Consider the following 115077-nt stretch of genomic DNA (forward strand, 5'->3'; position numbering starts at 1 on the left):
GTAGTTCGTTCGCCGGAAATCGAGGTCGGGATAGATCAAGAGCTGGAAGACCAGGGCGGGCCCGCCGAGATCCCGCGCCATCAGCGCGACAACGGCCGCCAGGTTGCCGCCCGCGCTGTCACCGCCGACCGCGATCCGGGTGGGATCCCCGCCCAGGTCCGCCGCGTTCTCGGCGACCCATCGCGTCGCGGCGTAGCAGGCGTCGGGCGCCGCCGGGAATTTGTGCTCCGGCGCCCGCGGGTAGTCGACGGAGACCACGAGGGACTCGGCCCCGTTCGCGAGACTCCGGCACAGGCCGTCGTGGGTGTCCAGATCGCCGAGCACGAACCCGCCACCGTGGAAGAACACCAGCACCGGGAAGGGGCCAGCACCGGCCGGGGTGTAGACCCGGACCCGAATGTCCCCCTCCGCCAAGGAAACCGAGCGGTCCTGCACGACGGCAACAGCTTCGGGCTCCCCTAGCAGAGCGACTCCCCTGCGGACCCCTTCGCGCGCCAGCTCGAGGGGAAACGTATGCAGCTCACCGAAATTGAATTGGGCGAGCCGATCCAAATACGCCTGGACCTGCGGGTGCAACGAGATCCGGCCTTCTGTTTGTTCGGTCATGCGCCTATGGTGCAACTTGAAGCGCAGTTCAAGTCAAGGAGTAACCGGGCATGACATCGTTGGATATCGCCGAGGTCGCCGAGCGGGCCGGATTGGCTCCGTCCGCATTGCGGTTCTACGAGAAGCGCGGCCTGATCGAGCCGGACGGCCGCAACGGTCTACGCCGCACCTACCACCCGGACGTGCTCGCCCGACTGGCCCTGGTGAACTGCGCCCGCTCGGCGGGCTTCACCCTCGCGCAGATCGCCAGGTTCCTGACGGCCACACCGGAGGACGCCGACCTCCGATCCCACTTGGCCGAGAGAGCCGATCGACTCGACGAGGACATCGCGCGCCTCACCCGAATGCGCGACGGCCTCCGCCACACCGCGACCTGCACCCATCGACCGTTGGTCGACTGCCCGGAATTCCAGAGCATTTTCGCCAGTACGGAAGCCGACAACACCTCGGCGTAACCGAATCCGCCGACGGCCCGCCCGCCGCTCCCCCATCTCCACCCACGGTCGGACCGCTGGATCCACCCGCGGACGGTGTTCGGTGCCCCGCCCGGCGAACTATCGTGAGGGTATGCCCGTTACCGCCGGTACCGCCACCGCCGAACCGCCAGTCATCCCCGGCGTGCGCCGGTCGTTCAGCACCGCCCGCGGCGTTCGGTTCCACGTCACCGAAGCCGGGCCGGTCGACGGTCGTCCGGTCGTGCTGCTGCACGGCTGGCCGCAGCACCACTACGCCTACCGGGATCTGCTCGCCGACCCGCCCGAGGGACTCCGGATCATCGCGCCCGATCTGCCGGGCTACGGCTGGTCGGGCCCACCGCCGCATCGTTGGGCGAAGGACGACGTCGCCTCCGATGTGCTCGCGCTGCTCGATGCGCTGGGCTTGGACCGCGTTCTGCTCGTCGGACACGACTGGGGCGGTTACGTCGGATACCTGATGGTGCTGCGCGAGCCCGCACGTTTCGACGGCTATCTCGCACTGAACATGGCGCATCCCTGGGTACCGGCGACCACGGTGTTGCGGCATGTCTGGCGCTTCCTCCTCTATCAACCGATGCTCGCCATCGCGGGCGTGCCGCTGCAACAGCGCACCCGCCTCCTCGAACGGCTCATCCCCGCCGCGATCACCGATCGCAGCGCGGTCGACCCCGAGGCGGTGCGAATCTTCGCCGACCGCTTCCGCGATCCGGTCTGCGCCCGCGCCGCCACCGACACCTACCGAACCTTCTGGCTGCGCGAAATCCCCAGCGCCGCACGTCATCCCGAACGCCGCCGGGCCAGCGTCCCCATCCGCGCACTGTTCGGCGTCGACGATGCCGCTCTGCATCCTTCGCTTGCCGCCCCCGAAACCGCCCGCGCCGACGACTACACCTTCGAACCCGTCAGCGGCTGTGGACATTTCATCGCCGACGAACGCCCCGACCTGGTCCGCGCCCGCCTGATCGAGCTGGCGGCGGCCACGACGTAGCGAACCGGATGGTGGAACCGGTCGGTGACGTCGGTCGGCGATCGACGCGCTGTCGGCGAGTTGGGCCGACTCGGCCTGCGCGGCGTCGCGGAGGGTGTGGATCTCGTTGGATCCGGCGCGGCTACTCGGCCTCGACGGCACGCAGGTAGGCCGCGCCCCGCGGTGCGATCTCGTACCCGGTCTCCAGGCTGCGGGTAAGACCGAGGTTCTTCAGCTTGCGGATATCGAGTTTCAGGGAGTCCTTGTCCCGGTCCAGCGAAGCGGCCAGATCGGCCGCGCGACGACCAGGATGGGCCGCCACGGCTCGCAAGACCTCACCCGTCCACGGTCCGCGGCGACTGGCCCGATCCAACCCGGCCAGCGCCGCACCGATCTCCTCGATGTCGTGCCGAGACAGCTCGGCACGGCCGCTCAGCTCGACGCGATCATCGGGTCCCACATAGCGGACCGCGATTCTGAACACCGGGTCGTGCGCCGATCCTCGAAACGCCGCGCGCACGGCCGCGGCGTCGCGCTCGCCCGCCGACCGCGCGTCCTCATCCGAAATGTCTTGCGGCGCGATGGGTTCCACGCTCACGATCGCGACGATCCCGGCACTGGTGTACATGGTGGTGCCGGGTCGTACCCGCGCTGTGGCCCAGCGGCGGAAAACCTGCACGACCTCACCGGAGGCAATTCCGCGCGCGACCCGGTCGGTGAGAATCACGGGCGCGACTGTTCGGTGCGGACCTGCGAACCGATCTTGCCGGTCGCACCGGTCACCAGAACTGTCATGTCTCTACTCCCAGCGTTGTCGCGAGCTGATCGAGCAGAACAGCCCGGAATCCCGCACGTCCGGGTACGGCTGTCGCAGTACGAAGTTACACGAATGAGGTAGATCGCCGAGCGGATGCGGGCTGGGCCTACACTCACGCGATGCCGTCGGTGTTCTCGGTCAGCGCGAGCTCCGCTGCGCTCATTTCGCTTCGCTTTCCCACCCGAAGTGCGCCGCGGTGACCGCGACGACGCCGCGCTGGCTGGGCGGGGTCCTGTTCACTCCCGGCCTGATGGCGTTCACCGGCGATATCGGTGACACCGCTGCCCATTCCCACGCCGCCGTGCAGGTCTTGCTCGTCACCGCGGGCGAGGTGACCGTGCTCGACGCCGCAGGGCGCAGCGCGGCCGCCGAGGTGGCGATCATCCCGCCCGGTGTGCGGCACGAAGTGCGTGCCACGCAGGGAGCCAGAGGTTTCATCGCCTACCTCGACTCCGCGGGTCTCGTCGGCCACGCCGCACTCGCTCGGCTGCGTGACCTTCCTGCCGATCAGGTCACCAGCTGGATCACCGCGGCGACCCCGCGCACCACAGCCGCGGCACCGCAACGGAATTCGGCGTCGCGGCCGACGCGTCGAGCCACGCACCCGGTGGTGGGCGAGGCGCTGCGCGTGGCGGCGGCTTCCGCGAGCGGCCCGCCCTCGCTGGGCGATCTCGCGGCAGCCGTCGCGATGTCGCCGAGCCGCCTGTCGCATCTGTTCACCGAGCACGTCGGCCTGCCGTATGCGGCGTGGCGGCGGTGGACTCGGCTTCAGCTGGCCATCGGCACCGTGCGCGCGGGCGGTTCGCTGACCGAAGCCGCGCACGCCGCGGGCTTCACCGACAGCGCTCACCTCACCAAAACCTGCCGCGACCTGTTCGGCATCACACCGACCGAAGCTCTCGTCGCCACCGGCTGGCGACCGCCACCGGCCGCGCGGCTCAGCTGATTTCTACAAGCCTCCATGGGGATGCGGCGGCGACGCTGAATCCATGTCCACAATCGTTCACCCTCTGGTCCGCTACGGCTACGCACCGCTCATGCTGCTCGGCGTCAACGGCGCCGGGATCGCTTTGGCCGCAAGCGGAGTCGACAAGGCCTGGCTGCTGGCTCTGCTGGTCGCCGCTATCGCGTTGTCGTTCGCCGCCGAGCGCCTGCTGCCGTATCGGAGTGTCTGGAACAGCTCGCACGGCGACGTCGGGCGCGACACCGCGCATACCTTCGTCAACGAGACGCTCATCCTCACCAGTGTCGCCGTCGTCCCGGCCTTGGCCGCGCTCGTCGCCGGCGACGGGATCTGGCCTACCGATTGGCCGTTCGTCGTTCAGGTACTGATCGCGATTCTGGTCGCCGACTTCGGCATCACCCTGACGCACTACGCCAGTCACAAGATCGGGCTGCTGTGGCGGTTTCACGCTGTGCACCACAGCGTTACCCGCTTCTACGGTCTCAACGGCTTGATGAAACACCCCCTGCACCAAACGCTGGAGATGGCCGCGGGCGTCACCCCGCTGCTGTTGGCGGGGATCCCGGTGCCGGTCGCGGCGGCGTTGTCGTTGGCGGTCGCGGTGCAGCTACTGCTGCAACACTCCAACGCCGATTACCGTGTCGGCCCGTTGAAGTACATCTTGGCGCTCAACGAGGGCCACCGCTTCCACCACCTGAAGTGGGCGGGCATCGGCGATGTCAACTTCGGTTTGTTCACCCTCGTCTGGGATCACCTGCTGCGCACCTACAGCTACGACCCCGCCCGCCGCTTCACCTCCGACGACCTCGGTATGGCGGCCAAACCCGACTACCCGGTGGGTTACCTGGCCCAGCTCGCCGAACCCTTCACCCGCCACGGCGCCTGCACCACGACCTCGGGCGAGCACGCCGAAAACCGTTCGGACGCAGCATCGATCGGTCAGGCACCGCCGAGTCGAGTGTGAACGAACAGCTGAGAGCCAGCCAATGTAGGGGCGGCTCGCTGCGGCATCAACCGCCGAAGAACCACCGCTTGCGCGGTCCCGCCTGCTCGGTGCACGAACACCGCTGCGTCTTCGGCACATCGCCGAGCACTTGCTCGACATGCTCACCGCACCCGCTGTAGCCGGGCTTGCCGCACTGTCGGCAAGTGATTCGTTGGCACATCGTGCTGTTTCCTTTCCTCGAAGGCCGGGCCAGGCCACGCGGACGGCTCCGTCTCTCGCGATCACCGTATGGGACCGATACCGAGAGTAGGTCGTGGTGTGGCCCGGCCTCGAGACCGGCAGCTCGTGGCTATTCGCCGCCCGGGTCTGCCGGTCCCGTGTGCACGGGCACCGGGTGGTTCTCGGGCGGGGTCGCGCCTGCGGACCAGTCCGGGCCGAGCCCCAGCGCGGCGGCCAAGGCGCCGCCTGCCACTGCCGCGGTGATGATCCTGGTTGACGTAGCGCGATTCGGCATCGTGGTCTCCAGTTCCGTCGAGGGCGGGAGGAAACAGCTACAACGCGAATGCACATTTTGGGACCGGCTAAACCCCGGTTACGGAAAATCGACCTCTCCCGGTCCGGTCGCGGCACCTCGGTCGAAGGCGATCCGGCCCTACAAACCGGACGGTTGGCCAGGAACCGCGCCTTCTGTGCTTTTTCGACGGTCAGCCGCCGGATGTGGCGAATCCGCTACTTCTTGGCGAGGCTGAATTGCATGACGTCGATATAACCATCGCGGAAGAAACGACCGCAGCCGCTCAGGTACTTCGAATAGGTGTCGTAGGTTTCCGCCGAAGTCACCGCTATCGCCTCGTCGCGATGCTCTTCCAGCGCGTGCGCCCAATGTTCCAGTGTGGTCACGTAATTCGGGCCGAGCGGATGTACCCGCTCGACATCGAAGCCCGCCGCGCGCGCATAGTCGAGAACCCATTCCGGCATCGGCAACTGGCCACCCGGGAAGATCTCGCGGGCGATGAATCTGGCGAACGCGAGTACCTCGCGGTCGAGCGGCAGCCCTTTCGCGCGAAGCTCGTGCCGGTTGTACTGCACGATCGTGTGCAGCAGCATCCGTCCGTCGGCGGGCAGAATGCGGTGACACTTGTCGAAGAACCATTCGTAGCGCTCGCGCCGGAAATGCTCGAACGCGCCGATGCTGACGATGCGATCCACCGGCTCGTCGAACTCCTCCCACCCCCGCAACAGCACCCGTCCGCGCCGGGGCCCACGATGCGCCGCAAGCAGGCCTTCGACGTGCTCGTACTGGTTGCGGCTGAGGGTCAGACCGACCACGTCGACGTCGTAGTGCCGCATGGCGCGCAGCATCGTCGCACCCCAACCGCACCCGACGTCGAGCAATGTCATGCCGGGGCGCAGATCACATTTGCCAAGGGCCAGATCGATCTTGGCCAGCTGCGCTTCCTCGAGGCTCATCCCGTCGCGTTCGAAGTACGCGCAACTGTAGGTGCGAGACGGATCCAGGAACAGTGCGAAGAATTCGTCGGACACGTCGTAGTGGGACTGGACGTCCGCGTAGAAAGGAGCCAGCCCCTCCGCGCCTGTTCCTTTCTCCGGCACCATGGTCGTCCTCGCTGGGTGAAAGGTGCGTTTCACAGAAACGCCAGAGCGATGCCCGCGGGAAACTTGGGCAATATCGGATATGTGGGTTTTCCCCGGAGGTCGGCCCCGTGTTCTGTTGTAAAGGCCCGGGGCCGACCGTCGTGCGGGCAACCGTTTTCCCTCGGTGATGAGGGCGTACCACAAATTACTCCGCGGCGAGCTGTCGCGGGTGCGATCGCGCGGAATGTAGGTCAGACCGACATGGGTACATCGACGTAGGCCGGACCGTGCTGGTTGGACAGCGCGACCGTGGTACCTGCGACGGTTTCGTCCCCGTACAGGTGGTCCTTGGTGTCGATGATCATCGTCAGCTTGTGCCCCGCCGGGATGCGGTAGTCGGCGGCCTGCATTCGGACGTGCACCGCGGTCGGGCGGCCCGGCTCGGCATTCCGAACGGTGACGGGGGTATGGGTGATGATCCGCAGGTGACCGGTGAACGGGTTGTGGTCGAACAGGTAGGCGACGACGGTCACCGTCTTGTCGGAGGGGGTGACGGTGAGCTGCACTTCGGGGACACCGGCGATGCGCTGGGGCTCGGGGAACGGTTCGGTGGTCCAGACCGCCGCGGCGCCGCGGTCGACGTCATCGAGCAGCTGGCGCTTGGGCATGAGCAGTCGTTCCAGGAATCCATCGAACACCAGTGCACTGGCCGCCCTGACCTCTTCGGTGCCCGCCTGAATGTTCTGGTCACAGGTCCGCGCGGGAACCGTCGTCAACGCACCGTCGGTGGATGCGCCGCTCGGCGAGTTCAGGTAGTAGCGCAGCATCGAGTTCGACCAGGATTTCAGGTCCGCGCTGGCTTCCATGGCGAAGTTGTACATGGTCTCGGTGTGCACGATGCCGTCGCGATCGATGCCGTTGTCCACATCGCGCAGGTGGTGGTCCAGCCAGTCGTAGGCGGCTTCCGTGGTCCGGGTGTACACGCCCAGGGTGAGCCCGGGAATCTCCACCGCGCCGTGGTCGCCGATGGCGAGGTCGAGGCGCTTGGGGCCGGGGTAGCGATCGAACCAGTCGAGCAGCTGGTTCTGCGGAAAGATGGTCTCGTGCCAGTAGCTGGTGAAAAAGGTTGGCACGGGACGTATTTCGGCCAGATGCGCGGGCGAGCGAGGTTCCGCCCACTCGAGCACCTCCTCGATGTTGGTGTTGTTCCGGAAGTCTTCGAGGACCTTCACCAGTCCGGGGCTTGGCCGGTCGCTGATCGCGGCGAGGGCTTCCGCGGCCGCGATGTGCCGGGTCCGGTTGTCGTAGAGCGCTTGGCCGAGGTCCGCCCACGTGCTCAGCGCGACCACCGCCCCGACCCGTTCGTCCGCGTTGGCGACCAGCTGGCTGATGCCGGAACCGTAGGAGATGCCGAGCATGCCGATGCGGTCCGGGTCCGCGCGGAGTTCGGTCTTGGCGAGCGCCCAATCGATGACCTTGCGTCCGTCCGCGACGTCCTCGGGACCGGCCACCGTCAGTTCCCCTCCGGAACCCGGTAGTCCGCGTTCGGTGTACGCGACGACGGCGTAGCGGCGCATCAACAACCTGATGATGGCGCCGCCGTACATCTTCCAGCCGGCGGGGTCCAGTCCGGCGGGCAGGATGATGAGCGGGTGTGGGCCGCCGGTGAGCGGCCATGCGGCGAAGGCGTCGAGCGGCACGCCGTCCGCACCGGGGATCTGCTCGGCGCCGAGGCGGCACTGGGTGCGGACCGCGGCGATGTCGTCGACGAGATCGGCGGGGACCCGGCTCGCGTCTCCGGTGAGCAGATCGTGCACGACCGCGTCGACGTCGTGCTCCTGATCGGGGGAAAGAAGTCGCAGTCGGTCCTGGCGAGGCTGTGTCATGTCGTTCCTTTCCGTTTCCGTGCGAAGGGTTTTCCTGATGTCGCGCCGCCGGTTTCACGAGGGCGCGCGGATATCGGAATCACGAATAATGCGAATTCCGCGGTCGGAGAGTCCGATTCGCAGACAGCCGAAATCACCCAGCGCTACCCATAAGGCAAGCCGGGCTTAGAAATGGCGATGAACTGCCAATACAGCGATGACTATTCGAGGAATCGAACTGTACGCACTACGTCCACTATCGCCGGAGACCTACCGATGACCATACCGCGCCCCCTGCTCGTAGGGTCCACACAACCGAGGTACGAAGATCCCGTGAATCGACCCGATCAAGTACCGTTGCGCGCCTTCACGTCTCGAACCGTACCGATCTCTGCCGCTCACGATTTTACAGCGCCCCAGACCTCCGTGGTGAAAATCCCGACCACGATCCCCCATCGTGCACCCACGCATTTGTTGCGTTGTCATGAATAACACCCACCCGATCCACCGACGGCGGCCGCCAGGACCGGCTCGCGCTCACTCCGGCTGCTGATACGGAACGGTCGCGGGCTGGGCGAAGCGCTCGAGCGCATCGGATACATCGGCATCGAGTCGGCCGAAGACGACGTCGAAGTAGACGCGCAAGTAGGTGCGCTGGAGTTCGATCGACCGGTCGGCGTCGATGGAGCCGACCGCCTTGGTTTTCGTGTCCGTGGACAGCAGGCCGGCGGTGGCGAGTTGCGACAGAATCGCCTGCTGATCGCAAAAGGACATGTGCTGGGTGCCCGGCAGGCGGAGGGGAAGTTTCAGCCCGGTGTTTCTCCGCCAGTAGGGTTCCCAGCCGGGCTTGCCGAACCACGGAGATGATTCACTCGCGAGCATCAGCAGCGGACGATCGGTCCCGTCGTCAGCGACCGAACCGAGTACGGGCCCGTCCAAATTGACACCGGCGCGGATCCTGGGGTCGTCGTGCAGAGCCTGGGTCGTGGTCGAGCCACCGAGCGAATGGCCGAACATCCCGACGCGTGACAAGTCCATGCTTTCGACCAGATGCTCTGGCAACGGATGGCCTGCGGCGTTCGCGGTCAGTTCATCGAGCACGAACTCGGTATCCGCCACCCGCGTCGGCAGCAGAAGATCCCGCAGCACCTCCTGGGGCGAATCCAGCGGAACCACCGTGCGTTGGACCCGGCCATCCGGGAAGTGGACAGCGAACGCTTCATGCATATGGTTCATCGCGACCACGATGTAGCCGTGGCTGGCGAGGTCCTCGGCTTGGGCGGTGCTCCAGCCGGTGGTGTCGCCCATCCCGGGTGAATTCAACAGGACCGGAAACCGGCCGACACCAGCGGGCTCATCCCGATGGCTGTGACTGGGCCCAAGGGACCAACTTCCCTCAGGGACACCGAGTTCGGTGAGATAGGAACGTTGTGCCTCCTGGCCGCCGAGCGGCATCCACGGCGCGGCCGGCGCGGCGCGGCTCCCGTCGGCCGGATACCAGATCTGAACCAGCAGTTCGCGGCGTCGACCGGCCTCCCACGGGTCGGCGCGGTCCGGGTCGGTCAACTGGAGTTCGGTGACACCGACCGCATAGGGGCCGGTCGGAGCGGGAACCGAGAATCACCGCGTCGCCCGGCGGGGCCTCGGGTGATGCTTCCGCGACGCCGACAGCGCTCACGGCGACCATCAGTGCCGCCGCGGCGGCGACCACGTATCGCCGTAAAGCGTTGCGCGCCAAGACACTCCCCTCAGCGATCGCAAATTCCAAGCCTACAAGATCGGACACACACGCCGAGGGCCGATCGAAGCCGGTGTCGGCGGATCGACCGCTGTCCGGGTCGAGTGAGCGGTTCGGTGTCAGTCGGTCCACAAGTGGGTGTTGTGGTGGGCGGTCAGGGTGCGGATGTGTGCGATGGCGGTGGTGGTGGGTTGGGTGGGTAGACGGCGGCCGTCTCGCAATCGGACGGACACTTCGTCGTTGGAGGTCTCGGCGGGGCCGAGGATGAATTGGTATGGGGTAAGGCGGGTTTCGCGGACGCGTGCGGACAGGCTGCCGGATTCGGGGCCGATCACGCGGGCGCGCAAGCCTGCGTCGATACACCGGTCGCGGAGGTCGTCGGCGGCGGCTCGTTCGGCGGCGGAGATCGGCAGCACCGCGATCTGCGAGGGGGCCAGCCAGGCGGGGAAGGCGCCGCCGTGGTGTTCGATCAGGTGGGCGACGGCGCGTTCGACGCTGCCGATGATGCTGCGGTGCACCATGACCGGTCGGTGTTTGCCGCCGTCGGGGCCGATGTAGTGCAGGTCGAATCGCTCGGGCTGGTAGAAGTCGACCTGCACGGTGGACAGGGTGGATTCCCGTCCGGCGTGATCGGCGACCTGGACGTCGATCTTCGGGCCGTAGAACGCCGCCTCACCCTCGACCGCCTGATAGGACAATCCGGCCCCGTCCAGCACCTCGCGCAACAACTTGCTCGCCCGCGACCACATATCCGGTGCCGCAACGTATTTCCCGGTCGCACCGGGCAGCGACAACCGGTAGCGTGCGGCGGTGATCCCCATGGCGCGATACGCGGAACCGATCAGCGCCAAGGCGTCGGCGACCTCGTCGGCAACCTGGTCCAGGGTGCAGAAGATGTGCGCGTCGTTGAGCTGAATGGCGCGCACACGGGTCAAACCGCCCAGCACCCCGGACAATTCGGAGCGGTACATCGCGCCGAGTTCGGCGATCCGTAGCGGCAGCTCGCGGTAACTGTGCGAACGTGATCGGTAGATCACCGCATGGCCGGGGCACAGGCTGGGTCGCAACACCACCTGCTCGCCGCCGACGTCCATCGGCGGGTACATGTCGTCGTTGTAATGCGCCCAGTGTCCGGAGATCTCGTACAGCTCGCGCTTCCCGAGCACCGGCGAGTACACATGCTGGTAGCCCGCCCGTCGTTCCGCGGCGCGGATGTACTCCTCGAGGGTATGGCGCACGGTCGCGCCGTCGGGCAGCCAGTACGGCAATCCCGCTCCGATCAGCGGGTCGGTGTCGAACAGGTCGAGTTCGCGGCCGAGTTTTCGATGGTCGTGCACAGGGGTCTCCTCCCGGTCGAGGGCGAATGACCACGTGCGAAAGCCCCGGGCATCCGCCCGGGGCTTCGATCAGAACAGGGTTCAGCGCGCCGGGACGTCGTCCGGCGTCGTCGTGGACTGAGCGCGCTGCATGCCCCGGACGCTACACCCGATGCCCCCACCGAACAACGGAAATACCGCCGCCCCGATCACAGTGCCGCGGCTCGCACGAAGTCGGCGACCTCCTCTGGCTTGGACACCAGCGACGCGTGCGAGGCGTCGATCTCCCGCGTCCGGGCGTTCATCCGATCGGGCCATGAAGCGCTGCGCGGCCGGTGGAATGGCACGGTCCTGCGCGGAGACCAGGTACCAACTGGGTGTCGCCGCCCACACGGGAGCGCCGGAGGGTTCCAGATTGGCCGATACCGCGAGCGAGCGCTGGTGTGTCAGCATCTCGGCCCCCGTGGCATCGCTCACGTCTTGGGCGAAGGCCTCGTGGAAACCGTCGGGCGCGAGGTAGGCGTCGACACCCTTCCCGGCCGTCCCGGTCGCGTCGTCGACCACCTTCACCTGAAGCACCGGCGGAATCAGGCGGCTGCCGGGGAACCGGATCGGATCGAGGGCCAGCTGATTGATCTCACCCTGCGCGGGCACGAAGGCGGCGACGAACACCAACGCCCGCACCTTCGGGTCGTGCACCTGGGTGATGACCGACCCGCCATAGGAGTGGCCGACCAGGACCACAGGACCGGAAACGCTGTCCAACGTCCGCTGCACGGCGGCGGCGTCGGTTCCCGGTCCGCGCAGCGGATTGTCCGGCACCGCAACGCGATAGCCGTCCGCGCGCAGTAGTTCCGCGACCCAGTGCCAGCTGGTTGTGTCGGCGAAGGCGCCGTGCACCAGCACGATCGTGGGACGGCCGCGATCGTCTTCGACGAGGACCCACCGCATTTCGGCAATATCGTGCTGCCGGATCTTGTCGAAGCAGCCGTCCGCACCAACGACGCGGGCACCGCAGAGCAGGCTCTGAAACGATTGGCCGAACGCGCGGGCGCGAGCGAAACTCCCTGGGCCATGGGCGTACTGGCCCGCAGCCGCGCCCTGTTGGCCGACGACTTCGCCGCCGAGGAGCTGTATCTCGAAGCCCTGTCACTGCTCGAGCGCACACCGCTGACCACCGAAGTGGCGCGCACCCGCCTGCTCTACGGTGAATGGCTACGCCGCCGGCGTCGCCGCCGCGACGCGCGCCACCAATTGCACACCGCCCATGAACTCTTCCTCGACATGGGCGCCACCGCCTTCGCGGAACGAGCACGCACCGAACTGGCAGGCGCGGGCGAACGCGCGCGGGAACGCACCCCGAGCAGTTCCTACGACCTGACACCCAGGGAACTTCAGGTCGCCCACCTCGCCGCCACGGGCATCACCAACCAGCAGATCGCCGCCGAACTGTTTCTCAGCACCGCCACCGTGGAGTACCACCTGCGCAAGATCTTCCGCAAACTCGGCATCACCTCCCGCCGCCAGCTGCCGGACCGAATGTGAGACTTGTTCACCGAGCGGGAACGGTCGTACCTCGCCGGAAGAGCTCGGCGTCGCCGAGGCGCTGCCCGCCGTCGATCACGAAGGTCTCTCCCGTCACCCAGCTCGCGGCATCGGAGACGAGGAAGGCGATGGCGGAACCGACGTCTTCGGGTTCACCGATCCGCGACAACGCGGTTGCCGAATTCCGTTCGTTCTCCCGGCTTTTCCACAGCGGCTCGGCCAGTTGGGTTCGCACCACACCGGGCGCGACGGCGTTGACCCGCACCCGCGGCGACAGTTCGAGCGCCAACTGCTTGGTGAGGTGGAGCAACGCGGCCTTCGACGCGTTGTACAGCCCGAAGTTCGGTTCGAAGCCCAACCCACCGATCGAGGCGGTGTTGACCACGACGCCACCGCGCTCCCCCATCCACGCGCGCGTGGCAAGGGAGGTCCACAGGATCGGCGCCCAGAGATTCACCCCGAAGGTCTTCGTGAAGCGCGCGTAGTCCTGGTCGATGACCGGGCCGTAGGAGCGGTTCGTGCCGACGTTGTTGACGAGAATGTCTATGCTGCCGAACTTTTCGAGCGTCGTATCGACACACCGTTGAGCGGCCTTCTCGTCGAATGCGTGCGCGGCGATGCCGAGCGCGTTGCCGCGCACTTCGGCAGCGGCGGCTTCCGCGGATTCGCTTCGGCGCGACGTCAGGACGACGTTGCCACCCGCCGCCGCGATCGCGTGCGCCGTCGCGAGCCCGATGCCGCGGGAGGCGCCGGTGACGATCGCGGTCCGGCCGGTCAGATCGAGTCGGCTCATGCGTTGATCCTCTGTGTTCGAAACCGGGTGGCCGGAGCCACCAGCGAGTATATACGAATTCGAATCGTATTCGATTTTTGCGACCATGCAGTGTGACGCTGTCGACAGAAGGGGCGGCGTCAGCCTTTCGACGCGTAGGTCTCCAGGTACGCGGTGACGAGCCGACGCGCTTCATCGATCGTGGCGGCATCACCGGACGGAGAGCGGCGGAACGCCGCGTCGAAGAGCCGGTCACCGGCTTCGTAGGCCAGCTCCAGAACGAATCGGGGGGTGTCGGCGCGGATCAGATCGCGCTCGAGCAGGTAACGCCAGAGCTGCTCCGCTTGCGACACATCGAATTCGCGCGCCATCTCGCTGAGCGTCGAGTTGCGGCCCCGGTACCAGAGCTCGACGAAACTCGGGTGCTCGCGGTAGTAGGCGAGCAGCATGTCGACGACCGAGTCGCAGGCCTCGCGCAGGGTGCGCGCCTCGGCGCGGCCGAGCGCCGCGGTGAGACGTTCGTCGAGCGCGCCCACGTGGCGCCGCACGAGCTCAGCGTCGACTTGATGCCGGTCGGCGAAGTAGTGGTAGACCGACGCGATGGGAATGCCCGCCCGCTCGCCGATCGCCTTGAGCGTGGCGGCCTCGTAGCCCTGCTCGCCGAGCAGTGTCTCGGCCGCGTCGAGGATCGCGTGCACGCGCTCGATTCCCCGGCGCTGCACCGGGGCCGGACGCGCCGACGTCCGAGTCGTCGCCTGCTTGTCGAACACGATTCGAAATCGTAACAGCCCGCGGTGGCCGTCAGCCGCTGGCCAACACTCGGGGACCGATCTGATGGGCGAGTTCCAGCGCGAGCTCGATTGCCAACCTGCGCTCCCCCGGCGGGTGTCCGAGCAGCTCGGTCGCGCGAGCGACCCGTTGCAGCACCGTGTTTCGGTGCGTGTGCAGCCGAGCGGCGGTGCGCGGCCCGTTCTCGGCCTCGTCGAGATAGACCCGCAGGGTCTCGCGCAACCGCGCCGCGCTCGGTGTGTCCTCGGCGAGCGGGCCGAGCGTCGAAGCGACGAATTCCGCTGCGCGAACGGGACTTTGCGCCGCCAGCGCGGTCACCTCGAGGTCTCGGTAGAGCGCGAGCCGCTCGCCGCCCGGGTGCCCGGCGAGCAGATTGTGCACCGCTTGCGCCGCCTCGTGCGAGCGACGGAAACCCGCGATGCCGCGAATCGTGGGACCGACGGCGACGCGGATGTTGGGTTGCGCCCGCTCGAGCGCGCCGCGCAGTGCCTCGACGGCGGGCTCGGAGTCGGTGCCCAACCAGGCCCAGAGCGTGGAACTCCCGGCGGAGAGCGTGAGCGGCAGCCGCGCACCGGCGGCCCGCGCCAGCATGCCTGCGGCGGCTTCCAAAGCGCCCTGGATTTCCCCTGGCGGCGGCGCCCACAGGATGAGGGCGGTGTGGCGGCGGGCGAGCTCGTAGCCCAGCCGTTCACCGGCCCTGCGGCTGTCGATCGGTGCGCCGTCGAGGATCAGCCGGACCGTTTCGGTGCGCCGCGCGAGCGCACCGCCGAGCACCTCCTCACGCTCGCGCTGCGCGGCGGCGATAACCCGTCCGATGACGTGGTCGACGTACTCGAACATGCGCTGCGAGGAGATCTCCAGCAACCGCACGAGCTGCGGGCCGGGCGGGACGACACGGGTCGCGTGCGCCATATAGCTCTGCCAGGCGATGTTCTGCCCGCGGCGGTAGGACTGAAAGATCACGTCGAGGTCGATACCGCGCCGGGCGACCGTGCGCGCCACGTCGAGCGCCTCGGGCGGCACGTCGATCGGCGACGGTCTGGCGTCGCGCCGGGCGAACACGGTCATCAGCCGCACGACATTGGCGCGATTGCTCGCCGACATCTCCGCGACGAGCGCGGCGTCGGCGCCCACCGTCGGCGTCAGTTCGATCGCCGCGGCGTCCATGGCAGCGACGAGTTCGTCGATATCGGCCAGCATCGACTCGGCTACGCCGCCCATCAGCTCGACGATCTCCGGCGGCAGCGTCGGAGCGGTCATGGATCCCAGTGTGCCACCGCCCACATTTCCGCGTAAAGCCTGGGCAAACGGACATACCCCGCCCGCAATTACGGCCCTAGCGTGAACCACATCACACCGCAACTCCGCTTCCGCCGCCAGGAGAGATCAGTGACGATCGCGACCATCAGCAAACCCCAGGGCACCGATGTCGATGTCTTGATCATCGGCGCTGGAATTTCCGGTATCGGCGCCGCCTATCACCTCAAAACTCGCCGACCGGGCACGTCGTTCGCGGTCCTGGAGAGCCGCGAGTCGATCGGCGGCACATGGAGTCTGTTCCAGTACCCCGGCATCCGCTCGGACTCGGACATGCCCACCTACGGTTTCGGCTTCAAGCCGTGGACACACCGTACGTCGATCGCCGACGGGGACGTCATCTTGACCTACCTCCGGGAGACCGTCGCCGAGAACGGGCTGGGCGAACACATTCGGTTCGGCTACCGGGTGGTCGGCGCGGAGTTCTCCTCCTCGGAAGGGCGGTGGACCGTCACCGCCCAGCGGACCGGCAGTGACGAGCGGGTCCGATTCACCGCGCGATTCCTGTTTCTCGGCACCGGGTACTACGACCACGATGCGGGCTTCACCCCCGAGTTCAGCGGCGTCGAGGACTTCGAGGGCCGGGTCGTTCACCCGCAGCACTGGCCGCGGGATCTGGACTACACCGGCAAGCGCGTCGTCGTGATCGGCAGTGGCGCAACGGCTGTCACGCTGATCCCGGCGATGGCAGGCAGGGCGAGCCACGTCACGATGTTGCAGCGCTCGCCGAGCTACGTGTTCTCGCTTCCGGCCGAGGACGCGATCGCCAACGTGCTCAACAAGGCGCTCGGCCACGACCGCGCCTACCGGATCATCCGGCGCAAGAACATCATGCTCGTCCGCGGTATCTACAAGGCGTGCATGCGCGCGCCGAAGGTGATGCGCAAGATGCTGATCGCCTCGGTGCGGCGGCAGTTGCCCGCGCACTTCGACGTCGACACGCACTTCACCCCGCGCTACAACCCCTGGGAACAGCGAGTGTGCATGGTGCCCAACGGAGATCTGTTCAAGACGATCTCGGCCGGGCATGCCTCGGTCGTCACCGACCGGATCGCCCGATTCACCGAGCGCGGCATTCTGCTGGAGTCCGGTCAGGAACTGGCCGCCGACATCGTCGTGACCGCAACGGGTTTGACCTTGTCGCCCTTCGGCAAGATCCAGTTCGACGTCGACGGACAACGGGTGAATCTGCCGGATACGACGACCTACAAGGCGATGATGCTCTCGGGCATGCCCAACTTCGTGTACGCCATCGGCTACACGAACCTCTCCTGGACGCTCAAGGTCGACCTGGTCTGCGAACACTTCTGCCGCCTGCTCGACTACATGGACGCGCACGGCCACGACACCGTCGAGCCGGTGCTTGACAACCCGTCGATGGAGCGGCTTCCGCTCATGACCTTGAGTTCGGGCTATGTGCAGCGCGACATCGGGAAGTTTCCGAGGGCGGGGACCAGCGGCCCGTGGACCGCCCAGATGGCTTACGAGAAGGACGTCGAGCGGCTGCGCGAAGGTCCGATCGAAGACGGCGCGCTGCGCTTCACCGCCACCAAGCCTTCGCTGCCGGCATTCGCCTCGGAGAGCGCATGAGGAACGAGATCACCTTCACCAGCCACGGGAACCGTTGCGCCGCATGGCATCTTCCTGCGGACGCCGACGCACCGGCCGGTCGACCCTGCGTGGTCATGGCGCACGGCTTCGGCGGTACCCGTGACACCGGGCTGCTCGGCTACGCCGAGGCTTTCGCCGCCGCCGGGCTCGACGTGTTCCTCTTCGACTACCGCGGCTTCGGCGGCTCGGAAGGCACGCCACGCCAGCATGTTTCGTTTCGACGTCAGCGGCAGGACTACCACGCGGCCATCGCGGCCGCCCGCCACCTACCCGGCGTCGACCCGGACCGGATCGTGCTGTGGGGGACGTCGTATTCCGCCGGTCACGTCGTCGCCGTCGCGGCGCGGGACCGACGCATCGCGGCGATCATCTCGCTCACGCCCGCGCCGGACGGGCTCGCCACCCTGGCCCATATCGCGCGCCACGCCGGACTCAGTCGCCTGGCGCGCCTCACCGGACACGGTTTGCGCGATCTCGCCCGCGCCCTCACCAAGCGCACGCCGCATCACGTTCCGATCGTCGGGACGCCCGGGTCGGCGGCCATGATGACCACACCCGGCGCTGTGGAAGCCTGCCTCTCGATAGCCGGACCGACCTGGCGCAACGAGGTGTGCGCGCGGGCCGCGTTGGAGGTCGGAGCGAACCGGCCGACCACCTTCGCGGGCGACCTGCCCTGCCCGATCCTGGTGCAGGTCGGCACGAACGACAGCGTCGCACCGCCCGCCGCGGCACGCCGGACCGCCGCGAAGGCCGGGCGGTGGGCGACGCTGCGCGAATACCCCGTCGACCACTTCGACGTCTACGAGGGTCCGTGGCAGCGGGCGATGTTGGCCGACCAACTCGAATTCCTCACGCGCGTGCTCGCGGGTTCACTCGACGGCCGTCGATCCGATCCGGTTCCCAGGACGTAAGGCCGGTCGGCGCGAACGGTTTTCGGGTGCGCTGCGCAGAAGCCGGGGCCGACAGTCGGACTCGGCGCGCTGGGTCAGGCCACCGGGACGGGCAGATCCGCGATACCGAGCGGGGCGAGGATGCGCTGGAATTTGCCGGTGGTCTCGGCCAATTCGGCCGCTGGATCGGATTCCGCCACGATGCCGCCGCCCGCGTGCGCGAGCAAGCTCCGGCCGTCGGCGGCCAGTTCGGCGCAGCGGATGCTCACCATCCACTCACCGTTGCCCTCGGCATCGCACCAGCCGACCGCACCCGCGTAGAAACCGCGATCACCCTCGAGTTCGGCGATCAGGCGCGCGGCCGCCGCGGTCGGCGTCCCGCAGACCGCGGGCGTCGGATGTAGCGCCGCCGCCAACTCCAGCGCCGAGGGTCCGTCCGCGCGCACCGCGGCGGTGATCGGCGTGCCGAGGTGCCACATCTCCGGTGTGCTGGTGAGTTCCGGTGCGGGCGTGCGGACTTCGGCGCAGCGATCGCGCAGCACGCCGCTGACCTGATCGACCACGTACCGGTGCTCGTGCTGATCCTTGGCGGATCCGAGCAGCGTCCGCGCCACCTCGCGGTCGGCCGCCTCGTCGTCGAGCACGCGGCGCGCCGACCCCGCGAGAGGATGGCTGAGCACCTCGGTGCCGTCCCGCCGGACGAGTACCTCGGGACTGGAACCGATCAGATGCCTACCGGTGTAGGGCGCGCCCGCGGCGGACAGATCGACCAGGAATCCATTGCCCATCGGATCGGTGGACACCAGGCGAGCCAGAATGTCGTGCGGCCGCGCCGGTTCAGCGCTTCGGGCCCGGATCGCCCTGGCCAGCACCACCTTTCGAATCGGATGCTCGGGATCGGCGAGCATCCGTACCGCCTCGGCCACGCGCCGCACGTGGGTTTCCGGGTGGGGAACAGCGGCATCGAAATCGAAGCGCGGTGTGCGGGTCGCCGTCTGCCGATATCCGGTGTCGCTGGTGGACAACGATTCCGGGGCCCACAGCGCCGCGGGTGCGTCGGGCAGGAACGGCAGCGCCCCGACGATATGGCCGACCTCGCCGCGCCGCAGCGCGGTCACCGCGTCTCGCGCGGATCGGAAGGTGCGACCGCGGCCGTGCGCGACCACGGTGCGGTAGGGGCGGGACAGCACAAAGGCGGGGTCCGAGGTATCGGCAGGCGTGTCGGAAATGGGAATCATCCTCTCGGGTCACCTCTCGTGAACCTGAGGTTAGCCTAACCTGACACAAATGTGGGTCCGACGTCAGCGTGGGCTGGTGCCGGGCTCCCGCGGACTCCTTGGACAGAGGCCACGGGTTCCGCGAAACTGGTTCAGGCGCGGCCGAGTCGGCGCAGCGGGGTTGCGCCGCGGACGACGTCGTCTCTATGCTCGACGCCGCGACTCGTCGCCGTAAGCGTTCACGTCAATCAACGCACCGATCCCGCCGACCGGTGGGATCGCTGCCATTGACGACCTTACGGAGCGTCCCATGTCCGAAACGACGACCACCTCTCGCCCAGTCCGCAAGCTGCCCGCGCGTTACGCGGCGGTGCTGCTGCCCATGCTGCTGTCGATTCTCATGACCTGCGTGGTCTCGCTGATCAGTACGGTGATCAGCGACGGCCTCGCGGTCGGCCAGTGGCTGCGCGCGTGGGCTGTGTCCTGGCCTATCGCCTTTCCCACCCTCCTGCTGATGCTTCCACTGGTCCGCAGGCTCACCGCGGCACTGGTTCGCACACCGTCATAGCCGGCCGCTCAGGAGAGGCGATCCGCGCTTGTTTGATTCCTCCGCGCCGTGGTACCCGCCGGGCGTATCGGGCCGACAGCGCGGTCGGGCCGGAGATCAACCGCGAAGGGGCACTTCCATGTTCGGCGAGAAGCACACGTCGCGAGCGCCCCTGCGCATGGCTGTTGTATCGCGGAGGAACGACATCGTGATGGACAATCCCACTGTGCGAAGCGGCGACGACCAGGACTTCGATCCGGTCGTCTGGCCCGACCCCAGCCCCCTCAGCTCCTGGTGGGCCGACGTCATGTCCGGATCCACGGTGCGGACGCGCACCTCAGCCGCCACGGCGGGCTCGAGCTGACCGCTCCCCGCGATCTTCGAGCGGAGTTCGCGATCTCGGTCACGCTATGGCACATTCCGAGCTACCGTGACAAGGCATGGAAACCGTGGAGCTGGATCCGCCGGTTGTGGCCGCACCGAATCGCACCGGACTCGTTCTCGACGTAGCTACCGTCGGGCTGGTCAACCCGCTGGCAATCGGCGAGGAACCGACACGCCCCTATATACAGTGCACCGACGAGCGGGTCTTTCTGCTCCCGACGGCGCTTCGTGACTGGGCGATCGATGTGATCGCCCAGCATCACGCCTGCCTCTCGGCCGGTGACACGCCGATGTTCCCGCGCCAGATCGAATTCGGCGTCTTGGACGGGGGTATGTACGCGGAACTGTTGTAGCCCCTTCCGGCGGCGCGCACCGGGCGGACGAACGACGCGCGTTCTGTTCGACATGCGAAGGCCTGGCGGCGTGAACGAATGGTTCTGGCGGTTCGAGGCGCTACGCGGCCGCCGCGCGCTTCCGCGACGACCTCGACACCTGGCTCACCGCCCACGGATTCTGAGTGGAACGGCCACGCGTCGAGGAACCACGCGAGACGTCGCGTTGGTTTCAGGTCAACGGTCGGCGGCGCTGATGTCGAGACCGGCGGCACGCAGCTTGTGCCGCAGTTCCCGGGCGTTCAACTCGGCCAGGTATCGGTTGTAGGCGGCCAACTCGATGTCGTCGGCGCTCCGCGAACTCGACAGTGGTTGCGGCCTGCGCACCGTTTCCGCTGCGGCCCAGCAATTCTCGGGATGCGCGACCATCGTTTCCCGCTCCAAGCGCCGGGCCCGAACGGCCGCGAAGATCAGGAACCCCCCGAACAGCGGCCACAGCAGGACGTAGCCGATGTTCTGATCGACGCCGAGCACCGATTCCGTCCGAGACCACTGCCAGCCGCCAAGTACCACGCACACCACCGCGGTGAGGACGAGCAGCAGGACCGTGCGCTTGGAAAGGAACCTGGTAGCCACCCGCACATGTCTACTACACGCTCCGTAGACACTGTGCGGCAGGGCTATTCGCCCGGGACCGCGGCGGCCAAGGCCTCGGTGTAGACCGAGACGATTCCGCTGGTGTGTCTCGATTGGCGCGGTTCGTCGGCGTGCGCCTCGAGCACCCGGCGCATGTCGTGCAGCCGGATTCGGTCGCGGGTGAGGGATTTCAGCACCGCGGCGAGCGATTCCACCGACGCGTCGGGAGCGCGAACGCCGCCCTCGTCCGGCACGGTTTCGGAAAGCTCGGGGTCGCAGTAGAGGACCGGCAGACCCATCGCCATCGCCTCCAGCAGCACCATGCCCTGGGTGTCGCAGTCGGAGGTGAGCAGCAGCAGGTCGTGGGTGCGCATGGCGCGCAGGCAGTCGGCCTGGTCGACCTCGCCGCGCAGGTGCACGCGGTGGCCGAGATCCGCCTCGGCGACCGCGGAGCGGGCCTGGTCGGCGAGTGGGCCGCTGCCGTAGACCGTCAGGGTGCAGTCCTCGACGAGGCGCGCCACCTCGATCGCCTCGAGCGGACGTTTCTCCACCGACAGGCGGCCGCACCACAGCGCACGCAGCGGCGCGTCCGGATTCGTCGCCGCGCTCGCCGCGCCGCGGACGCTGTCGAGCAGTTCGTCGTCGATTCCGTTGGACACCACGTGAATCGGGCGATCCACGCCGTGCCGGGCAAGGCGGCGGGCGAAGTGGTGGGTGGGCACGATCACCCGGTCGGCCGCCTGCGCTTGCGCGACAAGCGGCCGCCAAGCCAGCCGTGCGATTCGGTTGTCGCCGTCGTGCGCCGGTCGCCCGCGCAACGGTACGAACCAGCCGTGCGCCAACCGCATGGTCAACGCGGACAGATACGGCGCCGGTGAATACTTTTCGATGACGGTGTCGTCGCGGCTCTGCATGGTCTGGACGACCGGGATGCCGTGCCTGCGTGCGGTGCGCGCGCCGGAGATTCCGCAGCCGTAGGTCGTCAGCGCGTGCACGAGATCGATCGGGCCGCGCTCGGCGAACGCGGCGTCGATCAGGCGCTGGTTGGCCCGAGTCGGCAGGACGACGGGCAGCCCGTTCGACATCGAGATCGGCAGCGCGCGCAGCAGCACGGTATCGGCATCGGCGGTCTCGTATCCCGGTGCGGGAGCGCAGAATACGGTCACGCGATGGCCGAGCAGGCGAAGGCCGTCACACAGCGACCGCATCGCCGTCTGGACGCCGCCCAGCGTACGCGGGTGGAAGTCGGTGAAGATCGCGACGTGCACGGAATCGACCACGTCTCAGGCCGACGCCGAGACGACGAGACGCTCGACCGCGTCCGCCGTCGCGCGGACACCGTTCTCCGCGGAGACGGCGCGGCCGAGTTCCGCGGCCCGCCTGCTCGCTTCGGGGGTCAGCGTCCGAACCAGCGCGTCGTGCAGCCGGTCCTCGGTCAGCGACGGGTACGGGAAGTCGGCCCCGATGCCGAGCTCCGATATCCGCCAGCCGTAGAAGAACTGGTCGCTGTGCACGCCGATGATCACAGCGGGCAGACCGGCGCGCAGCACGTCGTGGGTGTTGCCGCTGCCGCCGTGATGGACGACCGCGCGACACCGCGGCAGGACCCGGTCGTAGTCGAACGAGTCCAGGACGAACAGCTTTCGGTCGTACCCGACACCACGGGGGAACCCGTCGCCGCGCACGGTCACCAGGGCGCGGGCTCCCAGCCTGCGGCAGACGGCGGCGATGAGCTCGCAGCAACCGGCGGGATCGAGGATCGGCATTCCGGTCATGCAGAAGTAGATCGGCGGCTCGCCCTCGTCGAGCCATGCGGTCAGCGCAGGATCGACCACCGCCTCACCCCACGCCTCGCGCAGCCGCGCGGGCATGATCGGCGCGCCGACGACGGTCGAGCGCTCGGGCCAGTCGGCCGGTTTCGGCAGCAGCACCGGACTCACCATGTGCACCAGCGGAATACCGTCCTCACGGATGCGCCGGAACGGATTTCGCGGCTTGCCCGGCAACTCCATCAGCTCGCGCACCCGCCGGTCCACCCGGTGATAGGCCAGGCCGTAGGCCATTTCGAACGCGGAGTAACTGGCCAGCCGTAGTCGCCGCGACGAGATCATGCGCTTGACCATGAACGACGACGGGAACTCGCCGGTGCGCTCCAGCGGATACGGCAGACAGCCCACCACGGTCTGACCGGTCTTCTCGGCACGCTCCATCGCCCAGGGCAACGTGGAGGCGCACGAGACGATCACATCGGCCGATTCGCAAGCGTCGCTGAGCACTTCGTGCATCCGATCGCCGCGCTCGCCTGCCATGATCTTGACGGTATCGAGCATGATCCGGACGAATGGCAGCGTCTTTCCTGAGGAGAGCGCGCGCTTGGCTTCGGGCGATTCCAGAAGTTCGGCGGAGTTGAACGGGATGACGTGCGGCTGGAGACCCGCGCGTCGCACCACGTCGGCGTAGTTCTCGGTCGCGGTCATCGCGACATGATGTCCGCGCGAACCGAATTCGTCGGCCAGTGCCAGATATGGCTGGTGATCGCCCCGGGTTCCCGCCGTCAGCAACGCGATTCGCATACTCTCGACTTCCGTTCGTTGTTCGTCCACGGGCGAGATACGCCCGCGCTGGGTGTTCGTCCGGCTCTCGGAGCGGCCCGGCCGCGGCGCGGTGCCGATGTTAGTGTCTGCTGATGACCGACGACACGCGGCTCCGGATCGGCATTCTCGGGGCTGCCCGCATCGCGCCCGCGGCGGTGATCCAACCGGCAGGCCGCAACCCGGAGGTCGTCGTCGCGGCGGTGGCGGCACGGGATCGGTCGCGGGCGGAGAGTTTCGCCCGCAAGCACGGCATACCGCGCAGCTACGACAGCTACCAGGCGCTGATCGACGCCCCGGATCTCGACGCGGTCTACATACCGTTGCCCAACGGCTTGCACGGCCGCTGGACGCGCGCCGCGGTGCAGGCCGGAAAGCATGTGCTGTGCGAGAAGCCGTTCACCGCCAACGCCGACGAAGCACGCGAGATCGCCGATCTGGCAAGCGCTTCCGATCGTGTGGTCATGGAGGCGTTCCACTACCGCTACCATCCGATGATCTCGGCAGCCGAGAAGATCATCGCTTCCGGCGAGTTGGGGACGCTGCTGCGTGTGGAGGCCGCACTCTCCTTCCCGCTGCCGAAGTTCTCCGACATCCGCTACGACTACACCCTCGCGGGCGGCGCCCTGATGGACGCGGGCTGCTACGCCGTGCACATTGCCCGCGTGCTCGGTGGCGAGGATCCGGACGTCGTAGCCGCGCAGGCGAAGTTGCGCGACGCCGACATCGACCGAGCGATGACCGCCGAACTGCGCTTCCCGTCCGGACACACCGGCCGCATCCGGTGCTCGATGTGGTCGGCCGACGTGCTGCGCATCGGCGCCACCGTCATCGGCGAACGCGGCCGGATGCGGCTGATCAATCCCGTGCTTCCGCACCTGGGACATCTGCTCACCGTCCGTTCGGAAAGCGGCAGGCGGGTGCGGCGCTTCGGCAAGCGGACCTCCTACGACTACCAACTCGACGCCTTCGCGTCCGCCGTGCTGCGCGGCGAGCCGGTGCCGACCACGCCGGGCGACGCCGTGGCGACCATGACCGTCATCGATGCCATCTACCAGTCCGCAGGTCTTCGGCTACGCCAACCGAGCTGAGGTCTCGTCGAGGAAGTCGACGATGTACCCGAACACGTCCAGCGCGGCGCCCCGGCCGATGAACGTGTCCAGGTGCCCGTAGGACGGAATCTCGGTGTAGCGGACGTCGATCCCCGGATTGCGCGCCGAAAGCACGTCGTAGCACAGCTTGTTGGCACCGAGCCACGCCTCGTTGCGGCTGCCGGACAGCAGCAGCACCGGACAGTCGATGCGGTCGGCGTGGTCGAGTGCGTTCTCCGGCAGCGCGCCGTAGCGGTCGTCGTCGACGTTCCATCGGACAACGGCGTGCGCCAACTCCATCTGCCGCAGATGCGGCAGCACCGAAAGCGGTATCGCGCCGAACAATTCGGCCAGCCTGTCGTGGGTGCGCGGGTCCAAGTGGTCGTGCTCGAACAGCTTGGCGCCCATCCCCCACCCGTGGTGCACCATGCGGCAGGTGGGGTCGGGGCAGTCGCCCTTGCGCGACAGCGCCGCGTACAGCAGTGTGCGCCGGGACCACAGCCCTACCTTGCGGAAGTCGGATTCGATGTGGGTGACGCGCGAACCGAGCAATTCACTGCCGAGCAACACCCGCACCCGCGCCGACGTGCTGACCTTCGGTGTCAGGAAGACACCCTGCGCGACGACGCCCGCCAGTCCCGGTAGCAGTCCGGCCGTCATACTCAGCGAGAGGGCAAGCGCGCCGATGCAGTGCGCGACGACGAACAGCGGACGGTCGCCGATCCGGTCCTTGATCCGGGCGACCGCCTCCGGCAGGTCGTAGAGCGCGACGTCGTCGAAGGTGTAGGGCGAACCGGATTCGTTGTAGGGCAGGCGGCAACTGCCACGCCAGTCGAGCAGCCACGACTGGTAGCCCGCATCGGCAAGCACATCGGTGATATTGCGAATCTCGGGCAGCGCGAACATCTCCGACGACACGCCGTGCCCGTGCACCAGCAGCACCGCGGGCGCGTCGGACGGACCCACGCGACGCAATGTCAGGTCGACGCCGTCGGCGGTACGAAAGGAAAACGTCTCCGCGGCAACAAGTTCCGGTGTCGAGCGTAGGTCGGTCATCGGCGGTGCTCCTTCATGGCTCGGCGCAGATCGAGCAGATCGGTCCCGACCCGCAGGAAGGGTTCGACCAGGCTCTTGCCGAGCTGACCGCCGAACCAGCTGAGCCACAACATTTTCGCCAGACGCCGTTGTCGTTCGGGCAGTCGGGGATCGATCTGGATACCGTCGATCTGGTCGGGCAGGTAGGTGTGCATCGGCACGGCGACCTCGCCGGTGTAGGACGCGGCCTCTCCGGCGCGGCCCAGCTCGATCACCTGCGTGCCGAGCTGCCGCACGAGACGTCGCCGCGCCGCGGCGAACTTGTATCCCGCCAGCCACCATTCGCCTCCGGACGCATCGCGCAGCGTCAGGCGGTAGTGCATGATCGGGTGCCGCACTTCGTGGCGCAGCGGTAGTCCGTCGTGCGGCCGCACCGTCGCGGTGCCCTCGACGGCGAGCGGCTCGGGGTGCAAACCGGCGCAGGTGAGTTCGCCGGTGACGTCGAGTGTTCGCGCGGTGAACACCTGCGCGCTGCTCGCGACGGACAGTGTCAGGCGCAGCTCGCAGGGGATGTCGGCGGGTTCGCCGATCGGGCCGACCATACCGGCGAGTGTCTCGTTGAACCGCAGGTAGGGCTGTTCATCCGCCCGCGGCCCGAGGCCCGTCATGGCGGCGAGCATCCGGCCGCGCGCCGCCGGCCCCGGCGTGGCGGGCGCGGGCAATCCGTTGGCGGACACGAAGGCCTCGGTGCGCGCGGCCGATGCGGGCGGCGCGGTCACCATCGCCGCCAGCTGCCGACGGGCTACCGGACTCTGCAACACCTGTGCCAGCGACTCCAGTTCCGGTACCGGTTCCTCCCTGATCCGGCGGACAACGTCGTCGCACCACTGCTCCCAGTGCTGCACACGAATACCGATGCCGCCCAACGTCGTTTCGGCGACGATCCGATCGAGCGTGGTGGGCGCACCGGTGAGGTGATAGGTGTGACCCCAGGCGCTCGGCGTGCCGACGATCTCGGCGGCCACCCGGCTGACCCAATCCACCGGCGCGGAGTTGAGGTATCGGAATCCCGGCGCAGTGCGAAAACGCATCAGCGCCGCGGTGATTCCGGCATTGAGGTCGCGCGAGTTGTGCGCGCCGGTCTCCGGGTGGCTGCCGATACCACCCGGCCGGAGAACGGTCACCACGAGCCCGTGTTCGCCCGTCCGGCGCAGCACGGCCTCGGCGGCCCATTTCGATCGGTCGTATCCGATGGGCAGTGCGGCGACGTTGGCGGTCGGATCGTCCTCGCCCAACGCGCTGGCGTCGGTTCCGTTGAACACCGCCAGCGAGGAGATGTGATGCACCGGTTTGGGTTTGCCGGTGCAGGCCAGTTCGGCGAGGGTCAGCGGGCCGAGTACGTTGGTCCGGCGCAGGGACGGGTAGCCGCGCAGGAAGTCCACCGCGGCACCGGCGTTGACGATCGAATCCACCTCCGCGGCGAGGGTTGCCCAGCGTTCGTCGGACAGACCCAGTCGCGGTTCGCGCAGATCCCCGGCCAGTGGTGTTACGCGCCGCAGCACCTCCCGCGACCACGGCAGCATGAAGCGCCGCACGGCGTGCTCCAACCTTTCGGTGGCGGCCTGATCGTCGGCGGCGCGGACCAGGCACACCACGTGAGCCTCGCTGTGCCGCAACAGATCCAGTAGCAAGTGACTGCCGAGGAAGCCGGTCGCACCGGTCAGCAGGATGCGGCGCGGCGCGACCCGCTCCGGCGGTGCCACCACCGGCAGTAGGTCGGCACCCGCGAGATCGGCGAAGAGCTGAGCCAGATCGTCGGTATCGGCCTCGTCTTCCCTATCCGGCTGCGGCGCGCCGGTTTCCGGATGGTCGGCCAGCCAGCGGTGCGCCAGCCTGCGCGGGCGCGCGTCGAAGAACACCGTGTCGAGATCCAGGTGGATATCCAGCTCACGCGCCAGCGCGGCGACGAATTCCACCGCCGCGATGGAGGTGCCGCCCGCGTCGAAGAAGTCGGTGTCGGCGTCGATGGTCGTTTCGGTGAACCGGTTCGCCAGGGCGGTCACCGCCGCGACCACCGCTTCGGCGTCAGTAGTCGGCGCGGCAGCGTTCGTGGGTAGCGTGGCAACGTCCGTTGCGGGGCTGAGTATTTCGATCGCCGAAGGGCCGCCGGTACGCGCGAGCAAGGCGGCGACGTCCAACCCGCCGACGCCCCGTTCGAGTGCTTCGCCGCGCCCACGACGATCGACGGCCGGATTGCGCACCGTCGTCCGCTCGTCGGAATCGGTCACCGGGCCACATCCTCTCCTTGCGCCGTGGCATCCCAGGACCGGAACTCCCGCAGGCGCTGAGGAGTCACCGACACATCCAGCCGTCGGTCGGCGGATCCACCGATCAGCCGTGCGGCCAACCGCCGAGCGGGTTCGTTACGGGCGGTGCGCTCGACGGACACGCGCACCGACGAATGGCCGAGTGCGTCGGCCCGATCCGCGATCCAAGCCAGCAGCCGCTCCTCGACGCCGCGGCCGAGAGCGCGGCAGCTGAGCTGCCAGCCGCGAATACGCAGCGCGTCGGTATCCGGCCGGAGGGCGAGCACCGAGATCAAGCCGTAGTCACCGAAGCGGTCGCGCGCCGTCGCCGTCCACACCTCGCCTTCGGCGCGCCACCGGTCGAGATCGTCGGTGGTCACCTCGGCGAGGGTGAACTGATTGGTCCGCCGGACGAGTTGTCGGGCACGCGCCAGGGTGGTGTCGTTCAGCGGTTCGATATCGACCTCGAGGTTCAGCCCCGCGAGGAATTCCGCGAATTCCGTGGTGGCGCGGGCACTGTCGCGTTCGCTCTCTTGGCGATAGAAGTCGGAACGCGCGCGGTCCTCGGCCGTCGCCGCGATCGGAACCATCGGCCACAGTCGCGCAAGGAACGATTCCAGGTCGTCGGCGGGCGGACACGTCACCGACAGCACCTCGGGCAGCGACGCGCGCATCCGCGCCACCTCGACCGGGTTGTCGTCGAGGTAGCAGAAGCTGTCGAGCCCCAGCCGCAGTGTGCGGGCGATCTCTTCGAGCCGCTCGGGTTTGCCGTCCCAGCCCGCGGACACGGCGGCGAAATGCTCGCGGCGCAGCGGGCTGTCGGGCCGGTCCAGGATCGCGCGGACGACGTCCTCGTCGTTGTTGGACACCAGCGCCAGCAGTGTGCCCGCCGCACGCCAGTGCAGCAGCCGCCGGGCCAGCGCTCGGCGCGGCTCGTCGAAGACGACAGCGGCGGAGCCGATCTCGCCTGCCGTACCACTCCACAGAGTGTCGTCGCCGTCCACGACGACGACCTTCGGCGCGGGTTCCGTCACGGCGGTCGCGGTCGCGACCAGGGTGAGCGCCACCGCCGCTTGGAATTCGGGGGTGAAGGGCAGGTGCGCCAGGATCTCGGTCCTGTCGTCGAAGGGGTTGTCCACCGGGTGGTTTCGCGTCCACTCGCGCGCTTCCAGCACCGCGACGCCGGGACGATCGCGCAGACGTTCGGCGACCGACCGCTCCCACTCGAGCAGCCGTTCCGCCGACTCGGCCGACGGCAGGATGCCGACGATGATCGGCCGACGGGTGCGTTCGACTACCTCCAGCACGGCCGCCGGATACTCGGCGGCGAGCTCGGCGAGCAGGTCGTCGGAGATCTCGCCGAAACGTTCCAGGTCCGCCGCGCGTAGCAGCACGATGCCTACGTCCGTCGACGGCTGCGCGAAGACGCCCGACGGGTCGCGCAGGCTGGACAGCACATGGTGATACGGCGCCTCCGCGACGGTGATCGCCGTTTCGGAGGCGGCCTGAACCAGCTCGGGCAGCCTGCCGAGCGCGAAGGTCGCGCCCAGCGCCGCGCGAACGCCGGAGACAGACTGCTGCCCAGCCGTTTCCGGCCGAGCCGCCGCACCGGGGTCGGCGACCACCGCCGCGACCGTCTCCAGATACTTCCTGCCGAATTCGGCGCAGGTCCGCGCGTCGATGATGTCGTTGTTGTAGGTGAACCACACCTGGCCGGTGTCGGGCAGCACCGCGACCATGAGGTCGAGATCGGAGTATCCCGTACTCACCGGAACGATCGCGGCGGGCGCGACGGCCGAATTGGCGCGCAGGTAGTTGAAGTACACCTCGATCATCGGCGCGTTGTCACGGTGCAGCCCCTCGCCGGCCAGCGCGGCGAGCACTTCGGCGAAGCCCGCGCCGGGTGCGAGCAGATTCCGCAGCCGCTCACCGGTGCGCCGCAGCACGTCGGTGACGAGGTCACCCGCCGCCGCGGCGGCCGGGAAAGGCACTGGCACACCGAAATACCCGACGGCGTCCGTCGCGTCGGCGTGCATGCGCGTGTCCACCGGAACCGCCAAGGCGAACCGGTCCACCTGCTGCCGACGAGCCAGCAGAATGGTCAGCGCGCCGAGGAACACCGCGGCCGGGGTGATCCCGAGGTCTCTGGCCCGGTCCGCGACCCGGTCGTGTAGTCCGGCGGGCATGTCGAGCGCGAGCGATTCCGCGCGGTAGCTGCGCCGGTCCGGACGCGGGTGCGCGAAAGTCAGTTCCAGCCTGCGAGATCCGGAGAACGCGTCGCGCCACCGAGCGATCGCAGGATCCGCGTCGGCGCGGCCGCTCGACTGGGCGGCGAGCAGTTGGTGCATGTCGCGGTTCGTCACGGTGTCGCCGAGCTCGACGCCGGACAACTCCGCGGCGAGTTCGCCTGCGACGAGCAGCATCGACTGCACATCGCTCATGCTGTGATGCGCCCCGAAAACCACTGCTTGGCCACCTGTTTCGGCGTTCAGAAGTTCGAAGCGCCACAGCGGGCCCGTCTCCAGGTCGAACGGCCGCGCCATCAGCTCTCGGAAACACCGCTCTATCACGGCGTCGTCGAGTCGATCGAGATCCCGCCAGGCCGCCAGCTCGCCAGGCTCGCGATGGACCTCGAGCTGGCGTCCGTGCTCGGCGCTGGGCCGAATGGTGGTGCGCAGCGCGGCATGTCGACGAGCGAGCCGCGCCAGCGCTTGCTCCAGCCGCGGCCGGGTGACCGGCGCGGCCAGCCGCACGGCGGCACCGCCGGTCTGCGCGGCGCTCGGGATGCCGAGCTGCTCGGTCCGCAGCAGCCGCATCATGTCCCTGGTCACCGGCAGCACTTCGAGCTCCGGCACCTCGGCGACGACGTTCGTTCCCGCGGAATCCGCCTGGCGCAGCACCTCTTCGACGAGGAAGTCGGCGAGGTCGGCGAGACTCCGCTCGGCCAGAATGGTGCCGAGCGGCACGGCGATCCCGGTGTGCTCGCGCACCTTGTTGCGCAATTCGACCGCCATCAAGGAGTCGAGCCCCAAGCTCTGGAAGCTCTGCGCGGCCGCGACCGTTCCGGCGTCGGTGTGGCCGAGCACCTCCCCGGTCCACTCGGTGACCGCGGCCAGCGCCAGGGTGGTCGCCTCCACGCGCGGCACCGCCCGAAGCCGTTCGGCGAAACGCGATCCCGCCGCCGCGTCGACGGGCGCGCGGTCGGCCGCGGCCCGCCGGGGCGCACGACGCACGAGTCCGCGCAGCAGCGGCGGGACGACCGACGCGCGGCGCAGCACGTCGGTATCGAGCAGCAGGGGAACCAGCATCGGATCGCCGAGCCGCAGCGCGGCATCGAAACAGGCCATGCCCTCGGGCACCGAGAACGCGCGGATACCCGCCCGCGCGATACGCCGGATGTCGGCCTGCGCCATGTGGTCGTGCATGTCGACCTCCCACGCGCCCCAGGCCAGCGACTGCGCGGGCAGACCGAGCGACCGGCGATGCAGCGCCAGCGCGTCGAGGTAGGCGTTGGCCGCCACGTAATTGGCTTGGCCCGGTGTGCCGAACAGACCACCCGCCGCGGAGAAGAGCACGAACATCGACAGGTTCCGGTCCGCGGTCAGCTCGTGCAGGTGATGGGCCGCATCGACTTTCGGGCGCAGCACGGCGGCCAGTCGATCGGGCGTCAACGCGCCCAGTGTGCTGTCTTCGAGTACGGTCGCCGCGTGGACCACACCCGCTAGTGGCATACCGTCGAGCAGCTGCGCCAGAGCGGACCGGTCGGTGATATCGCAGCGCGCGAAACGCACACGGACGCCGCGGCTTTCAAGATCGTTCCGCAATTCCGCGCCGCCGGGGCCGTCGATGCCGCGACGACTGACCAGCACCAGGTCTCGGGCAGCGTAGGCGTCGGCCAGATGGCGGGCCAGCGCCGAACCGAGCCGACCCGGGGCACCGGTGATCAGCACCGCGCCCTCGCCAAGCGTCACCCGACCTTCGGGCACTCGCGCCTCCGGCAACCGAGCCAGCCGCGGCACGAACGCCACACCGTCGCGCACGGCGAGCTGGTGTTCGCCCGCGGCGAGGAGCGCGGCGACATCCACCGCGGCGTCGGCCGTATCGAGCAGCACGATCCGGCCCGGATTCTCCGACTGCGCCGAGCGGACCAGTCCCCACACGACCGCGCCCGCCGGATCCGGGCTGCCCTCGCCGGGCAGCGCCACCGCCCCGCGGGTACGCACGATCACTGTCGTCTGTTCGAAGCTGTTGTCCGCCAACAGCTTTTGGAGCGCGGAAAGTGTCCGCTGTGCCGCGCCGTGTACCTCGCTGGGCGAATCACCCTCGGGCACCGGCAGAACGATCGCGTCGGCGACCTCCGGATCGCCGAGATTCCACTCGCGCACCGTGATCGTCCGGTTGGGCTCGGGCAGCGATACCCGCGACCACTCCATCCGGAACAGCCGACGGTACGCGGGCGCGAGCGAGGCGGCGTCCCACTGCGCGGCGGCCACCGGACGCGACAGGACCGAACCCACGGAAACCACAGGCTGCCCGGCGCGATCGGTCGCGGACATGGTGACGGCGTCGGAGCCCGACCTGGTGAGCCGGACGCGCAGGGCGGTCGCGCCGGAGGCCCACAGCGCGACATCCGTCCACACGAAGGGCAGCAGGGCGTTCGCGCCGTCGGCGGCGAACAGCGCGGTGGCGTGCAGCGCGGCATCCAGCAGCGCCGGATGGATGCCGAACTTCGCGGCGTCACCGTGCGCGGATTCGGGGAGCTCGACCTCGACGAAGATCTCGTCGTCGCGTCGCCATGCCGCACGCATCGCCCGGAACAGCGGACCGTAGTGGTGCCCGCGCGCGAACAGCTTCGCGTACAGATCGTCGACATCGACGCGCATCGCTCCGGCGGGCGGCCACACCGACGAATCCACCTGCGGGGGAGGAGGTTCTGCCTCCTCACCCAGTGCACCCTCGGCGTGCAGAGTCCACTGGGCATCCGGTTCGTGTTCGTCGCGCGCGTAGACCCGCACGGTCCGGCGGTTGTCGGCGTCGGGGCCGCCGACCACCGTCTGGATCCGCCACGATCCGCGCTCGGGGACGGGCACGGGCGCGCGCAGCACGAGCTCGCGCAGGACCGGAGCGTCCACCTCGTCACCGGCCCGAATCGCGAGGTCGACCAACGCCGCACCGGGCAACAGCACCGCGTTCGGTCCCGCGTGATCGATCACCCACGGCTGCTGCCTGCGCGACATCCGCCCGGTCAGTGTCACGCCGCCCGAATCCGGCTGCGGCACAGCGCTGCCCAGGATGGGATGCCCGACATCCGCGAGCCCGAGCGAGGCGGTGTCGCGGCTCGCGGAGTCGGTCCAGAACCGCCGCTCGTCGAAGGCATAGGTCGGCAGATCCACCCGGCCGTGTTCGGGAACCAGCCGGGTCCAGTCGAGTTCGTGACCGGCGACATACAGTTCGGCCTGCGCCCTGGCCAAACAGGTTGGTCCGTCCTGGTCCCTGACCAGCGATCCGACGGCGACGACCTCGCGCGCGAGTTCCTCCGACACCGTCTTGACGGCCGCGGTCAGCGACGGGTGCACGCCGAGTTCGACGAAATACCGGAACCCGTCGGCGATCATGCGCTCGATCGTGGCGGCGAATCGCACGGTCTCGCGCGCGTTCCGATACCAATAGTCCGGTCCGATCGGTTCGTCGGTCATCGGCGCGCCCGAAACAGTCGAATACCACTGTGTCACGGGCGAATCCGACGCCATGCCCGCGAGCTCGGCGAGCAGCGGATCGCGGATGGACTCGATCAACCGGCAGTGCCCGGCGAAACCGGGACCGGAGGCGCCCAGCCGCGTGTAGATTCCCGCCCGCTCCATCTCGGCGAGCAGTTCCGCCACCGCGGCCTGCTCGCCCGCCACGATCGTCGAGCGACGCACGTTGACCGCGGCGACGGACACCCGGCCGTCGAACTTCGCCAATCGTTGACTCACCTCGTCCTCGGGCAGGCCGATCATCGCCATCGCGCCGGGTTCGACGATGGCCTGCATCAGGCGGCTGCGCGTGAGGACGATCCGTGCGGCATCGCCCAAGTCGATGACACCGGCCCAGTAGGCGGCGGCGATCTCGCCTTGGCTGTGGCCGATCACCGCGTCCGGGCTGACGCCCGCCGCTCGCCAGGTGGCCGCGAGCGCGGCCATGGTCGCGAACAGCAGCGGCTGCACGACCGGGAAATCGACGAGATCCGCATCGGTCATCGTGGCCAGCCTGTCCACCAGCGACCATCCGATATGCGCGCCGAAAGCCTTGTCGCACTGCTCGAATTCGGCGCGGAACTCCGCGGAGGAGGCGAGCATGTCGCGTGCCATGCCGACCCACTGCATCCCCTGTCCGGGGAAGACGAACGCGGTCTTGCCGTTGGTGAGCACCGGACCGGCTCCGGCGACGGCATTCGCCGAGGACCGTCCGTCGGCCAGATCGCCCAGCGCGCCGATCATCTCGTCTCGGTCGCTCGCCACCACGACAGCGCGGCGCTCGAACTGGGTGCGCTGCAACGCCAATGCGCGCGAGACCGGACCTGGCCGCAGCCCTGGATCGGCGACCACCAGGTCGAGCAGCCGTCGCGCCTGACCGTACAGCGATTCCCGGCTGCGGGCCGAGATCGGCAACAACACGACGCTTGGGTCCTCGGCGGTCGGTTCCGCCGCCGTCGGCTCGGGCTGGCCCTCCTCGAGGATCAGGTGCGCGTTCGTGCCGCTGAGACCGAAGGCGCTCACACCGGCGCGACGCGGCCGATCGCCCTTCGGCCACGGCATCGGCTCGGAGCACACCGCCAAACCGCTGCTCTCCCAGTCGATCTGCGGCGACGGCTCGCTCGCGCCGAGGGTTGCGGGGATGCGCTCGTGTTGCAACGCGAGCACCAGTTTGACGATGCTGCCCACACCCGCCGCGGCCTGGGTATGGCCCACATTGGATTTCAGCGATCCAATGCCGAGCGGTCGCCCGGGATCACGACCCGGCCCGAACACCCGGGCCAGCGCACGCGCCTCGATCGGATCGCCGAGCGCCGTGCCGGTGCCGTGCGCCTCGACGTAGTCGATATCGTGCGGCGCCAGATCCGAGACGCGCAGCGCCGACCGCAGCACCTGCTCTTGGGCGGCGCCGTTCGGCGCGCTCAGGCCCTGGCTGCGGCCGTCCTGGTTGACGGCGGAACCGCGAATGACCGCGAGGACCTTGTCCCCGTCGCGGCGGGCGTCGCCGAGCCGCTTCAGCAGCAGCAGACCGGCGCCTTCGGCCCACACCGTCCCGTCCGCGTCGGCCGAGAACGGCGCGCACCGGCCCGTCGGTGACAGCACACCCAACCGGCACAGCTCGATATGGGCGGTCGGCGACATCAGCAGCGTCGCGCCGCCCGCCAAGGCGAGGTCGCACTCCCCGGCGCGCAGCGCCTGCGTCGCCATGTGCACCGCGACGATGGACGAGGAACATGCCGTGTCCAAAGTGACTGCGGGACCGTGCAATCCGAGCGTGTAGGCGATCCGGCCGGAGGCGACGCTCGGCGACAACCCGGTGCCGACCTGGCCGTTCAACTGCTCCGGCGCGGGGTCGTTCAGATAGCCGGTGCTGTAGACGCCGAGATAGACACCGGTCGCACTGCCGTGCAGGGTGCGCGGATCGCGACCCGAACGCTCGATCGCCTCCCAGCTGAGCTGCAACATCATGCGCTGCTGCGGGTCCATCACAGCGGCCTCGCGCGGGCCGATGCCGAAGAACGCGGCGTCGAAACGGTCGATGCCGTCGACGTATCCGCCGCGGAAGGTGTACGCCTTACCGGTCGCGGTGGTGTCCGGGTCGTACAGGCCGTCGATATCCCAGCGGCCCGCCGGGACCTCGGTCAGCGCGTCGCGGTTGCTGTCCAGCAGGCGCCACAGCGCCTCGGGTGAATCCGCCGCGCCGGGGAATCGGCAGGACATCGACAGGATGGCAATCGCGTCGTCGTCGGCCTCGTCGTCCGCGGCCGAGTCCAGCTCCTCCGCACCGGAATCCGCTGGCTCGTCGGGCGTGGTCGGGGCCAGCGCGGTGGCCACTCCGTCGATCGTGGGATGGTCGAACAGCAGATTGGTGTCGAGGAAACGCCCGACGAAGTCCGACAGGTCGACAACCATCTCGACCAGATCCGCCGAACCCAAGCCGAATTCGACCATCGGCCGGTGCACGTCGATGCGTTCCGGATCCAGCGCCGCCTGCCGTGCGATCGCCGTCACCAGCCAGGATCGGATCGCGGCCGCGGACGGCTCCGAGCCGGACGCTTCCGCGGATTCCTCGCTCTCCGAATCATTTTCGTAGTCGTCCAGCTCGTCTTCTGGCGAGCGCACCGGTCCCGCCAACAGCGCGAGCAGCTCGCCGGACAGATACGCCGCCCGGCATGCCGCACGCTGGATCTTCCCGCTGCTGGTCTTGAAGATGGCGCCGGGCCGGATCAGCAGCACCGCCGCGAGGGTGAGGCCGTGGTCGGTCGCCACCGCGGCACGTACCGCGCCCTCGATCTCGGCCAGCTCGCCGGGTTCCTCGCCGCGCACCTCGGCCACCACGACCGGCTGTTCGTCGTCCGCCCCGACGTCCACGGAGAAGGCCGCGACACATCCGGCCCGGACCTCGTCGTGCGCGGCTTCGACGGTCTGCTCGATGTCCTGCGGATAATGATTGCGTCCGTCGACGATCAACAGATCCTTGCGCCTGCCGGTGACGAAAAGCTCCCCGCCGGAGACGAATCCGAGGTCACCGGTGCGGAGGAAGCGGCGATCGTCGCCGGGCAGGGTCGCACCGAAGACCTCGGCCGTTGCCTGCTGGTCACGGAAATACCCTGCGGCCACGCTGTTTCCGGCGACCCATATCTCGCCTTCGTCCCCGTCGCCGCGTTCGACACCGGTCTCGGGATCGACGACCGCGATCGACATCCCCTGGGCCGCACCGCCGACACCGACCAACTCCGCACCGCGAGCACGGTTTCCGACGACGTCTCGCCCCGGAACCTCCAGGAATGTCGGTAGCGCGGTGGTGGACGGTGCGGTCACGATCAGCGTCGCTTCGGCCAAACCGTAGACCGGCTGGTGGGATTCGGCACGGAACCCGGCCCGGCCGAAGGTCTCGGTGAACCGCCGCACCGTCGCAGCCCGCACCGGTTCCGAGCCGTTGAACGCCACCCGCCAGTGGCTCAGATCGAGGCGATCGATCTGTTCCGGCGCGATCCGGCGGGTACACAACTCGTAAGCGAAATTGGGGCCGCCGCTGGTGTGGGCGCGGTAGGTCGAGATCGCTTGCAGCCAGCGCTCGGGCCGCTGGAGGAAATGCAGCGGCGACATCAGCACCGAATTCGCGCCGAGGTGGACCGTGTGCAGCAGTGGCGCGATGAGTCCCATGTCGTGGTACATCGGCAGCCAGCTGGCGAACAGCGCGCCGTCCCACGACTCGACCATGGCGCGGTCGTGGCCGAGGCCCGCGGCGATGGCGTCCTGGTTGTGCAGCAGGTTCCGGTGCGTGAGCAGCACGCCGCGCGGCGCGCTCGTCGAGCCGGAGGTGTACTGGATGAACGCGACCGAATCCGGTCCGAGATCCGGCTCCCGCCACGACGATGCCAGATCATCGGGGACCTCGTCGGTCGCCAGCCAGCGCACACCCGCAAGCTCCGGGATCTCGGCGCACAACGCGGCGGACTCCGCGACGACCCGGCTCGGAGCGAGCACCACACCGACTTCCGCGTGCGCCACCATCCGCCGCAGCCTGCGCAGCGAACGGTTCTCCCATTCGGGCAGCGGCGCGGGAACGGCGACCACGCCCGCGGCGAGACAACCGAAGAACGCCTCGGCGAACTCGGGGCCCGCCGGATACAGCAACAGCGCGCGCTCCGGTGCCGAATCACCCAGCGCCCCCGAATCACCCAGCGCCGCGGCGATCGCCCTGGCGCGAAGACCCAGGTCCGCGTACGACATCTCGCGGACGACGCCGTCGACGTCACCACTGTCCAAGAACCGATACACCAACTCGGCGGGCCGGTTCTCGACCTGAGCGAACAGTGTGTCGACGAAAGTGTTGAGCACGAACTACTTCCTCTTGCCGGTAACCGAGATTCAGCCGGTCTGATTCCCCGAGGAACGAGGAGAGGCAGGCCGTGCGTTGTGACTGACAGCGCTCCACAATATAGCCACCGTCGCGCCTCTCGCCGGGTGCGAGCGACCGGCCCACGCCCCGAAAAATAGGGGCAGTGACCTGCCGAAGTACGCTGCTGCCGCAGCCATTTCGGGTTTGCCAGTCGTCGAGCCAGCGGTGAGGATAGCCACGTGTCACAAGCCCCGGTAGCACTCCGCGAACTCCCCCGGCTCCGCAACCGCCACCTCGGGCAGATCGGTGGACTGATGCGGCCAGGTACGCATCGTTCTCCCCTGCTGGAACTCGGGGAACGATTCGTCGTATCGCCGCCGGGCTTCCCGACCATGCTCGTTACCCACGAGATGGGCGATGTGCGAGCGCTTTTCGCGAACAACGACGACTTCTCGATCGGCCAGGTGCTGAGCCGGTTCTCCAGCCACGACGTGATGTTCGGCAAGCAGACGTTGATCTTCCTCGACGGCGAGGAGCACCGCCGCGAACGCAAGCTGTTCGCCCCGCCCTTCCAGAGCAAGGCTCTGCGCTCCTACGAGGAGCTCATGGTGGAGGTCGTCCGGCGCGAACTGCCCACCTGGCCGGTCGGCGAACCGTTCGAATTCCTGAAGGCCGGTTACGATCTGGCCATCGGCGTGCTGCTCGGCGTCGTCTTCGGTGACGTGGCGGAGCCCCGGCGTGGGCGGCTGAAGCAGGCGGTCAGCGCGTGGTTCGGTGAGATCGAGAGTCGCGGGTTCCTCGCCGTCACGCTGCTCACCCCGCTGGTCGGCGGACTCACGCTGCCCTATCCGCCGCTCACTCGCCGCCAGGCCGAGGTCGACGCCGTCATCATCGAGGAAATCGCCGCGCGCCGCGCAGCGCCTGGTGACGGCGGGCCGCGGAAAGACGTGCTGTCCCGGTATGTCGGCACCGAACTCGATCAGCACGACGACGCGGCGCTGGCCCGCAATATGCGCGGAGTCCTGTTGGGCGCGTACGAAACCACCGCGATCACGCTCGGCTGGATCGCCGCCATGCTGGCGGCGCACCCGGAGGCGATGGCCGAACTCGATGCCGCCGTCGACGCGGGCGACAGCGCGCGGCTCGACGCCTACCTCGACGCCGTGGTCGCCGAGACGATGCGGCTGCGCCCGGTGTCCCCGTTCACCGGACGGCGGGCGATCCGCGACACCGTGGTCAACGGCATCCGTATTCCGAAGGGCGCCATCGTCATCGTCCCGATCCTGCTCATCCACGAATCACCGAGGCACTACCCGGATCCGATGGTCTTCCGCCCCGAACGCTTCCTCGACGAGCGACCGAACAGCCACACCTGGCTGACCTTCGGCGCCGGAGCACACCGCTGCCTCGGCGCGCAGTTCGCCCTTGTCGAGGCCCGCATCCTGTTCCGCACCGTGCTCGAGCAGCGCCGCATCGAAGTCGTTCCCGGACCCGTCGAACCACCGCGCCGGTACCACACCGGGCTCAGCCCGGCGGACAACGCCCGAATCACCCTCCGGCACCGCTGACCCACATCGCCCGCACCGCCGGTTCCGCTGGTTAGACTCACCGTATTAGAACCTGTTCTAGGAGGCGGTGTGGCGGAGGAGCTGATCTTCGCGCTCTGGGGTATCGGCGATTTGCACGACGCGCAGCTGACACAGCGGCTGGTCGCGGCGGGCGCCGAGTCCGTGCGGCTGAACGTCTCCGACGCCGACGTGGCCGACGCGATGCTCCGGTTGACGACCTTCGACGCACCGATCGAAGCCGTGCTCGCCCTGTCGTCCCCGACCGCCTGCGACCTGAACGCGGTGCTGGACGCACTCGGCCACGTTTCCGAGCGCCACGAGGGTTGGCGGGTCGAGGTCAGGACGCCGCTCCCGCCGCCGTCGGTGGCGATCGGCGAGCGCACCCCCGGCTTGGCCAACGTCGCGTTCCTGCGCAGGCCGCCGGAACTGCCGTACGACGAATGGCTCGCCCGGTGGCGCAATCACCACACCGAGGTCGCCATCACCACCCAGGCCACCTTCGGTTACGTCCAGAACCGCGTCCTCGAACCGGTCACCGACGCGGCGCCGGACGTCGCCGCGGTCGTCGAGGAACTGTTCCCCTCGGCCGCGCTGCACGACCCGCACGCCTTCTACGGCACCGGCGGCGACCCCGCCGAACTGAACCGGCGCATCCAACGCATGATGGCCAGCGTGGCGACTTTCGGCGCCGACCGCGACATCGACGTCGTCCCCACCAGCCGGTACGTATTGCACTGAGCCGCACCGATATCACACGCGCTCGGTCAGATCACCCGGTCCAGCGCGCGGAGGTCGGCATCCAGTTTTCGGTACAACCAATAGGCGGCGACGAACGCGAGGCCGCCGCCCGCGCACAAGCCGAGGACCGAATCGCGCACGAGGTAGAGCTCGTCGGATTCGAGGGCGCTGAATCCGGCCAGCACGCCGATCACCGGGACCGAGGCCGATATCGCGAGATATACCGTGGTTCTTCGGCGCAGCGAGTGCAGACCGGCGGAGTCGCGCGCGGTGCTCCGGCCGTGGCGCAGGTAGCTGGGATAGACGCAGCGGACGATGTAGAACGTGGAGAGGAAGAACGTGTAGGCGACGGAGATGGTGCCTGCCACCAGCACGGTCATCGCGGCGTGGATCTGCAACCGCAGCGGCAGGTCGGTCATCCAGCGCAGCATCAGCACGCCCGTCACGGTGGCGATCAGCGCGCCGAGCAGGGTGTTCAGCGCGCACAGGTCGCCCCAGACCAGTGTTCGCTTGCGCACCCGCGCGAGCGTGGCCTCGTCGTAGCGCCTGCCCTCACGCAAGCCGCGCAAGACCGCGAGCACCTCGCGGGATATGTACACGTAGATGACGATCGCCAACGGCAAGACACCCAGGATGCATGCGATCACGCCCCTGTTCATCTGCGCGTTGACCACGTCGGGGACCCGCTCCCTGATCAGTTTCTGCGCGTGTACAGCCAGGTAGGCCGTAGCCAGGCCGATGCCGAACAGCGAAGACAACCAGAGGATCGGAGTCGGCCACCGCGAAAGACGCGCCCGCCAACTGTTCGGCGGCGGGTAGACGAGGTCGCGGGCCCGTGCCTCGAGGCACAGATCGAGCTGCTGCGCCAATTCCGAACCGCATGAGTACCGGTCCGCGGGGTCGGGCGAGAGGCACTTCAGCAGCACCCGGCACAGAGCAGGCGGGCAGTCCGGCGGAAGATCGGAGAGGAATCGCGAGTCGATGGGCCGGCGGCGCAGTTCGAGCATGCGGGCGAGCGACGTCTCCGACTCGCCCGCGTACGCCTCGTCCGCGAAGGGACGCCGTCCGGTCAGCAGTTCCCACAGCATGACGGCCAGCGCGAAGATGTCGCTTCGCGTGTCGAGGTCGGCGGCGGTCGCGGGCAGCTCGGGATGGCAGGCCTCGAGCTGTTCGGGCGACATGTACGACAGCGACCCGCCGAAGTACGCCAGCGGGCTTGTGCCCTTGACGCGTTTGCTGAAGCTGACGTTGAAATCGGCCAGCTTCGGGATGCCCTCGGCGCTGAGCAGCACGTTCGCCGGTTTGATGTCGCGGTGCAGCACTCCTCGTTCGGACGCGTGCTGTAGCGCGTCCGCGAGTCGGCGGCCCAGCCAGGCGACCGTCTCCGGCCAGGTCAACTCGGCGGTTCGTTCCCGGATAGCCGATTCGGCGGGCCGCACCTCGCCCTTCTCCGCGAGCACGGCGTCGACCGCGTCGAGCAGGAGTTGCCCGCTGTGCTGCGCCTCGGGTGTCGAGCGCCGCAAGCGCAGCACGTCGAGCAGCGTTCCGCCGGGGAGGTACTGCATGTAGAGCAGCTTCAGCTCGCCGTCGGCGATGAGCCGCTGGTCGAAGATCCGCACGATGTACTCGTGGTCCAGCTGAGCGAGGGTCTGCGGTTCGCTGCCGTGGTTGTGCGAGATCTTGACCGCGACCAGGCGCTGCATCGATTGCTGCCGAGCCAGATAGACCTGGGCGAACGCGCCCGCGCCGATGCGCATCAGCAGGTCGAAGTCGTCCACGTGGTCGCCGACGTCGAAGGCATCGAGCAGCGCTTGCGCGTTCGGGCGGGCGATCATCGTGCTGTGGTAGTCGCTCGCCTGGGCGGTCTCGGGGATGGCCGGTGCGTCAGCGGCGACCGTGCGGGGCGTACCGGCGAGCGCGCTGCGGCGCAGGGCGTGGAATTCCTCGTAGACGAGTTCGTCGGGCATCGGACCCTCGCGCAGCTCCGGGAACTCCGCGCGGTACTCGGTCAGCCGTTTGGGGATGCGATGACGCAGGAACCGGTAGTCGAGATCGATCTTGATCAGTTCGATCAGCACCAAGCGCCGCGCGGCCGGTTCGCTCGGTAGGTACGCCGCCAGATCGGGTGGTGAACCGGACGCCCATGCCTCGGTGAACAGCGCGACGGCGTTGGTCAGTGCCGTGCGGGTTCGTTCGGCGGAATCGACCAGGTCGAGCGGCTCGTGCATCGGTGGTCCGGAATCAGCCTCGGGCGATCGCGCGGATCATGCGCGCGATCCGGCCCTGCGGTAGTTGCTCCACGGTGACTCCTTTCCGCGAAACCTCCCCGATCCAGCGTATCGCCGGAGACCAGCGCACGGGCGGCAACAGCGGATCGACGGCGAAAGGTCAGCAATCATTCGGCGACGTGGGTGGGCGTTGCGCTGGGCGCGAACCGTGGCTGCGCCGCGCACAGGGTCGACGGGTTTCTGCCGCAGCGCTGCACGGCGCCGTCCGGTCGGACAAGCGCGGTCACTCGACCGCGGCGCAGCCAGCGGTGCAGGTCCGTCCCCGGCGCGGCGGCGAGCACGACACCGCCGCGTTCTTCGACCCGCGCCCGATCCTCGGGCGACAGGTCGACCGCGGTGACGATCGCGAACCGTCCGGCGATGATCTCGTCGACCGCTCGCCCATCGGGGAGCCGATCGTTCGGCGTCAGCCGACCGACCGGGCCGCGTCGCAGCGGCGAAGCGTCGACAAGGCCGGAGCGGCGCAGGGGCGGGGATTCGCCGCTGGTGAGCATGCGGGTGAAGCCGGGTAGGCGGTGCAGTCGCGGCGCGATCAGGCCGCGCAGGCGATTGCCGAGTTCGCCGCCCTGGGTCATGATCGCGCCGGTGAGCTTGGCCAGTCGAATCATGGCCCGCGCGTGTGGCTTTCGCTCGGTCTCGTAGGTGTCGAGCACACGCTCGGGCAGCTCACCGCGTAGGACGCCGGCCAGTTTCCAGGAGAGGTTGGCGGCGTCGCGTAACCCCGCGCCCATGCCCTGACCGATGAACGGCGGTGTGAGGTGGGCGGCGTCTCCTAGCAGGAAAATGCGACCGTCGCGCCAGCGGTCGGCGAGCTGGGCGCGAAAGGTGTACGCGGCCACCCGCACCAGTTCGAGGTCCGCGTCCGAGACGCCCGCCGTCCACGGTGCGAGCAGCGGACACAGTCGGGCGATATCCGCGTAGTCGTCGGCGGTCTCGCTGGGGCGAAGCCGAAATTCCCAGCGGTAGCGCGTCTTTCCGATGCGCATGTAGGTCGCGGCGCGGTCCGGATCGCAGATCTGGTGTACCCCGTCCCAGTGTCCGAGGTCGGCGGTCGTGGCGATGTCCACGACCAGCCAGCGCTGCTCGAACCGTAGATCGCGCATGCGCGCGCCCACCGCTGTGCGGACGAGGCTGTTGGCGCCGTCGCAACCGAGGACGTATCGCGCACGCACGGATTCGGCGCGACCTGTCGTCCGGTCGGTGAAATCGACGCGGACGCAAGCACCCTCCTCCGTCACAGCCGTGACTTCGGCGTTGCCGCGCAGTGTCGCGACGGGGTATCGAGCAAGGTTCGCGCGCAGGATCGCTTCCAGCTCCGGCTGGTCGAACAGGTTCGCCTCCGGATGCCCGCTGCGCTCCCCCTCCGGATCGCGATCGAATTGCGCGAGCACCCGCAGGCTCGGATCGAACAGGCGCAGACCGAGAACCGGGCGGGAGATGGCGTCGAACTCGTCGCCGACGCCGAGATGCCCGAGGAGGCGGCGGATTTCGCCGTCCAGGTGCACGGCCCGCGGCTGCGGATAAACGCCGTCCCACCGCTCCAGCACGAGGCATTCGATCCCGTATCGGGCCAGCAGGGTCGCCGCGGTGAGTCCGGTCGGGCCCGCTCCGACGAGCACGACGGGGATTATGGGCGTGGTCACGGCTGGACTCCGGCCAGCGTGAGCACGTACGCGACGGCGGCGAGGCCGGTCACGGCCGCCGGTGCGATGTCGGCCGCACCGTCGCCGTTGCGGACGTGCGCCGCGATGGCACCGGCCATCAGCAGCGTCGGACCCGTTCCCGCCGCCAGCACGCCAGCGAGGACAGTCGGGACGATTGTCATTGCGCTACCAGGACTTTCCAGGTGATCGCGTAGCGGCCGAGGATCGCCGCGACTTCCCGCTCGTACGTGGCGGCATCGAGTTCAACCGTCGCGACGACAGCACCGTCTTCGACCGCAGCCGTGACGGCGCGCACTCCGGCGCTGTCCGCAAGTGCCTCGAGCAGCTCGCGGCGGGTCGCGTCGGCGCGCAGTCCCAGCTTGTACGGCTTGCCGACGTCGGTGACCGGCAGCGCGTCGAGCACGGTGACCGTTTTCGGTGCGGCGGCGCGTTCCTGCACCCGCTCGGCGGCCCAGGCGACCAGCTCGTCTTCGGAGACGTCCGCGCCCGCCGTCACGGCGACATAGGCGACGGGCACCTCGCCGGAGTGCGCGTCCGGGCGTCCGACCGCACCCGCGGCGGTGACCCGCGGGTGTCGCAGGAGCGCGTCCTCGATGGTGGCCGGGTCGATGTTGTGGCCGCCACGGATGATCAGGTCCTTGGCGCGGCCGTGCAGGTGGATGAAGCCGTCGTCGTCGATGTGGGCCAGATCGCCGGTGTTCAGCCGGCCGTCGACCAGTGTGCCGAGACCGTCGACGAGGTGACCGCGCTCGTCACGTCCGGTCACGTAGCCCGCGAAAACCGTTGGGCCGCTGATGATCAGAACACCCGTCTCGCCCACGGGCAGCGTCTCCCACGTACCGTCCTCGGCGACGCGGACGACCGCGACGTGCTGATAGGGCATGCGTTGCCCGACCGCGCCCGGTCGAGGCCGGTCCGGGAAGCTGCGCGCCGACGCGCAGGTCGCCTCGGTGAGGCCGTAGCCCTCCACCAGGGTCACGCCGGTGTGTGTCTGGAAGTTCTCGCGCACCGCGGGCGGGAGCGGTGACGCGCCGACCATCGCGTAGCGCAGGCTGGAGATGTCGGCATCGATCGGGCACTGCGCGAGCACGGCGTACACGGTCGGCACCGCGCTCATCGCGGCGATCCTGTAGTGCGCCACGATGTTCCAGAACTCGGCGTAGAGGGTGAAGTCGCGGTAGCCGAGTGGTCCCGCCCAGACCACCGATTGGCCGCGGAACAGCGGTGCGAGCAGGGTGACGACGAGCGCGTTGACGTGGAACAGCGGTAGCGCGGCGAAGACGACCGCGTCCTCGTCGAGCAGTGAGTTGGCGGCGATCATCCACGCGTTGGCGACCTCACCGGAATGCCGGTGCGCGGCCAGCTTCGGCACGCCGGTGGTGCCGCCGGTGTGGAACAGGGCCGCCAGATCCGAGGCAGTGGGCGGCACTCCGACGAAGCGCGACGAATCTTGCTCGGCCGCGAAGGCATCGAGATAGCCGACGCGCACACCGGCGATGGCGGGCAGCTCTGGAGCGTGGTCCGCAGCGGCGGTGGGTCGCAGCACCAGCAGCGCGTCCACCAGTCCTCGCGCGGCCAGCTCACGCGCGCATGCCCAACTCTCGGCGGCGAGTTCGGGCCCGGCGACGATCAGGATTCGAGCACCTGATCGGCCGAGCAACTCGGCGATGTGATCACGCGAGAGACCGCCGTTGATCGGTGCGGCGATGCCCGCCAGCTGCGCGGCGAGGGTTGCGGGGATCAGCTCGGCGCAATTCGGTGCGATCAGCGCCACCGCGTCGCCCCGGCGAACCCCGAGCTCGTGCAGGAGGTTCGCATACCGGTGCACGTCGGCGAGTAGTTCGCCGTAGCTGCGGCGCAACGGTTCTCGCCAGCGCGCGGCCTCGGGCAGCACGGTGATCGCGTCGTGGCGCGGCCACCGTGCCGCGGCACGGACGAGCAGGGCGTAGGTGGATTCGGGCAGACCGCGCGCCGCCAAGGGCACCGATTCGATCGCGGCCAAATCCTCCGGATCGGCGTAGCGAGGCCAGAGGAGGTCTTCGGCGGAGGTCTCGAGCGTCGTCTCGGTCACCGGGCGTACCTCACGACCGTGCGCTGGCGACCCAGATCGAGGACACCGTCGTCGGTACCGATCGCGGCCTCGACGACATCGCCGTCTTTCAAGTACTTCGGATTCTTGGCCTGGCCCTTGAAGAACATCTTCCACTTGACCTTCGGCGGCAACAGCGAACCGATGATCTCGATGGGCTTGGCAGGAGCGCTGATCGCCGTGCCGACCGGTGTTCCGGTCAGCAGCAGATCACCGGCGTCCATTCGCTGGAACCGGGTCAATTCGCGCAGCGCGTCGACCGGCCGGTAGATCATGTCGGCGACCGTCATGTCCTGGCGCACCTCGCCGTTGACCCACAGCCGCAACCGCAGATCGGTGAACCGCTTCAACTCGTCGGCCTCCAGCAAGACCAGCGCCGGACCGACCGGGGTGAACGTCGGATACGACTTCGCCTCGTAGAACTGTGTTTTCGGCAACTGCACGTCACGAGCGGAGATGTCATTGGTGACGACCAGGCCCGCGATGTAGTCGGGCAGATTCTCCGCGTCGATCTCCGAGCCGACCGGCATCTCCCGACCGAAGACCAGGCCGATCTCCACCTCGTAATCGAGCAGGTTCACGTGGGCGGGCCGGATCACGTCGTCGTGCGGGCCGCTGATCGAGCCGGAAGCCTTGCGGAAGAACGTCAACGGCACCGTCTCCGGATCCATGCCCGAGTCCTTCACGTGCGAGGCGAAGTTCGTCATCTGCGCCACCACACGGCACGGCGCCGTGACCGGCGAGATCAACGAAAGGCTGTCCACCGCAACAACATCAGCGCTGGTAGCCGCCGCGGCGATCGCCGCGCGGTCGGCGAGCAGCTCCCGCGTGGTCGTCGCGGCGGTGTCGATGCGGGCCGCACCGGCGGGCGTGCGCACCCACCAAGCGTCGGCGGTACGGAGAACGGAAACACTCATGACTTGGCTACTTTCAACAGGCCGCCCAAGCGGCGGAGATCGAATTCGTTGTCCTCGCGCAGCGCGTCGATGACCGCGCGCACCTCCCGCAGCGACTCGGCGCCCGGCGAGAGGCCGAGGAAATCCTTGGTGGCGGGCGGACCCCACTGCGCGAGACCCGACGCACTCATCGGCGCCCAACCCGGCTCCACAGTGCAGTCGAACATGTCGCCGTCGCTGAAGTGCTCGACCATCAAGCCATCCGGGTCCCGCCAGTAGTCGAAGATCTGACTGCCCTGGATATGGCGGCCGATCCCCCACGACCGGCGGTAACCACGCTCGCGCAGGTACTCGCCACCCGCGGCCAGCGCGTCCAGATCGGCGACCTGATACGCCGAGTGCACGTACCGGTTGGACGGCCCCAAAGTCAGCGCGAGCGTGTGGTGGTCGGCCGGAGTCGAACCTCGATCGCAGCGGATGAAGCTCATCACCGGCCCGCGCTCCCGCTGCCCCGGGTAGTACAGGAAATCGCTGACGATCATGCCGAGCTGGCGTAGGTACCAGTCCAGTGTCTCCCGATACCTTGTCGACTGGACCACCACGTGCCCGAGCCGCTGCACCCGCGCGGGCACACGCGGCGGCCGCTGCGTGGCGTTCACCCGCATCACCTCGTGCCCGAGATTCAGCACATGCGGCTGCTGCACGGGCAGCGCGGGCAGCCGATGCGTCTCGGCGACGACCCGGACTCGCAGTCCGCTCGGATCGACCAGATCGACGGCCGATCCGCCGATCGACTCCGGCAGCGGCGCCATCTTCGAGTTCGTCGCGGACGCCAGGCGCAGCAGATCGGCGGCGTCGGCGGCCTGGAACGCCGGACCGACGAACCGCGACCGCGCGCCGCGGCGGATCAGCACGCAGGGCGAGCCCGCGTCGGTGCCGCGCAACCGCACCTCGTCGGCCGTTCGGTGCGCCGTCGTGAAGCCGAAGGCGTGCCCGAAGGTCTCGGCACCCGCCAGATCGGGCTTCTCGAACTCCAGCCACGCGAGATCGAGCACCTTCACCACCGGATTGCGCGCTCGGCCCGGATGCTCACCCGCCAACGCGCCGCGCTCGCTGTGCAGACCGCTGTGCACATCGTGCTGGCCGCTCATCGACCACTCCCTTCCAAGTACTGACGATATCGTCACTCACGACCAAACACTCAGTCAAGAGCTTCTGACAAATTCGTCACTACTGACCCGGGCGCTACTATGACGTGCGAGGACGTCAGGAGAGGTGGATTGCGATGACCGGTTCGGAACCCAACCGCTTGGAGCGCCGGAAGGCGCGCACCCGCGCCGCGCTGGTCGGCGCGGCCCAGTCGCTGCTGGCCGAGGGCAGGCTCAACGTCCCGATCCTGGAGATCACCCAGGCCGCGGACGTCGGCATGGGCTCGTTCTACAACCACTTCCAGAGCCGAGAGGAACTGTTCCACGCCGCGGTCGAGGAGGCGCTCGACCGGCACGGCGCGCTGCTCGACCTGCTGTGCGAGGACCTGGACGACCCCGCCCAGGTGTTCGCCCAGAGCTTCCGCCTCACCGGCCGTCTGCACCGACGCAACCCCACGCTGAGCAAGGTGCTGCTCGCCGACGGGCTCGGTCTCGTGAGCTCCGAGCGGGGGCTCGCACCCCGCGCCCGTCGCGATATCGAAGCGGCGGCCAGCGCAGGACGGTTCCAGGTCCGCGATTCGGAGCTGGCCATGACCATCGTCGCGGGCGCCGCGCTGTGCCTCGGCAGGCTCCTGCACGACAACCCCGAGCGCGACGACGCCGAGGCCGCCGATCAGGTGACCGAGGACCTGCTGCGCATGTTCGGTCTGCCCGCCGACGAGGCCGCCGAGATCTGTCGCCGACCGCTGCCCTCGCTCGACGCCGCGCCCCAGGACGGCACCGCGGCCTGACGCCTCAGCAACGTCTCAGCCCGTGGTGGCAGACTGGCTGGACACGGCAGATCCGGATTGGCGGGATAGCGATACTGATGGATTCACCGAACACCGTGCGCGACGACGACCTGGCACACTTTCGCACCGAATTCGCCCGATTCATGATGTCGTACCAGTTCGTCACCTCGGAGTTGATGACCAAGATCAACATCCTCAAGGACGAGTTCACCTATATCCACAAGTACAGCCCGATCGAGCACGTCCGATCGCGGCTGAAGTCGCCGGAGAGCATCCTGCACAAGCTGCGGCGCAAGAACATCCCGATCACCCTGCCCGACATCAGGAAGAACATCGTCGACATCGCGGGCGTGCGCATCACCTGCAGCTTCATCCAGGACACCTACCGGATCGCGGACATGCTGACCAGCCAGTCCGACGTCACCGTCAACGAGGTGCGCGACTACATCGCCAACCCCAAGCCCAACGGCTACAAGAGCCTGCACATCCTGCTCGAACTGCCGGTCTTCATGAGCGACCGCGTCGAGCACGTGCCCGCCGAGTTGCAGATCCGCACCATCGCCATGGACTTCTGGGCGAGCCTGGAGCACAAGATCTACTACAAGTACGGCGGCGAGATCCCGGACGAGCTGCTCACCGAGCTGACCGACGCCGCCGACGCCGCGAACCGGCTCGACATGCGGATGGAACATCTGCACGAGCGGGTCGCGCAATCCCGGCTCACCGCGCCCGGCGAAGAGGGCGCGATCCCGCTGCCCGCTCCGGTCGAACTCCTGGAGTCCCTCGCGCGCGAGCACCGCATGAACCGCTAGCGAGCGGCAAACCTCAGAACTACCGCGCCGCGATCGCATTTCGGCCCGGCCCGAACACGCGGCCTCGAATGCCGTGCGGCAGCTACCGATTCCGCTGATCTCTGCGGGGTTGTTTCCAGCCCTGCGCGTTACGCGGGCTGATCGAAGTCTTCGCTCCGAGTTGTCCACGAGCTCGGGTCCATTGGTCTCTGGCGGCAGTCGATGTTGGTTGGAGGGCGCATGCGCAGTTCATGTTCGGGAGTCAGCACCGCGACTGGTCGGTGCGGTAGGCAGGATGGTCGGTCGCCGCGTCGATGTGGTGTCCGCCGATGACCTGGATCGTTGTCGAGCTTTTCGTCCGGCTGGCCATCGGGGGCCTGCTCGTCCTGGCCGGGATCGCCAAGTTCTCCACCACGGCGGCGTGGCGAGTGGACTGGCTGGACTCCTACAAACTGCTCCCGCGTCCCTCCCTGCTCCCGATGGCGTGGCTGATGCCGCTGACCGAGGTGGTGGTAGGCGTGATGCTCGCGCTCGGCGCTTTCGGACGCGCCGGCGCGATCGCCGCGATCGCGACGTTGGGCATGGTGACCGCCGCGGTGGTGATCGCGCTGATCCGCGGGCAAGAAGTCTCGTGCGGATGCCTCGGCAAGGTAGGAACCCTGATCTCCTGGCCGGTCGTGGTCCGCAACATGGTGCTCATCGCCGCGCTGGTCGTGGTCGCCCTGCGCGGAGTGAGCGGTCCGAGCATCACCGAATTCGGCCCTGCGGTCCAGGTTGTCGCAATCGCCGCCATCACCGCCGCGCTGAGCCTGACCGCCCACCGACGCCTGCCACCCGAATCAGCGGCCGATCCCCTCGCGGCGCCGCAAACCGAACCGGCCGATCTGCCCTTTCCTCATCCACCCGCATCCCAGGAGGCCCACTCGTGATCGCGCGCCGCGATGTGCTCCGCCGCCTCGGGCTCACCGCCGTGTTCACCGCCACCAGAGCTCGCAGATCGAGCTATCGGTCGGAGGACCCCTCTACGATGCCGTTGACACCCGAATTCGTTGGGGCCGCAGAGACCTGGAGATCGATATGCAGCTTTCGGATAACGCACATGGACTGGGCGGGCTGCGGGAGGACAGCCAGTTCTACCGGGTTCGCGGCTGATGCTCGAGGCGACCATCTCTCGGATTCTGACCGTGCTGTCCGAGATTGCCGAGCGCGAGGGGGACGAGCCGGGGCCAGGGCCGCGCCCGCCCGCATCGACGCCCGCCGTCGCCGAGGCCCGGCGGGCACGGAGCGGCGGTTTCTCGCCGGAGTACCTGGACTTCTTGCTCCTGCACGACGGCTGGCCGGAATTCCCCTGGGGCAGCACGTTATTCGGCACGAAGGAGCTGACCGACGACGAGACCTACCCGTACTACGAGGAGACGCTGGAGGACTGCGAGGCGCCCGAGGAGTTGATGGACGCCCTGATCGTCGGCGCCTCGCACAACGATCCTTCCGTGGTGCTGTTGCTCGGCAGCGGCGAGGTGGTCGATTTCCTGTACGAGGAGCGTGCCAGGTATCCCGGCTTCGGAGCTTTCCTGACCGACCGGCTGACCGCGGTGGAGTCCTATCTGGCGCGGCTGGTGCAGCGTGAGCAGGACGCGCGCGCCGACTGGACCCCGGCGCATCGCGAAGCGAAGGAGGCTCGGCTTCTCGAGGAACTGCGCTCCGCGTCGACCACCCGGCCTCGCGCGGCCGTCCCGGTTGCTCCGGCACCGCAGGCGCACGACCCGATGCCTGCTGTCGTCGAGCCCGGCGATCTGAGGGTGGGCAAGAAGGAACCCAAGGCGTCGGTGATGCTCAACTCGGTGCTCTACCTCGGCTCCTATCCGTCGCCGGACGAGGTGATCGGCTGCTTCCGGGCCTTCCGCCGTCATTTCCCCGTCGATGGCGATATGGTCTGGGCCGTGCCGAACGCGTTCGGCGGCTTTCCCGAGGACGCCGAACATCCCGACGACGAGTCGTGGGCGGCGCAGATGCGCGTCGATGTCGGCGGTCATTTCGGCATCCGAGTCTCGGTGCGGGCTGGGGCCACGGCTGAGCGCTCCTACACCCTCAATGTCCGCGGCATCCCGCCCACCGACGACGACCGCACGCGGGCCTCGTTCTGCGAAGTCATCGTTCCCGTCGACGAGGATCCGGAGCGGCTCGCACGGCTGACGGCCGAGTTGACCGAGCTGCTGCCGGTACGGTCCGGCCACGGCGGATACAGCGCCTACGTCTGGGACCACGACGCCACCAACGACCCGTACCAGCGCGTATTCTCTTGGTGCCGCCGCTTTTTCGCCCTCGACGTCGGGCAGGTCGACGGCTGGCTCGAAGCGGCGACCGAGCGGGTGGTGGGCGCCGGCTGGCTGACCGTCCTCGGCCCGGCGTTCCTTACACATCTCTCGGGCGCAGCGCTGCCGGTCTTCACCACCCCCGGCATCACCGTGACCCGCGGACAGGGTGGCGGGGTCGTCATCCGGGCGGGCGAGCGCCCCTCCCTCGGCGACGTGCACCGCGGCGAGTTCCCCCTCGCCCTGGCCGAGATCGACTGGTATCTGCTGCCGCTGAAAGCTGTTGGCTGGCACCACACATCGACCTGGTGGCCCGCGCCAGGACAGGTCTGGCAGGTGACCTACGACGAACTACCCGGCGGCTTCGCCGACCACCGCGCCACATCGGCCTGGCTGACCCGCCTCATCGACCCGCAACGCTTCCTCGGCCCCACCGCCCACGAGCAAGGCGAGAACCTTGTCGATCAGCCTCCCCCGACGCGCCCGCCCAGGCATACACCCGGCTGATCGACAACTGCTGCACGACCACCTCGCCTTCCGGCACTCCCGCTCGACGCGGTTTGTCGGTGAACGGTCAATCCCATTGGGCGACAGCGGCCGTGCCGATCCTGTGGTCGGTGATCGAGGAGGCCGCACCGGATACGCCCAACGCGCCGAGCACTGTGCCGCCGACCCGGATGATCACACCCCCGCCATTGGGCACCAATGAGTGTGTCCCCGATTGCCGCGGTCCACCAACCAAAGGCTGCCCCTCCGGTGTTGCGGTGGTCATGTGCACCGTGTCGAACCCCAGCGCAATCGCCGCTTCCGCCTTACGTTTCGCGATCTCGGTCGTGTACCGCGCCGCACCATCCATGCACGCGAAGGCCACCATCTTCCCGCCGACCTCCACAACCGCAACCGCCACAGCCTCCCCCAACTCCCCCGCCACCTTCCGAGCGGCCGAGATCACCGAGTCGGCCTGGTCAAGCGAAATAGTCACGTTCCCATCCTCCCCCACCCACAGCCGGTTAGCCGCGGCCTCCGCCATCGGCGCCGACACCGACCGCGTTCAACCACGTAGACCGGTACGCCGGCGCCGCGTCACCTCCTGCGGTGAGCCGGGGCAGCCGCGCTGTCGGCGGAGGTGCCGTGTCGTCGGTGGCGGCGCAACACCACCGGATATCGCCGAGTTCGCGGTGGCCGCTGCACACGCTGGAATCACCTACTGCCCCAGCGCCTTCAGCCGTCAGTCGCAGACGGCACCGCCGGAGGCCGAGCCGACCAACTTCGTGTACTTCGCGAGAACACCTCGGGTGTAGCGGGGCGGCAACGGCTTCCAACCCTCGCCGCGCTGAACGAGTTCGCTTTCGTCGACCAGCACATCGAGTTTGCCCGCGGCGACGTCGAGGCGAATGCGGTCGCCATCGCGCACGAACGCGATCGGGCCGCCGTCGACCGCTTCCGGGGCGACGTGCCCGACGCACAGACCGGTGGTGCCGCCGGAGAACCGCCCGTCGGTGAGCAGCAGCACGTCCTTGCCGAGGCCCGCGCCCTTGATGGCCGCGGTGATGGCCAGCATCTCACGCATCCCCGGCCCGCCCTTGGGCCCCTCGTACCGGATGACGACCACGTCGCCCGCGGTGATCGTGCCGTCCTCCAGCGCGTCCATCGCGGCGCGCTCGCGGTCGAAAACCCTTGCCGTGCCGACGAATACATCCGAGTCGAAGCCCGCCGACTTGACCACGGCACCCTCGGGCGCGAGGGTCCCGGTGAGGATGGTGATGCCGCCGGTGGGATGGATCGGCGAGGCCATCGCCCGGATCACCTTGCCGTCGGGGTCCGGCGGGGTGATCTCGGCCAGGTTCTCCGCCACCGTCCGGCCCGTCACGGTCAGGCAGTCGCCGTGCAGCAAACCGGCGTCGAGCAGCGCCTTCATCATCACCGGCACGCCGCCGATGCGGTCCACGTCGGTCATCACATGCTTGCCGAAGGGTTTGACGTCGGCCAGGTGCGGCACTCGGCGACCGATCCGCGCGAAATCGTCCAGCGACAGGTCGACGTTCGCCTCGTGCGCGATGGCGAGCAGGTGCAGCACCGCATTGGTGGAACCGCCGAAAGCCATGACGACCGCGATCGCGTTCTCGAACGCGGGTTTGGTCAGGATGTCGGAGGCGGTGATGCCCTGCCGGATCAACTCCACCACCGCCTCGCCGCTGCGCCGGGCGTAGCCGTCGCGGCGGCGGTCGGTCGCGGGCGGCGCCGCGCTGCCCGGCAGCGACATGCCGAGCGCCTCGGCCGCGCTGGCCATGGTGTTGGCGGTGTACATACCGCCGCAGGCACCCTCGCCGGGGCAGATGGCCCGCTCGATGGCGTCGACGTCGTCGCGGCTCATCAGCCCGCGCGCGCAGGCGCCGACCGCTTCGAACGCGTCGATGATCGTCACCTCACGCTCGCTGCCGTCGGAGAGTTTCGCGATGCCGGGCAGGATCGAACCCGCGTAAAGGAACACGCTGGACAGGTTCAACCTGGCCGCCGCCATCAGCATCCCCGGCAGCGACTTGTCGCAGCCGGCGAGCAGCACCGAGCCGTCGAGCCGCTCGGCCTGCATCACCGTCTCGACACTGTCGGCGATCACCTCCCTGGAGACCAAGGAGAAATGCATCCCCTCGTGTCCCATGGAAATGCCGTCGGACACCGAGATGGTGCCGAACTGCATCGGGTAGCCGCCGCCTGAGAAGACACCGTCTTTGCACCCCTGGGCGAGCCGGTCCAGCGACAGATTGCACGGCGTGATCTCGTTCCACGACGAGGCCACCCCGATCTGCGGCTTCTCCCAGTCCGCATCCCCCATACCGACCGCACGCAACATCCCGCGCGCGGCGGCCCTCTCCAGTCCGTCGGTGACGTCGCGGCTACGCGGTTTGAGATCGACCTTCTGATTCTCGGACACGATTCCCCATCATCCTCGCTCCACCCCGATTACGCCGCCGACCACGCCGAACCTTCCGACTACCTCGGCCAGAAGACGTGATCGTCTCTGACGAGGGCCTGAGGGCCACCCTCGCCCGGAATCCGGCGCACGGCGTCACCAGCACTGAACTCCGCCACATTTGCCTCCGCCCGCTTGTCCGACAACTCAGGGCGGCGGAGGGGCCAGCAGCTCGAGTTTGGTTGCCGCGAGGGTGCCGGTGTCGGCGGTGTAGAGGACGAGTACTTGGTCGTGCTCGCCGGGAAGTTCGACAGATTCGTAGGTGAGTTCGAATTCTCCGACGAGAGGATGATCGAACTGCTTGATTCCGTGTCCCTTGCGCCGGACGGTGTGCTGGTCCCACTTTTCGCGGAATTCCTCACTGCGCGAGGAGAGTTCGTCGACAAGTGCGCCGAGCGCGAGATCGCCGGGGTGACGGCCGAGGTCGCGCCGTAGGTAGCCAACAGCGTTGGATACGGCCAGGTCGCGATTGGGGTATAGGCGCTGGACCTTTTCGTCGAGCAGTACCAGCCGCGCCAGGTTGCGTTGCCGGGCGGGAAGGGTGTCGAAGTCGGTGATCAGTCGGCACGCGAAGGCGTTCCATGCCAGCACTTCCATGCGGCGTCCAAGGATGAACGCCGGCCGGGCGTCGAGGGCCGATAGCACGCGCAGCAGCCCGGAATGCGGCCGCTGCGGAGTCGGCGGCGTAACAGGTCTGGCCATGGGTCGGGCCAAGTGGGTCAGGTGGTCGCGTTCGTCGGTATCGAGGTGCAGTACATCGGCGATGACGTCGAGCACGCTGTCCGAGACCCGGCCTGCGCGGCCCTGCTCGAACCGGATGTAGTAGTCGACACTGATCGACGCCAGCTGCGCGAGTTCTTCGCGGCGTAGCCCCGCGACCCGGCGGGGACCGCGTCCGTCGGCGAGTCCGGCCTCGGCGGGGGTGATCCGGGCCCGCCGGGATTTCAGGAATGCTCCAAGATCCGGATGGGCAGCCATGTCGTCACTCCTCGGTCAGGTTGTGGAAACGTTCAGGGTGGTATCGCCGGTCCCCCGGTAGATTCATCCGAGGAAGTGGCGCGGCCTGGGTGTCGGCACTGCCCGCTGGGACTGTCGAAAGACACATCGGCACAACGGCAGGAGTCCGCCCATGACAGATTCTCAGTTGTCGCGGCGAAATGTATTGCGCAGCTCGGCTGTAATGGCCGGAGCTTTCGGTGCCGGGACACACCAGCTTTCCGGTCCGACGGTTCCGGGCTCGCCGGGGGGCGCAGCTCACAATGTCGAGGCCGTCGGATACAGCGATCTCGAGCACCGGCCCGGATTCAAGATGGCGATTCGGCAGAAAGGTGGGCGCTGGTATCTGTACATGGGGCATGTGTGGCATTCGGGGTGGAGTGTGGTGGACGTGACCGATCCGACTCGACCGGAAGTCGCGGCCTTCGTGCCCGGTCCGGTCGACACGTGGACGTTGCAGGTCGATCTGTCCGGCGATCTGATGGTGACAGCCCTGGAAAAGGTGTTCCCGAACTTCGGTGGCGACCCGATCGCGGCGTTCGAGGAAGGAATTTACCTGTGGGACATCGCCGATCCGGTCCGGCCGAAGCAGCTCGGGCATTTCCGCACCGGCGGTAGCGGCACCCATCGCAACCACTACCCGGGTGGAAGGTATGCGCATCTGGCCGCGGGTATGCCTGGCTACCGCGGCAATATCTATGTCGCAGTGGATATCTCGAATCCGGCCGCGCCCACCGAGGCCGGGAGGTGGTGGGTTCCCGGCCAGCACGCCGCAGGCGGCGAACCCGCCAGCGCACCACGCGACCGGCAAGACGGCCATCTCGACTTCCCAACGGCATGCTGCTCGAGCGGGCACGACGTGTCCCTGCATGGTCCCGCCTACATCGACGGCCGTCTCGCCTACCTCCCCTACGGGGGCGCGGGAATGATCGTGCTCGATATCTCCGATATCGCGCGCCCCCGGCAAGTCGGCCACTTGTCGTTCAGTCCGCCGTTTCACTCCCGCTTCGGCGTCCACAGCGTATTGCCGTTGCCGCAACACGGGATCGCGTTCGTCAACTCCGAGCACACCACCTACGCCGACGGCGCAACGCACCACGCTTCGGTGGTCGACATCCGTGACCCCACCAGTCCGTACTTGCTGTCGCTGTTCCCTGAGCCTGTGCCGCCGCCCGGTGCGCCCTACGCCGACTTCGCCACCCGGGGTGGGTGGCGTGGTCCGCACAACATCAACCACAACCAGCACCACCCCGATGTGCAACCGCAAGGCGATTTGTTCTATATCGCTCACTTCAACGCCGGCCTGCGGATCTACGACGTGTCCAATCCCCGCCTGGTTCGCGAGACCGGGTACTTCCTGCCGCCGCAACCTACCCGCCGATACGGACCCATGCCCGAAGACGCCCTGGTTACACAAACTGAGGACGTCGTCGTGGACCGCCGCGGCTTCATCTATATCACCGACAAGAACCAAGGCCTGTGGATTCTGCGCTACACGGGACCACAACCGCGGCGGTAGCCGCGCCGACCGAACCCCGTGTCGATAACAGCTCCGCAGTCGGCTGTGGGCGGCTGGGTTCGAGTCATCTTTGCGCGGACCGCTGAGCGCCCGCCACCACGAGACATACTCCTCACACAAGCGATGAGAATGCCGCTGGCTCCTACCGCGGTGGCCGACGCCGCTCGGATGGTCGTGTCGGCGCCCTCCCGTTGTCAGAGCGGTCGGCGTCGGCTCCATGCGAGCGAGGATCGCACGCGCACGTAACCAGTGCCAGGTTTCGCCGATCCTGGTTTTCGCTGTCCCAGGATCATGGTGACCAGTTACGGCGCCGGCCCGGCCACACTGATCTGCGTCACACTCCGGCGCGTCTAGCACAATCGGATTGGTTCTACCAGGTCTGCCGCGGTCCTGGATATCGCCGGAGCGCGGGCATACCGTTGCGGGACATGAGGATTCGAACTCGCTCGGTGGCACCTGCACGACGGTTGCGCAGGGGCCGGGTCGCGACAGTGATGGCGGTTTTCGCCATCGTGCTGGGATCCTGTGGCACCGAGGCGGAGCCGGTGCGACCTGAGCAGTATGTGGTGCCCGGCGATTCCGCATTCCCCGGCGGGCTGGCCTATGACCATGCGAGCGGGTCGTTCTTCACCGGCAGCACCCGCGACGGCACCGTATTCCGTGGCTACCCGGACGATCCGCAAGCGCATGAATGGCTTCCTGGCGGCGCCGAGGGCCGGACAACGACAAGCGGGCTGGTCTCCGATGACCGTGGCAGGCTTTTCATCGGCGGTGGCCCGACCAACCAGCTGTGGATCCACGACATCGGATCCGGAGTCCTGCTCGCCACTCTCACCGGCATCGACGGCGGATTCGTCAACGACATCACCATCACACCCGATGGCACCGCCTTCCTTACCGACTCCCTGGCACATGTGATCTACCGAGTGACCGAATCCAGCGGGCGATGGCAGCTGCACACCTGGCTCGACCTGACTGGCACCACGGTGCCGCGGGTGGATGGGCACAACCTCAACGGCATCGCCGCGGTCGACGAAACAACGCTGCTGGCGGTGCATTCGATGACCGGCGGCCTGTACCGCATCGACGCCCGCACGAGAGAAGTGACCGAAGTCGATCTCGGCCCCACTCGGTTGTTCGGCGGAGACGGGCTTGTCGTCTCCGGCAGCGACCTGTATGTCGTCCAGGGCGGATTGTCACCACAGAACCCGCGACCACAGGTGTCGCTGCTACACCTGTCATCGGACCACACCAGCGCCCAACTGCGTTGCGCGACCACGCATTCCGACTTCCGCCACCCCAGCACCGCCCGCATGGCCGAAGGCCGCCTGCTGATCGTCAACAGCCAATACAACACCGGGCAACGCGGCCAACATCCCGAACTTCCATTCACCATCACCGCATTACAACCACCCCGCGCCGACACCTGCCCCACCTGACAACACCACACCCCGGGGCCGGGTCGACAACACCAGGAGGACTCCATGAGAAGGCCATCGACAACGATCGCCGCGGTCATCGGCTGCACCGCATTGCTCTCCGTCGCACCCGGAGCCGCCGGTGGCGAAAGCCCCGGACCACCGACTCCAGGCGGTCCCGCCGCACCGGCAGACGCTGCCGTCGACGGTCCCGTGAATTTCGACACGTTGACCGCGACCGTCACCCCTGATCACGGGTATTTCACCGGCATCACCGTCGAATTCGACCGCACCAGCCGCACCGAATCAGGCGAAAAGCCTTCTGCCGCAACCCAATTTGTCTTCCTGTTCGACAGATCGATTCGCATCAACGCCGACCGGTTCCCTGTCTGCAGCCGTACCGAACTAGCCACGCACGGCATCGCCGGCTGCCCCACCGGTTCCCAAGTCGGCTCAGGGACCGCCCAGATCCATCCCGCCACCACCGCCGACGTTTTCGTCTTCAACACCCGATACTCCGATGGCGACCACGGAGTCCTGATCACCATCCCCGCCACCGGCGCGATCCTCGAAAACACCCTCGAACCGGTCACCGGCCACCCTGGCAGCCCCTACGGAGTCGGCCTCGACGAACTACTCCCGTCACCGCTACCGCCGCAACAACGCAGCGCCACCACCCGCTTCCGAGTCACCTTCGGCACCACCCGCACAGACCACACCGGCACCCACAGCTACCTCGAATCCTTTGCCCTTCCCGGCCAACCACTCGAACTCGGCATCTGGAGCAGATTCGTCACCGGCCAGATCATCCAAACGACCGATTCCGTTCCACGCCCCTCTCCCATACCGTGAACGCCGAGCTCGAGCGTCAACTCATTACACAAGCCGGTACCTGATCTACCACGCAGCCGACGGCGAACCGACGGAAAGGGCGGCGCTGCCGACGCCAGACGGGACCGCGTATTCGTCGCGCCGACCGCACGGTCGAACAACCGCTCAACCGGACGCGCCGCCGCCGAACTCCGTCTCTCGCCAAAACCGGTCGAAGGCGGCTGTTATCGCGGCGAGGAGGTGACGTGGGTCGTTGTCGGTCACCGCTCGGCCCGCGAAATAGCAGGCCATGCCGATCTCACTGGCCAGTGCCGCTACCTCCGGATCGGCTCCCTGTTCGGTCAACTCGGCGGTGATCCGGTCCACATAGCCGCGCTGCTTGACGAGGCTGCGGGCGCGCAGTTCGGGCTGCTCGGCGATCAACCGTTCATACTTGCGGTATTCCCCTGGCCGTTGGACCAGTTGGCCGACAAACGCCAAAACGAGGGCGCGCACAAACGCCAGCGCAGCGGGGAACGAGTCGCCGATCGGGGCGCCGTTCAGCGGTGGCTCGACTTCGGCCAGGGCCGCCTCCAGATCACGGCCGCTGTCGGCGAAGACCACTTCCTGTTTGTCGCCGAAGTATCGGAAGAACGTCGCCCGGCCGACCTCCGCCCTGGCGGCTATGTCCGCGACAGTGACTCGGTCGAAACCGCGTTCGGCGAACAGATCATGTGCCGCCTCGACGATCGCCTGCCGCGCACGCTGTTGTTTGCGGTCGCGTAGCGACGTCTCCAGCTGATCCGACCGATCCACCGGGCCATTCTAGCCAAGAGCGCAACGATCGCTTATGCTGATACTGCGTCTCATATGAGGCGCAGTATCACGAAGGAACTATCATGCGCCTACACACATTTGTCGCCGTCATCGCCGGCACCCTGGCTCTGATGGTCGGCAACGCACCCTCGGCACCAGCCGATGTGGGACCGGAGCGGAAGACCGAGGCCGCGACCCGCGCACTCCTCGAGGCATTCGAACGAAAAGACCTGGACGCCATCGATGTGCTGATCGATCAGAACGCCACACTGACCATCCCGATGTCATTTTCCGGCGCGTTGGAACCTGCGGCTCATTTCGCCAACAAGGAAGAGATTCTGGGTTACATCGGCGGAGTCGTTACGAACTTTCAGTCCATGCGGTTCACCGATCTACGAATCAGCGTGGCCGAGCGAGGGGGAACGTCTTTCGCGCAGGCCAACGGGGACTTCGTAACGGCCGACGGCCGCCCGTACCGCAACGTCTACATCTATCGTTTCGACTGGAAGGACGGCCTGATGGTGCACACCGACGAGTACGCCAACCCCATCACACTCTGCCAAACCCTCGAGAATCTGAACTGCTGAGATCAGCCAACCGACAACGATCGTGGTGGAGCCAGAAGCGAAGCACCCGCGACCGCATGCCTGTCGCGGTGATGCACTACGACGACTGCGAGGGGCGGACATGAACATCGAGGGCTGTCTCGTCCAGGCTTCAGGAGAAGGAAACGGTTGTCGCTAGCGGTCGGTATCCCGGCACCCCGCGGTGACTCGATCACCTCGCAGGCGTCGGGTAGTGCGACCGGTCTCGACTAGCACAGCGGACCTCGCGGCTTCCAGGTCCTTACGTGCCCTGGCTCCACACCGGTCGCCCAATAGAGTTACCGGACAAGAGAACCCATCCGAAGGTCACACCATGTAGCGCGCGCTCGCGCACCGGGCTTGCCCGCGAATGCGCAGCATGCCCGGGGGCAAGCGTTGCTTCAGCAGTGGACGGTCAGCGAGGAGTCCAGCATGTCGCACCACCCCGCATCCGCGTATCGCCGATCCAGACGATCACGGCACGCGGTCACGCGGATTTGCCTCACGGTCTTGGCCGCCGCCACGATGATCGCCTGCACAACAACCGCGAACCCCGCGACTCGACATTCGGCGACCACCTCGGACCACGTTCGCCGCGTCGCCGATGCCGCTATGGACCGCTTCGATGCCGGTTGGCGCACCGGCGACTGGCAGCCCTTCCTCGCCGTACTGACCGACGAATTCAGCTTCCTCTTCCCCGAAGACCCCGCCCGAGGTCTCTTCACCGGCGCAGCGGGTCGACACAAGATCGAGGAATGGGTGATGTTCCACGCCCGCTCCGGCAACCGCGTCTCCGGCAACCGCGTACGCACCGACGTAGCCGGGTCACGAGTAATCTACGAATACGAATCGCACGGCACCTCCCCCACCACCGCGGGCTACCGCAACCGCGAACTCATCATCGTCGAGATCCGCGACGACCGGGTCAGCGCCCTACACGAGTACTGGGGCGACGCCCGACCCACGGAATCATCCTGATCACCTGTAGGGTGCGCCCGATGAGGTCTACGGGCTGAATTTGCCCCCGGCCGACTCTGCCAGCGGCCATACCGTTCCTACTCGGCAATGGCGCCAATAGTCTCCGCGCACAAACGATCGCGACCGCAACTGGGTTCCGACGAGAGCCCTACCCCCGCCGTCCGCTACCTGCCCGGAAGCCTGCTCCAACCCCGACCGACGACGCCACCAGATGCTTATAACCCGGGCCAAGCTGCTGTTACGAAACAACATTGCGGACTACGGCTGGAGTAGCTCGATGTTCATCCCGCGGCGAGTTCTCTTAGCGCCTGTTCCTCGCGCGTCCCCGCCGCCGCGGTATAGACCCACAGCGACCGCCGCCGATCGGGGGCGGCACTGACGACCTCGTAGATGAAATCGAGGGTGCCGAACGTCGGGTGCGCCACGGTGACCGCGCCGTGCGCGCTGACGCCCACCGGATAGGCATCCCATTCACGGCGGAAATCCGCACTGCAAGCACGCAATTCATCGATCAGCGCGGTCAGCTGCTGGTCGTCGGCGAATTCGCCCGCCGCGACCCTCAGGTGAGCGACGAGCACCGCCGCGTTGGCCCGCCGATCCGGATAGCGCTCACGCATGCCCACATCCACCAATTGCATGCGTGCGAGATTGGGCGTAGGCGCGGCGGGCCCATTATCTTCGGCGACAAGGCGGCTCATCGCCCGGTTCCAGGCGAGCACGTCCAACCGGTGATCGGCCACCAGCGCTGGCGCGGCGATCCAGTCGAGCAGCCGCCACAGCTCGGGACCCGGCAATGGGCGCGCCCCGGCGAGCGTACGACGCGGTCGGGCGATGCGGAACAGGTGTTCGCGTTCATCGGGATCCAGCCGCAGCGCACCGGCCACCGCGTCGAGCACCGCGTCGGAGACGTTCGCGCACCGCCCCTGTTCCAGCCGGACGTAGTAGTCCACGCTCGTGCCTGCCAATAGCGCGACGTCCTCGCGTCGCAGTCCCGGCACTCGGCGCCGACCGATCCCATCGCGGATGCCGATGTCCTGCGGCCGGATTCGGGCCCGTCGCGACTGTAAGAACTCGGATATCGCGGACCGGTTCATCCTGCCCCTCCACAAGCCGCTAGGAAGTACGGTATTCATATCGTATCGCTTGCGTATAAGATAGAAGTGCCGCGTCGGTCACACCAGCAGATCTTCCCGGCCAACCGCGGGTTCTGGACCTACCTGCTCACGCAGGCCGATGCGGTCGTGCCACTTGCGCAGCGGTCTGGGTGCCCACCAGTTCGCACGGCCTGCCAGCCGCATCAGCGCGGGCGCGAGCACGCCGCGCACCACAGTGGCGTCGACAGCGACAGTGAGTGCCATGCCGAGTCCGAGCTGCTGGAGGAAGACCACCTCGCCGGTGCCGTACACGGCGAACGACACGGCCATGATGAGCGCGGCGGCCGTGACCAGCGGAGCCGAGCGAGCGATGCCGCGCGGGATGGAGCCGACCGGATCCGCGGTGCGGTCGTAGTCTTCCTTGATCCGCGACAGCAGAAAGACCTCGTAGTCCATCGACAGGCCGTAGGCGACGCAGAACATCAGGATCGGGATACTCGGCTCGATGCTGCCGGTGGGCGTGAAGCCGAGAATGCCTGCCAGCGCACCGTTCTGAAAACCCCAGACGAGCACGCCGAACATCACCGACATCGACACCATGTTCAGCACCGCCGCCTTCAATGGGGCCAGCACACTGCCGGTCATCAAGAACAGCACGGCGTAGGTGACGAACATGATGAGCAGCGCGACGAGCGGCAGGCGGGCCGCCACACCGTCGCGATAGTCGGCCAGCTCTGCGGGATAGCCGCCGACCCGCACCTCGAACGGCGCTTGCATCGAACGAATCTCAGCGACCAGCCCGACTGGGTCGGCCACAAGCCGCTCGCCTGTCGGCACCAGGCGTAGCCACGTCGCCGCGTCGGACGCCATCCCCACCGACGGCGGGCCATCCACAACGCCGCCCGCGAACGAGCCCGCGGCCGAATCCACCCGGTATACACCGGGAATCGAGGACAGCGCCGCGGCGTAGCCGGGCAGCGCGCCGGGATCGGCCGCGTCGGCGTACACCTGGAGTGCGTCGGCCTCCTCCGTCGCGAAGTCGGCACGGATCGTGTCGTACATCGACCGCACGGGATGCTGCGCGCGGAGCACGCGGTCGTCGGGCGGGCCGAAGTTCACGCCGAGCGCGGGCGCGCCGAGCGCGGCCAGCACGAGTAGCGCCGCGGCGCTGGCCAGCACCGGCCTGCGGATCACCCGTTGTGCCGCGCGGAACCAGAACCCGGTCTCGAGGCCGCCCGCGGGCCGCCGCGGCATTGCGCGGTGGCCGAGTAGCCGCAACGCGGCGGGCAGGATCACCACCGCGGCGAGCACCGAAACCGCGGCGACGGCGATCCCGGCGTAGGCGAACGACGCCAGAAACGGGAACGGGAAGGCCAGCAGCACGGCCAGGCTCGCACCGACTGTCGCGGCGCTGAACACTATGGTCCGACCCGCTCCCCTCACCGCTGACCGCACGGCGTCGGCTGTCGCCGCGCCCGCGCCGAGTTCCTCGCGGAACCGGTAGATCATGAACAACCCGTAGTCGACGCCGAGCCCGATTCCCAAGACCAGCGCGATGTTCGCGGCGAAGGTCGATATCTCGACGAACATGGTCGCCACACGCAGCAACGCCAGCGCGGCGACCACGCAGAAGACGCCGATCCCGATCGTCACCAACGCCAGCGCCCACCGTCGCAGCACCACCCACAAAAGCAGCAGCACCAGCGGAATCACAATCAGTTCGGCGCGCAGGAAATCGGTGGCGGCCTGCGCGGCGACATCTCGGAAGACCTCGTCGGCACCGCCGAGCGTCAGCGTGATCGCGGGATCAGCCGCGCGGAGCAAATCGGTTTCGATGCCAGGGAGCACATCACGGCGCACCTGGTTGGCGTCGCCAGGGACGACAGCCAGGATCAGACCGTATCGAAAATCCTTGCTGGCCAGAGTATCCGGAGATCCCGGTTGCCAAAACGAGCGGACCTCTGCCACCGCAGGATGGGCCGCGAGCTCATCGGTGAGCCGCGCGGCGGCCGTCGCTGCGGCGGGTGCGCGCACGTCGCCGTCGGCCGCCGTCACGAGCACCGCGACATTCGGACTGCCCGTGCCGAACGTCGCGGCCAGATCGGCACGCACCGAGGCGGATTCGGAGTGCGCGTTCTCGTATCGGTTGAGCGACAGGCTGTTCAGCGTCCCGGTGGCGACTACGGTCAGCAGACCGAACAGCACCACCACTGCGACGAGCAGGCCGCGAGGACGGCGGGTGATGAACGATGCGAGCACGGTCGGCCCCCTCTGCTAAGCTCCGTGATATGCGAGTAAAGACTCGCAATCGCCGATATTACGAGTAGTTGCTCGCATTTTCAAGAGGAGGACCATGCCCGAGGTGCGCCGTCAGGAGCGAGGCCGCCGTCGCATCGAAGACATCCTGCGCGCCGCCGCGACGGTCCTCTCGGAACGTGGTTACGAGGGGACCACGACGAACGCGGTCGCCGCGGCCGCGGGCATCTCACCGGGATCCCTCTATCAGTACTTCCGCAACAAAGATGAGATCGCTGCCGCTCTCGCCGAGTACTATCGCGGCCAGCTCGAACTTTTCGGCGACGACGTCCCCGACGAGTCCGAAGGTCTCGACCTGGACGGCCTGCTGGATCGACTGCTTGGCCCACTGGTCGAGTTCAATCTCGCCCACCCCGGATTCAAGGCCCTGTTCGCCCGCACCGACATGCCCCAGCCGCTGCGCGAGGCCGTCGGCCCAGCGCACACGGCGCTGCACGAGCGCTTCGAGGCCCTGGTGGGATCGGTCTTCCCCGACCTCGATCCGCCGAACAGACACCGAGTCACCACCATCGCCATCCAACTCCTGCGCGGCCTGATGCCACTCATCGTCGAGGCCGACGCCGATGAGCGGCCCACCCTGGTCGACGAGCTGCGGGTGGTGCTGCGGTCGTATCTGGTCTCGCGCGGCGGCCATCGGTAGGCGACGCTTCACCCGGAATACGCACAGCGCGGCGATGCTCCCCGCTCGACAGGCTTCAACCGCCCCCGAAGCCTACGACTGCCGGAGTCGCGCCACGCGGCGCCAAGACGAATATGGCGGCCCGCCCTACACCGCCGAGTCAGGATCGCTGGTCTTTGATAGCTGAGACCACGGCGGCGATCTCGTGGTTGATCAGTCGGACGAAGCGTTCCTCGTCGGCGGAATGGGCAGAATAGGGCTGGCGATTCGGGATCACGTATCGGCCGTCGTCGGGCAGGTCTCGCCAGTGGAGTCGTCTCGCGGAGCGACCGCGTGGACCGAAAACGGATATGCCCTGGATGATTTCGATCGTGCCGACTCGCGCCGGCTGTTGTTGCAGGAATTGCCTGCCGAGCGACTCGTGGGTGTCATGCCAGGCTGCCGAGATCCGCGGCAGTGCGACATGGTCGTCGTAGCAGCTCGGCTCGTCGGGAATCGGGAGCACGACGTCGTGCCCACCCCCGGGCATGGCGGGCAGGGCGGCGACCACCCGATCGGCCAATCGCAGTGGATCGCAGTCGGTGATCGTGAAACCCGCACTGTGCTGGATCGTTTCACCCGGTCGTTGGGTCAGCAGATAGCCGTTCGCACCGCGACGCACCGCAAGCATCCGAATGCTGCCGCGTGGATCGCCGGGGTTGTCGCCGTCGACGCCGCGGACGAGCACCCGGATATCCGGGCGGGCGACCACATCGATGGCCCGCTCGAGTTCGGCGGATACCGTGGTGCGCAACCGTTCCCGGATCTCGCGGCGTGCCCGCTGATAGTCGCGTTCCAGCGGAATCCGGCTGATGTAGGTGAAAGGGCGTGGTAGCAAGCCCTCGCGCAACCGTTCCCACAGGACGACGAACTCGAAGTCGTCGAGTGTCCATGTCGTCATCGTTCGATCACCGGAGTGTTGACCACCCGAGGCGCCTCGCCCAGCGCCTCCTCGAAGTGGTGCGACGATTCCAGGTACGCGGCGCGCCGATGCCAGTCGCGCTTGTCACCACTATTGGCGGCGCCACCCATCCCGGCGGGCCCTGGCACGCCGGGTGAGTTCGATGCGGCCGCCAAACGATCCGCCGCGCCGACACCTCCGGGTTCGACAGGCAGGGCCGCGCGTGGAAACAATTTCGCTATGCGGGCCGGGTCATGCTTAGGGGCGACGGTTGGTGTCGAGTGTCCCGCACCGCGCGCACCGGATCCGGCTTCCGCTGACGCGTGGTGCGGCAACGAGCGGGCGGCTGCGGAGGGCGCCGAACCCGACGGCGGGCGTTGGGCAGCTGAGACCTGTTGAGCTGCTTGCCCCAGAGCCGCAGGCAGACCCTGACCGAGATCACGCGATGGTGATCGCACGACTCCCCGCGTACCGTCCACGCCCTGCCCGGCGCCGTGCGGCGCCGAACCCGCCATGACGGGACTCGTCGGCGCCGGACGTGCGTCCGGTTCCGAGTACGCCGTCGGTAGAGGCGACGTCCCGCCTCCGGGGGCGCGAGCGGGCGCCACCGGCAACGCCGCGCCCGCGACCGTAACCGGCGACGGTGTGACAGCGGCAGTCACCGTGTCGGTGCCGGCACTCGCGCCACCGGAACCCTGTCCGCCGCCACCGCCCTCCACGCCCTGCTCGAGCATCGGCACCTGGGCGAACGCGGACTCGACCGGCGGCAGAATCGGCACCCGGACGGCCGAGACATCGATGCCGACCCCATACGTCTGCCGCAGCGCCTCCTGATACTCAGCAGTAGGATCCTCCACGGTGTAAGACATCGAATACATGCCATAGGGACCCATGTTCGCGGGCAAGGTACGAGTCGATCCGGCCGGATTCATCGGTTCCTGCGGCATGCTCACCCGAGTCGCTTCCAACCACCCCGCGGTGTAGGCGAGGTTGTCCGCCATGAGCCCCATGCTGTTCGACAGGTGCCGAACACCATCGGCGTACGCCCGCACAGCCGCGACGGCCGCCTCACGTCCCGCACCGCGCCACTGGCCCACCGTCATGGAATCGACGCGATTGGCGTACTCGACGGTTATCGCGTCGAGTTGCGCACTCATCCACGCCCAACGCCCGCCCGCGTCGGCCACCTGCTGGGCGCGGATGCTCTGACCCAGCTCGTAGAGGTCCTCGTAGAGCAGGGCGTTGGGGTTCTCGATGTCGTCCCTGATCGTGGACGGCTCGAAATCGTCGTGCTCCCGCAGCTCATCCGACATGGGGTCGACCTCGTGGGCGGCAACCGGATCCAGCCAATCGCCCGGATCCCGATAACGTCCGTCACTGCCGATGTCACCGGCGATGGGCGTGGATTCCGGTGAACGTCCCAGCGCGGTCGATGCTTCTCGGGGCGTGGTGACGCGCCCGAGTTCCTCCGCGTTCAAATCCTCGACACGAGCGTACTGCCGGCCCGCGTCGACGAAAGTTTCGATCATGTTCCGGAGAACAGCGACATGCCCGTCGAGGATCCGCCCGAGTTCGACGCCCTTGTTCGCGAATTTCGCCGCAAGCGCTTCGCCCGACGACAAGTTCGACAGCGGTTCGAAGTGCTCCACTTGCGTCGCGTTCTCACGAATGGCCAGTACACCGCCGAGGAGTTCGACCACCACCTCCACAACGTCGAGCGCCGCTCGCGGATGGAATTCCAGCGCACCACCCTGCGCCTGAGCACGCAGTGCTTCCCATGGATTCGTCGCACCGATCTCGCTCACTCGAACCTCCGGATCCAACCGGTGCACGACCGGCCGCTCATGGCTGCCACGCACTTGTACAGTTCGGTGACGATCTTCATGCCGCCGCAGCGCATGAACCAGGGCTCAATCAATCCCTCGGCAGCCAGAACCTAGGCTCGACAGAACCACTCACCCGAGAGTGATCCGCCTCTGGCTGCGTAGGTTGAACAATCCGGGGTTCGGGCCGGTAACAGAGCTTCGACTGGTCGCCGAGAGCCGCCCAGAACAGACGTAGGTGCAGCGCCAGCCCCACCCGAATGTGATTGGCGTCCCGCCTATTCGAAAAGCCGCGGAAGCTCTGCGCAGCAACGCCGCCCAGCTCCGCCGACATCGCGACGGCAATACACGACATCCAGCACTCAGCGGTCGTAGGAGGCGACACCGACCGGCCCCACGCCGACGCACACACCGAGACCTGTTGTGTAGGAACCTATTCGAAGGAACGATCCGCCCCCGACCACGCGGACGTACACCGTGTGCTGCCCGGCTCGGACCGGGACGACGACCGGCCGTCCGCGCTCGAGGCCGACGGTGATCCGCCCGTCTCGGTCGGCGACGTAGTTCAGCTGCGCGGTCCAGTTGTTGTCGAGCATGGGACCGTCCAGCGGAAGCGTGACCGGTGTCGGGCCCGCGATCCGGTAGTCGCAGGCGGGGTTGGGGCCGGGGCGGATGTGCCGGTTCCACCAGACGACGGCGTCCACGATCTCGCCCGTGTCGGTGATCATGCGCAGCCGCGGTGTCGAGTCGGCGAACGCGGTGGGCGGCGCGACCGGTGCGAGCACGTTCTCGGCGAGGTTCTGCGGATAGGCGTAGGGCGCGAGGACGGCCCATGGCACTTCCTGCTCCAGCAGCGGCGCGTCCTGTTCGCCGAGCGCGGCCGTGACGTTGGTGAGGTAGGTGCGGGTCGGGCCGATCGCCCAGGCCCGCGCGAAGGTCCACGAGGACCACAGGCTGCTCACCACGAACGCCACTGTGAGCCCCACCATCGCGGGCGCGACGAACCGCCGCGCCCACAGCTCGGAGTCGCGGGGCCGCGCCCGAAGCACCAGCGCGCCGGCGAGCGCCATCACCACCGCGACGTCGGCCAGGTACCGGAGCGATTGCATGATCTCGGTGGCGGTGTGCGGTCCGCTGCGGATCAGCGCCAGCGGCAGCTGCGCCACCACGATGTAGACCGCGACCGTCACCAAGACCGCCGTCACCCGCCGACGCAAGAAGACGGCGACCACCGCGAGCACACCGAGCGCCACCCAAGCGAAAGCGACCGACCAGTCCGGCGGTGCCGCCCACGGCGTGGCGGGCAACCACCGCTCCCACACCCAGGGCCCGCCCGACAACGCGGGCACGACACCCAGCGACGTGGCGCTGCGCAGCAACTCGCCGACATCGTGCCCGTCGCCGTGCACGGCGGCGACATCGATGACGCTGAGATACACGCCGAGCCACGCCACCAGCGCCACACCGCAACCGATCCACAGCATCGCCCCGCGCCGGGCGACCGTTCGGACGACACCGGCGTGACCGTCCACGTGGTGGGTCGACGCGGCGGCCGCGAACGCCACGAACGGAACGACCACCGACTTCTCGAAGGACAGCAGCGCCGCGACCAGGACGACGATCCCCGACACCGCGTACCGGCGCCGCCCGGTGCGCACCAGCAGCACCGCGTCACCGATCACCCAGGCGAGGGCGAACTGCAACGGCAACGCGTTCAACGCCGCCGCCCACCACGCGAAGGCGGGCAGCGTCAGAGGACACACCAGGTAGAGCACGAGCGGCACCAGCAGCGCGCGGCGTTTGCCCACCACGATGATCAGCATGCGCAGCACCGCGAGCGAGGCCGCGAGTTGTAGCACGATCAGCGAGAGCACCGGCCCCGCCCACGCCAGCGGCGCCGCCTTCGTCACCAGCCACGCCGTGGCGAAAGCCAGCGGCATGAAGTGGCCGTCGTGGTCGTAGAGCAGCAGTTCCGCGGAGAACAACTCGTAGCGACCGGCGCGCCCGACCAGAACGAGGTCGTCCCAATAGAAATAGCCGCGGCCGGCGATCCAGCCGCGCAGCGCCACCTGCGCCACGACGAGACAGCACGCCACGAGGACCACGGCGCGCGGGGTCGAAGCGGTGAGCGCCGTCCGCGCCCGCCGCGACCACCCGCCGACCGGCGGTAGGCCGCGCGCGGAGACGACCGGCGCCGGACGCTCGCCGATGCGGACGTCGGTCATCGCGCGCACTCCTGTTCGCGATCGTGCTCTGCCGGGCGTGGTCCGAGGATCGTTGGCTGGATCCCCGCGCCCAGTCTGCCCGAAACCTCACCGCACGGTCCCCGCCCGAGCACCGTCGAGGGGGCGTTCACCGCCGGTCGACACCGCCGTTCTCGCGCTCGCGCCGACACGGGTGGGGCAATCCTCGAGCATCACCGTGCACAAACGAAACTTTCCGCCACAATATTGTCTGTCCCCCCGGACGATTTCCGACGCACTCGTGCCTACCTGAAAGACAACGACACCGGCGCTCGACCCGAGAGCCGTCGTCCTCGCCCACCAGCGAACACACGGAGTACGCGATGTTTACTCGATGGACGAACACAGCCGCCTGCGCGGTGGCGACCCTCGCCGCAGTCCTGTCGCCCGCCGTCACTTCCACCACCGCACACGCCAGCCCGCCGCACTGCCCCGACATCCACGTCGTGGCGGTTCCTGGGACCTGGGAGACCTCGAAAACCGAACCGGGCAAGGGGATGTTGGCCGCCGTCGCCGACGACCTGCCCGGCGACGTCTGGACCGACTACGTCGCCTACACCGCGACCGCGTTCCCCTGGGAAGGCGAGGTGTACGGCCGGTCCAAGCGCGAAGCCATCGACACCGCCCGCGCGCTCATCGCGGACACGGCCCAGCGCTGCGCGACGACGCGGTTCGCGCTGCTCGGCTACAGCCAAGGCGCGGACGCCGCAGGCGATCTCGCCGCCGAGATCGGCACGGGACTCGGCGTGGTCTCGCCCGACCGTGTCGAACTCGTCGGCCTGATCGCCGACCCGCGCCGCTCCCCCACCGACACCCTCATCGGCCCGCCGGTGCCCGGCGCGGGCGCGGGCGGTCCGCGCCTGGGTGGATTCGGCTGGCTGGCCCCGCACACCTTCACGTTCTGCGCCCCCGGCGACCTGTACTGCGCGACCCCGGACGGTGACTACGCCGCCCGAATCGCCGGATTCTTCGCGCAGATCTCCAACCCGGACCCCGCGCTGTTCGACAAGTACCAGCAGCAGGCGGGCGAACTCATCAATGACGCCATGGCCGCGGGCGGGTTCGGGCTTTTGCACGACCAGCTCAACAACTCGGCCTACGAGGAGCGCAAGAAGCAGATCGATGACTTCCTGGCCTCCGGCGCCCACCAGTGCTACCCGACCTACCGGGTCGCCGCCGGGGGCGCGACCCCGCTCACCTGGTTGCGTCAGCGTCTGGTCGGTCTCGCTCTGCGTTGATCGGCGCTCGCGGTAATCGTCGGGCACGAGTGCGAAATCGCGAGGTCAGGGAGCCGTCCCGCCGATAGTCGGCGGACCGTTGCGAGTGCGACGCGCGCCGGAGTCGACAGGATTCCGGCGCGCGTCGCTGCGTGCTCGCTTCCAGCGGTCAGGGGCAGCCGAGTTGGGGTTCCACGGGCGAACGCGGGATAGGCTCGGGCGAGATCATTCGGTGCGACCGGCGCAGGAGTGATGCACTATGTGTCGACTGTTCGGACTGACCGCCGCCCCGCGACGGGTGAAAGCAAGCTTCTGGCTACTCGACGCGGCCGACAGTTTGGACCGCCAGAGCGAGGCGAATCCCGACGGCACCGGGCTCGGCACGTTCGACACCGCCGGTCGGCCGCTTGTCGAGAAGCAGCCGCTGGCCGCGTACGAGGACCGGCAGTTCGCCGTGGAAGCCAAGCACCGCGAGTCGGCCACATTCCTCGCCCACATCCGGCACGCCTCCACCGGCGACCTCAGTACGAAGAACACCCACCCGTTCACCCAGGACGGGCGAATCTTCGCGCACAACGGCGTCATCGAGGATCTTCCCCGCCTCGACGAGGAACTCGGCCGATACCGCGAGCTGGTCGAGGGCGACACCGATTCGGAACGTTTCTTCGCCCTGATCACCAAACACATCGACGCCCACATCGGCGACGTCACCGCTGGCATCACCGAAGCGACGCACTGGATCGCCGACCGATTGCCGATCTTCGCGATCAACATGCTGCTGACCACCGCCACCGAGCTGTGGGCGCTGCGCTACCCCGCCACCCACGACCTCTACGTATTGGACCGCGAACCGGGCGAACACCTCGAGCACCGCGGCACCGCGGGAACCGTCCGAGTCCGGTCGACCGAGCCGGCCCGCGTCCCCACCTTCGTCGTAGCCAGCGAAGAGATGGACGACGACCCCGACTGGCGCCTGCTCCCCTCGGGCGAACTCCTCCACATCGACCGGAACCTCCACGCCCACCGCACACCCATCCTCGATCGTCCCCCTTCCCATCCGCTCTCCCTCTCCGACCTCAGCGCCGACGCGGCCGCCTCGCAGCAACACCGCTGACGCGCAACGCCATTCGAGCGCGCCCGTCCTCGCCGCCTGCCGACTTCCTCGATGTCGTCCGATCGACGATCGTCAGACCAGCAGTTTGTCGGGCGTGATCGGCAGGTCACGGACACGCACCCCCGTGGCGTGGTACACGGCGTTGGCGACGGCCGCCGCGGCGCCGACGATTCCGATCTCGCCCGCCCCCCTGGAGCCCATGGGATTGGCGTGCTCGTCGACTTCGTCGAGCCAGATCGCGTCGATGTCGCGGACGTCGGCGTGGGCGCTGATGTGGTAGGTGGCGAAGTCTTGAGTGACGACGTGGCCGAATCGATGGTCGCGCACGCTTTCCTCGTGCAGCGCCATCGACAAGCCCATGGTCATTCCGCCGATCAGCTGGGAGCGCAGGGTGCGGGCGTTGATGGCGCGGCCGACCGAGAAGACGCCGAGCATGCGGGGGACGCGGATTTCGCCGGTGTCCCGATCGACGGCGACTTCGACGAAGTGGGCGCCGAAGGAATGCATGGCGAACTTGTCTGCGTCGGGGTTCTCCGGCGGTTCCGCGATGGTTTGCGCTCCGGCGGAAGGCTTTTCGCCGTGCTCCTCACGAAAGGCCCGCGCCGCCGCGACGATCGCCGTGCCCCACGAGCTGATACCCGAAGACCCGCCGGCCACCGAGGCGGCGGGCAGGTCGGTGTCGCCGATCTGGAGATCGACCGTGGCGGTGTCACACCCGAGCGCGTCGGCGGCGATCTGGGTCAGCGCGGTCCAAGTGCCGGTCCCGAGGTCGGCCGCGCCGATCTGCACCGTGTACCGGCCGTCGGAGCAGTAGACGATGCGGGCGACGTTGCCCGGCATGGACGAGGCGGGATAGGTCGCGGCGGCGACGCCGGTACCGAGCAGCCAGTCGCCCTGTCGACGGCTTCGGGGCGCCGGATCGCGCTCGGCCCAACCGAACCGTTCGGCGCCGGTGCGGAGACATTCGATCAGGTGCCGCCCCGACCACGGATTGCCCGACGCCGGTTCGACATCGGGTTCGTTGCGCGCGCGCAACTCGATCGGGTCGATGCCGCAGGCGGTCGCGAGTTCGTCCATCGCGACCTCCGCGGCGAACATCCCGGGACACTCGCCGGGCGCGCGCATCCAGAACGGCACCGGAACGTCCAGCGGCGCAAGGCGATGCGAGGTCCGACGGTTCGGCGTGGCGTACATCATGCGCGACACCAGTGCGGTCTGCTCCGCGAATTCCTTGACCGCCGAGGTGAGTTCGACGACTTCGTGCGACAGTGCCGTCAACGTGCCGTCCCGGTCCGCGCCGAGCCGGATCCGCTGGATCGTGGGTGTCCGGTAGCCGACGAGGGCGAACATCTGCTGACGGGTGACGGCGACCTTCACCGGACGACCGCCGCTGCGCCGCGCGGCCATGACGGCGAGCACATTGTGGGCGTGCGGCGCGCCCTTCGCACCGAACCCGCCGCCGACGTGCGGTGCGATGACCCGCACTTGTTCGGGCTCGAGGCCGAACAACGGCGCGAGCGTCTTGCGGACCGCGTGCACGCCCTGCGTCGAGTCGTAGAGCGTCACCCGCGGGCGCCCCGAGGTCTCGTCCCACACCGCGATGCAGGCGTGCGGTTCCATCGGATTGTTGTGTTCGATCGGGGTGGTGTAGGTCTGGTCGACCGTCACCGCCGCGGCGGCCATGGCGGCGTCGACGTCGCCTTCGTCGGTGTCCGAGGGCTCGGTCTCGAGCAGCTTCTCCGGCGCGTACAACCCGGGGTGATCGATGCGCAGCTCGGTGTCGTGCGGCTCGGCTCGATAGTCGACACTCACGAAAGATGCTGCCTGCCGCGCGATTTCGGACGACTCGGCGACGACCGCGCCGATCAGCTGTCCGCGGAAGTGCACCCGATCGTCTTGCAGGATGCTCAGTTCGCCGTCCGAGGTATCCGCGAGCTTCGGCGCGTCGAAGACGGTCAGCACGGCGACCACACCGTCCAGTGCCTCGGCGGCGGCGGTGTCCATCGCGACAACCCGGCCGTGCGCGATCGTGGCCTGGATGGGGTGCAGGTAGGCGGGCCGCTCGACTCGATGCTCGAATGCGTAAGGCGCGGTGCCGGTCACCTTCGCCGGACCGTCGAGCCGGGCGAGCGGCGCGCCCATCGATGTCGCCGGAATCAGTGTCATCGCCGCGTCCCTTCGGTGAGGGTGCGCAAGGTCGCGACGAGAGTCCGTTGGGCCAGTTCGACTTTGAACTCGTTGCCGTCGAGCGGCCTGGCGTGCGCGAGTTCGGCACGCACCGCCCGGACGAACATCTCTTCGCTCGCCTTGGCACCTTCCAGCGCCGCCTCGGCCTGCTCGGCCCGCCACGGCTTGTGCGCGACGCCGCCGAGAGCGATTCGGGCGGAAGCGATCTCGCCGGATTCGAGGACGAGTTCGGCGGCGACCGAGACCAGTGCGAAGGCGTAGGAGGCGCGGTCGCGTACCTTGCGATAGGTCGAGCGCGCACCGGTGGGTGGTGCGGGCAGCTCTACCCCGGTGATCAATTGGCCGTGACTCAGCACGGTGTCGAGATCGGGACGGTCGCCCGGCAGGCGATAGAAGTCCGCGATCGGGATGCGTTTCGTACCGTCGACGTCCTGTACCACCACGCGGGCGTCGAGCATGGTCATGGCCACCGCCATATCCGACGGATGGGTCGCCACGCACTGCTCTGACGCTCCCAGAATCGCGTGGTAGCGAACGTATCCGCCGATCGCCGAACATCCGCTGCCCGGTTCGCGTTTGTTGCACGGCGTCGTGACGTCCTGGAAGTACGGACAACGGGTGCGCTGCAACAGATTTCCCGCCGTGGTCGCCAGGTTGCGCAACTGCCCGGACGCACCGGCGAGCAGCGCCCTGGACAGCGCGGGATAGCGGGTGCGCACGAGCGGGTGCGCGGCGAGATCGCTGTTGCGCACGGCCGCGCCTATCCGCAGACCACCGTCGGCGGTCTCCTCGACCTCGGCGAGCGGGAGCCTGCTGACGTCCACCAGCAGGCGCGGCCCGGTCACGCCCAGCTTCATATGGTCGACGAGGTTCGTGCCGCCGCCCAGGTACGCGGCATCCGGCCGGGCCGACACCGTCGCCACCGCATCGTGGGCGGTGGCGGCGCGGCGGTACTCGAAGGGGATCACAGTCCCGCCGCCGCTCGGATCGCGGCGAGAATGTTGGGGTAGGCGGCGCAGCGGCAGAGGTTGCCGCTCATCCGTTCCCTGATCTCGTCGTCGGTCAGTTCCGGCTCCGCGGTGAGATCGTCGGTCACGTGGCTGGGGTGACCGGCCTTCGCTTCGTCGAGCATCCCGACCGCGGAGCACACCTGCCCGGGCGTGCAGTAACCGCATTGGAACCCGTCACGATCCAGGAATGCTTCCTGCACGGGGTGCAGCTCGCCGCCCTCGCCCAACCCGGCAGCGGTGACGATATCGGCGCCGTCCTGGGCGACAGCGAAGGTGAGGCAGGTGGTGGCTCGGCGGCCGTCCAGCAGTACGGTGCACGACCCACACTGTCCGTGATCGCAGCCCTTCTTCGGCGACGTCACGCCGAGCTGCTCGCGCAGCGCGTCGAGCAGCGTGGTGCGGTTGTCGACCCGAAGGGACCGCTGTTCACCGTCGACGCGCAGGGTGATGCCGGTCCGAGTGTTCGAGGCATCCATCTTCGCCGCGTACCCAGGGCCGAGCGGGCGAATCCTCCGGCGCCGAAACCGTATGGATGTTCCGGCGGGTCGATTGATGGACGGTTGACCGATACGCGGAGGTCAACGCGCGCGCCTGTTCCACTGGCAGACGCAGGGATCTGTCCGAGGGAGAGGACGAGGCGTCATGTCCATCGACGTCGCGAAGGTGACACCGGCAACTCGCGGCGGCGCGGTCGCGCCCGCGCTCGCGGCGCTCTCGGCGGGCGGGTTCCTGGCGGTCGCGATCTGGGTGTCGAGCCGCCTGGAGGTGAGCGAGGAGCTGCACCGCGTCGCGCTGTTCGTCCACCTGGCGGCGCTGGTGGTCGGGCTCGGCGCGGTGCTGGTCGGCGACTACGCGGCGCTGCTGTGGCTGGCGAGGCGGGTGACGACGGCACAGCTGCTGCACGACATCGGCCGGTTGCACCTGCCGATCTGGGTCGGCCTCGCGGGACTGGTGGGCAGCGGGATGCTGCTCGAACCCGAATTCGGGGTCCTCGCCACGCGCGTGAAGCTGGCGCTGGTCGCGATCCTGCTGGTCAACGGAGTACAGGCGATGGCGCTCGAACGGCGGATGGCCGCGGCGGGACCCCACCTCGGCTTTCCGCTCGTCCTGCGTGGCATCGTGACCGCTCTCGTCTCCCAAGGCTGTTGGTGGACGGCGATGTGGATCGGCTTCACCGCGACACAGTCCTGAACGATTGACCGGTTTTGATTGTCCTGGCGTGCAACGTATTACGGTCAACGCACGGCGCTGTTGCACTGACTCTGGGCATCCGACCACATCCTCGTCGCGGTCGGACGCTCGGCATCACGCAGGAAAGGCAGCACCCGATGCGAAAATCTCGACTCGCGCTATGCGTTCTCACCGCCTGTCTCACGGCCCTCGGTGCGGTGGGTTGTGGCGCGGACACGACTTCCCCCGAGCCGGCGGCCAGTCCGCTCACGCTCAATACGACCGAGCCGGAGAACCCGTTGGTGCCCGGCGACACCACCGACGCCGGTGGCTCGAAGATCCTTCGCACCCTGTTCAAGGGTCTGGTCGACTACGACCCGCGCACCGCCGCGCCGCGTAACGCCGTCGCCGAATCCATCGAGACCACCGACTCCCGGGTCTTCACCGTCACACTGAAGCACGGGTGGACCTTCCACGACGACACACCGGTGACCGCGCACAGCTTCGTGGACGCGTGGAACTACACCGCGTACGCGCCCAATCAGCAGCAGGGCGCCGGATTCCTCTCCGTGATCGAGGGTTTCGACGCGGTGAACGCGCCCGACCCGAGCGGCACACCCGTCGCGAGTTCCGGCAGCCCCGCGGCGCGCACGATGAGCGGCCTGCGTGTCCTCGACGACCACAGGTTCACGATCACGCTCGCCGCTCCGCTGCCCAGCTTCGTCAACCGCCTCGGCTACCTGGCCTACGCGCCGCTGCCGAAGCGGTTCTTCACCGATCGCGCGGGCTACCTGGCGCACCCGATCGGCAACGGCCCCTTCGAGTTCGTCTCGCACGCAACGGGTTCCAGCCTGACCATCGAGCGCAACGAGAACTACTCCGGCCCGCAGAAGCCCGCCATCGAACGCGCGGAGTTCCGCTTCAACAAGACGCTGGAGGCGGCCTACGCCGACGTCGTCGCCAACCGCCTCGACTTCCTCGAGGTGCTGCCCGGCGACGCGCTCGTCGGCGGACGCTACAAGCAGGATCTCGCCGGCCGTCACTTCACCCGCGCCGGAACGGGTCTGCAGTCGATCACGTTCCCGCTCTACGATCCGCGCTTCGCCGATCCCCGGGTGCGCCAGGCGATTTCGATGTCGATCGATCGTCAGCACGTCATCGACACGGTGTTCACCGGTGATCGCATCCCGGCACCGGGACTCGTGCCGTCCACCGTGCGCGGCGCCACCGAGGGCCAGTGCGGAGCACTGTGCGAGCATCGACCGCAGCAGGCGCGAGAACTGTTCGACAGCACGGGATTCCAGGGCCCGATCGAGATCGCGTCCAACGTCGATTCGGCCAACGAGAAGTGGCTGACCGCAGTGTGCTCGTCGATCACCGCCGCGCTCGGCCGCGAATGCCGGTTCCAGCCCGTCGCGACGCTCGGCGAGTTCCGCCGCCAGATCAACGCCCACCAGATGCGGACGATCTACCGCACCGGCTGGGTCGCCGACTACCCCTCGATCGAGAACTTCCTGAATCCGCTCTACCGCACCGGTGGTTCGTCCAACACCGGCCGCTACAGCAACCCGCAGGTCGACGCGCTGCTCGCCCGGGCCGACACGACGGCGAACGAGCAGGAGTCCTGGAGCCTCTACCAGCAGGCCGAACGCCTGGTCCTGCAGGACATGCCCGCGATCCCGCTCGTCGTGCCCGGCGTGCAGACCGGCTGGTCGGAGCGGCTGCGGAACGTGACCGTCACACCTTTCCGCGACCTCGACCTGGAGACCGTCACGATCGCCTAGCGGACGCCCACGCCCCGTCGTGCCTCGGTGGTCTCCGAGGCACGACGGCGCACGACTTGACCCTCACGTCGCGTGAGGGTCGACGATGGCGTCATGACAGAGACCTTCCCCGCCTTCGACATCAGCCCTGTTCCCACCCCCGAGTTGAACGCCGAACCACCGGAGCTCTTCCACGGCCTGTACGGAATGCCGATGTTCGTCACGGCGCCGACGCCGGATCTGGCCGCATCGGTCGACTTCTGGACCCGCGGCCTCGGGTTCTTCGACCTGTTCTCGATCCCCGGCGGACTCACCCACCTGCGTCGCTGGGCCTTCCAGGACGTGTTGCTCGTGTACGGCGAGCGGCCCGCCGAGGCGCCCGCGCTCACCGTGAGCTTCGCCTGCGTGCTGAGCCAGCTCGACCCGATCGCCGCCGCGTGCGACGAGCTGGTCCCCGGCTGCACGACCGGCCCCCGGCGGATGCCGTGGAACTCGATGGAACTCGAGATCCGCACACCGGAGAACACCCGGGTGATCATGACGGCCGCGCGACCGTGGGATCCGGACAGTCCGGAGGCCGAGCATCTGCGAGGCATCGGGATCGAACCGCCCAGCGAGTGAACCGGCTGCCAGACTGATCGCCGTGACGAATCGAGCCATGGACGAAGACGGCGATCTCACCGTCGGCGCGGTCGCGTCGCTGGTCGGCGTGACGATCCGAACGCTGCACCACTGGGATTCGATCGGGCTCGTCCATCCGTCCGAGCGCACCGACGCAGGCTATCGGCGCTATACGGCCGCCGACCTCGCTCGCATTCACCGGGTGCTGGTCTACCGCGAGCTCGGCGTGCCGCTCGGCGATATCGCGGCGCTGTTGGACGCGCAGGCGGCCGACGCGCTCGCCGCGCTGCGCACACAGCGCGACCAGTTGCGCGAGCGCGTCGCCCACCTGCGCCGGATGGGCGACGCGCTCGATCGCATGATCGAGGCGCGGGAGTCCGGCATCCTGCTGTCCGCCGAGGAGCAGGTGGCGATCTTCGGCGAGCACTGGCAACCGTCCTGGGCCGCGGAAGCACGCGATCGCTGGGGTGACACCGCCCAGTGGGCGCAGTACGCCGAGCGCGCCGCGGGTCGGACCGCCGAGCATTGGCAACAGATCGCGGAGGATGTCGACTCGCTGCACGCGGAACTGGGCGCGGCGCTTCGGGCCGGCGTGATGCCGGGAAGCGAGCAGGCCAACGCATTGGCCGAGCGGCACCGGGCCTCGCTCGGCGTGTACTTCGACTGCACCCACTCGATGCACGTCTGCCTAGGGCGCACCTACGCCACCGACCCGGGATTCGCCGCCTTCTACGACGGCATCGAGACCGGTTTGAGCGGCTGGCTGCGCGACATCATCGACGCCAACGCGCGCGCCAACGGCGTCGATCCCGACTCGGCGACCTGGGTCTGACCCGCCTGTCGAATTCGGGCCGAGGGCCGGAATTGCGGTCCGAGATCTGTCGGTGGGCGGCGCTACGGTGGCGGCGTGAACCGGACGGATCGGCTGTACGCGATAGTCGAGGAGTTGCGGGCGATCTCCCCGCGGCTGCGCACCGCGCGGGAGTTGGCGGAACGGTACGAGGTGAGCGTCCGAACGATCGAACGCGATATCGCCGCGCTACAGCAGGCCGGTATCCCGATCTACGCCGACGTGGGCAGGCGCGGTGGGTACGCGCTGGAGAAGAGCATGTCCTTGCCGCCGTTGAACTTCACGCCCGCGGAGACCGTCGCGCTGGCGGTCGCGCTGGCCCGTCATCGCGGCGGTCCGTTCGAGCAGGCGGGCCACAGCGCGCTGCGCAAGATCTTGGCGGTGCTACCGGAACGCAACGCGGCCGCCGCGCGCGAGCTCGCCGGACGCATCCGTTTGATCGATCCGCTCGACGCACAAGAGATCAACACGATTCCCGCGGTGATCGAGGGGGCCATCGAGGTCGGGCGGGTCTTGCGGATCGGCTATCTCGACCGGTTCGGCGCGCGCACCGAGCGCGACGTCGAGCCGTTCGCCTTGGTGAACGGGACGAACGGCTGGTATCTGGCCGCCTGGTGCAGGCTGCGCGGCAATCCGCGTTGCTTCCGGCTGGACCGGATCGCGTCGGCGGCGGCGACCGAACAGCCCGCGCCGCACCGCGATTTCGACGGCCCGGCGTTGGACATTCCCGACACCAGACTCCGGATCGTCGCGCTGTAGAACCGATTCGAAAACACCGACAGGGGGTTGTCGCCGCGGCGGGAGATCGTGATCCGGCAAGTCAACGACCCCGAGATTCCGGAGCGAAATCCCATGACCACTCCCGCCTACAACACCGTCGCCTGGTTCCAGGTCGGCAGCGACAAGCCCGAACTGGTGAAGAAGTTCTACGGCGAGCTGTTCGGCTGGACCTTCAGCCCCTACCCGAGCGGCGACCAAGGCTACGAACTGATCCACTACCCCGGCAGCGAGGCGCCGAGCGGCGGCATCGCGCACACCACGGACACCTCGGCCAACCACGCCACTTTCCTGGTGGTCGTGGAGGACGTCGCGGCCACGCTGGCGGCGGCCGAGGCGCTGGGCGCCAAGGTGGTGACGCCGCCGGTCACCAGCAACGACGGATTGGTGTCGGCCGACCTGCTCGACACCTCCGGCAACTTCTTCTGCGTCTTCAGCCCCGCGCCGACGGCGTGACGCCACGGTGAGCGGACTCCCGGCGCATCAGTGAAGATGCGCCGGGAGCCTGTCACCTCGGTGAGCACCAGCCGCGCTGGGCCGGAGCGAGTGCGGTGGTCAGCCGAGGTCGGCCAGTTGCGGGACGACCGGCGCGATCTCATCGATCCACGCGGCAGGCGAGCCGCTGGTCGGGACGATGATGACGGTGTGCACGCCGAGCTTCGCGTAATCGGCCATCGAGCGGACGAATTCGTCGCGGGTGTCCGGGGTGGGGCGCGGGTTGTTCGCCATGATCGTCTTGCGAATCCGGTCGTAGTCGCGGCCGAGATCGTCGCAGTGCCTGCGCAGGACGTCGAGCTTGTGTTCGACGTCCTGCGGCGAGGTCCCGAACAGGTTGCACGCGTCGCCGTACTGCGCGACCAACCGCAGCGTCTTGCGTTCCCCGCCACCACCGATCAGCACCGTGGGGCGGTGGATCGGCTGCGGCGAACACAGCGTCTCGGCCAACCGGTAGTGCTTGCCCTCGAATGGCCCGTTGTTCTGGGGGTCCCACATCTGGTCGCAGATGCGCAGAGCTTCTTCGAGTCGCTCGAATCGTTCGGCGACCGAGGGGAACTCGACGCCGAGCCCACGGTGCTCGCGCTCGAACCACGCGGCGCCGATACCGAGCGCGGCCCGCCCGCCCGACAGGACGTCGAGCGTGGTGACGATCTTGGCGAGCAGGCCGGGATGCCGGTACGTCACACCGGTGACGAGCAAGCCGAGCTCGATCGTCGAGGTGTGCGCGGCGAGAAAGCCGAGCGTGGTGTAGCCCTCCAGCATGTTCGCTTCCGCGGGAAGGCCGGTCGGCTCGATCTGGAAGTAGTGATCCATGAACGACAACCAGGTCGCACCCGATGCTTCGGCCGCGGCGCCGACCCTGGCCAGTTCGCCCGCGATGGCGGTGGTTCCACCGTCGATGTCGAAGATCGGAATGTGAAAGCCGAGTTCCATGGTGTGGTCTCCTCGTGTATCGGCAAGCCCGAGACCCTCACGCTACGACTTGGAGTGCACTCCAAGGCAAGTCGAGCGCAACGACGCCACGACTTCGTCGGCCGCGCGCGCACCGGAGACGACCGCGCCTTCGAGGTAGCCGGTCCAGCGCGGCGCGGTTTCCGTGCCCGCCCAGTGGATCGGGCCGGTTGGCTTCGCGGCGTCGGTGAGCAGATCGAGCGTGCCGGGAAGCGGAATCCCGGAGTACCCGCCGCCGACGAACGGATCGCGGTGCCAGGACTTCTCGTGCCAGCTGAGCGGGTTCAGCACGGCAGGACCGAGATGGTCCGCCAAGGCGGACAGCACGGTCTCCCGCCGGTCTGCGGGAGCGAGCCGATCCAGTTCCCTTGCGTCCCGTCCGGGCACGAGCACACAGAGGTGGCCGGGGCCGGTCGGCGGTGAGATGTCGAACGAGGCGGGCACCGGACCGTCCAGGGCGACGATCTCGCCACTGAGGCCACGCTCGCGCCAGAAGGGCCGGTCGTAGACGGCGATCGCCTTGTAGATCGTGCCCATTCGGACGTTGTCCTGAAGGCGTCGGCGTTCGGCGGGCAGTCGCGGGTCGTGCCGGATCGCGGCGGCGACGGGCGCGGGCACGGTGACGATCGCGCGCGCGGCGTGCACCGGACCGGTTGGCGTGGTGAGGGTGACGCCGTCGTCCGATCGCGTGATCGCGGTGACCGGCCGTGCGAGACGAACCACGTCGCCGAGTTCGGCCGCGAGCGCTTCGGCCAGCGCGCCTGCTCCGCCCGAGAGCAGCGATTCCTGCGCACCGCCCGCGGTGCCGAGCATGACGCGCAGACCGCCCGCCGACCGAACACCCACCGCGAGCGCTGCGACGGAGACGGTGTCGAGATCGCAAGCCAGCGCTTCGGACAGGATCACCTCGAGCAGGCGACGCGCACGCGACCCGGGAATCCGGCCGACCCAGTTCGACGCCGTCACCTCGTCCCACCGGCGGTGAGCACCCCTGCGCGCCAACAATTCCAGCCGCAGCAGCGCCCACCCGGTCGCCGCCGCGGTGAGCGGGCCGATCCGCACACGGCGCCCGCCGTCGAGGACGAGAGCTTTGCCCACGCTGGGCGTCGGGAACAGGGTCATACCGAATTCGGTTGCGAGCGCGGTCATTCGGGCGTGGTCGTGGCCGATCCACTGGCCGCCGAGATCCACGGGTGTGTCCGCGGCCGAACGCTCGGTCCTGGCGCGACCGCCGACGCGATCGGCCGCTTCCAGGACGAGTACGTCGATGCCGTGTGCGCGGAGGGCGCGGGCCGCGGTGAGTCCCGCGAATCCGGCGCCGATGACCGCGACCGTCGTTCGTTCCATCGCCAGCTCCTTTGTGCAACGCTTGTTGTAAAACAAGTGTTGCACAAATGCTAGGCTGTGGCCATGCCACGTACCGTCGATCGCACCGCCCGACTCACGGCCGTCAGCGACGCCGTCGTCGGCATCGCCACCGAGGCCGGGTTCGCCGCCGTGACCATCCGTTCGGTAGCCGAACGCGTCGGCGCGTCGACCTCGGTGGTGACGCACTACGTCGGGAGCAGGGACGAGATGCTGCGCATGGCGGTACGGCGCGAGGTCGATGCGCGGCGCGGGCAAGCCGAGGACGCCATGGCGGGCCACGGCGGCGCGGTCGCGTTGCGCGCGCTGGTCGAGTGGGCCGTGCTGACGGCCGACGAAGCGACCCACCGGTTCTGGCTCGCGCTGATCCTCGGCGCGCCCACCGAGCCGGTCCTGCGTGCCGAACTCGACGCGTTCAACGACTGGTGGGACGCCGCGCTGGAAAACCTGTTGGCGCAGGCGGGAATCGCGGAGCTCGAGCACGCCGCCGATCTGCTGAACGTCGTCGTGGACGGGCTAGTCGTCGGCGGGTTCGACGAGGGCGCGCCGTGGCCGCCCGCCCGTCGTCGGCAGGTTCTCGCCGCGGCATGGCGGGCCTTGGGAATCGCCGAGTAGCCGCTCGGCGCCGGTGAAACGCTACGAAATTCGCGCGGGCCGAAGGGAACACGAGGACCCCTCGGCGGAGGGGCCCTCGCGCGTTCCGGTGGAACCAGTGATCGGCAACGCTCTTCGGCTCGGAGCGAAAACGCTCCAATAAGGCCGGTTCAGAGCGGTGCGCGAGCGGCGGTCAGGAATTCGTCCCTGCTGATCCTGCCGTCGCCGTCGATGTCGACTTCGTCGAAGCGGGACGCCAGGATGTCGATGTCCTGGCCCCTGCGCTCGTAGTGCTGGATGAATTCCTCGCGGTCGATGTAGCCGTCGCCGTCGATGTCCAGCGAGTCGAACTTCTCGTGAATGTCCTGAATATCCATTCGGTTCTCTCCCAGCTTCTAGGCGGGGTGGCGGATGCCGCCCCGACAGGACAGGTTTCGAGCCGTGTTGGAGAAACTGACGCATCAAGGATAGTGGCGGGCGATGGCGCGTGCGCGAAAACCGAAAAGTCGGATCGGACGCTCGGGATTTCTAGGTGTCCACGTCTTTGATCGCGGACCCCGCTATCGCCGAGGCTCGCCACAACTCGACGGCGAGCAAGAATGCCTGCACGCGTCCCTCGACTTCGTCGAGAACCACGCCGTCCGGCCAGGAAACTCGGCAGTGATACCAGCAGCGGCGCGCGCGGTCGCACCGCCGCGGCTCGGGCGAGAGCAGATCCCGGCAGACGCGCCTGGCGAGTTCGGCGAGCGCCGCCGACGTCTGCGCCGGTGTGCCGACATTGCCGACCCGCCACCACAGCTCCTCACTCCGGCCGGGTCGCGAGATCTCTACGAGGTAGATCAGTTCGGTGTCCTGATCGCTCATACCCATGCACTTTGCCAGAAACCGACCGGTCTACCCGTAGGTTCACACGCGTGTTTCACAAATGCCGAGAAAGCCGTGGCAAACCGTGTTGGTCTTCGGGTTGGTCGGGGTCTACGACTACTTTCAGGGCGGTGCCGGACGACGGGGTTCGGTGCGACGACGATCCCTGAACGGAAGGCGATGAGCATACCTACAGTTCCCGGCCATCCCGGCGCACCGCCCGGGTACGCGTGGCGGTGCGTGTGGCCCGAGTCTCGGGCCATCGGGTGGTCGGTGGCGTCGTTGGCCGCGTTGGTCGGCGGGGCTGCGTGTTCGGTCGTGGGAATGGTGTTCGGCAACCGGTCCGTCGTGGGGATCGGCGGTCTTCTGCTGTTGCTCGGTGGGATCGCCGCGCTCACCTATTTCGTCATGGGCATCGAGGATCGCCCCGAGGTGCGCGCGGGCGACGCGGAGAACACCTTCGTGCTGCGCTATTTTCCGGTTCGCTTGGCTCCCGTGCTCGCCGGGCTCGCGGCGGTGGCGGTGGCGGCGCTGTGGCTCGGCGTCCTCGCGCGCGAGCTCGAGTCGACGTTGTGCGGGATCGCGCTCCTCGTCGCGCTCCTCCTCTTGACGGGTTTGACCCTCTCCTACCGGCGTACCGCACGACTGTCCTTCTCCCCGGACGCCATCCGGATCACGACGCGCAACTTCGACTGGGAATTCCCTTGGGACGCAGCACACTTCGCTGCGGGCTTCGATCCAAAGGGCGCCGAGACCATCGAGATCCGATGTCCCCGTGACGCGGTGACCACCCGCCGGACACCGAGAAGGACGCCGACGCACCTACGCCCACCCGCCGACAGCCTGGACGGCCCGTGGAAGATCACCCCGATCATGTGGGGTGTCCGCCCGAACTCCTTGTACTCCACCATGACTCACCTGCGCGCCGCCCCCGAGCTCCGCGCCGCCCTGACCCGACCCCAGCTCACCGCCATGCTCACTCCCCCACCCTGGGGAACCCGCCGCACCCTGCACCTCGACCCCGCGCTCGCCCTCGACCTGGAGTGAGCCACCTCCGTCCGGGCGCGGAGTTCAGGGTGCGGGAGCTGACACCGTTCTGGTGTTCAGCTCCCGGCGTAGTGCCAGACGGATCAGTCCGGGGGTTCCTGGGCGTCCTCGGTGGCGGCCATTTCCGGGGCGACCTCCCTGGTCGCCATTCCGCCGTCGCGGCCCTGGTCGGTCGGTCCCGGCGGCTTGTCGGCCTTCGACTTGTCGTTGTTCTCGTCGTCGGTGTATTTCGCGCGTGGCATGGCGGACCTCCTTCGTCGTCGCTTCGATCTACCCACCCCGCCGCGTTTCAATCCCGCCGCTGTGCTGGCATGGAGGCATGGCCGCGTCGCAACGGGAACCGCATTCTTCGGACGATCGAGTCGCCGGACCGCCCCTGAGCACGGAGTGGTCGCGGGCGATGGGACTGCGCGTGCCGGTGGTGAACGCACCGATGGGCGGGGTGGCGGGCGGTCGGCTGGCGGCGGCGGTCACCGCGGCGGGCGGACTGGGGATGATCGGCATGGGCAGCGCCGGATCCGCGGCGGCGCTGCGCAGAGAACTTCCGTATACGGAGTCCCTCGACGGGCGATTCGGTATCGGTCTGGTCGACTGGGTCGTCGCCGCCGAACCGGAACTGCTCGAGGTGGCCATCGCCGCGGCGCCCACCCTGATCGCGGTGAGCTTCGGGATGGACCCGTCCTGGATCGAACGCGTGCGCGCCCACGGAATACGCACGGCCACACAGGTATACAACGCCACCGAGGCGCGCCGAGCCGGGGATGCCGGTATCGACGTCCTGGTCGCGCGAGGCGCGGAGGGCGGCGGTCACGGCGCGGTGGAAATGGCGACGCTGCCGCTGCTTGACGCGGTGCTCGGCGCCGTGACGGTGCCGGTGCTCGCCGCGGGCGGCATCGGGTCGCCCGCGAGTCTCGCGGCCGTGCTCGCCGCCGGCGCGAGCGGGGCGTGGCTCGGCACGCACCTCGCCGCCTGCTCGGAGTCGTCGCTGCCGGAGGCGAGCCGCCGCGCGATGCTCGCGGCCGACGGCACCGACACGATCGCCACCACGGCATTCGACGTCGCGATGCGATTGCCTTGGCCGACAAGGTTTCCCGCACGCGTCCTGCGCAACGACTTCGCGACCCGGTGGACAGGCCACGAGGACGCCCTGCGCACGAACGAGGCGGCCCAAGCTGAGTTGGCGGCCGCCGTCGCCGCCGACGACCCGCGCACCGCACCGGTCGACGCGGGCCAAGGGGTCGGCCAGGTTACCGCGGTCACCCCGGCGGCCCAGGTCATCGACGAACTCTGCTCCGGCGCGGCAGAGCTTCTCGACCGGTCTTTCGAGCGGTGAAACGACTCAACTCGGACAGGGCTCGGTGACCGGCTCCGTTTGCCGCTGAGGGGCGTCGAGTTCGGCGTACACATGGCCGTCGGACAGACCGATTCGACCATGTTCGAACTCGATCACACCGGTCATGGCTTGGCCGAGAGCGTTGAGCGGACGTCCGAACACAGGGAGACCGCCCATCTGCTGGTACTTCGACCAGACCCGGCGCGGCAACCACACGAACCTGTTGGTCGGGCTGGTGATCATCGCGCCGGGCGTCTGCTCGCCCTTCTCCAAGGTGACGATGCGCGCTGTCCCACAGCTGATGGGATCCGATTGGGGATAGCCCTGGATCCTGGCCGCATGCTGGCGGTGTGGGTAGGTGTAGTCGTGCCAGGAGTCGCCGGCCATCACGATCACTCGATCGGCGACCGTAGCCATCAGCCGCGACTGCTGTCCCCTGTCGTTTACCAAGTCCTGGCTGTACCCCTGGTCCCAGGGATGCACGAAGCCCTGCTCCGGCTTGCCGACGGGGCAGCCGAGAACGTCCTGCTGGGTTTCAGTCTTTCTAGATGAGTGACGTGACCGCTCCGGAGGCGTCCGCCCAGCGGACGTCGCCTCAAGCACTTGTTTCAATCACGTGATTGAGGCAGACTCCGGACGGGAAAGGAGCTGCCGATGTCCGCTGAGGTCGACGAGGGGCTACGGGCCCCGTATGAGATCGAGTTCCCCTTCGAGCGCACGGTGGGGCCGGTGGTCGGGACGTTCCTGGCCGGGCTGCGGGAGAAGCGGCTGTTCGGTGCGCGGACCGAGCGCGGAACCGTGGTGTGCCCGCCGCCGGAGTTCGATCCGGTGACCGGGAAGGAGCTGGGCGAGCTCGTCGAGCTGAAGCCGGTCGGCGCCGTCGAGTCGTGGACCTGGGTTCGGCATCGGGCGGGCGATCCGGTCGACGCCGATTTCGCCTGGGCGCTCATCGCCGTGGACGGCACGGAGGGCACGTTCTTCCACGCCCTCGACGTCGGCGGCGATCCGGCGCGGATCCGGCGGGGCCTGCGGGTGCGGGCGCGGTGGGCGGAGGAACGCCGCGGCGAGATGTCGGATCTCCGCTGTTTCGAGCCGGAGGACGACGATGAATAAGCCACTGCCGGAACCGGTTTCGCTGATGCCGACGCCGCTGCGGATGGAGTACACGTTCGTCGCCGGTGTCGGTCGCTCGCGATTCCTGCGTGGCCTGTCCGAGCGCCGCCTGCTGGCGAGCACCTGCCCGTCGTGCCGCCACGTGTATCTGCCCGCGCCGGAATTCTGCGCCCGCTGCCTCGTCGAACTCGACGAACCGACCGAACTCGACGGGCGCGGAGTCGTTTCCACCTTCTGCGTCGTCAGCTTCCCGTTCCCCGGACAGGAGATCGAGCCGCCGTACGTGGTGGCCTACATCCAGCCGCACGGCGCGGATACCCGGCTGATGCACCTGATCCGCGAGGTCGACATCGCCGAGGTCCACATCGGCATGGAGGTCGAGCCGGTCTGGCAAGAGGGCGAGCTCGAGCCGTCGTGGATGAGCATCCGCCACTATCGTCCCGTCGCGACCGAGGAGGTTCGGCATGCGTGAGATCGCCGTCGTCGGCTCCGCACAGTCCGCCTGCCTCGCCGCGAACCGCCGCGACGACATGGCGGGCATCCTGCTCCCGGTGATCCGGAAGGCGCTCTCCGGCATCCAACTCGACCGCGACCGTGTCGATTTCGTGTGCTCCGGCAGTCACGACTTCCACGAGGGACGAACCTTCGCCTACATCGACTCGCTCGACGCCGTCGGCGCCTGGCCGCCGATCGCGGAGTCGCACGTGGAGATGGACGCCGCGTGGGCGTTCTACGAGGCGTGGTCGTGGCTGCAACTGGGACACGGCGATATCGCGCTGGTGTACGGGATCGGCCGCGGTTCGCTGCCCCGCGACCTCGACCAGGTCGTGCCCACCCAGCTGGACCCCTACTACCTCACGCCGCTGCGCCCGCACCGCGACGCGATCGCGGGCATCCAGGCCTGCGCGCTGCTCCAGTCCGAGGTGACCACGGAGCGTGAGATGGCGCGGATCGTCGCGCGCAGCCTGGCGGACGCGAGGACCAACCCGCACGCGCAGGTGGCGGGTGAGTACGAGGTCGACGAACTGCTCGCCGCGCCCTATGTGGCCGCGCCGTTGCGCGACCACGATGTGTCACCGGTCGGCGATGCCGCGAGCGTCGTCGTGCTGGCCGCCGGTGACGTGGCCAGGTCGCTGTGCGAACGTCCCGCCTGGATCCGCGGCATCGACCACCGGATGGACGGGCACTACCCTGGCTCGCGCGATCTGACCAGGGCGCCGTCGGCGAACCTCGCCGCCGCGCGGGCGGCGGCGTCCGCGGGTTTCGCCGCGAGCGAGGTCGACATCGCCGAACTGCACATCGAATACTCCGCGCAGGAACCGCTTCTGGTGCGCGAGCTCGGCCTCGGCGCGACGACGGCGATCAATCCGTCGGGTGGTCCGTTGGCGGGCAGACCGACCACCGCCACCGGCCTGATCCGTATCGCCGAGGCGGCCAAGGGCATTCGTAACGGTCGAGCCCGCCGAGCGCTCGCGCACGCCACCAATGGTCAAGCGCTGCAACAGAATATGGTCTGCCTGCTGGAAGGAGACCCGGCATGAGTGAACCCGTCGCCGTCATCGGCATCGGTCAGGGCAAGCAGGCCAAGCGCCGCGAGACGACCATCGGCGCGATGGTGCGCGAAGCGGTCGCGGCCGCGATGGCCGACGCCGAGCTGGAATTGGGCGAGGTCGACGCGATCGTGCTGTCGAAGACGCCCGACCTGTTCGACGGGGTGATGAACCCGGAGCTCTACCTCGCCGACGCGCTCGGCGCCCGCGGCCTACCGGTGACGCGAGTCTTCACCGGCGGCAGCGTCGGCGGGCACGCCGCCATCTACGGCGCGCACCTCATCGAGGCGGGGTTGGCGCGACGGGTGCTCGTCGCGGCGTATTCCAAAGAGTCCGAGGGCAATTTCACCTGGGCGCTCTCGCGCGGACTGCCCTTCAGCGCCAAACTCGGCGCGGGCGCGGGCGGCCATTTCGCGCCGGTCATCCGCGAATACATTCGCCGCTCCGGCGCGCCGGAACACATCGGCTGGCAAGTCGCGGTCAATCACCGGCTCAACGCGCTGCGCAATCCGTACGCGCACGTGCACATGCCCGACATCACCGTCGAGAAGGTCAAGGAGTCCCGCATGCTGTGGGACCCGATCCGCTACCTCGAATCGTGCCCGTCCTCCGACGGCGCCGCCGCGATCGTGCTGGCCGCTGCCTCGCAGGCCGGGAAAACGGCGCGTCCGCCCGCCTGGATCCACGGCATGTCGTTCCGCACCGAGACCGGCCACTTCGCCGGACGCGACGAGGTCAACCCGCGCGCGGGCGCGGAGTGCGCCGCCGATGCCTACCGACAGGCCGGAATCGTCGATCCCGCACGGGAAGTCGACGTCGCGGAGCTGTACATCCCGTACAGCTGGTACGAACCGATGTGGCTGGAGAACATCGGCCTCGCCCCGCTGCACCAAGGGTGGAAACTCGTGGACGACGGGACGACGCGATTCGGCGGGTCCCTGCCGGTCAACCCGTCCGGCGGCGTGCTGTCCGGCAACCCGACCGGGGCGACCGGCTTGGTCCGCTTCCTCGAAGCCGCGCTGCAGGTCCGCGGCATGGCGGGTGAGCACCAGGTCCCCGGCGCGCGACGAGCCATCGGCCACGCCATGGGCGGCGCCTCTCAGTTCCACGCCCTGTGGGTCGTCGGCGACGAACGGCCGACGACGTGAATGGCCCTTTCACACGCTTCGTACCGGACACAACCGTTGCGCGGCGACGAGAGCCGTTGCGCGAGAAGCGAGGTCGGGCATGAAGCGAGAAGGGAGTTCGAGGATGCGACGGGTGTACGTCGTTGGCGTCGGGATGACGCCATTCGTCAAGATCGGGTCCCGGGAATGGACCTACCCCGAGATGGTCGCCCAAGCGGTGCGCGGCGCGCTGGGCGACGCGGGAATCGGCTACGACCGGGTTCAGCGGGCCGCGGTCGGCTACGTCTTCCAGCCGTCGGCGGCCGGTCAGCGCGCGCTGTACGACGTCGGGATGACCGGCATTCCGGTGGTCAACGTGAACAACAACTGCGCCACCGGTTCCACCGCGATCATGCTGGCGCGCGAGTGGATCGGCGCGGGTCTCGCGGACGTGGCGCTGGCCGTCGGGTTCGAGCAAATGACCAAGCAAGCCATGGCCGGTCCCGCGACACCGCCGAAGACCACCACGGTCGACGGGCACCTGCGAATCATGTCCGCGCACTACGACTTCGGCGCCGCGCCGATGACCACCCAGTTCTTCGGCAACGCCGCGCTCGAGCATGCCAAGCGCTACGGCACGACGCCCGAACAGTTGGCCGCCGTCGCGGTGAAGAACCACGAGCATTCGACGCGTAATCCCCTGGCGCAGTTCCAGAATGCCTACACGCTGGATCAAGTGCTGGCCGACGTGCCGGTACACGGTCCGCTGACCCGCTCGCAGTGCTCGCCCATGTCGGACGGCGCCGCGGCCGCCGTGCTGGTGAGCGAGGACGTCGTGCGCGAACTGGGGCTCGAGGCGCAGGCGGTGGAGATCCTGGCCCAGGAGCTGGTCACCGACGACGCGTCCGCCTTTGCCACGGGGTCGATGATCGATGTCGTCGGAGCGCCAATGACCCGCGCCGCGTCCGGTCGCGCCCTCGACGCCGCTGGGATCACCATCGATGAGGCCGACGTGATCGAACTGCACGACTGCTTCACGATCAACGAGCTCATCACCTACGAAGCACTCGGTCTCTGCGGCGAGGGCGAATCGGGCGCGCTGGTGGAGTCCGGCGCCACCACCTACGGCGGCGCCTGGGTGGTCAACCCGTCCGGCGGATTGATCTCCAAGGGTCACCCGCTCGGCGCTACCGGACTCGCGCAGACGGCCGAACTCTGCTGGCAGCTGCGCGGGCTGGCCGCGGACCGGCAAGTGCCGGACGCGCGAATCGCTTTGGCGCACAATCTCGGTCTCGGCGGCGCCTGCGTCGTCACACTGTACGCGGGGCCGTCATGAGCGAGCCGCGCACGCCGGAACCACGCGTCCGCGAGCGCACGCATGAATAGTGCCGAACGACGATCAACGAGTGCTCGGAGCTGAAAACCCTATGACGACAATCGATCACGACACCCACCTGCGCCTGCCGGTGCACAACGGCCACAGCCTGCTCGCCGGGCTGCGCAGGCACCGCGACAGTCCGGTCCTCACCCTCGGTGACACCGTCCTCACCGGCGCCGACGTGCTGGACTCGATCAGCCGCTACGTCGCCGCGTTCGCGGCCAACGGCGTCGACACCGGCACGCCCGTCGGCGTCCTCGCGCTCAACCGGCCCGAGGTGCTGTTCACCATCGGCGCCGGGCAGGTGCGCGGCCATCGGCGCACCGCGTTGCACCCGATGGGCGGGCTCGACGATCACGCCTACGTGCTCGCCGACGCGGGCATCACCACCCTGGTGCTCGATCCGGTGCCCGCCTTCGTGCAACGCGCCCGCGAGCTGGTCGACCGGGTGCCGGAGCTGAAGCGGGTTCTCGTGCTCGGCGCCGTGCCGCCGGAGCTGGCCGATGTCGGCGTCGATCTGACCGCCGCCGCCGCGGCGTTCGACGCGGAGCCGATCGAGGCCACCGACCTGCCGCCCGACGCCGTCATCTCGGTCAGCTACACCGGCGGCACCACCGGAAAACCCAAGGGCGTCATCGGAACCGCGCTCACCATGGCGACGATGACCCAGATCCAGCTGTCGGAATGGGAATGGCCGCAGCGGCCGAGATTCCTCATCTGCACGCCGCTCTCGCACGCGGGCGCGGCCTTCTTCCTCCCGGTCGTCCTGCTCGGCGGTCAGTGCGTGGTGCTTCCCCGCTTCGAGCCGGGCGAGGTGCTGCGCGCCATCGAGGAACACAAGATCACCGCGACCATGCTGGTGCCGTCGATGCTCTACGCGCTGCTCGACCACCCGGATCTCGCGACCCGCGACGTCTCGTCGCTGGAGACGGTGTACTACGGCGCCTCGGCCATCGACCCGACCCGGTTGACGCAGGCGATCGACCGTTTCGGGCCGATCTTCGCGCAGTACTTCGGGCAGTCCGAGGCGCCGATGGCGATCAGTTATCTCGGTAAGCGCGAACACGATTCGGCGCGACTCACCTCGTGCGGGCGACCCTCGGCGGCGCTGCGAGTCGCGTTGCTGGATACCGACGACAAGGTCGTCGAGCCCGGCGAGGTCGGCGAGATCTGTGTCTCCGGACCGCTGGTCGCGGCGGGTTACCTGAACAAGCCCGAGGCCACCGCGGAGACCTTCCGCGACGGCTGGCTGCGCACCGGCGATCTGGCGCGCCAGGATGCGGACGGCTTCCTGCACATCGTCGGCCGCAGCAAGGACATGGTGGTCACCGGCGGTTTCAACGTCTTCCCCCGCGAGGTGGAAGACGTTGTCGCCGAGCATCCGTCGGTCTCGCACGTCGCGGTCGTCGGGGTGCCCGATCCGCGCTGGGGCGAGGCGGTCACCGCCGTCGTCGTGCTCGATCCCACAGCGCCGAGCGATTCGGCCGCGGTGGAGACGATGATCGCCGAGATTCAGGAGACCGTCCGGCAGCGCAAGGGATCGGTCCAGGTGCCCAAGCACGTGCTCGTCATCGACGAGCTGCCGCTCACGGGGCTCGGCAAGCCCGACAAGAAGGCCGTGCGCGCCCTCGCGGCGGAGCGGCTCGACCGCTGACGTAACTCGGTCGCGGACGAAGTGGTGAAACCGGCTGTCCCCTAGCCGGTTTCACCGGCTCCCGCACCGTGACGCAGCAGGCCCGTCTCCCGGTCACGGTGACGATCGGCCCGCCGAGGAAATAGACCGCGAGCAGCAGTCGGTACGGAGGTTTCGTCGCGGCTTCGAAGGCGCCGCGAGGAAACGGGATCGGCGGTCAGCGCAGGCGCAAGCGGCGCAGCAGGGACAGCGTCGTCAGGGTGCGCTCGAGGTACTCCTCGTACGCCTGCCCCGGCTCCGGCCCGAGCACCTGCCGCTTCAGCGTCGCCACATTGGTCGACTCGGTGAATTTCAGCAGACCCGCGTCGCCGTTGCGGACACCCATCCCCGACGCCTTGAATCCGCCTGAGGGCGCGCTCTTTCCGGCGTAGGCGAGCGCGGCGGAGTCGTTGACGTTCACGTGTCCGGCCGCCAGCCGCGCACCGACCGCGCGCGCCGCCGCCAGATCGCGCCCCCAGACGCTCGCGCTCAGCCCGTACCGGGTGTCGTTCGCGAGCTCGACCGCTTCGTCGACGGTCGAGAACGGGTACAGCGCCACAACGGGTCCGAAGGTCTCCGCCCCGAAGACGTCCATCTCCGCGGTGACGCCCTCGAGCACCGTCGGTGCGTAGAAGGTCGGCCCGAGCTCCGGCAGGGCATGACCGCCGGTGAGGACCCGCGCGCCAACAGCTTTCGCCTGTTCGACCTGCGCCGCCACCCGAGCGCACTGATCTTCCGAGACCAAAGCGCCCATCTCGGTGTCGAAGTCGTAGCCGGGTCCGACCCGCAGCGCCGCGACGCGCGCGGTGAACTCGTCGCGGAACGCCGGGTACACCGATTCGTGCACGTAGATCCGCTCGATGTGCAAACACAGCTGACCGGTGTTGTCGAAGACCCCCGAGATCGCACTGTGCACCGCCGCGGACAGATCCGCGTCGGCCAAGACGATCATCGGGTTCTTGCCGCCGAGCTCCAAACACGATTCGGTCAGGCGCTCGCCCGCTTGTTTCGCGACCAGCCGACCGGTCGCCTCCGAGCCGGTGAACATCACGAAGTCCGCGCCGTCCACGACCGCGGGCCCCACTACCGGCCCGTCGCCGCAGACGATCTGCACGAGTCCCTCCGGAAGCCCGGCCTCGCGCAGCAGCCGCAATCCGAACGCCGGGCTGAGCGGAGTCCGGTTGTCCGGCTTGAGCACGATCCCGTTCCCGGCCATGAGTGCGGGAATCGCATCGCAGTAGCCGATCGCGAACGGAAAGTTCCACGGCGCGATGACGCCGACGACCCCGCGCGGCTTTCGGATCTCGGTCGAGGTGCTGACCAGCGGAATCGCACCGGGATGCCGAACGGGGCGCAGCAGCCGGGGAGCGCGTTTCAGATAGTGGCCGATGACCATCGGGATGTCGCACAGCTCCTCGAAGGCCATGCGGCGCGCCTTGCCCGTCTCGATCTGGATCAAGTCGGTGATCGTCCGGTGGTTCTCCAGGACCAGACGGTGAAAGCGTTCGAACACGGCGAGGCGACGCCGCACCGGCCAGCGCGCCCATTCGGCCTGGGCGGCGCGGGCGCGGTCGAACGCCGCGGCGACGTCGGCGGGCGAGGATTGCGGCAGGTGCGCGACGACCGTTCCGGTGAAGACCTCCACCACCGGAACGGTGTCGGACGGATCGCCCGTCACCAGCGCGGTCAGTTCCGCGAAGTCGTGCGCGGGAACGGTCGGCGTACTCACGAACCGCACTCTATCAAGTGATTGCATCAGTTGATAGAGATATCGTCTGCGCTGGGCGAACGGTCATTACAATGCAGCAGGTGACCAGCGCAGCGGACCGTGCCGAGCTTCGAATCAGCGAAGAAGAACTAGCCATGCCGACCGACCGGCGGCTGATTCTCGCGGCCGAGCGGCTGTTCGCCGAACGCGGCATCGACGCGGTGTCGCTGCGCGCCGTGATGTCGGCCGCCGGCGCGAATGTCGCCGCGGTGCACTACCACTTCGGGTCCAAGGAAGCCTTGATCGAGGCGCTGATCCGGCAGCGCAGCGACGCGGTCGCGACCCGGCGCGCGGCCCTGCTCGACGACGTGGAGCAGTCGGGCGTCGTCAGCGCCCGCGGCTTGGCGGAGGCGTTCGTGCTGCCGGTATGGGAGATGGCGACCGGCGAGGGCGAATCCTGGGTCAAGTTCATCGCGAGCGTTCTCGGCAGCGGCCACCCCGCGCTGTCCACCGTCGCCGAGGGGTTCGCCGATCAAGCACGCCGTTTCATGACCTTGCTCGGCCGAGCCTTCCCCGACCTCCCTCGCCACACCATCCGATTCCGCCTGGCGCAGGCCATGACCCTGACCTTCCAAGTTCTCGGCGACGTCCACCAGACACAGGACCTGCTCGCGATCTCCGGCGTCCAGCTCAACCCCGAGCAGGTGATGAGCGAGCTCGTCGACGTCGTCACCGCCATCCTCGCGGGACCGCCGTCGGACTGATCCGAAAATCAAGTGAACCCGATTTACTAAATGGTGTTCACAAATAGGGTGTGGTGTGGTTCACTCCTGTGGAACGTGTTCCAAAGGAGGTACCGTGTCCGCACCGTCCATCTCGCACGATTTCGACTTCACCGACCCTGACCTGCTCGCCAGCCGTCTGCCCGTCGAGGAATGGGCCGAGCTTCGCCGGACCGCCCCGGTCTGGTGGGTCGACCAGCCCAACGGCGTCAGCGGCTTCGACGACGGCGGGTACTGGGTGGTCAGCAAGCTCGACCACATCAAGGAGATCTCCAAGAACTCCGAGGTGTTCTCCACCAACGCCAACACCGCGGTGATCCGCTTCAACGGCGACATCACCCGCGACGAGATCGACATCCAGCGCGCCATGCTGGTCAACACCGATCCGCCCATCCACGACAAGCTGCGGCGCATCATCTCCCGCGGCTTCACCCCGCGCGCCGTGCAGAGCCTGCGCGACGCGCTGCACGAGCGCGCCGAGCGAATCGTCCACGAGGCCAAGAAGACCGGCGGCGGCGACTTCGTCCAGCAGGTGGCATGCGAGCTGCCGCTGCAGGCCATCGCGGAGCTGCTCGGCGTGCCGCAGTCCGACCGCGGCAAGCTGTTCGACTGGTCGAATCAGATGATGGGCTACGACGATCCGGACTTCGACGGCAACCACAAGCTGGCCACCGCGGAGATCATGGGCTACTCCTGGAACCTCGCCGAGGAGCGCCGCAAGTGCCCGGCCGACGACATCGTCAGCCAGCTCGTCACCGCCGACCTCGACGGCGAGGCGCTCGGATCGGACGAATTCGCCTGGTTCGTCATCCTTTTGGCGGTCGCGGGCAACGAGACCACCCGCAACGCCACCACGCACGGCATGAAGGCGTTCATCGACTTCCCCGAGCAGTGGGAGCTGTACAAGGCGGAGCGGCCGCGCACCGCGCCCGACGAGATCGTCCGGTGGGCGACGCCGGTGATCGCCTTCCAGCGGACGGCGTTGCAGGACACCGAGATCGGCGGTCAGGCCATCCGCAAGGGCCAGCGCGTCGGACTCTTCTACGGCTCGGCCAACTTCGACGAGGAGCGCTTCGACAAGCCCTTCGAGTTCGACGTCACCCGTAACCCCAACCCGCACGTGGGTTTCGGCGGCACCGGAACGCACTTCTGCGTCGGCGCGAATCTCGCTCGGCTGCAACTCGATCTGATCTTCAACGCCATCGCGGACGTGATGCCGAACCTGCGTCAGATCTCCGAGCCGGTCCGGCTACGCTCGGGCTGGTTGAACGGCATCAAGAGCTGGCAGGTCGCATACGAATGACACAACCCGCACGACGGGGCCGGATGCCCGCGGTACACGACGCGGACATCCGGCGGGTGGCCAGAATGGTGCTGGCCGAGCAGGGGCCCGAGGCGTTGACCCTGCGCGCCATCGCGCGCGATCTCGGCATCACCGCGCCCGCGCTGTATCGCCACTACGGCTCCCGCGAGGACTTGGTCGCCGCGCTGCGCCGCGACATCTGCGTCGACCTGGCGGACGAGCTCGCGGGGCAGGTCGCCGAGCTGCCCGACGACGGCGTCGTGCAGCTGTTCGCCATCTGCAAGGGCTTTCGGCGCTGGGCCCTCGCCCACCCGCACGAGTTCACCCTCGTCTTCGCCTCGCCGAACGGCGAGAACCCAGGCGGGATAAGGCAATTCGACGAACCGTTCGGCCGGGTCTTCCTCGGCGCAGCGGGCAGGCTGCTCACCACCTACGACCTGGTGACCCCTGCGACCGACACGATTCCCGACGCGTTGCGCGAGGATCTGATCGGTTTCCAGACCGAATTGCTCGCCATGCTCGCCGAATCGAGTCAGAAGTTCCCCGCCGAGAAGCTCGACTTGGGCGTGGCCTACCTGATGATGACGCTCTGGGCGCGGTTGTACGGGCACGTCACCCTCGAGGTGTTCGGCAACTACCCGATGCCCGTCAGCGATCCGGACGCGCTGTTCGACGCCACCCTCGCCGACCTCGCGGGCAGTATCGGGCTCGCCGGACCGCAGGCGCTCTAGGCGGCCCGCTCACCGCCGACTACGCCGACTCGCTCGTCGACCTCACCCTGCGCGCCTTCCGGCCCTGAGGATCACAGCTGCGGCGGCAGCTCGGTGGAGGTGAGTTTCTGCGCGGCGCGCTTGTTCATGCCGAACATGCGCAGCACGCGGAAGGCCATCTCGTCCGAGAGGGCGCCCGCGTCGGCGTCGGGTTCGACGTCGAGCAGTTGCAGCAGGCCGAGCATCGAACCGCCCGCGGCCATCACGGCCAGGTCGGGGCAGACGGGCTGTGAAGCATGTGGCGGGTCTGCGAAGTTCCGCGTCGCCGGGGTTAGAGCCAGCGGCGGAAGAAGGGGCGGCGGTGGTGGGGGCGGGGGCGGGCTGCCCAGCGGGGGTTGTCTTCGTCGCGGCGGTAGGCGGCGACCTGGCCCGCGACCGAGAAGCGCAGGCGCCGCGCCTCGCCGAGGACCTCGCCGTCCGCCGCCACCGCTTCCGGTTCGCGGACCTGGACGATCAGCTCGGGGACTTGGAGTTCGTTGTACACCTTGCTGCGGCCGATGGCGGCCAGGAGCAGGGCCAGTACCGCGCGGGTGCGAGAGAACCGCAGATCGGCGCGCAGCCAGCGGACGTCGAGCATGCCGTCGTCGAGGCGAGCGCGGAAGGCGGGCACCGCGCCGTGCGGATGGTAGGCGCCGTTGCCGATGAACAGGAACCACACGTCGTGCCAGCTCTCGTTCAGGCGAATACGGACCGGCTGCGCGTCCCGCAGGACGACCACGAGGGCGGCCGCGAAGGCGGGCCATTTCCCCCACCTCGGCTGCCATTTGTCGCGCAGCCGAACGAGATCCGGGTACGCGCCCAAGCTGGCGGTGTTGATCAGATAGTGGGTGCGCGCGCCGTCCTCGGTGTCGAGTTCCACGCTCGCGATGTCGACGGCGACCGCCTCGCCCGCACCGGTGGCGTCGACCACCTCGCGCAGGTCGTAGACCCCGAGATCGCGCGCGAAATGGTTCAGGGTTCCGGTGGGAACGACGACAAGCGGCAGTTCGTGGCGCAGCGCGACGGCCGCCGCCGCGGCGATCGTCCCGTCACCGCCCGCCGCACCCACCGCGAACGCCCGCTCGGTGCGCGCCGCCAGCGCCTCCTCCAGCTGCTCGACGCAGTCGCGGCCGGGCTCGGTGCGCAGCACGGTGGCCGCGGGCAGCGCGGCGGCGATGTCGTCGGTCGGGTCGTAGCCGGGATCGCCGGACACCGGATTCACCAGCAGGACAAGGCCTTTGCCCTCGACGAGCATCGGCACCTCGCGCACCGCGTGCGCCTCAGCCTCGTCGGATTCACGGACCGGCCACCACCGGCGCGAGGCCATCGCGACACCGGCGCCGACGGCCGCGCCGACGACCACGTCGGAGGTCCAGTGCACTCCGGTGTGCACCCGCGAGTAGGCGACCGTGGCGGCCAGCGGCGCCACCACCACCGCGGTGCGCGGACTCTCCAGCGCCACCGCCGTGGCGAACGCGATGGCGCCCGCGCTGTGCCCGGAGGGGAACGACGAGGAGGTCGGCACCCGGATCAGGCGCCGATGCGGCGGCAGCAGTTGCGCCGCGGGCCTACGGCGCGCGATCAACGACTTGAGCACCAGGTTGACCGTCAGGCTTGCCCCGGCCACCGAGACGACGCCGCGCAGCGCCGCCCGGCGCGTGGAACCCTGGCGGGTGGCCAGCGCCGCGGCGACGACCGTCCACAGCACGCCCCGGTCCGCCGCCCGGGTCAACCGCAGCATGCCGCGATCGACGGCCGTCATCGGAAGCCGTGCCACCGCACCGGTAACCGCCCGATCCATCTGCTCCACCCGGCGAAACGTCCGGCCCAACCACGCACTCACCCCGTCGAAAGTACAGCCCCCGCAATGCACCGCGCACGACGCCTGCGCAGACTCGCCCGAGGTCCGGCGAAAGAATTCGCGCGCCGTGTCGACCCGGCGCGTGCTCGCCGGCCAAATCCCTATTCCACGAAACGAAAACTATTGCCGCGCAAGGCGTCCGAGCGGTGCCGGGCGGCGACCCGTTTCGCCCACCGCTCGCCGGGTACGCGCCAAGCGGACGGAAGGTTGGTGCGATGACGGAAGCGACGACTGCTCAGCGGGTGCGAGCGCGCGCCCATATCGGCGGCCCACTGGCGTTGCCGTGGCGATCGTGGTGGGGCGTGCTGCGCCGCACCGTCGCGGAATTCCGGTCGGACAACCTGACCGATTGGGCCGCCGCCCTGACCTACTACAGCGTCATCTCGCTGTTCCCGGCCGTCATCGTGCTCTCCTCGCTGCTGAGCCTCGCCGGACCCGATGCCACCCGTTCGCTGATCGACACCATCGACGACATCGGGCCTGGCAGCGGCAACACGGTCGTGGTGCAGGCCGTCGAGGAACTACAGCGCTCGCGTTCGCTGGCCGGACCGCTGGCGATCATCGGTGTGGCGACGGCGCTCTGGACGGCGTCCGGGTATCTCGGCGCATTCGTGCGCGCCGCCAACGCGGTCTACGACACCGAGGAGGGGCGGCCGCTCTGGAAGACGTTGCCGCTGCGCCTCGGGCTCACGGCCGTGACCGTGCTGCTCGTGGCGCTGTGCGCGATCGGCGTCCTGGTGAGCGGCCGCGTCGCCGACACCGTCGGTCAGTGGCTCGGGCTCGGATCGGCCGGGGTGACGGTGTGGAGCATCGTGAAATGGCCGGTGCTCGCGGTGCTCGCCAGTCTGGTGTTCGCGCTCTTGTACTGGGCCGCGCCCAACGCTCGTCAGCTCGGCTTCCGCTGGCTCACGCCGGGCAGCATGCTCGCGGTACTGCTGTGGATCGCCGCGTCGGCCGGATTCGCCTTCTACGCAACCAATTTCGGCTCCTATAACAAGGTGTACGGTTCGCTGGCCGGCGCGATCGTCTTCCTGGTGTGGTTGTGGCTGTCGAACGTCGCGATCTTGCTCGGGGCGGAGTTCGACGCCGAGCTCGCGCGCGGGCGCCGCATCGAAGAGGGGCAGCCCGCCGACAGCGAACCCATTCTGCCGCCGCGGGACGAACCCGATCGGGACGAGGACTAGCGCACGCACTCCTACGGCGGGATACAGTGCGGGCACCGTCTCGCCTTTCCTCGGGTCCCGGGCAGGTGTCGAGCGAATCGTCTCGATCCGACTGCGGACAATGCGCAAGACCCCAATGTCGGTGTCGATGAAAGTCGTTGCGGTAGAGGTGATCTTGCGCGGGTAGACCTCTGAGGTGACGGCTCGTAGATATCTGTTCGCGCTTCTCGGTGTCCTCGCGGTGAGTGTCGGCTCGTTGTTCGCGTCGGTTGCCGCGGCTCCGGCGGCGTACGTGGTCGGTGAGGCGCCACTCGGCGAGGCGGCGGTGCGGATGGACGTGTATTCGCCGTCCATGGACACCGTGGTGACCAACCGCGTGATCCGCGCCGCGGGCGGCGGTCCCGCGCCGACGTTGTACCTGCTGACCGGCATCGGCGGCGGCCAGGACGGCATCTCCTGGTGGGACGACACCGACGTCGTGCGGTTCTTCGCCGACAAGCACGTCAACGTGGTGATGCCGGTCGGCGGCGCGTTCAGCATGTACACCGATTGGCGCGCCGACGACCCGTCGATCGGCCGCCACCGCTGGCAGACCTACCTCACCGAAGAGCTCCCCGCGGTCGTCGACGAACAGCTCGGCGCCACCGGCCGCAACGCCATCGCCGGTGTCTCGATGAGCGCGGCCTCCGCGGTCGACCTCGCCATCCAGGCGCCCGACCTGTACAGCGCGGTCGCCGCCTACAGCGGATGCCCGTGGACGTCGGATCCGCTCGGTATCGCCTTCGTCACCGCGCAAGTGGTCCGCGGCGGCGCCAACCCGGCCAACATGTGGGGTCCGCCGGGCGACGCGGGATGGCGCGCGCACGACGCCTTCGCCCGCGCGGGCGCGTTGGCCGGTAAGGCCGTCTACCTCTCCGCGGGATCCGGCGTGCCGGGCACGATCGACCGCGGCCTGCCCTTCCCGCCCATCGAGGCCATCGCCAACGCCTGCACCGCGGCGTTCGCTGGCCGGCTCGACCAGCTCGAAATCCCCGCGATCCACGTGGAGCGGCCGACCGGATCGCACACCTGGGGCTTGTTCGAAATGGACCTCCACGAATCCTGGCCGCACCTAGCCCGCGCCATCGGCGCCTGACCCGGTTGGTGCCACACAGGTTTCACACGCCGCACACAGGCACCGGCTATGTGACGCGTACACGGGGTGTGTGGCAGGTGGTGGGCTACTGCCGGACGCTGAGCCACCCGTCCATCAGGCCGTGGTAGCGGCAATAGAACGGGTGCGAGCCGATCTCGGCGGGGGCGGGGAAGGTGACGGACTGTCCCGGATCGATGTCGTGGTCGAACAAGCCGGGCCGCTTGCTGGTGATGCTGTGCTCCACCAGATCGTTGTTCACCACCGTGATGTTCGCGTTGGGGGTGATCGGCGGTGTTCGCGTGTAGGCCAGATCCTGGATCGTGATGGTGACGGCGGGGATCGGCGGCGGGCCGGGCAGTGGACTTGATGCGGCGGGGTCCTCTTCGGATTCATCGCCGCACGCCGCTGCCAGCGCGATCAGCGGCAGCACCGCGGCCAACCGGATCGGCCGTCCGACCCCGCGCACCGCTCTCACGGCTGTTCGCCGCGACCGCTGCGGCTGCCGACGTACGCGAGTTCGCGGACCCGCCCGATCACCTCGGGCAGGATCTTGACCTCGTCGGGGTGGTTGGTCATCGGGTCGAAGAAGTCGGTGCGGTAGTCGCCCGGGTCGGCCGGATGCAGCGTGACCTCGGCGAGCCGGTGCTCCGGCTTGCCCATCTCGCTCGCCGAGAGGACGAAGGTGGCGGGCTCCGCACGCAGGTGGTCGGCAAGGGCGTCGAGCGACGGGGTCTGCGGCTGATCGTCGTCGGGTTCGGCGAAGATCCAGGTCGCTGCGGAGTCGCCTAGCCGGTAGGGCATCAGGCAGCCGTACCTGGCCGTGCGCCAGCTGCGCGCCGGTGTGATGACGAAGCGGCTGAGCGAACCGGTGCCGGTGGTCGCCAACGCGAAGTCCCACGGGTGGTCGTCGCGATCGAGTACCCGCAGCGCGAGGCCGAGCACGTCCGGCAGTCCGGCCGGGGTGCCGATGCCCTTGGACAACCTCGCGAGCACCGCCCGCTCCCCCGCCCCGAACAGGTACTCGTACTCGGGTTCGGCGTGCAGCCGCCCGGACAGGCGCAGCCCGTTGGGATGAAAGACCCGAGCGTGGCGCAACCTCGCCACTCCGGAGAAAACACCGCGCACGGCATCCGCTGCGAGATCGGTCATCGCGACTCCTTCGATCGGGGCGGTCGACAACCACCGACTGCCCCGCCGCGCGGACAATAAACCGGGCCCGATGTGGCAAAAGCGCTCCCGTGGGTACTCCCATGGCGATGACGATCACATCCCAGCCCCGCAAGGCGGTGAACACGATGACATCGACTCGAGCACTCCGACCGGCCACCGAAACGGTCAGTGTGCGGGTACCCGCGCGACCCATCGGATTGACGATGCTGCGCACGACCGTGGAATCGACGGCGGTGGTCGCCTACGACGACGCCGACGGCGCGGCCGAGCTCGGCCTGATCGTGGAGGAGGTCGCGCGCGGACTCCTCGACTCCGCCACCGACGACTCGATGCTCGACTGCACCGTCTCGTGCACCGACGACGTGACGCGGGTGCGAATGTCCGCGACGACCCGATCGGAACTGCATCGGGATCGCCACGCCGTCGGCTGGCAGATCGTGGACGCGCTCACCAAGGACACGCGGGTGATCCGCTCCACGTTCGATCACGCCAGACACGGCTACCCCACCGAGGTCGACTTCGATTGGCAGCCTGGGGTTTCCGCGGCCTGACCGTTCACCCGGCGCCTGCGCGGGCGAGGAACCACTGTGCCAGCCAGTCGACGGCGGTTCGGCCGTCGGCGTCGATGACGTAGTGGCCGTAGCTCTGGTGCGCGCCCGAGGTGACGAAGGCGGTTGCGCTCAACGCTTCCGAGATCAGTCGGAGGACCGCGTCCGGTCCCTGTCCGCCGACCGCGCCGAGTACGTCGCGGGTGAGCCGGTGCAGTTCCGCGCCCGCCGCGCCGGCGAGGTCGTCCGCGGCCAGCGTCACGAAGCCGAGCAGTGTCGGGAGCACGGCGTGCGCCCGCGCCGCGATGTCGAGCGGCGCCGCGCCGGACCGTGCCGCCTGGACGACGTCCCACAGATCGTCCTGCAACAGAGTCGCCTGAGCGACCAGCGCGGGCGCGTCGATCTCCGCGAGCGCGCGCACCAGCTGCGCCGCGAGGTGGACCGCGCCGCTGTCGTCCGGGATCAGGCCGAGCAGCCGCGACACCTCGCGCAGGTCGTCGCCCACCGTCCGCACCAGCGGCGCGAACGCCGAATTGAGCTGCGCGACAATGTCGTACAGTTCGCGCGCGACGGCCGCGAAGTCGAGCCCGTTCGCGATCATGGCGCCCAACCGGGCCAGCGCTTCGCCGACGGCGGGCAGCCGCGCCGCGAAATGGACGGTGTCGGCGGCCACCGACGCGATCCGCCCGATCAGCACCGAGGGCCACAGCTCGGCGAGCACCCGCCATGCCTCGCGCAACGCCTGCTCGGACTCGGTGCGCACCAGCTCGAGCAGCGGCGCGGTCGCGTCGGCGACGACAGCGACGGCGTGGCTCGCCGCGGTGGCGGGCTCGCGGTCGGGCTCCGCGAGAGCGTCGAGCACGGCCAGCGCGGCGCCGATATCGGATCGGGCCACCCCGTCCAGAACGGCCGCCGCCAGCCGCTCGGGCTCATCGCCCTCGACGAGTTCGTCTCGGGCCGTGGGATGTTCGTCCATCCAGCCCGCCAGTTCGCGCAACGGGCGCAGCGTCGCGACCAGCCCGCCCGCCGCGGCCGCGAGCCGCGCGGTCGCCCCCGGCCCCACCGCGCCGTATCCGCCGAGCCGGTCGATCGCGGCGGGCAGCTCGGCCAGTCGCACGTCGCCGAAGTCGGAGGCGAGCAGGCTGTTCAGCGCGGCGGTGTTCGTGTCGTTCGCGGTGGCCTGGTCGGCGTCGGTCGGCTGGGCGAGCAGCAGGCCGAGGGACGTGAGCAGCGGATGGGTCGCCGCGTCGGTCGAGCAGTACCGGTCCTTGGTCGCGCAGATCTGGGCCGTCACCGCCGAGACCGCGCAGAATCCGCTCGGGCGCGGCCCGGCGATGCCATGCCCGGGAACGGGCGGCCCGACCAGAGTCGCGCCGCCGGTGCCCTGGCGCGGATCGGCGATCAAACCGACCGCGAGCACCCGGTCCGCGGCGACCGGCGCGCCGGTGCAGCCGATCGTCGCGGCGACGTCACCCATCGCGTCGGCGCCCTGACTGTATCCGGCGAGGACGAATTTCGTTGCGGGACAATCGCGCCCGAAGTCGTCGATGGCGCGCGTCGCCGCGTCGACGCCGGTCGCCTTGCTGTCGCCGTAGGGCATGCGATCGAAGGCCGCGGCTTCGTAGGCCGGGAACCGGAAGGCGAACGCGTCGCCCAGATCCGCCGACAGCGCGGTGGCCAGCGGCGCGAGCATGCCGACCGGCGCCGACTCGTCCGCCCAGGGATTCGTCTCCCAGGTTCCCGGCAGGAAGACCCCCGCGACCGCCGGGCAGCCCGCCTCCGCACGCGCGACGACCGAGCCGGGCACGATCACGGAGACCAGTGCGATCACCGCGGAGAACAGCAGGACCGACACCCGAGCCCTTGCGGCGGCAGATCGGTCGGATCGATTCACCTGAACACCTCCTGCCGCCCCGGCCGAGTCCCGATAAACGCCAACTCATTTCACCAGCGACCGCTACACCCGCGAGGTGAAACGCGCAAATTTCACACAGGGGAGGAAGAAATCGACCCGTCGAGACCAATCCGCGCGCCGGACCTGACCGAAGTCCTTTCTATCGAACAAGACCGTGGCCGGCTCGGCGCGCGAGGACGGCGGAGCATGCCCGACAGGAAGTGGCACCCGATGAACACCCCAGAACAGCCCGAGGCGGACCTGCTCGAGCTGGCCTACCCGTATGCGATGCACGCCGTCACCGAGTTCGAGCGCAAACTCATCGAGCGGCGTAGGGCCGCCGCCGGTCGGGCGCGCGCCGCGGAGTTCGACGCGCGGGTCGGATCGACGCGAGAAACGTTGGCCACGTTGAGCATTCTCGATGCGCTGCCCCCGCCCGCCGGTCTGGAAGACCGGTTGATGCGCGCACTCGACGACGTAACGCGCCGACGAACTCGGCGGCGCTCGCGCAGGAATTGGCTGGCCGCCGCGATGGCCTTGCTGATCGCCGTCGCGGCGGGCATCGCCGCCGCCACTAATCGCGGCCGATACCGGCGCGCGCCACTTCCGCCGACCGATGTCTTGGCGACCACCGTTCAGCAGGCGCGCGCTCCCGAGCGGCCGATGCCGATCACGCGGACGAATCTCCTCTGATCGTCCCCGGCTGGAACCAAGGCGGGGCGCCGAGCACCCCGCCTTTCCCGGCGATCAGCCCGCGGACCCCGTGGGCTCCTGCGGCGGGTTGTTGTCGATCACGGCGCTGCGGTGCTCGACGAGCACCGGATGGGTCATCTTCACCTGCGGCGGCCCCATGGTGGGCGGCGGGGTGACGTACCCCGGACCGTCCGGGTTCAGGACCGGCGGCTGCTGCTGCAACTGGCCAGGAGTGGTCGTGGTCGGGCAGCCGAACCGAAGTTCGGTGGTGGACCGCGGCAGCGCGTACGTCACGACCGGGAGCTGGCCCGCCCCGTCCGAGCACGTCACCACGGACTCCACCCGGTAGGTGTCGTCGGTGTCGTTGCGACAGCTGTAACCCTCGCACGAGACGCCGGGCGCGAGCTCCTGCGCGACCGCTTGGGGCGCGAGCATCCCGGCCGCCGCCATGACGACGGACGCGACGCCGAGTCCGAGGCCGAACGTCGATCTTTGACGCATCAGTGAATCACTCCAATCAAAGGCCCCGACCTGACGGTCAATATACCGATGGTCACCGCTCGCGCCACCCGCGCGTGTCTCACCAGCGGCGTTGCCCCGCAAGATGTTTCGTCGATCGCACGAGCCGCTACGGAGCGGGGGCCAGCTCGCCGAACCAGGCGAGTGCCTGCGGCAGCGCCAAGCGCACCGTCACCGAGTGGTCGACGGGCCCGAGATCGATGACGCTCGCCCGGTCGCCGAGGTCCGCGCGGCACAGCTCGGCGTTGGCGGCGGGCACGCTGCGGTCGGCCGAGGAGACATAGAGTCGCACCGGTGCGCGGGGCGTCCAGTCGCAGACGCCGTCGCTGTCGGTCATGGCGCGCAGCGCCGCGCCGGTCGGATCGAGCGCGAGTTCCTGGAACCGCGGCGTCAGCAGTTCGCGCGGGGTGGCGGGCAGGCCCGTGGAGACGGCGAGGATGTCGTGCCGACCGTCGAAGAGCTGCTCGACGCGCTCGGCGTAGGGCGGCTGGAACGCCTCGCTCGGATCGTCGTAGAGGTGGTAGATCCGGTTCATCGCGGTGAGCCAGTAGGCGATGTAGAGCACCGCGGCACGCGGGGTGATCCGGCCGTCGAACGCGGCGGGCTTCTGCACCTCCTGGAGGGCGTAGGGACCGCTCACCGCCGCGACACCGGCCAGGGTGAACCCCAGACTCGGCTCGGCGGCCACCCGCTGGGCCAGGGCCATCGCGGCTTGGCCGCCCTGGGAGAACCCGGTGACCAGCAGCGTGCCGTCGAGTTCGCGCCCCTCCCGCTCGGCCACCGCGCGGGCGGCCAGCAGCAGATCCGCCGAGGCGCTCGCCTCGGTCGGCGCGTGCGCGTACGGGTGCGAGCCCGGGCCCTCGCCGAGACCGAGGTAGTCCGGTGCGACCGCGGCGTAGCCCGCGGCCGCGAACAGGACGGTCCGCGCCCGATCGGTCTCGGCGTCGGCCGACGGCGCCTCGTCCTTGCGCACGATCGTGCCGTGCGCGTAGCTGACGACCGGGAGCCTGCGCGCCTCGCCGCGCGGCAGTACCACGAGGCCGCTGGCGGTGGTATCGGCGCCGTCGGGCGCCGAGGTGCGGTAGACGACCCGGTAGGCGTCCACACCGTTGCGCACCGGGGTCTGGATCGTCCACTGGTTCAGATACGCGGCGGTCTGCTCCGTCGTCGCGCCGAGCACCTGCGTCACCGAGACGACCTCGCCGGGCGCGGGCGTGACGCCGTCGCGCTGCGCACCGCACCCGACGAGCCCGCCGAGCAGCAGCGCCAGCGCCGCCACGAGCGCCGCCGAGGACCTGATCGCCCGCCTCGACGAACTACCCGCGGACCGGAAATTCTCCTCCGTCGCCATCAATCCACACTCCCACCGCGGGCCGATATCACGCTACCTACCGGCCGGAATCGGAAGCCGCACCTGTCTCGGCGTTCGCAAACCGGGCTGAGTACGGGGACCCCGTCCGAAAAGTTTCGGCCCGGCAACGCCGACATCAGCTAAAATTGTCGCTACCTGGAATACGAAGTGGGTCGGCGTCCTGTTCGCGTCATCTCGTTGGGGGCAGGAAGTCTTTGGGTTCGCCGGTCGGTCCGGTGCAATGTCGCACGCCGCGGTGTATCGCGACACGACCATGTCGGCGCCCAGCCCACCTGCCGAGGAGGCAAGCATGGTCGACAACGCCGCAACCGAGCAGTCCGAACCCGATCCCGCCATCGTGATCTGGCCCGAACCAAGCCGACTCGAGCCATGGTGGCAGCGCGTCATGTTCGGCTCGAGCGCCCGGCCGGCCACTCCGCGCGAAACCCGTTACGGGACCACGAAGCAGTAGCCTTCCGAGCACTCCCCGCCTCGCGCCGGAGCCGAATCGCTTCGGCTCCTCATGCGTCGAGGAGCGGTATCTCGCGCGGCCCCTCATCCAGCTCGACAACGGTCCAGCTCGCCGGAGCGGGGCCGAATGCGTTGCGCGCGTTGGCGATCACCGTCCTGGCCAGCACCCGGTTGCCGGTCGCGCCGATGATCGCGCCGATGCCTGCCGGAATCACCCTGCCGAAGGCGAGCACGCTGCGTTTGGCGATGGTCCGGACGACGATCCGCTTCACCGGGCCCTCGCCGAGGCTCGACACCAGCGGAATGCGGTTGGCGAGTTCGGACGCCCAGTTCTTGGCCGAGTTCGCGGTGTTCTTGCCGACGAACTCGACGCCGCCGGGTCCGAAAACGATCCCGGATACCAGCGCTGTCTCGCGGGCCACCTCCTCGGGCTCGACGCCGTGGATCGCCGCGGCCGTGAGCGCGTAGAGCACCGATGTCTCGACGAAGAAGACGGTCTCCACGCCCATCGCCGCCAAGCCGGTGAGCACGCCGATGCCGGGCACCGCGGCGCAGATGCCGACCGTGACGCCGCTCGCGGTGACCGCGGTCAGGTAGTGCCGCTGCACGCGTTCGAGCACCTGCTCGGGCGTTTCGTCCGGATGCGCGGCGCGTAGCCAGTCGCCGTAGCGTTCGACCAAGGGCGTCTGCAAGCGAGCGCCCTTGTCGATCGCCGACAGCAGGACCTTGTCCACGCGTTCCCGGATCATCGACCACGACCTTTCCTACGTCCCGCCCAGAAGCGCGGGGTCACGAAACACTCGACCACTGAGGGATACACCGAATCCGCGGTCTTACACGGCGAAGTGTGCCTTGTCATAGCCGATCGGTCCATCTCTTGCCCATCGTGGCGTACGGCGCGTCGGTCCGTGGCGCGACCGTGACCGCCCCGCAGGCATCTCGCAACACCTCGTGACATCCGGTGAATCAGGACCATCACCGCACCCCGTCTGCGAATTTTCGGTAACGACACGGCGTCATTCGCTCGAAACGAGCTGGCATAGCAAATCATTGGCTTACGCTGGAATCACCTCGGTAGCCCCGAGGTTGCAGGGTGGGACGCGGTGCCCCCGAAACGCGCCCACCATCGCCGAGCAGGTCAGCTGGGAGTCGGGTCCCGGCTTCAGCCCGAATCCCATCTGGCCCGCCGGAATTCCGCTTCTTGGTACGGTCGTCCCATGGAGGATGCCGAGGAACTCCTCGCCGCCGTCGTCGCATGGGCGCGACAGGACGAGCGGATCACCGCGCTCGTACAGACCGGATCGCACGGCCGCGGCGACCGGATCGATCGTTACTCCGATCTCGACTTGGAGATCATCACTCCGCGGTGGCGCGAACTCTTCGCCGACCAGAGCTGGCTGGACCGTTTCGGCGCCGTCCTGCTCAACGTGTCGTTCGAAGACGAGGACGAGGACCGTCCGTGGCCCGCTCCCCTGCTAGTGGTGTTCACGGGCGGGCGCAAGATCGACGTCACGATCGCGGGCGAGGAACGCCTCACCGACATGATCGAGCACGGGCTCGACGAGCTGTACCAGCGCGGCTTCCGCGTGCACTGGGACCGCACCGGCCTCGCCGCGAAACTTCCCGCGCCCACGGGCGAGACCCCGAAGCCGACCGTGCCGGATCTCGACGAATTCACCACGGTCACCGAGGAATTCTTCTTCGAGGCCACCCAGGTGCCGATCTACCTGAACCGCGGCGAGCTGTGGGTGGCGAAGTTCCGTGACAACACCATGAAGGAGTACCTGCTCCAGATGCTGGAGTGGTACGGCGCGACCGATCCCGAACGCCCGCGCTACACCTGGTACATCGGCCACCACATGGACGAATGGCTGCCCGACGAGCACTGGCGGCGGGTCCACGAGACGTTCGGCCGCTTCGACGCGGACGACGCCAGGCGCGCGCTGGACGCAACGGTCGACCTGTTCGCCGATGTCGGCGCGGAAGTCGCCGCCCGCCTTGGCTTTCCGTGGCGCGACGACCTGGTCGACAGTGTGCGACGGCTGCTCGCCGAGTACCGGTCGCACCGCTGAGTGATACCCGGATCGACGCGTGCGCTCAGTAGGGCTGCGCTCGATCCGCCCATGCCGCACCGAGTTCGGGCGCGAGGCTTCGCGGGAAGGAGACGCGACTCGGGTCGCCGTCGGAGGTGTAGCGCAGGCCGGGGTCCTTGGCGAGCCGGTCCAGCCAGTGCGCCGAATCGAACGGAACCGCGCCGCGCCCTGACCTGATCCGCGGAATACCGGCCGGGTCGACCTGGCCGTGGGGTGATGGCGCGGGTTCGGCGCCGACAAGCATCACGGCCTCGAAAGTGTAGGGCGCGCCGTCCCATTCGCCCGCGGCGGCGAGCCGCCGGTCGGCGGGAAAGATGCCGAGCGGCAACGCCATCGTGCGCACCCGGGCGCCCGGCGTGGCCGCGGCGACGGCCCGCAGGTTCTGCACCAGTTCGCGCTGCACCCCCGCCGCGTCCAATCCGGAGAGGTTGGCGTGAGACGCGGTGTGCGCGCCGATGTCGTATCCGTGCTCGGTGAGCCAGGCCAGTGCGCGCGGGTCGTCACCGAAGGGCTCGTTGTTCACGTAGAAGGTCGCGGTCGGCCGGAAATCCGGGTGGCTGGCGCCGAATTCCTCGAGAATGCCCACCGCGCTGCCGGGCGTTGGGCGGCCGTCGCCGGTCAGCGTGAGCTGGCTGACGGTCGAATCGTCGAAGGTCAGCACGACGGGGTGGGTACCTGCGGGGATGTCGATGGCGCCCGAGATATAGGCCGCCGCCGTGACCGGGCGGTAACCCTCGCGGTACAGCCGTTCGAGTTCCGCGCGGAATTCCTCGGGCGTCTGGTCGTATTCGCCCGCCGGATTCGGCGTCACCTGGTGATACATCAGCACCGGGACGAGCCCCAGTTCGTTCGCGCCGACTGCGGCCGGGTCCACCCGCGCGGGCGCGGGCTCGGCAGGCGCCGGAGCGGAAACAGGCTCGGGTGTCGCGGATTCCGCCGTTGTCCCGCACCCAAGCAGCAGTGCGGAAGCCAGTGCCGACAGTGCCCATCGATACGCGAAGGCGCCAGTGCTCGCCATCGGCTCACCGTACGCGGGCGCCGTATCGATTCGCCGACATATGGGCGAAATGCCCGACATCGGGCGGGCCGCCGTGGATAGTAGGGGAACCTGAGGTGAAAGTTGGTGTGCGCGTTGCTCAAACGTGTTCCGGAAAGCCGCGCTCGGCGGCTCGCTGCGATCGCGGTGACCGTTGTCGGGTCGATTCTCGCCGTCGCGGTCCTGGTCACGGCTTTTCGGCCCGAGGGAGAGCGACTGGCGGTGACAGGACTACCCGCCGGTGTCGTCGGCGCCGCCGCCGCACCGGAGCTGGCGCTGCGCGTCGACGCGGCGGGCCACGACCCGAACGCCGTCCGCATGAAGCTCGACGGCTCGCCGGTGACGGGTGTGGTCGAGGGTGACGATGTCGTCTATCGCCCTGGTGTACTGCCCGACGGGACATACGAATTCACCGCCGAGATCCCCTCGGACGGCCCGCTCGGCTTCTTGCGCTCCGAACCGCGCGCCACCGTGGCCGTCACGGTGGACACGACGCCGCCCACGGTCCAGCTCGACCCGCCCCGACCGGTGCGCTCCTACCGCGAGCCGGTCACGCTGCGCGGCAGGGCGATCGG

At 68.5% G+C, this 115077-nt stretch carries 101 protein-coding genes and 3 pseudogenes (2 of these 104 only partly in view); 51 read left to right on the forward strand and 53 right to left on the reverse strand.

Translation table 11 applies throughout. The annotated features are described in order from the left end of the window. Positions 1-606 carry the 5' portion of an alpha/beta hydrolase gene (locus CRP45_RS31260; protein WP_245910633.1) on the reverse strand. The gene continues 351 nt to the left of window position 1, outside the view, so the window shows 606 of its 957 coding nt (coding positions 1-606); the start codon lies at positions 604-606; its stop codon lies off the left edge, out of view. 50 nt (positions 607-656) lie between these two features. On the opposite strand from CRP45_RS31260, the gene CRP45_RS31265 reads away from it, so the two are divergent. Then, entirely contained in the window at positions 657-1061 is a 405-nt protein-coding gene (locus CRP45_RS31265; RefSeq protein WP_097248231.1) for a MerR family transcriptional regulator, read from the forward strand. A 112-nt stretch (positions 1062-1173) separates the two neighbouring features. Continuing rightward, positions 1174-2070 carry an alpha/beta fold hydrolase gene (locus tag CRP45_RS31270; RefSeq protein ID WP_097248232.1) on the forward strand — a complete coding sequence of 299 codons (897 nt, stop codon included), beginning with the start codon at positions 1174-1176 and terminating at the stop codon, positions 2068-2070. 121 nt (positions 2071-2191) lie between these two features. On the opposite strand, the gene CRP45_RS31275 is transcribed toward CRP45_RS31270, so the two are convergent. Next, the gene (locus CRP45_RS31275; RefSeq protein ID WP_097248233.1) at positions 2192-2776 is read right to left on the reverse strand and encodes an ASCH domain-containing protein; all 585 of its coding nucleotides are present in this window, start codon (positions 2774-2776) and stop codon (positions 2192-2194) included. 286 nt (positions 2777-3062) lie between these two features. Here CRP45_RS31275 and CRP45_RS31280 point away from each other — a divergent pair, with 286 nt between their 5' ends. Both CRP45_RS31280 and CRP45_RS31285 read left to right on the forward strand, forming a co-directional pair. Beyond that, a complete protein-coding gene (locus CRP45_RS31280; protein WP_245910635.1) occupies positions 3063-3812 on the forward strand; it encodes an AraC family transcriptional regulator in 750 nt (249 codons plus the stop codon). Between the two features lie 43 nt (positions 3813-3855). Next, positions 3856-4794, forward strand: coding sequence for a sterol desaturase family protein (locus CRP45_RS31285; protein ID WP_097248234.1), 939 nt, complete (start codon positions 3856-3858; stop codon positions 4792-4794). 331 nt (positions 4795-5125) lie between these two features. Here CRP45_RS31285 and CRP45_RS34100 read toward each other — a convergent pair whose 3' ends face one another. The 7 genes and pseudogenes from CRP45_RS34100 to CRP45_RS31310 all read right to left on the reverse strand — a co-directional run. Continuing rightward, entirely contained in the window at positions 5126-5290 is a 165-nt protein-coding gene (locus CRP45_RS34100; protein ID WP_157107844.1) for a hypothetical protein, read from the reverse strand. Positions 5291-5505: 215 nt separating this feature from the next. Then, entirely contained in the window at positions 5506-6393 is an 888-nt protein-coding gene (locus CRP45_RS31290) for a cyclopropane mycolic acid synthase family methyltransferase (protein WP_097248235.1), read from the reverse strand. A gap of 230 nt (positions 6394-6623) precedes the next feature. Next, the gene (locus tag CRP45_RS31295) at positions 6624-8258 is read right to left on the reverse strand and encodes a CocE/NonD family hydrolase (protein ID WP_097248236.1); all 1635 of its coding nucleotides are present in this window, start codon (positions 8256-8258) and stop codon (positions 6624-6626) included. A gap of 516 nt (positions 8259-8774) precedes the next feature. After that, on the reverse strand, positions 8775-9473 hold the full coding sequence (locus CRP45_RS31300; protein ID WP_342747057.1) for an alpha/beta hydrolase: 699 nt from the start codon (positions 9471-9473) through the stop codon (positions 8775-8777). Next, positions 9465-9839 (reverse strand): annotated as a pseudogene (locus tag CRP45_RS35030) (alpha/beta hydrolase); the annotation flags it as partial. The pseudogene CRP45_RS35030 and the gene CRP45_RS31300, both read right to left, overlap by 9 nt. A 255-nt stretch (positions 9840-10094) precedes the next feature. Continuing rightward, a pseudogene (gene thrS, locus CRP45_RS31305) lies at positions 10095-11321 on the reverse strand (threonine--tRNA ligase); the annotation flags it as partial. Positions 11322-11500: 179 nt separating this feature from the next. Next, a pseudogene (locus CRP45_RS31310) lies at positions 11501-12206 on the reverse strand (alpha/beta fold hydrolase); the annotation flags it as partial. A gap of 369 nt (positions 12207-12575) precedes the next feature. Here CRP45_RS31310 and CRP45_RS34835 point away from each other — a divergent pair. Continuing rightward, positions 12576-12836, forward strand: coding sequence for a response regulator transcription factor (locus CRP45_RS34835; RefSeq protein ID WP_245910655.1), 261 nt, complete (start codon positions 12576-12578; stop codon positions 12834-12836). A gap of 7 nt (positions 12837-12843) precedes the next feature. Here the strand turns inward: CRP45_RS34835 and CRP45_RS31320 are convergent, their stop codons facing one another. The 3 genes from CRP45_RS31320 to CRP45_RS31330 form a co-directional block, all read right to left on the reverse strand. Continuing rightward, positions 12844-13629, reverse strand: a complete 786-nt coding sequence (locus CRP45_RS31320) for an SDR family oxidoreductase (RefSeq protein ID WP_097248239.1) — start codon at positions 13627-13629, stop codon at positions 12844-12846. Positions 13630-13748: 119 nt separating this feature from the next. Continuing rightward, the gene (locus tag CRP45_RS31325; RefSeq protein WP_097248240.1) at positions 13749-14378 is read right to left on the reverse strand and encodes a TetR/AcrR family transcriptional regulator; all 630 of its coding nucleotides are present in this window, start codon (positions 14376-14378) and stop codon (positions 13749-13751) included. A gap of 31 nt (positions 14379-14409) precedes the next feature. Next, the gene (locus tag CRP45_RS31330; RefSeq protein WP_179831075.1) at positions 14410-15657 is read right to left on the reverse strand and encodes a PucR family transcriptional regulator; all 1248 of its coding nucleotides are present in this window, start codon (positions 15655-15657) and stop codon (positions 14410-14412) included. 129 nt (positions 15658-15786) lie between these two features. On the opposite strand from CRP45_RS31330, the gene CRP45_RS31335 reads away from it, so the two are divergent. Further along, complete coding sequence (locus tag CRP45_RS31335) at positions 15787-17304, forward strand: flavin-containing monooxygenase (protein ID WP_097248241.1); 1518 nt, start codon at positions 15787-15789, stop codon at positions 17302-17304. Then, a complete protein-coding gene (locus CRP45_RS31340) occupies positions 17301-18236 on the forward strand; it encodes an alpha/beta hydrolase (protein WP_097248242.1) in 936 nt (311 codons plus the stop codon). The genes CRP45_RS31335 and CRP45_RS31340 overlap by 4 nt, the downstream gene beginning before the upstream one ends. Positions 18237-18310: 74 nt before the next feature. Here CRP45_RS31340 and CRP45_RS31345 read toward each other — a convergent pair whose 3' ends face one another. After that, positions 18311-19453 (reverse strand): isochorismate synthase, encoded by a 1143-nt coding sequence (locus CRP45_RS31345; RefSeq protein ID WP_097248243.1) that lies wholly within the window; start codon positions 19451-19453, stop codon positions 18311-18313. Positions 19454-19742: 289 nt separating this feature from the next. Between CRP45_RS31345 and CRP45_RS31350 the strand changes: the two genes are divergently transcribed. The 3 genes from CRP45_RS31350 (at position 19743) to CRP45_RS31360 (ending at position 20716) form a co-directional block, all read left to right on the forward strand. After that, complete coding sequence (locus CRP45_RS31350; protein ID WP_097248244.1) at positions 19743-20000, forward strand: DUF2798 domain-containing protein; 258 nt, start codon at positions 19743-19745, stop codon at positions 19998-20000. A gap of 190 nt (positions 20001-20190) precedes the next feature. Then, entirely contained in the window at positions 20191-20343 is a 153-nt protein-coding gene (locus tag CRP45_RS34105) for a hypothetical protein (RefSeq protein ID WP_179831076.1), read from the forward strand. Positions 20344-20419: 76 nt separating this feature from the next. Beyond that, a complete protein-coding gene (locus tag CRP45_RS31360; protein WP_067788097.1) occupies positions 20420-20716 on the forward strand; it encodes a hypothetical protein in 297 nt (98 codons plus the stop codon). Positions 20717-20932: 216 nt separating this feature from the next. Here CRP45_RS31360 and CRP45_RS31365 read toward each other — a convergent pair whose 3' ends face one another. From CRP45_RS31365 to CRP45_RS31375, 3 genes are read right to left on the reverse strand one after another with little or no spacing between them, the layout of a single operon-like run. Beyond that, on the reverse strand, positions 20933-21331 hold the full coding sequence (locus CRP45_RS31365; protein ID WP_245910637.1) for a transcriptional regulator: 399 nt from the start codon (positions 21329-21331) through the stop codon (positions 20933-20935). A gap of 44 nt (positions 21332-21375) precedes the next feature. Further along, positions 21376-22611 (reverse strand): glycosyltransferase, encoded by a 1236-nt coding sequence (locus CRP45_RS31370; protein WP_245910639.1) that lies wholly within the window; start codon positions 22609-22611, stop codon positions 21376-21378. A gap of 3 nt (positions 22612-22614) precedes the next feature. Then, on the reverse strand, positions 22615-23904 hold the full coding sequence (locus tag CRP45_RS31375) for a glycosyltransferase (RefSeq protein ID WP_097248247.1): 1290 nt from the start codon (positions 23902-23904) through the stop codon (positions 22615-22617). A gap of 113 nt (positions 23905-24017) precedes the next feature. Between CRP45_RS31375 and CRP45_RS31380 the strand changes: the two genes are divergently transcribed. After that, a complete protein-coding gene (locus CRP45_RS31380) occupies positions 24018-25013 on the forward strand; it encodes a Gfo/Idh/MocA family protein (RefSeq protein WP_097248248.1) in 996 nt (331 codons plus the stop codon). On the opposite strand, the gene CRP45_RS31385 is transcribed toward CRP45_RS31380, so the two are convergent. The 3 genes from CRP45_RS31385 to CRP45_RS31395 are packed head-to-tail and all read right to left on the reverse strand — an operon-like array spanning position 24996 to position 38433. Further along, on the reverse strand, positions 24996-26069 hold the full coding sequence (locus CRP45_RS31385; RefSeq protein WP_097248249.1) for an alpha/beta hydrolase: 1074 nt from the start codon (positions 26067-26069) through the stop codon (positions 24996-24998). The genes CRP45_RS31380 and CRP45_RS31385 overlap by 18 nt on opposite strands. Next, complete coding sequence (locus CRP45_RS31390; protein ID WP_245910641.1) at positions 26066-28336, reverse strand: thioester reductase domain-containing protein; 2271 nt, start codon at positions 28334-28336, stop codon at positions 26066-26068. The genes CRP45_RS31385 and CRP45_RS31390 overlap by 4 nt, the downstream gene beginning before the upstream one ends. After that, on the reverse strand, positions 28333-38433 hold the full coding sequence (locus tag CRP45_RS31395; protein WP_097248250.1) for a type I polyketide synthase: 10101 nt from the start codon (positions 38431-38433) through the stop codon (positions 28333-28335). Before CRP45_RS31395 ends, CRP45_RS31390 begins: the two co-directional genes overlap by 4 nt. Positions 38434-38673: 240 nt before the next feature. Here CRP45_RS31395 and CRP45_RS31400 point away from each other — a divergent pair, with 240 nt between their 5' ends. Further along, on the forward strand, positions 38674-40002 hold the full coding sequence (locus CRP45_RS31400) for a cytochrome P450 (RefSeq protein ID WP_179831077.1): 1329 nt from the start codon (positions 38674-38676) through the stop codon (positions 40000-40002). Between the two features lie 69 nt (positions 40003-40071). Next, complete coding sequence (locus tag CRP45_RS31405) at positions 40072-40740, forward strand: EthD domain-containing protein (RefSeq protein ID WP_097248252.1); 669 nt, start codon at positions 40072-40074, stop codon at positions 40738-40740. Positions 40741-40766: 26 nt separating this feature from the next. Here CRP45_RS31405 and CRP45_RS31410 read toward each other — a convergent pair whose 3' ends face one another. The 6 genes from CRP45_RS31410 to CRP45_RS31430 all read right to left on the reverse strand — a co-directional run bounded on the left by CRP45_RS31410 (position 40767) and on the right by CRP45_RS31430 (position 48828). Then, positions 40767-42968, reverse strand: coding sequence for a serine/threonine-protein kinase (locus CRP45_RS31410; RefSeq protein ID WP_097248253.1), 2202 nt, complete (start codon positions 42966-42968; stop codon positions 40767-40769). Positions 42969-43135: 167 nt separating this feature from the next. Next, positions 43136-44671: a bifunctional 3-(3-hydroxy-phenyl)propionate/3-hydroxycinnamic acid hydroxylase MhpA gene (mhpA, locus tag CRP45_RS31415; RefSeq protein ID WP_097248254.1), complete on the reverse strand. Its 1536-nt coding sequence runs from the start codon at positions 44669-44671 to the stop codon at positions 43136-43138. Continuing rightward, positions 44668-44853 (reverse strand): hypothetical protein, encoded by a 186-nt coding sequence (locus tag CRP45_RS33565; protein WP_143861587.1) that lies wholly within the window; start codon positions 44851-44853, stop codon positions 44668-44670. The genes mhpA and CRP45_RS33565 overlap by 4 nt, the downstream gene beginning before the upstream one ends. Continuing rightward, complete coding sequence (locus CRP45_RS31420; protein WP_097248255.1) at positions 44850-46763, reverse strand: acyl-CoA synthetase; 1914 nt, start codon at positions 46761-46763, stop codon at positions 44850-44852. The genes CRP45_RS33565 and CRP45_RS31420 overlap by 4 nt, the downstream gene beginning before the upstream one ends. Beyond that, a complete protein-coding gene (locus CRP45_RS31425; protein WP_097248256.1) occupies positions 46760-47698 on the reverse strand; it encodes a fumarylacetoacetate hydrolase family protein in 939 nt (312 codons plus the stop codon). Before CRP45_RS31425 ends, CRP45_RS31420 begins: the two co-directional genes overlap by 4 nt. Next, complete coding sequence (locus tag CRP45_RS31430; protein WP_097248257.1) at positions 47695-48828, reverse strand: VOC family protein; 1134 nt, start codon at positions 48826-48828, stop codon at positions 47695-47697. Before CRP45_RS31430 ends, CRP45_RS31425 begins: the two co-directional genes overlap by 4 nt. 134 nt (positions 48829-48962) lie before the next feature. On the opposite strand from CRP45_RS31430, the gene CRP45_RS31435 reads away from it, so the two are divergent. The 4 genes from CRP45_RS31435 to CRP45_RS33085 all read left to right on the forward strand — a co-directional run bounded on the left by CRP45_RS31435 (position 48963) and on the right by CRP45_RS33085 (position 53226). Further along, positions 48963-49616 (forward strand): TetR/AcrR family transcriptional regulator, encoded by a 654-nt coding sequence (locus CRP45_RS31435; RefSeq protein ID WP_097248258.1) that lies wholly within the window; start codon positions 48963-48965, stop codon positions 49614-49616. Positions 49617-49693: 77 nt separating this feature from the next. Then, positions 49694-50428: a GTP pyrophosphokinase gene (locus tag CRP45_RS31440; RefSeq protein WP_067788117.1), complete on the forward strand. Its 735-nt coding sequence runs from the start codon at positions 49694-49696 to the stop codon at positions 50426-50428. 308 nt (positions 50429-50736) lie between these two features. Beyond that, a complete protein-coding gene (locus CRP45_RS31445) occupies positions 50737-51336 on the forward strand; it encodes a MauE/DoxX family redox-associated membrane protein (protein ID WP_179831078.1) in 600 nt (199 codons plus the stop codon). A 222-nt stretch (positions 51337-51558) separates the two neighbouring features. Beyond that, positions 51559-53226: a type VI immunity family protein gene (locus CRP45_RS33085; protein WP_101750210.1), complete on the forward strand. Its 1668-nt coding sequence runs from the start codon at positions 51559-51561 to the stop codon at positions 53224-53226. Positions 53227-53293: 67 nt separating this feature from the next. Here CRP45_RS33085 and CRP45_RS31455 read toward each other — a convergent pair whose 3' ends face one another. The 3 genes from CRP45_RS31455 to CRP45_RS31465 all read right to left on the reverse strand — a co-directional run bounded on the left by CRP45_RS31455 (position 53294) and on the right by CRP45_RS31465 (position 56668). Continuing rightward, entirely contained in the window at positions 53294-53749 is a 456-nt protein-coding gene (locus CRP45_RS31455; protein ID WP_097248260.1) for a heme-binding protein, read from the reverse strand. 198 nt (positions 53750-53947) lie between these two features. Next, on the reverse strand, positions 53948-55651 hold the full coding sequence (gene ilvD / locus CRP45_RS31460) for a dihydroxy-acid dehydratase (RefSeq protein WP_245910642.1): 1704 nt from the start codon (positions 55649-55651) through the stop codon (positions 53948-53950). Positions 55652-55837: 186 nt separating this feature from the next. Beyond that, complete coding sequence (locus CRP45_RS31465; RefSeq protein WP_097248262.1) at positions 55838-56668, reverse strand: helix-turn-helix transcriptional regulator; 831 nt, start codon at positions 56666-56668, stop codon at positions 55838-55840. A 445-nt stretch (positions 56669-57113) separates the two neighbouring features. Between CRP45_RS31465 and CRP45_RS31470 the strand changes: the two genes are divergently transcribed. The 3 genes from CRP45_RS31470 to CRP45_RS31480 all read left to right on the forward strand — a co-directional run bounded on the left by CRP45_RS31470 (position 57114) and on the right by CRP45_RS31480 (position 60475). Next, the gene (locus CRP45_RS31470) at positions 57114-58205 is read left to right on the forward strand and encodes an LVIVD repeat-containing protein (RefSeq protein WP_218841212.1); all 1092 of its coding nucleotides are present in this window, start codon (positions 57114-57116) and stop codon (positions 58203-58205) included. A 428-nt stretch (positions 58206-58633) separates the two neighbouring features. Next, entirely contained in the window at positions 58634-59644 is a 1011-nt protein-coding gene (locus CRP45_RS31475) for an NHL repeat-containing protein (protein WP_143861588.1), read from the forward strand. Between the two features lie 45 nt (positions 59645-59689). Further along, complete coding sequence (locus CRP45_RS31480; RefSeq protein ID WP_143861589.1) at positions 59690-60475, forward strand: hypothetical protein; 786 nt, start codon at positions 59690-59692, stop codon at positions 60473-60475. A 144-nt stretch (positions 60476-60619) separates the two neighbouring features. Here the strand turns inward: CRP45_RS31480 and CRP45_RS31485 are convergent, their stop codons facing one another. Further along, entirely contained in the window at positions 60620-61249 is a 630-nt protein-coding gene (locus CRP45_RS31485) for a TetR/AcrR family transcriptional regulator (RefSeq protein WP_218841213.1), read from the reverse strand. 131 nt (positions 61250-61380) lie between these two features. Between CRP45_RS31485 and CRP45_RS31490 the strand changes: the two genes are divergently transcribed. Next, complete coding sequence (locus tag CRP45_RS31490) at positions 61381-61836, forward strand: nuclear transport factor 2 family protein (RefSeq protein ID WP_218841214.1); 456 nt, start codon at positions 61381-61383, stop codon at positions 61834-61836. A 609-nt stretch (positions 61837-62445) separates the two neighbouring features. Then, positions 62446-62811, forward strand: a complete 366-nt coding sequence (locus tag CRP45_RS31495; RefSeq protein ID WP_179831079.1) for a nuclear transport factor 2 family protein — start codon at positions 62446-62448, stop codon at positions 62809-62811. A gap of 281 nt (positions 62812-63092) precedes the next feature. Here CRP45_RS31495 and CRP45_RS31500 read toward each other — a convergent pair whose 3' ends face one another. Continuing rightward, the gene (locus CRP45_RS31500) at positions 63093-63944 is read right to left on the reverse strand and encodes a helix-turn-helix domain-containing protein (protein ID WP_342747055.1); all 852 of its coding nucleotides are present in this window, start codon (positions 63942-63944) and stop codon (positions 63093-63095) included. A 39-nt stretch (positions 63945-63983) separates the two neighbouring features. Further along, entirely contained in the window at positions 63984-66164 is a 2181-nt protein-coding gene (locus tag CRP45_RS31505; RefSeq protein WP_097248269.1) for an MMPL family transporter, read from the reverse strand. 94 nt (positions 66165-66258) lie between these two features. On the opposite strand from CRP45_RS31505, the gene CRP45_RS31510 reads away from it, so the two are divergent. Continuing rightward, positions 66259-66861, forward strand: coding sequence for a TetR/AcrR family transcriptional regulator (locus CRP45_RS31510; RefSeq protein WP_067789200.1), 603 nt, complete (start codon positions 66259-66261; stop codon positions 66859-66861). 139 nt (positions 66862-67000) lie between these two features. On the opposite strand, the gene CRP45_RS31515 is transcribed toward CRP45_RS31510, so the two are convergent. Both CRP45_RS31515 and CRP45_RS31520 read right to left on the reverse strand, forming a co-directional pair. Continuing rightward, positions 67001-67780: an ESX secretion-associated protein EspG gene (locus CRP45_RS31515; RefSeq protein ID WP_097248270.1), complete on the reverse strand. Its 780-nt coding sequence runs from the start codon at positions 67778-67780 to the stop codon at positions 67001-67003. Continuing rightward, positions 67777-69309 carry a PPE domain-containing protein gene (locus CRP45_RS31520; protein ID WP_143861591.1) on the reverse strand — a complete coding sequence of 511 codons (1533 nt, stop codon included), beginning with the start codon at positions 69307-69309 and terminating at the stop codon, positions 67777-67779. The genes CRP45_RS31515 and CRP45_RS31520 overlap by 4 nt, the downstream gene beginning before the upstream one ends. Positions 69310-69327: 18 nt before the next feature. On the opposite strand from CRP45_RS31520, the gene CRP45_RS31525 reads away from it, so the two are divergent. Continuing rightward, complete coding sequence (locus CRP45_RS31525; protein WP_143861592.1) at positions 69328-69720, forward strand: hypothetical protein; 393 nt, start codon at positions 69328-69330, stop codon at positions 69718-69720. Between the two features lie 245 nt (positions 69721-69965). Here CRP45_RS31525 and CRP45_RS31530 read toward each other — a convergent pair whose 3' ends face one another. After that, positions 69966-71828 carry a hypothetical protein gene (locus CRP45_RS31530; protein WP_143861593.1) on the reverse strand — a complete coding sequence of 621 codons (1863 nt, stop codon included), beginning with the start codon at positions 71826-71828 and terminating at the stop codon, positions 69966-69968. A 341-nt stretch (positions 71829-72169) separates the two neighbouring features. Here CRP45_RS31530 and CRP45_RS31535 point away from each other — a divergent pair, with 341 nt between their 5' ends. Both CRP45_RS31535 and CRP45_RS31540 read left to right on the forward strand, forming a co-directional pair. Further along, on the forward strand, positions 72170-73084 hold the full coding sequence (locus CRP45_RS31535) for a cutinase family protein (RefSeq protein WP_097248273.1): 915 nt from the start codon (positions 72170-72172) through the stop codon (positions 73082-73084). A 238-nt stretch (positions 73085-73322) separates the two neighbouring features. Next, positions 73323-74177: a class II glutamine amidotransferase gene (locus tag CRP45_RS31540; RefSeq protein WP_097248274.1), complete on the forward strand. Its 855-nt coding sequence runs from the start codon at positions 73323-73325 to the stop codon at positions 74175-74177. 72 nt (positions 74178-74249) lie between these two features. Here CRP45_RS31540 and CRP45_RS31545 read toward each other — a convergent pair whose 3' ends face one another. From CRP45_RS31545 to CRP45_RS31555, 3 genes are read right to left on the reverse strand one after another with little or no spacing between them, the layout of a single operon-like run. Then, positions 74250-76343 carry a xanthine dehydrogenase family protein molybdopterin-binding subunit gene (locus CRP45_RS31545; protein WP_097248275.1) on the reverse strand — a complete coding sequence of 698 codons (2094 nt, stop codon included), beginning with the start codon at positions 76341-76343 and terminating at the stop codon, positions 74250-74252. Then, positions 76340-77332 carry an FAD binding domain-containing protein gene (locus CRP45_RS31550; RefSeq protein WP_097248276.1) on the reverse strand — a complete coding sequence of 331 codons (993 nt, stop codon included), beginning with the start codon at positions 77330-77332 and terminating at the stop codon, positions 76340-76342. Before CRP45_RS31550 ends, CRP45_RS31545 begins: the two co-directional genes overlap by 4 nt. After that, a complete protein-coding gene (locus CRP45_RS31555; RefSeq protein ID WP_097248277.1) occupies positions 77329-77850 on the reverse strand; it encodes a 2Fe-2S iron-sulfur cluster-binding protein in 522 nt (173 codons plus the stop codon). The genes CRP45_RS31550 and CRP45_RS31555 overlap by 4 nt, the downstream gene beginning before the upstream one ends. A 166-nt stretch (positions 77851-78016) precedes the next feature. Between CRP45_RS31555 and CRP45_RS31560 the strand changes: the two genes are divergently transcribed. From CRP45_RS31560 to CRP45_RS31585, 6 genes are all read left to right on the forward strand, one after another. Continuing rightward, entirely contained in the window at positions 78017-78565 is a 549-nt protein-coding gene (locus CRP45_RS31560; RefSeq protein ID WP_245910644.1) for a hypothetical protein, read from the forward strand. 137 nt (positions 78566-78702) lie between these two features. Beyond that, on the forward strand, positions 78703-80328 hold the full coding sequence (locus CRP45_RS31565; protein WP_097248278.1) for a peptide ABC transporter substrate-binding protein: 1626 nt from the start codon (positions 78703-78705) through the stop codon (positions 80326-80328). A 93-nt stretch (positions 80329-80421) separates the two neighbouring features. Further along, on the forward strand, positions 80422-80928 hold the full coding sequence (locus tag CRP45_RS31570) for a VOC family protein (protein WP_097248279.1): 507 nt from the start codon (positions 80422-80424) through the stop codon (positions 80926-80928). A gap of 22 nt (positions 80929-80950) precedes the next feature. Next, on the forward strand, positions 80951-81760 hold the full coding sequence (locus CRP45_RS31575; protein WP_245910646.1) for a MerR family transcriptional regulator: 810 nt from the start codon (positions 80951-80953) through the stop codon (positions 81758-81760). A 75-nt stretch (positions 81761-81835) separates the two neighbouring features. Beyond that, the gene (locus CRP45_RS31580) at positions 81836-82537 is read left to right on the forward strand and encodes a helix-turn-helix transcriptional regulator (protein ID WP_097248281.1); all 702 of its coding nucleotides are present in this window, start codon (positions 81836-81838) and stop codon (positions 82535-82537) included. 93 nt (positions 82538-82630) lie between these two features. Further along, on the forward strand, positions 82631-83011 hold the full coding sequence (locus CRP45_RS31585) for a VOC family protein (RefSeq protein WP_067788316.1): 381 nt from the start codon (positions 82631-82633) through the stop codon (positions 83009-83011). Between the two features lie 99 nt (positions 83012-83110). Here CRP45_RS31585 and CRP45_RS31590 read toward each other — a convergent pair whose 3' ends face one another. Both CRP45_RS31590 and CRP45_RS31595 read right to left on the reverse strand, forming a co-directional pair. Continuing rightward, positions 83111-83986 carry an LLM class F420-dependent oxidoreductase gene (locus tag CRP45_RS31590; RefSeq protein WP_097248282.1) on the reverse strand — a complete coding sequence of 292 codons (876 nt, stop codon included), beginning with the start codon at positions 83984-83986 and terminating at the stop codon, positions 83111-83113. A gap of 42 nt (positions 83987-84028) precedes the next feature. Beyond that, the gene (locus CRP45_RS31595; RefSeq protein WP_097248357.1) at positions 84029-85351 is read right to left on the reverse strand and encodes a flavin monoamine oxidase family protein; all 1323 of its coding nucleotides are present in this window, start codon (positions 85349-85351) and stop codon (positions 84029-84031) included. A 63-nt stretch (positions 85352-85414) separates the two neighbouring features. On the opposite strand from CRP45_RS31595, the gene CRP45_RS31600 reads away from it, so the two are divergent. Continuing rightward, positions 85415-85984, forward strand: coding sequence for a TetR/AcrR family transcriptional regulator (locus CRP45_RS31600; RefSeq protein WP_143861594.1), 570 nt, complete (start codon positions 85415-85417; stop codon positions 85982-85984). Between the two features lie 149 nt (positions 85985-86133). Here CRP45_RS31600 and CRP45_RS31605 read toward each other — a convergent pair whose 3' ends face one another. Continuing rightward, the gene (locus tag CRP45_RS31605) at positions 86134-86340 is read right to left on the reverse strand and encodes an EF-hand domain-containing protein (protein WP_067788149.1); all 207 of its coding nucleotides are present in this window, start codon (positions 86338-86340) and stop codon (positions 86134-86136) included. A 151-nt stretch (positions 86341-86491) separates the two neighbouring features. Beyond that, positions 86492-86827 (reverse strand): hypothetical protein, encoded by a 336-nt coding sequence (locus CRP45_RS31610; RefSeq protein WP_067788150.1) that lies wholly within the window; start codon positions 86825-86827, stop codon positions 86492-86494. A 324-nt stretch (positions 86828-87151) separates the two neighbouring features. Between CRP45_RS31610 and CRP45_RS31615 the strand changes: the two genes are divergently transcribed. Then, positions 87152-87874 (forward strand): hypothetical protein, encoded by a 723-nt coding sequence (locus CRP45_RS31615; protein ID WP_097248284.1) that lies wholly within the window; start codon positions 87152-87154, stop codon positions 87872-87874. Between the two features lie 83 nt (positions 87875-87957). On the opposite strand, the gene CRP45_RS34110 is transcribed toward CRP45_RS31615, so the two are convergent. Next, positions 87958-88116, reverse strand: coding sequence for a hypothetical protein (locus CRP45_RS34110; RefSeq protein ID WP_169810881.1), 159 nt, complete (start codon positions 88114-88116; stop codon positions 87958-87960). A gap of 158 nt (positions 88117-88274) precedes the next feature. Between CRP45_RS34110 and CRP45_RS31620 the strand changes: the two genes are divergently transcribed. Further along, positions 88275-89207, forward strand: coding sequence for an NAD(P)H-dependent flavin oxidoreductase (locus CRP45_RS31620; RefSeq protein ID WP_245910647.1), 933 nt, complete (start codon positions 88275-88277; stop codon positions 89205-89207). A gap of 6 nt (positions 89208-89213) precedes the next feature. Here the strand turns inward: CRP45_RS31620 and CRP45_RS31625 are convergent, their stop codons facing one another. Then, entirely contained in the window at positions 89214-89690 is a 477-nt protein-coding gene (locus tag CRP45_RS31625; protein ID WP_218841215.1) for a hypothetical protein, read from the reverse strand. A 171-nt stretch (positions 89691-89861) separates the two neighbouring features. On the opposite strand from CRP45_RS31625, the gene CRP45_RS31630 reads away from it, so the two are divergent. The 6 genes from CRP45_RS31630 to fadD8 all read left to right on the forward strand — a co-directional run bounded on the left by CRP45_RS31630 (position 89862) and on the right by fadD8 (position 96008). After that, positions 89862-90320, forward strand: coding sequence for a Zn-ribbon domain-containing OB-fold protein (locus CRP45_RS31630; RefSeq protein ID WP_097248287.1), 459 nt, complete (start codon positions 89862-89864; stop codon positions 90318-90320). Continuing rightward, on the forward strand, positions 90313-90792 hold the full coding sequence (locus CRP45_RS31635) for a Zn-ribbon domain-containing OB-fold protein (protein ID WP_097248288.1): 480 nt from the start codon (positions 90313-90315) through the stop codon (positions 90790-90792). Before CRP45_RS31630 ends, CRP45_RS31635 begins: the two co-directional genes overlap by 8 nt. Then, positions 90785-91861, forward strand: coding sequence for a lipid-transfer protein (locus CRP45_RS31640; protein ID WP_097248289.1), 1077 nt, complete (start codon positions 90785-90787; stop codon positions 91859-91861). Before CRP45_RS31635 ends, CRP45_RS31640 begins: the two co-directional genes overlap by 8 nt. After that, entirely contained in the window at positions 91858-93018 is a 1161-nt protein-coding gene (locus CRP45_RS31645) for a thiolase domain-containing protein (RefSeq protein ID WP_097248290.1), read from the forward strand. The genes CRP45_RS31640 and CRP45_RS31645 overlap by 4 nt, the downstream gene beginning before the upstream one ends. A 103-nt stretch (positions 93019-93121) precedes the next feature. Beyond that, positions 93122-94312, forward strand: a complete 1191-nt coding sequence (locus CRP45_RS31650) for a thiolase C-terminal domain-containing protein (RefSeq protein WP_097248291.1) — start codon at positions 93122-93124, stop codon at positions 94310-94312. A 91-nt stretch (positions 94313-94403) separates the two neighbouring features. Further along, on the forward strand, positions 94404-96008 hold the full coding sequence (gene fadD8 / locus CRP45_RS31655) for a fatty-acid--CoA ligase FadD8 (RefSeq protein ID WP_097248292.1): 1605 nt from the start codon (positions 94404-94406) through the stop codon (positions 96006-96008). Between the two features lie 196 nt (positions 96009-96204). On the opposite strand, the gene CRP45_RS31660 is transcribed toward fadD8, so the two are convergent. Continuing rightward, positions 96205-97755, reverse strand: coding sequence for a succinic semialdehyde dehydrogenase (locus tag CRP45_RS31660; RefSeq protein WP_218841216.1), 1551 nt, complete (start codon positions 97753-97755; stop codon positions 96205-96207). An 80-nt stretch (positions 97756-97835) separates the two neighbouring features. On the opposite strand from CRP45_RS31660, the gene CRP45_RS31665 reads away from it, so the two are divergent. From CRP45_RS31665 to CRP45_RS31675, 3 genes are all read left to right on the forward strand, one after another. Further along, the gene (locus CRP45_RS31665; RefSeq protein ID WP_425436997.1) at positions 97836-98498 is read left to right on the forward strand and encodes a TetR/AcrR family transcriptional regulator; all 663 of its coding nucleotides are present in this window, start codon (positions 97836-97838) and stop codon (positions 98496-98498) included. Between the two features lie 94 nt (positions 98499-98592). Then, entirely contained in the window at positions 98593-99819 is a 1227-nt protein-coding gene (locus tag CRP45_RS31670) for a cytochrome P450 (protein WP_097248295.1), read from the forward strand. Next, positions 99816-100550 (forward strand): TetR/AcrR family transcriptional regulator, encoded by a 735-nt coding sequence (locus tag CRP45_RS31675; protein WP_097248296.1) that lies wholly within the window; start codon positions 99816-99818, stop codon positions 100548-100550. The genes CRP45_RS31670 and CRP45_RS31675 overlap by 4 nt, the downstream gene beginning before the upstream one ends. A gap of 71 nt (positions 100551-100621) precedes the next feature. On the opposite strand, the gene CRP45_RS31680 is transcribed toward CRP45_RS31675, so the two are convergent. Continuing rightward, a complete protein-coding gene (locus tag CRP45_RS31680) occupies positions 100622-100792 on the reverse strand; it encodes a hypothetical protein (RefSeq protein ID WP_179831080.1) in 171 nt (56 codons plus the stop codon). Between the two features lie 68 nt (positions 100793-100860). Further along, the gene (locus CRP45_RS31685) at positions 100861-102411 is read right to left on the reverse strand and encodes a bifunctional phosphatase PAP2/diacylglycerol kinase family protein (RefSeq protein WP_245910648.1); all 1551 of its coding nucleotides are present in this window, start codon (positions 102409-102411) and stop codon (positions 100861-100863) included. A 233-nt stretch (positions 102412-102644) separates the two neighbouring features. Between CRP45_RS31685 and CRP45_RS31690 the strand changes: the two genes are divergently transcribed. Together CRP45_RS31690 and CRP45_RS31695 are read left to right on the forward strand one after the other, a co-directional pair. Beyond that, positions 102645-103613 carry a YihY/virulence factor BrkB family protein gene (locus CRP45_RS31690; protein ID WP_097248297.1) on the forward strand — a complete coding sequence of 323 codons (969 nt, stop codon included), beginning with the start codon at positions 102645-102647 and terminating at the stop codon, positions 103611-103613. Between the two features lie 175 nt (positions 103614-103788). Further along, positions 103789-104727 carry an alpha/beta hydrolase gene (locus tag CRP45_RS31695; RefSeq protein ID WP_245910649.1) on the forward strand — a complete coding sequence of 313 codons (939 nt, stop codon included), beginning with the start codon at positions 103789-103791 and terminating at the stop codon, positions 104725-104727. 85 nt (positions 104728-104812) lie between these two features. On the opposite strand, the gene CRP45_RS31700 is transcribed toward CRP45_RS31695, so the two are convergent. Next, a complete protein-coding gene (locus CRP45_RS31700; RefSeq protein ID WP_143861596.1) occupies positions 104813-105202 on the reverse strand; it encodes a cupredoxin domain-containing protein in 390 nt (129 codons plus the stop codon). Next, positions 105199-105876 carry a phosphodiesterase gene (locus CRP45_RS31705; RefSeq protein WP_097248299.1) on the reverse strand — a complete coding sequence of 226 codons (678 nt, stop codon included), beginning with the start codon at positions 105874-105876 and terminating at the stop codon, positions 105199-105201. Before CRP45_RS31705 ends, CRP45_RS31700 begins: the two co-directional genes overlap by 4 nt. Before the next feature lie 224 nt (positions 105877-106100). On the opposite strand from CRP45_RS31705, the gene CRP45_RS31710 reads away from it, so the two are divergent. Then, positions 106101-106448, forward strand: coding sequence for a hypothetical protein (locus tag CRP45_RS31710; protein ID WP_143861597.1), 348 nt, complete (start codon positions 106101-106103; stop codon positions 106446-106448). A 4-nt stretch (positions 106449-106452) separates the two neighbouring features. Here the strand turns inward: CRP45_RS31710 and CRP45_RS31715 are convergent, their stop codons facing one another. After that, positions 106453-108339 carry a cutinase family protein gene (locus tag CRP45_RS31715; RefSeq protein ID WP_143861598.1) on the reverse strand — a complete coding sequence of 629 codons (1887 nt, stop codon included), beginning with the start codon at positions 108337-108339 and terminating at the stop codon, positions 106453-106455. Between the two features lie 207 nt (positions 108340-108546). Between CRP45_RS31715 and CRP45_RS31720 the strand changes: the two genes are divergently transcribed. Next, positions 108547-109032, forward strand: coding sequence for an RskA family anti-sigma factor (locus CRP45_RS31720; RefSeq protein WP_143861599.1), 486 nt, complete (start codon positions 108547-108549; stop codon positions 109030-109032). Positions 109033-109086: 54 nt separating this feature from the next. On the opposite strand, the gene CRP45_RS31725 is transcribed toward CRP45_RS31720, so the two are convergent. Further along, positions 109087-109533 (reverse strand): hypothetical protein, encoded by a 447-nt coding sequence (locus CRP45_RS31725; protein WP_097248303.1) that lies wholly within the window; start codon positions 109531-109533, stop codon positions 109087-109089. Between the two features lie 127 nt (positions 109534-109660). After that, positions 109661-110902 (reverse strand): alpha/beta hydrolase family protein, encoded by a 1242-nt coding sequence (locus tag CRP45_RS31730; protein WP_097248304.1) that lies wholly within the window; start codon positions 110900-110902, stop codon positions 109661-109663. A gap of 310 nt (positions 110903-111212) precedes the next feature. On the opposite strand from CRP45_RS31730, the gene CRP45_RS34115 reads away from it, so the two are divergent. Next, positions 111213-111374: a hypothetical protein gene (locus CRP45_RS34115; protein ID WP_179831081.1), complete on the forward strand. Its 162-nt coding sequence runs from the start codon at positions 111213-111215 to the stop codon at positions 111372-111374. A gap of 49 nt (positions 111375-111423) precedes the next feature. Here the strand turns inward: CRP45_RS34115 and CRP45_RS31740 are convergent, their stop codons facing one another. Continuing rightward, positions 111424-112122, reverse strand: coding sequence for a hypothetical protein (locus CRP45_RS31740; RefSeq protein ID WP_097248306.1), 699 nt, complete (start codon positions 112120-112122; stop codon positions 111424-111426). 468 nt (positions 112123-112590) lie between these two features. Between CRP45_RS31740 and CRP45_RS31745 the strand changes: the two genes are divergently transcribed. Next, positions 112591-113445 carry an aminoglycoside 6-adenylyltransferase gene (locus CRP45_RS31745; protein WP_097248307.1) on the forward strand — a complete coding sequence of 285 codons (855 nt, stop codon included), beginning with the start codon at positions 112591-112593 and terminating at the stop codon, positions 113443-113445. Between the two features lie 25 nt (positions 113446-113470). Here the strand turns inward: CRP45_RS31745 and CRP45_RS31750 are convergent, their stop codons facing one another. Further along, positions 113471-114484 (reverse strand): polysaccharide deacetylase family protein, encoded by a 1014-nt coding sequence (locus CRP45_RS31750; RefSeq protein ID WP_097248308.1) that lies wholly within the window; start codon positions 114482-114484, stop codon positions 113471-113473. Positions 114485-114724: 240 nt separating this feature from the next. Between CRP45_RS31750 and CRP45_RS31755 the strand changes: the two genes are divergently transcribed. After that, on the forward strand, positions 114725-115077 hold the 5' end (the start) of the coding sequence (locus CRP45_RS31755; RefSeq protein WP_245910650.1) for a putative glycoside hydrolase. Its footprint extends 1102 nt past the window's final position; the window shows 353 of its 1455 coding nt (coding positions 1-353); it begins with the start codon at positions 114725-114727; its stop codon lies off the right edge, out of view.

The organism is Nocardia amikacinitolerans (assembly GCF_900215415.1).
Taxonomy (GTDB): domain Bacteria; phylum Actinomycetota; class Actinomycetes; order Mycobacteriales; family Mycobacteriaceae; genus Nocardia; species Nocardia amikacinitolerans.

Excerpts from the sequence above, each read along its gene's own strand:
- CRP45_RS34110 (WP_169810881.1), bottom strand. The coding sequence starts at position 88,116 with ATGCCACGCGCGAAATACACCGACGACGAGAACAACGACAAGTCGAAG.
- CRP45_RS31650 (WP_097248291.1), top strand. The coding sequence starts at position 93,122 with ATGCGACGGGTGTACGTCGTTGGCGTCGGGATGACGCCATTCGTCAAG.
- CRP45_RS31620 (WP_245910647.1), top strand. The coding sequence starts at position 88,275 with ATGGGACTGCGCGTGCCGGTGGTGAACGCACCGATGGGCGGGGTGGCG.
- CRP45_RS34115 (WP_179831081.1), top strand. The coding sequence starts at position 111,213 with ATGGTCGACAACGCCGCAACCGAGCAGTCCGAACCCGATCCCGCCATC.
- CRP45_RS31680 (WP_179831080.1), bottom strand. The coding sequence starts at position 100,792 with ATGGCCGCGGGCGGTTCGATGCTCGGCCTGCTGCAACTGCTCGACGTC.
- CRP45_RS31480 (WP_143861589.1), top strand. The coding sequence starts at position 59,690 with ATGAGAAGGCCATCGACAACGATCGCCGCGGTCATCGGCTGCACCGCA.
- CRP45_RS31270 (WP_097248232.1), top strand. The coding sequence starts at position 1,174 with ATGCCCGTTACCGCCGGTACCGCCACCGCCGAACCGCCAGTCATCCCC.
- CRP45_RS31285 (WP_097248234.1), top strand. The coding sequence starts at position 3,856 with ATGTCCACAATCGTTCACCCTCTGGTCCGCTACGGCTACGCACCGCTC.
- CRP45_RS31530 (WP_143861593.1), bottom strand. The coding sequence starts at position 71,828 with ATGACCGACGTCCGCATCGGCGAGCGTCCGGCGCCGGTCGTCTCCGCG.
- CRP45_RS31510 (WP_067789200.1), top strand. The coding sequence starts at position 66,259 with ATGCCCGAGGTGCGCCGTCAGGAGCGAGGCCGCCGTCGCATCGAAGAC.
- CRP45_RS33565 (WP_143861587.1), bottom strand. The coding sequence starts at position 44,853 with ATGACAATCGTCCCGACTGTCCTCGCTGGCGTGCTGGCGGCGGGAACG.
- CRP45_RS31430 (WP_097248257.1), bottom strand. The coding sequence starts at position 48,828 with ATGAGCGGCCAGCACGATGTGCACAGCGGTCTGCACAGCGAGCGCGGC.
- CRP45_RS31555 (WP_097248277.1), bottom strand. The coding sequence starts at position 77,850 with ATGGATGCCTCGAACACTCGGACCGGCATCACCCTGCGCGTCGACGGT.
- CRP45_RS31490 (WP_218841214.1), top strand. The coding sequence starts at position 61,381 with ATGGTCGGCAACGCACCCTCGGCACCAGCCGATGTGGGACCGGAGCGG.
- CRP45_RS31730 (WP_097248304.1), bottom strand. The coding sequence starts at position 110,902 with ATGGCGACGGAGGAGAATTTCCGGTCCGCGGGTAGTTCGTCGAGGCGG.
- CRP45_RS31630 (WP_097248287.1), top strand. The coding sequence starts at position 89,862 with ATGTCCGCTGAGGTCGACGAGGGGCTACGGGCCCCGTATGAGATCGAG.
- CRP45_RS31645 (WP_097248290.1), top strand. The coding sequence starts at position 91,858 with ATGAGTGAACCCGTCGCCGTCATCGGCATCGGTCAGGGCAAGCAGGCC.
- CRP45_RS31565 (WP_097248278.1), top strand. The coding sequence starts at position 78,703 with ATGCGAAAATCTCGACTCGCGCTATGCGTTCTCACCGCCTGTCTCACG.
- CRP45_RS31385 (WP_097248249.1), bottom strand. The coding sequence starts at position 26,069 with ATGACCGACCTACGCTCGACACCGGAACTTGTTGCCGCGGAGACGTTT.
- CRP45_RS31635 (WP_097248288.1), top strand. The coding sequence starts at position 90,313 with ATGAATAAGCCACTGCCGGAACCGGTTTCGCTGATGCCGACGCCGCTG.
- CRP45_RS31690 (WP_097248297.1), top strand. The coding sequence starts at position 102,645 with ATGACGGAAGCGACGACTGCTCAGCGGGTGCGAGCGCGCGCCCATATC.
- CRP45_RS31425 (WP_097248256.1), bottom strand. The coding sequence starts at position 47,698 with ATGAGTGTTTCCGTTCTCCGTACCGCCGACGCTTGGTGGGTGCGCACG.
- CRP45_RS31320 (WP_097248239.1), bottom strand. The coding sequence starts at position 13,629 with ATGAGCCGACTCGATCTGACCGGCCGGACCGCGATCGTCACCGGCGCC.
- CRP45_RS31540 (WP_097248274.1), top strand. The coding sequence starts at position 73,323 with ATGTGTCGACTGTTCGGACTGACCGCCGCCCCGCGACGGGTGAAAGCA.
- CRP45_RS31380 (WP_097248248.1), top strand. The coding sequence starts at position 24,018 with ATGACCGACGACACGCGGCTCCGGATCGGCATTCTCGGGGCTGCCCGC.
- CRP45_RS31515 (WP_097248270.1), bottom strand. The coding sequence starts at position 67,780 with ATGACGACATGGACACTCGACGACTTCGAGTTCGTCGTCCTGTGGGAA.
- CRP45_RS31330 (WP_179831075.1), bottom strand. The coding sequence starts at position 15,657 with ATGACCGCTCCGACGCTGCCGCCGGAGATCGTCGAGCTGATGGGCGGC.
- CRP45_RS31360 (WP_067788097.1), top strand. The coding sequence starts at position 20,420 with ATGGAAACCGTGGAGCTGGATCCGCCGGTTGTGGCCGCACCGAATCGC.
- CRP45_RS31570 (WP_097248279.1), top strand. The coding sequence starts at position 80,422 with ATGACAGAGACCTTCCCCGCCTTCGACATCAGCCCTGTTCCCACCCCC.
- CRP45_RS31375 (WP_097248247.1), bottom strand. The coding sequence starts at position 23,904 with ATGCGAATCGCGTTGCTGACGGCGGGAACCCGGGGCGATCACCAGCCA.
- CRP45_RS34105 (WP_179831076.1), top strand. The coding sequence starts at position 20,191 with ATGGACAATCCCACTGTGCGAAGCGGCGACGACCAGGACTTCGATCCG.
- CRP45_RS31475 (WP_143861588.1), top strand. The coding sequence starts at position 58,634 with ATGAGGATTCGAACTCGCTCGGTGGCACCTGCACGACGGTTGCGCAGG.
- CRP45_RS31500 (WP_342747055.1), bottom strand. The coding sequence starts at position 63,944 with ATGAATACCGTACTTCCTAGCGGCTTGTGGAGGGGCAGGATGAACCGG.
- CRP45_RS33085 (WP_101750210.1), top strand. The coding sequence starts at position 51,559 with ATGCTCGAGGCGACCATCTCTCGGATTCTGACCGTGCTGTCCGAGATT.
- CRP45_RS31295 (WP_097248236.1), bottom strand. The coding sequence starts at position 8,258 with ATGACACAGCCTCGCCAGGACCGACTGCGACTTCTTTCCCCCGATCAG.
- CRP45_RS31740 (WP_097248306.1), bottom strand. The coding sequence starts at position 112,122 with ATGATCCGGGAACGCGTGGACAAGGTCCTGCTGTCGGCGATCGACAAG.
- CRP45_RS31520 (WP_143861591.1), bottom strand. The coding sequence starts at position 69,309 with ATGATCGAAACTTTCGTCGACGCGGGCCGGCAGTACGCTCGTGTCGAG.
- CRP45_RS31640 (WP_097248289.1), top strand. The coding sequence starts at position 90,785 with ATGCGTGAGATCGCCGTCGTCGGCTCCGCACAGTCCGCCTGCCTCGCC.
- CRP45_RS31615 (WP_097248284.1), top strand. The coding sequence starts at position 87,152 with ATGGTGTTCGGCAACCGGTCCGTCGTGGGGATCGGCGGTCTTCTGCTG.
- CRP45_RS31340 (WP_097248242.1), top strand. The coding sequence starts at position 17,301 with ATGAGGAACGAGATCACCTTCACCAGCCACGGGAACCGTTGCGCCGCA.
- CRP45_RS31745 (WP_097248307.1), top strand. The coding sequence starts at position 112,591 with ATGGAGGATGCCGAGGAACTCCTCGCCGCCGTCGTCGCATGGGCGCGA.
- CRP45_RS31750 (WP_097248308.1), bottom strand. The coding sequence starts at position 114,484 with ATGGCGAGCACTGGCGCCTTCGCGTATCGATGGGCACTGTCGGCACTG.
- CRP45_RS31495 (WP_179831079.1), top strand. The coding sequence starts at position 62,446 with ATGGACCGCTTCGATGCCGGTTGGCGCACCGGCGACTGGCAGCCCTTC.
- CRP45_RS31585 (WP_067788316.1), top strand. The coding sequence starts at position 82,631 with ATGACCACTCCCGCCTACAACACCGTCGCCTGGTTCCAGGTCGGCAGC.
- CRP45_RS31720 (WP_143861599.1), top strand. The coding sequence starts at position 108,547 with ATGCCCGACAGGAAGTGGCACCCGATGAACACCCCAGAACAGCCCGAG.
- CRP45_RS31610 (WP_067788150.1), bottom strand. The coding sequence starts at position 86,827 with ATGAGCGATCAGGACACCGAACTGATCTACCTCGTAGAGATCTCGCGA.
- CRP45_RS31455 (WP_097248260.1), bottom strand. The coding sequence starts at position 53,749 with ATGGCGGAGGCCGCGGCTAACCGGCTGTGGGTGGGGGAGGATGGGAAC.
- CRP45_RS31265 (WP_097248231.1), top strand. The coding sequence starts at position 657 with ATGACATCGTTGGATATCGCCGAGGTCGCCGAGCGGGCCGGATTGGCT.
- CRP45_RS31525 (WP_143861592.1), top strand. The coding sequence starts at position 69,328 with ATGCCCGTCGAGGATCCGCCCGAGTTCGACGCCCTTGTTCGCGAATTT.
- CRP45_RS31465 (WP_097248262.1), bottom strand. The coding sequence starts at position 56,668 with ATGGCTGCCCATCCGGATCTTGGAGCATTCCTGAAATCCCGGCGGGCC.
- CRP45_RS31410 (WP_097248253.1), bottom strand. The coding sequence starts at position 42,968 with ATGCACGAGCCGCTCGACCTGGTCGATTCCGCCGAACGAACCCGCACG.
- CRP45_RS31300 (WP_342747057.1), bottom strand. The coding sequence starts at position 9,473 with ATGAACCATATGCATGAAGCGTTCGCTGTCCACTTCCCGGATGGCCGG.
- CRP45_RS31435 (WP_097248258.1), top strand. The coding sequence starts at position 48,963 with ATGACCGGTTCGGAACCCAACCGCTTGGAGCGCCGGAAGGCGCGCACC.
- CRP45_RS31675 (WP_097248296.1), top strand. The coding sequence starts at position 99,816 with ATGACACAACCCGCACGACGGGGCCGGATGCCCGCGGTACACGACGCG.
- CRP45_RS31440 (WP_067788117.1), top strand. The coding sequence starts at position 49,694 with ATGGATTCACCGAACACCGTGCGCGACGACGACCTGGCACACTTTCGC.
- CRP45_RS34835 (WP_245910655.1), top strand. The coding sequence starts at position 12,576 with ATGGGCGCCACCGCCTTCGCGGAACGAGCACGCACCGAACTGGCAGGC.
- fadD8 (WP_097248292.1), top strand. The coding sequence starts at position 94,404 with ATGACGACAATCGATCACGACACCCACCTGCGCCTGCCGGTGCACAAC.
- CRP45_RS31710 (WP_143861597.1), top strand. The coding sequence starts at position 106,101 with ATGCTGCGCACGACCGTGGAATCGACGGCGGTGGTCGCCTACGACGAC.
- CRP45_RS31595 (WP_097248357.1), bottom strand. The coding sequence starts at position 85,351 with ATGGAACGAACGACGGTCGCGGTCATCGGCGCCGGATTCGCGGGACTC.
- CRP45_RS31535 (WP_097248273.1), top strand. The coding sequence starts at position 72,170 with ATGTTTACTCGATGGACGAACACAGCCGCCTGCGCGGTGGCGACCCTC.
- CRP45_RS31590 (WP_097248282.1), bottom strand. The coding sequence starts at position 83,986 with ATGGAACTCGGCTTTCACATTCCGATCTTCGACATCGACGGTGGAACC.
- CRP45_RS31705 (WP_097248299.1), bottom strand. The coding sequence starts at position 105,876 with ATGACCGATCTCGCAGCGGATGCCGTGCGCGGTGTTTTCTCCGGAGTG.
- CRP45_RS31545 (WP_097248275.1), bottom strand. The coding sequence starts at position 76,343 with ATGACACTGATTCCGGCGACATCGATGGGCGCGCCGCTCGCCCGGCTC.
- CRP45_RS31350 (WP_097248244.1), top strand. The coding sequence starts at position 19,743 with ATGTCCGAAACGACGACCACCTCTCGCCCAGTCCGCAAGCTGCCCGCG.
- CRP45_RS31345 (WP_097248243.1), bottom strand. The coding sequence starts at position 19,453 with ATGATTCCCATTTCCGACACGCCTGCCGATACCTCGGACCCCGCCTTT.
- CRP45_RS31600 (WP_143861594.1), top strand. The coding sequence starts at position 85,415 with ATGCCACGTACCGTCGATCGCACCGCCCGACTCACGGCCGTCAGCGAC.
- CRP45_RS31445 (WP_179831078.1), top strand. The coding sequence starts at position 50,737 with ATGACCTGGATCGTTGTCGAGCTTTTCGTCCGGCTGGCCATCGGGGGC.
- CRP45_RS31725 (WP_097248303.1), bottom strand. The coding sequence starts at position 109,533 with ATGCGTCAAAGATCGACGTTCGGCCTCGGACTCGGCGTCGCGTCCGTC.
- CRP45_RS31560 (WP_245910644.1), top strand. The coding sequence starts at position 78,017 with ATGTCCATCGACGTCGCGAAGGTGACACCGGCAACTCGCGGCGGCGCG.
- CRP45_RS31605 (WP_067788149.1), bottom strand. The coding sequence starts at position 86,340 with ATGGATATTCAGGACATTCACGAGAAGTTCGACTCGCTGGACATCGAC.
- CRP45_RS31290 (WP_097248235.1), bottom strand. The coding sequence starts at position 6,393 with ATGGTGCCGGAGAAAGGAACAGGCGCGGAGGGGCTGGCTCCTTTCTAC.
- CRP45_RS34100 (WP_157107844.1), bottom strand. The coding sequence starts at position 5,290 with ATGCCGAATCGCGCTACGTCAACCAGGATCATCACCGCGGCAGTGGCA.